The following is a 97,668-nucleotide window of genomic DNA, read 5'->3' on the forward strand; positions in this document are numbered from 1 at the left end:
TGGTGTTAATAGTGTAGTCTTTAGTGCTGATGGCAAAAATATTGTCACAGGAAGTGATGATAATACTATTAAGTTGTGGAATCTGGAAGGCAAAGAACTCCAAACTTTCAAAGGACATAACAGTGGAGTCATCAGCGTCGCCTTTAGTCCCGATGGAAAGAAGATTGCCTCTAGCAGTTGGGATAACACTGTCAAATTGTGGAATCTGGAAGGCAAAGAACTGCAAACTTTTAAAGGGCATAGCAATAGTGTTTATGGCGTAACTTTTAGTCCTGATGGCAAGACTATCGCCTCTAGCAGTTCTGACAACACTATTAAATTGTGGAATCTGGAAGGCAAAGAACTTCAAACTTTCAAAGGGCATAGCGCTGTTGTATGGAGCGTCGCCTTTAGTCCCGATGGAAAGAAGATTGCCTCTGGTAGTAGGGACAACACCATCAAATTGTGGAATTTGGAAGGAAAAGAACTCCAAACTTTCAAAGGACATAGCAGTAGTATCAATAGCGTAGCCTTTAGTCCTGATGGTAAAACCATTGCCACAGCAAGCGCTGACAAAAAGCTCAAATTGTGGAGTTTAGATTTAGAGCGTCAGAAGGGACTTGGCTGCTACTGGTTGCAAGACTACATTGCTACAAATCCAGACTTACGACAAAAACTAGCAACTTGTCGCGATCCTCAAATCCTAAAAGCGGCGGCTCCTGCCCTAGTTGCCGAGGCAAGAACTAAAGGGATGATCGGCAAACCTGAAGTTGCTCTATCACTATTTCAGGAAGCAAAGAAATTAGATAGTAGTATTGCCCTCGATCCACAAACAGAGATTAACCCTTACTTTATTCCTAAAGGTGAACGCTTAGCGAGAGAAGGCGATATCAAGGGAGCTGTAGTTGCTTATGAGGAAGGCATCAAGCGAAATCCAAATATTCAAGTCTCAGCCGATTCGTGGAATACACTTTGCTGGAATGGCAGTTTATACAAGTCAGCAAGTCAGGTTATTTTTGCTTGCGATAATGCCGTTAATCTGGAACCCAATAATCTCTTTTTTTACAAAAATAGAATTATAGCAAAAGCACTTGCAGGTGATAGAAATGGTTCAATTGCTGAAATTGAAAGTTCTCTCTTAAAAATTTATCGAGAGAATCTTGAAAAAATGCTCTCAATTAGAGCTAGAGATTATGTATATCAATATACTTTCTCAGAACATCAAGGATGGCTAGAGGAACTAACGGAGGGCAAAAATCCATTTACCGATGAGAAGTTAGAAGAATGGCGGCAACAGGCGAAAAAGGATAAAGATTCTTAATGGTTAAGTCGGTAATCAAAAGTAACCTTTAAATGCCCAGATCCCCGACTTTTTCTCCGCCATCAAAAGTGATTTATCAAGTTTACAAAAAAAGTCGGGGATCTTAATTTCTGCTCTTCAGTTGGCGATCTAAGCGATTATCTACAAACTATGTGGGTAAATGGTAAGCTTTACAATGTGCGTGAGGCAACCAAAAATGAGCAACTTCTCTTCTTCAGAAACCTCTAACGATCGCGATGAATATCCTCAAGTAACACAAGCAGATTTAGATCGCGCTAAATTCCGCATTGGCATGAAACCCTCACCACACAAACAAAGTATCACACTCTCATTAGATGCCAACCTCATTGAATACTTCAAATTAAAAGCAGGAGAAAGTGGATATCAAAACCTAATTAACGAAATCTTGCGTCAAGCCAAAGAGAATGAAGAGTTAGGAAAAGTTTTGCAATGATAGATGCTAAGCGATCGCGCAGCACCACTAACTATCCATACATTTCCGTAATAATCCTTCTTAACTGAGCAGCCTCATCTTCAGCCAAAACATCAATCTTATTTTTGAGACGAACCTTGCTAATAGTACGAATCTGATCTACAGCAATCTCTGCATCCGAGCCAGCACAACTAATTTGCAAACGACTGCGCCATTTTGGATGCAGCTTAGAAGTTAACGGACAAATCACCACAGTATCTAGAGCAGAATTCATCGCATCTTGACTAATCACAACCACAGGACGGATTTTGCTAATTTCACCACCAAGCGTAGGATTTAGATCAGCAAAATAAATTTCATAGCTTTTGGGTTGCAACTTCATCCATCTCAATTCCATCTAAAACAATATTTTCAAAATCTTGCCAATCTTCCCGTTCCTGAGCCATTTCCCGAAAAGTCTCCTCCCAAGATAACTTCACATCATCCACCTTACGCAACAAGATCCCTCGCTCCGTCTCTTCCAAAAGCAACTCATCAGCAAAGCCATACTTTTGTAATATCGACTTAGGCAATCTCACGCCTTTAGAGTTGCCAATCGCAACTAATTTAATATTTTGAACTTGTGGCTGCTTTTTCATGCCCTTTAAATAGCGACAATCGAGAAAATAATTTACAAACTGTAATTACAGTAGTTACTTTTTAGTAGGATGTCAAGATAATAATGCGATCGCCCTATTTCATTGGAGTGTGGACTATCATAGGCTCATATTCAGTCAGCTTTTTAGAAATATAGCAATGAGTCACAAAGCGATCGAGTTACCAGCATCCTGTGACTTCTCAGATTATTTCAAACTCAACTATTACCCCAAAGATCTTTTGGCATACTTTGGTTATACATGGCAGGTTGCTAAACTCACCTTACCCAAAACTTTGCAAATAATTACTTCTTTAACTGATTTGCAACATCGGATAGAACGTAATTTACTTAGAATTGCCTTTGATAGCGAACTAGCTAGACGCGAATTTTTGATTGCTCCCGTCCTTATGGAAGTTATGGATTATATCGATACACAGCTATTTGTATCCTATCCATTAATGGTCACTGAGCAATTAAAAGGCTCCCTAGATTACTATCTAGAAGCATCTCAGCAATTATTGATTATTGAAGCAAAGGATGAGAATCTTGAGCGGGGATTTAAGCAGCTAGCAGTAGAACTAATTGCTGTGGACATAGCAGCAATCAGTGATTGCTCTACACTTTATGGGATTGTCTCAATTGGCAAAATATGGCAATTTGCAAAATTAGATCGTAAATCTAAGCAGATGACTCAGGATGTAAGTTTGTATCGAGTACCTGAAGATCTCAGTGATTTAGTAACAAGCTTAATTGGGATTTTAGAGGAAAAATAAGTATAAAGCGTGAGGCAAACAAAAATGAGCAACTTCTCTTCTTCAGAAACCTCAGATGCCAACCTCATTGAATACTTTAAATTAAAAGCAGGAGAAAGCTGCGGACAGATCACTTTTATAGCTATCAGTCATGTTAAGACACAAACAAAATCCCAAAAGAGAATGGCGGCGCAAAGCACCGCCACTTTCTTTTGGGACAACTCTAGAAACTTAAACCGCGATCGCCACAGGACTATCGAGCTTTTTGAGTTGCTGGACTAGTAGGCTCAAGAACAAGCCAACATCGGTAACAACACCAACGGATTCTACAGATCCGCGATCGGCTAGCTTAGTTACCACCGCAGGATTGATATCGACACAGACCATCTTCACGCCTGCGGGAGTCATGTTACCCACACCGATGGAATGGAGCATTGATGAAAGCATCAAAATCATGTCTGCACCACGAATTTGTTCGCTGTAAAGGCGTTGAGCTTCGAGTAAATCCATTACCGTGTCAGGTAAAGGACCGTCATCACGAATGGAACCTGCCAGTACAAAGGGAACATCATTCTTTACACATTCGTACATTACGCCAGTCTTCACAAAACCAGCTTCAACTGCCTTGTGAATGCTGCCATAGCGACGCACAGAGTTAATCACCTTCAAGTGGTGACGATGTCCGCCCTTAACGCTCACCCCACGCTTAAGATCGACACCTAGGGAAGTTCCCATCGAGGATTGCTCCATGTCGTGAACAGCGATCGCATTACCACCAAGCATCGACTGCACATAGCCTTCACGAATTAAGTAAGCTAGGTGAGGAGCGCCGCCAGTATGTACGACAACAGGACCACAGGAGACAACTAATTTGCCACCGCGATCGCGAATTTGACGTAGTTCCCATGCGATTTGCTCGACCACGAGTTCGACACGACGTTCGCTAGATACACCCGCGCCCATGAAGGAAAATTCTTCTTTCTTGGCAGTGTCTCTCGCTTCAGGCTTACGCACAGTCCGTACGCCATCATAACCAACTACCACGCGATCGCCTACGACGAGATCACGCAAAAGCTTACAGGTCGCCGTTTTACCATCAGGACTAATGGCGATCGCGGCATCCATACGCTGATTAGTACAACGAATCCATTCGCCATCGACACAGGCATCGGTAGGATAAATCGTCGATACATAGAAATCATCGGGAGCGACTCCATCTTGCAAGACTGCCTCAAGATTTGCAGCACAGGTCTCACGATCTTGTAAAACTGCACCGATTTCAATCAATTCACCCATGATGGTTTCCATGAGGTCATGGGATGGGGCAGAAATACGGATTCTGGCTAAAGAAGTGCTTTGTCTTTGTTCGCCAAGATTAAATTCTAATACTTGGAAACTCCCACCATTATCAGTTACCAAATCAAGGGCGCGATTGATGATGCCAGAATCTAGCAAATGTCCTGTCAACTCGACAATTCTGGCTTCGACACCGCCTTGTTCAATGGCTTTGTCACTGCTGTCTGCGGTAATAGGAACTTCAATAGTTCTCAAAGTTAAGCATTTTGCTGCGCCACCTGCTTTGAGGAACTCCGTTAAAGGAGTTTCGATGACATTAAAACCTGCATTGGTAATGCGTTGTTTTAAGCGATCGCTGATTTTATTCATCACCACATTGCGATCGACGTTGACCGCATTGCAAGCAAAGTTAACAGCATCGGCTTCTTCGATCGCAATCCGCTTGTCCGCAGGCACACGCATCTCGATTAAGCGATTAGAGTAGGAGTCAAAGGCGGGAGGGTAGTACAGCAGATAGCCGCCTGTAAGCGGACAGAAGCAAGTATCAAGGTGATAAAAGCGATTGTCAATTAAACGCAATGACAACACCTCAACATCTAGCCATTTTGCTAAATAAGGATGGGCATCAAGCTCAGAGCGGAAGCCATAGCCTGCCCATAACCAACCACCACTGCGATCGAATAAGGCATCGCCAGCACCTTCAAAGGGCAAATCCTTGGGCAATTCGTAAACTGTAAAGCCCTTAGACTCAAACCAAGCTTTGAAATAGGGTTCTTCGCCTTGACGCTCTTTATGTAAAAAACGGCTTAATACTGCCTTGTCACCTAATACGAGTCCAGCGTTTGCGGTGAATACCATGTCTGGCCAGCCCTTCTCAGGTGTCACTAGCTCCACATTGACTAAACCCTTAAGGACTCCATATAGTTTTTGCCATTGCTCCACAGCGCGATCGCGGCTAGATTTGTGAACGTTGCCTTCCATCCAAGGGTTGATCACATAATCTACATCGTAGTGATCAGGGGCACACATCAAATAATTCAGTTGGGCAGTCATATATAAATCGGGGAATGCAATATTTGTCTCATCCAAGCTGGCAGCTACCAAAAATTACCTAACAATTGCCAAGCTGCCAATCTTTAATCATACCTAATGCCCTTGCTGTAAGCTATCGCAAAAGTTATCATCTCTTGATAATTGATAACTACCAAATGAGGCATCTCTTTTGTGGTTATCAATTATCAAGGATTATTAAGGTTGCTTTTTACCAAGCTTTGCGCTCCAACCTAAATCAACCCTTTTAGAAAATCTATTGCTGCATTTTGGCGACAACTAGAAATTAAGTACTTAATTATATTTACCTAAATGTAATTTAGTTATACAATATATACAAAATATACAATTTCTGTTGCATTTGTGCTATTTAATAATTGGCAATTAAGTGATTTCAGAGAGTAACTCACTCGGAGTGTCTTCTCTAAATTCTTTTAGAATTGCTTTAATCACAAGTGTTTTGAATGAGTTTTTTTGTTAAACCCACTCTTGGGCAAAGATTTTAATAAAAATTTGGCAATTAATTGCCGAATTCAAATTCTAGTTGAAATTTTTTTTGCTAATCTCTTGCAAATAAAGGTTGATTAATGTAGATTAATCACAGGGCTATCCTATTCCCCCCCGTGTAGCCCTAGTATCCCCGAAATGGCAATTATTTCCGAAAGGGATAAGCGCAAATCAGTAGACCTAGAGCTATCCGCTACACATACGGTATGGTGGCTACTGATGCCGAAGGGATATTTTGTAATCCTACAACTAAATAAAAAAATAAGGTTCGCATTTGCGAACCTTATTTTTTTTGAGACAAAATCTCGCTTGGCGGGATTTTGCTTTTAACCGCCAATTTGGGACATAGTCCGAAAATAACTCTGTTGTTCGCCAGTACCCCGATCGCGTTCTTTAAAATTAATTTCGTCTTTAAGGTTTAGCAGCTCTCGTACCGCTACTCGTAGCTCAGCGAAATCTTTGCCCTGACGTAAAGCGGTTTTCAAGTCGATCTGTCCCGCCTCATTTAAAAGGCAAGGGCGCAATAATCCATCTGCCGATAGCCGCATCCGATTGCAGCGATCGCAAAAACATTCAGACATTTGACTAATAAAGCCCAAAGTCCCCTTCGCATTGGGAATCTGAAACACATCGGCGGGCCCGTTCCCCTTGCAGTTACCAGCATCTAAGCCATAGCGATCGCTGATTTGTTGGCGCAGAGTTGCCGAGTCCACCCAGCCTTTATGGGTAAACAAACTATCATTACCGATCGGCATAAATTCAATAAAGCGAATATGCCAACGGCGATCAATGCTCAAAGCCGCTAAGTCTAAAACTTCGCGATCGTTTACCTCTGGCACTACCACCACATTTAACTTCAGAGGATCAAATCCCACCTCATAGGCGGCTAAAATTCCTGCCCATACCTTTTCCCAGAGATTTCGTCCTGTAATTTGGCGAAACACATCGCGATCAAGGGAATCAAGACTAATATTAATGCGTCGCAAACCCGCCTCATATAAAGGCTTAGCCAGATCGCTCAATAAAAAACCATTGGTGGTCATTGATAAATCTGTGACACCTTGCAAATTGGCGATCGCCTCTACCAAACCAACGAGATCTCGTCTGAGTAGAGGTTCCCCCCCTGTGAGGCGAAATTTCTTAAAACCGAGGGGAATAAATACCTCTTTTAATAAGTTAATTAACTCAGCATTAGTGAGACTCTCTTGAGCAAGAATATAATCGACTTCTGAGCCTTCAGGCATACAGTAGGTGCAGCGAAAATTGCAGCGATCGATCAAACTGATGCGAAGGTAGTCAACATTATTCACAGATTTTTGTCCTCACGGTTTATGGGTGTCTAGAAAACCGATAAATTAGGGCGCGTTGAGCCGCAATTTATCGGTTTTAAATTAGGGCGATTCTTACTTTACTCCTTTCCCTCCAAGGATGAGGGTCGCGCCGCAATACTAATCTTTGAGTTTTAATATCTATTTTTAGGCTGGAAAGGGAGTATATAGCCATAAAAAGTTTGCCTAGGATATAAAACCCAAAATAAAAGTGGCGGCGCGAAGCCTCACCACTTTTATTTTGGGTTTTGATTTGTCCTAGCTATATGATAGAAAAATAATTGATCAAGATGTTTTAAACCATGACCTCACAGTACGCCTATATACGCGGAACATTTGTCCCCCTCGAAGATGCCACAATCAGTATCCGCACCCACGCATTTCTCTATGGTACGGCTGTTTTTGAAGGAATTAAGGCGTATTGGCTACCAGAAGAAAACCGTATGGGGGCATTTCGTCTAGAAGAGCATTATCAACGCCTCATCCAAAGTTGCCGCATTATTGGCTTACAACATCCCCTCGATGTGGAGACGATGATTCATCTCACTACTGAGTTAATTCAACGTAATCAATGTAACTCCGCTACATATATCCGCCCAATTATTTACAAGTCTGACCTGCGGATTGGACCAATTCTCAAAGTTCCTCATACCCATGATGACTTCTGCTTATTCAGTGTGCCAATGGATGGCTATCTGGATACGAGCAATGGTATTAAAGTGGGTGTATCCTCTTGGCGACGTTTAGATGATAATGCGATTCCCGCTAGAGCGAAGGTCAATGGAGCCTATGTAAATACGGCTCTTGCCAAGACTGATGGCTATGCTTCTGGCTTTGATGATGTTGTTGTTTTAACCAACGATGGGCATGTTGCCGAAGGTAGCGCGATGAATCTTTTCTTAGTAAGAGAAGGGAAGTTAATCACAAGTTCCATTACAGATAACATTCTCGAAGGAATTACTCGAAGTTCAGTCATTGAATTAGCGGCTAAGGAACTAGGGCTAGAGACAGTATCGAGAACGATCGATCGCACTGAGTTATATATTGCCGATGAAGCATTTTTTGTTGGTACTGCCACAGAACTCGCCCCTATCACCAGTTTCGATCATCGTCCTGTAGGCGATGGCTCAGTTGGCGAAATCACTAAGAAGCTTCGCGACCTATATAGCAAGGCTGTCCAAGGGCTTTTGCCTGACTATCATCACTGGCTAACGAAAGTTTAATCTAGCTCTCGCCACTTGTGTCTCGATAAAATCAAACCCCCCAAAAGATAATGGCGGCGCTTTGCGCCGCCATTATCTTTTGGGGGTTATAGCTCAGGGAAACCGCACACGTTCATGAATAAATAGTGAAAGAAAGGAAGCAAAGTAAAATAACCAGTATAAATTAAAAGCCCCAAAGTGCCATGTCTTATAGAATCAGCCCAACCGCATTAATTGAGACTCATTTTGGCAACATACGAGACCCCAGAGCATCGCACAGTATCGAACATAAGCTATTAGACATACTAATAATCAGCATTTGTGGAACAATTAGCGGAGCAAACGATTTTGCCGCAATAGCAGAATATGGAAAATCAAAGGAGAACTGGCTAAAGACATTTTTGGAACTAGAAAATGGCATCCCATCGGCAGATACATTTGAGAGAATATTCGCTCGACTGAAGCCAATAGAATTACAAAAATGTTTTATAGGATGGATGGAAGCAGTCCATAAGATAACAGACGGAGAATTGCTAAATATTGATGGTAAAACCTTGAGAGGAGCCAAGGAAGCAGGTAATTCTCGTAGTCTGATTCATATGGTGAGTGTTTGGTCAGCAACACAGCATTTGGTGCTAGGTCAAAAGCAAGTGCATGAGAAATCAAATGAGATAACAGTGATCTCACCATTGCTAGAAATGTTGGCTATTCGAGGATGTTTGGTGAGTATCGATGCAATGGGATGCCAGAAAGAAATAGCAAAAACGATCATTGAACAGGGAGGGGATTATGTATTAGCGCTCAAAGGTAATCAGGGTAATCTCTATGATGATGTACGGCAATTATTTACATCCGCCCGTGTACAGGAATTTCATAATATCGAACATCAGTTCCACTCAACGATAGAAAAGGGACATGGGCGGATTGAGAAGAGAGCCTATTGGACTATGGGCAATACAGAATTCCTTATTGGTGCAGAGAAATGGACAGGGTTGAAAAGTATTGGCATGGTTGAGTCAGAACGCAATGTGCAGGGAGTAGTTTCTATTGAACAGCGATACTATATTCTCAGTATTGACAGTGATGTTTACAGGTTCTCTCAAGCAGTTAGAAGTCATTGGAGTATTGAGAATCAACTGCATTGGATTCTTGATGTTGCTTTTGATGAAGATGCTTCTCAATGTTGTCGAGGCTATAGTGCTGAAAACTTAGCTGTTATTCGTCATGTTGGCTTAAATTTACTTTCCCGTGACAAAAAAACTAAAGTTGGAGTTAAGACTAAACGCCTTAAGGCTGGTTGGGATGACAACTATCTTAAGGATATCCTTGCTGCCTTAAACATAGTCTCCCTCTAGGCTTCACTATTTATTCATGAACGTGTGCGGTTGCCCTAGGTTATAGCTGTGGTCACTTGCATTAGGGCAAATCAAAACCCCAGAAGCGAGTTGCGGCGCGAAGCGCCGCAACTCGCTTCTGGGGTTTTGTCCTGCCAAGACTGACCATAGCTATAGAATTGTGAATGGCTGAGGTCTATCATTGAGCATAATAGGGTTAATTCCAAGTAAAGCGCCATGACCAATGCCAATCTGCCTCGCCGTGAAAGTTTAGTCAATCGTTTAATTTTTGGGCTGACCACTAGCACATCCTTGTTGGCTACGGCTACCTTGATTTTGCTGCTCCATATCCAGCAAGGCACACCTGAACTCGAAGCATTTACGACATGGTTGGCGATCGTGATTTTCTCGGCGGGCTTGGGGTCGGGGCTATTTGTTGCCATTTCCATTATTCGGAGTATTCAGCCTCCCCTAACTGAGCTAGCGGAAGCTGCGGAAGAAATATCGGCGGGGAATTTGGCGGCGCGATCGCAACTCAATCGTGCGGACGAAATTGGCGAATTTGCCAAGGTTTTTAATCGCATGGCGGCACATGTAGAGACCAAAACTGCTAACCTCGAAGCCCGTGACATTCAATATGCTTTGCAATCACTTGATCGCGTATTAGTTAATACTACCGATCAATACAAATTAATCAAGGCAAGCCTCGAAGAGATATGCAAGTTGACAGGCGCACAACTAGGCAGCATCTATCTCTGGCAAAATACATCGTCCCATCCCGAAGGCTGTCTCGTCCTTACTGCCGAATGGGGCTACAAAACTAGTCAAGCCCTTACGGAAATTACCCTTGGGGAGGGCATTATTGGGCAAGCGGGACAACTAGAAGAAGCGATCGTTTGGGAAGGCGATCGCCTCAAAGGACAGACGTTAGTTTATCGGACTCCCGTTGGTGACCTCTTGCCCCAAAGTCTTTCGGCTTATCCACTGATGCTGCGAAGTAGCCTTGTGGGAGTGTTGTTTTTAGGCAGCCTTACGCCCCTGTCCGATCGCGGTAGGAATATCCTGCAATCCATCGGTCGTCGTCTTGCCACCGCCATTAGTAACGCCCAGAGCATTGAAACGATCGCCCGTCAGCGCGAAGAACTTACGACCGTATTCGAGCAGCTTGCCGATGGCGTACTGCTCAGCGATCCCGCAGGACGAATTCTTAAAATTAATTCCGCAGGACGAAAAATCCTCAGCTTTAATTCAGGAAATCCTACGAATGGAGTCCCAGCTTCGCCCGTCATTGCTAAATCAATGGAAGAGATTGTCAAACAATTTGACATCAGACATCAGGATGGCGAACCCGTGGATTTAGCGAATTTGGTAGTCTTTCGGGCGATGTCCACGGGTGAAGTGGTCGAAGATCAAGTGGTGCTGCGTCCTCCTGAAGGGAATGAAATTATTCTCAGTACTAAGGCGGCTCCCTTAGTCGGCACTGAGTCGGAATTGATCGGTAGCGTGATGATTTTGCGGGATGTCACCGAACAGCGCTATCGCGATAAGGTGATGCAAGAAACCAACAAAATCATGATCGAGCAGCAAAAGCGGATGAGCATTTTGCAAAGGCTGACGAACTTGATTAACCAGCAGTTGCAAGATCTTAACGTGCTTTTGGAATCAGTAGTAGAGGCGACCTGTGATGCGATTATGTGGACAGAAGTTTGCGTCTTGGTGCTGTACGAACCCAAGGAAAACAAGCTTAATCTCTCGGCTGCCAAGGGCTTACCCGCAGATTTTCCTTTAAAGGAATCCTTTGGTCTAGATTCACCAAACCTTGTCGCTCAGGTCTTTAAAGAAGGTATTCCCATCGAAATTAAATCAGGGGAATCCCTATTACTAGACGCATTAACAGTCAAGAGTGCTTTATGTGTACCGATTGAGTCCAATCGGTCGGGACGTTTGGGGGTGTTGGCGATCGGGCATTTGCAGCTAGAGCGAGCGAGTTCTCGCGAAGACTTAAATTTATTGGCTTCCTTTGGCATTCAAGCCGCGATCGCGATCGGTAATGCGCAATTAATCAACCAAATCGAAGCCCAAAATGCCCAATTATTGGAGGCAACCCAACTCAAGAGTCAGTTCCTCGCCAATATGAGCCATGAGTTGCGAACGCCGATGAATGCGATTATTGGCTTCTCGCAGGTGTTGTTACGCCAGCGTCGGGATGCCCTCTCCACCAGTCAAGTTGACATGGTAGAGCGCATCCTTCGCAATGGCAAAAATCTGTTGGACTTGATTAATGACATTCTCGACCTCTCAAAAATTGAAGCAGGAAAAATGGAAGCCCATCCTGAATTTTTCAATCTTGATGAACTAATTCACCATACCTGCGAAAGCCTACAACCTCTTGCTTCTATCAAATCTCTAAACTTTATATTTAACAACCAGATTGGAACCTGTGCGATTTATCATGATTCCATTCGGATTAAACAGGTGATTACTAATTTAGTTTCTAATGCGATTAAGTTTACCGATAGCGGTGAGGTGATTGTCGAACTCAAATATGCTCAGGAAAACACAATAAATTTTGAGAATAAAAATAAAGAAAAGGACGCTTCGGAAGCGATCGCGCCTGATAATGTTCTAAATGAAGATGCTCAAACTCCTTTTGCGGTTTCAAATATTCTCATTTCCGTTAAAGATACGGGTATTGGCATTGAGCCTGAGTTTCAGCGCACGATTTTTGAGCAATTCCGCCAAGTCGATCAGTCTTCTACCCGCAAGCATGGTGGTACAGGTTTAGGTTTGGCGATTACGGAGCAGTTAGTTTTGTTGATGGGCGGTACGATTTATGTAGAAAGTACAGTAAATCAAGGTTCTACCTTTACCGTGGAGTTACCACCAAAATTAAAACAATAAAAAAGGGGCGGCGCATTGCGCCGCCCCTTTTCCAGTACAAAACAAAAACCAAAAAGTGAGTTGCGGCGCGAAGCGCCGCAACTCGCTTTTTGGTTTTTATGTCCTAAGCAAAACTTACATTGCTATATAAGAGAATTAATGTCCTTCAACTGTGCTGCTATATTCGCTAGCGGACAAAGTACCGTCTAGTTCCGATACATCATTGATATTCACTTTAATCAACCAAGACTTTCCATAGGGATCATCTCCAATATTTTCGGGATCATCCATGAGGGCAGTATTTACATCGACCACAGTTCCCGTTAGGGGTGCATAGATATCTTCGACGGCTTTGACAGATTCAATTGTGCCGAAGGTTTGCCCCTTTTCTACGGATGCCCCTACCTCTGGTAGATCGAGGAAGACAATATCTCCAAGCTGATCGATCGCAAAGGCAGTAATGCCCAAGGTGGCGATGTCCCCTTCAAGCCGAATGTATTCGTGAGAGTTGGTATATCTTAGGTCTTCAGGATATTCAAACATCTGGATATTTTGTCCTTTTTGGTATTAAGCAAATCCTACTAATAAATAGAGGGGCGACGCTCAGCATTGTCACTCTATTTATAATTCTTATACTTCTTCATTAACGGCTTCTCGATTAGAAAATCCCCAGAGAAATACTAATCCAATACAGCTCAGCATTAACCACTCAGGCGGAACCAGACTATCCGAAAATACTTTAATGAATAAGCGTAAACCCACTAGCAAAACTATTAAATAACCTGCCGATTCGAGATGCGTATATATGGCTAGCCACTTGATAAATAATCCTGCTAAAAAGCGGAGGGCAATAATTCCTGCAACGCCCCCGATCAGGACTAACCAAGTTTCCTGTGCGACAGCTACGGCTGCGGTTACACTGTCGAGCGAAAAGGCTAAATCTGTGAGGGAAACTAGGGCTACTACTTGCCACAATTTATCCGCCATTTTGACGGGATGTTTGGCATCATGCTCATCTTGCGATTTTTGCAAGAAAAATTTGCCTGATAGCCATAGCAAATATAGGGAACCTGCGAGTTCAAATTGCCAATATTTAATTACCCATGTTGCGGTAAAAATTAGTACCACTCGGAGGACGAATGCGCCAATTAAGCCATAACGAAGCGCCCATTCCTCTTGCTTTGGATCTGGAAGACTTCGCACGATCGCTGCAAGGGCGATCGCATTATCCGCCGACAGAATTGCCTCTAGCAGAATTAACACCCCCAAAATGGGGATGACTTCGACCCGAAAGGAGGAAGCATTCGTCTCTAAAAACTGCTCGAACATTCAGCACGATCCATAACAAAATGACAACAAAACACTACCAGTATACAAAAGCTTAAGCCCTAATACCAATTCACAAAAGTGTTGCCCCACTTTCGTGGATTAAAAAAACAAACCCAGCAAGGGTTTTCAAAGCAAGAAATAGCGCAGCCATTTCTTGCTTTGGTGTTAATTAAACATATCGGCGCGAAGCATTAATAATCCTTACTTTTGTTTTTATTACATTTTGCTGTGTTGTAGGGATAGTTCGTGTGATAACTATTAGTAAGGGATTGCTAAAATTTAGGTACTTTCTCATGAAGTCAACAGTCTTTACTTATTCCGTGACAGCGATCGCTGGTTCTTTGCTGGCTAGCGCGATCGTCGCTAGCGTGACCTCGAGCGCCCAAGCACAAAATGCCGAACATCTTCAAAGCCTTTTAACCAATCGCACTTGTCAACGATGCGTGTTGACGGAAATTGATGCAAAGGGCGCAGATTTACGCGAATCATTTCTGGATGTAGCTGATTTGCGAAAGAGCACACTCTCTGGCGCAATATTAGCTTTCAGTACAATGTATTATGCGGATTTTCGGGGCGCTGATCTTAGTAACTCTGACCTACGAAATACTTTTTTCATTCACAGTGACCTCATCCAAGCTAATTTGTCTGGGACAAATGCTCGTAATAGTCGTTGGAAATACGCTGACCTCACCGACGCTAATTTGCAAAATGCCAATTTGATCGATATTGAGCTAGTCCATGCCAAGCTCAACCGCGCGGATTTGAGTAACGCCTCTCTCCGTAACGCTAGCCTCTATGGGGCAGATTTGACAGGAGCCAACCTCAAGGGAGCGGATCTTTATCGTGCGGACTTGACCAATGCGATTGTCACCAATGTCGATCTTAGCCAAGCTAATCTTTGCCGTGCGACGATGCCCGACGGCAAGATTTCGATGCAAGGCTGTGGCATGAAATAGCCTTTAGCAAATAATTACACCAAATTAAGAAATGGCATAGCCATTTCTTAATTTAAAAACCAAGAAGTAGTAGTGCAGCGCTTTGCGCCGCACTACTACTTCTTGGTTTAGAAGAGCTTAGCTACACTTGGCAGCATTAGTAGGAGGAAATCTGGTATGGCGATCGCCCCTAATTCGGACTCAAATCAAATTAAATGGCTACAGGTATGGAGCTTGGCTTCAGTGCAGGGAGCCATATCTCTGACTTGGATTGCCTATGCGGCATATTTGCCGAAGTTTATCGAACAGGTCTTTGCCTATCCTCCAAGTCAAGCTCAACAATTTGCTGCCTTGATATTAGTGATCGAAAGCGCGATCGCGGTAATTGTGGAACCATTATTTGGAGGTCTGTCCGATCGCTGGCAGCGTTGGTATAGCACCCGAATGCCCTTTATTATTGCAGGGGCGATCGGCTCTACCGCCATATTTATTGGCTTACCATCGGTGGTAATTTTTGGGGGCGCAAATGAAATTACTCGTCTGATTTTGCCCAGTTTGGCGATTCTTTGGGCGATGGTCATGGCGACCTTTCGTAGCCCCGTGATTTGTTTGCTGGGGATATTTGCGGGAGCGACTCAATTGCCACTGGCGGGAAGTGTTTTGACCCTAGTTGGTGGATTTGTGAGTTCTATTCGTCCTTTGGCAACTGGTTTTATTTTAAGTTTGGGCGCTCCGATCACTTTTACGATCGCCTCAATTACTCTGCTGGCGGCTGTAGCGGGCTTACGAAGCGCCATGCTCCATATTCCCAAAAATCTTGCTCCCGATTTTGATGAAAAAGAACCACTGCCCATTCTTCAATCCCTGCCTAATTTAGCGATTGTGATGCTGGTGGGCGCAGCGATCGGCTTAGGACTGAGGCTCTTGATGGGGGACGTTGTGCCACGTACCTTTAAAACGGAATTAGTAAATTTTACGGGCTTTCCCTTTGAAATATTAATGGGAACTGCTTTTATTACTCAAGCTCTCCTTGCAATCTTTACGGGTAGACTCTCTAAACTGATTGATAATCGTCGTTTAATGATGTTTAGTTTGGGAGGACTTGCCGTAGGGCTAGCATTGCTAACAACTGGTTCTGGCGCGATCGCCAGCATCGTGATTATTATTTGGATGATGTTCTGCTTGAGTGCAGTGAATAATGGCATGGTTGCCTTTGCCCTAACAATGGTTTCCAAGTCTTTAAGTGGTTTGTCTATAGGAACTTTTTTTGGTGGTTTGTCAGGGGCGATCGCCATTTTTGGTTGTCTAGTTCCCAAATCTAACGATATGCTTTCACTTACAACTGCGACCATAGGCGCGGCAATCTGCTTTGTAGTGGCAGGTATAGGCATTGGTGCTGGGGGATTAGTTAAGTAACCATGTAAGCAATGTAGGCTACTTTTTTGGCGAATGAGAAGGTACGGAGTTTTGCAGAGATGAGTGCGTGAAGTTTTTGAGAAAATATAATGAAGCAATAGTATTTTATTTCAAGTTTAGAAGTTTGAGATGGAAGCAATTACTATTAATGTTGATAAGGATGTGGCTCAGTCTTAAATATTTTATAAATTAGGCTTTGTTGGTGGATAGATCTGGAACAAAGCGAATTATTTTTTTGCTCTTCATCTGAATAGTGTTTGATTTTGGCGATCAATATTTTTAAAGTAATCATTTTAATTTTCTCTAATGGTTATTTATTTAGTTCTTAATCAGTTAGGGAATCCAATTTATCAAGTAGTTTTAGCCCGACCGCCCGATCGCCTTTAGCCGCTAACAGTTTAAATCTGGTATGGGTATCAAATTCGACAAGGGCGATCGTTGAAAGTTCTTCAATTAGCTTATTGATACTCAAGCCTTGACTCTCTGCGAGTTTTTTTAGTCTAAGGTGTTTGTCGTCTGGTAAGCGAATAGTTAAGGTTGCCATGAGTCACTTCTGATAATTTGTTCTGGTTTTAGAATTGATAGATTAGGAAATAGCAGTTCTGAGTTCTGGAAGTCTCTAATATTTTTTGTGGCAATGATCTGGGCATTTCCAGCGACAGCTAGTTCGATTAAATGATTGTCTGCTTCATCTTTTAAATTTGGTCGCCATAGATAATAGATATGTATCCATTGACTAACGCTCATGAACGAGGCGAGTAATTCTTGTATTTCTTCAGGGGATAAGGGGCATTTGGCGATAATTTCTTGGCGATGAATGAGGGATTCATATTCTGAGAATAAGGCGTTGCTCATTAATGGTTGATAATTGCCTTGTAAGCATTGTCTTATGAGTTCTCTACTAGCTCCTTTTGAGCCAATAAGGGCGCTCACAAAAACGCTGGTGTCAACAACTATCTTAATTTCCATGTTTGCAATGATAGCATATACGCAGTCGTTTTTAGATGGCAGTCAAAAAACATTCGTAGGGGCATAGCATTCCCGCGACAATTTCTAAATTCTCAGGTTCCCTCGATCTGGGAATGCTATGCCTAACACCTGACAACGCAAGGACAATTTATCGCTGAAAGCGTGAAGGGTTCTGCATTTGCAAATGGAGGTTTATGTGGGGTGTTGGGGAATGGTGGCGCAAATGCAAAACCCCTACAAGTTTTTCCTTTTATCTTTTTACTTTTGCCTTGGAGCAATGCCACACATCTGTATATCTTTATCAAATTGTTATACTGGTAGGTACTGAATATGATTAGTAAAATCTTCTAAATCGCTAACTTTGGCAATCATTTCTAAATCCCTTACGCAAACTCCTATGCTTGCCATTTGTTGCGCGGCGTAAATGATGCCGATGAAGTTAGTCTCTTCTTGCAGAAGTTGATTGGCGATCGCTAAAAAATCATCATCTCTGGTGAATAAGACCCTCTGTAATTCGTTAGCTCTCGCTAAAACTAGCGGATCTGGATCGCCCGATCGCTGATCTTCTTGAACGGAAAGCACATCTACTCCTCTCAGACGTAATCCAAGTAAAATTTGGCGCGGTACGTTTTCATCCATGTATAGTGCGATCGCCATAGCCTTAATGAGGTGTTGCTTGAAGTTTGGCTTGCAGTGGCGAGATGGGGGCATTTAGACGCATTTGTTCGGCATAGTCGAGGCGGCGCTGGATGTCGGTATCAAGTTCTTGTTTGTGATCCCAATAGTAGGCGAGGGCGGAATAAATTTTGCTGAGGGCGATATGGGGATATTGAAAATGTAGTTCTTCGGGACTCCATCCATAGGTGAGGTGTGAGGTGACTAGCTCGACAACTTTCATGGTCGTACCTGCAATGATGGGTATGTTGCCTTGAAGTTGGATGTGCATATATTGGGTTGGTGTGTCGAGCATCGTGCAGACCTCCATAACGTAAAGGTTTTGATTGTCCTTGTTGTTAGCTTAATTCTAACTTTTTCCTTTTACTTTTTTACTTGACATGTATGTCTCTTCTGATCTGTCGCGTTGGGTTTATTGGTAACTGATGTTACGTGGAAGCTCACAAGACCCTCACCCCTAGCCCCTCTCCCATTAAGGGAGAGGGGAAGAAGAAATTAGTCTTGCTCCTCCTCTCCCTTAATGGGAGAGGGGGCTGGGGGGTGAGGGCGATATTCATTCCACGTAACATCAGTTGGTAAGATAATCATGCGTAAGTATAAAACCTTAATTGTTTCGCAACTCTATAAGGTTTCCAGAAGTTTTTTAGTAAGCTTTTCAATCAATTTACCTAAATATTTTTTAACAATCTCTATAGAGTTTTGACTAGGAAGCAGTAAACTCTTATTTTTCCCTTCTAAAATAATATCTTTAATATAGATAATTCCTTTTATGTGATATTTAGCATTTGCAACCGAATTTAAAATTTCATCCACTGGCATATCCTCTTGATACCTAATACTACTTACAAGCCAAGCTCGCAAATAGGCATAAATAGAAGTGGCTAATTCTGAATACCTATCGTCCTCTTTATCTATTTTGAGACCTATAAGCACAGTAGTTCGTGCTACTGCTTGCAGATACTCGCTTTCATCAGCTTCTAATAGATCTTCTACTGTTTTTTCGTAAAGCTTTTTATTTGTATTGTATTCACTAACTTTATTATCTATTCCTAATTTAGAAAGTTGATATAAATAGTCATTAATTTTTTCTTTTGTTCTCTTTTGCGCTTCCTCTTCTACCTTTTCTTGTAGAAGGCGATGCTCTTGCTCTAGTGTCTTTCTGGCGCTACGTTCAGCCTCTAAGCTCTTCTCTTTTTCTTGTCTTTCAGCCTTCTGACTTCTCCGCAAAAACTGCTCATCCACATCACTAAGCCTCTTCCCTCTCGCCCAAATCTCCGCCTCCTCAAGCGCTTGTCCCCGCAACAGAAATCCCTGATTCTGCCCCTCCTCCGCATCCTGCCATGCCCGAAACGCCGAAGCATAAAACTCTGGACGCAAATCCGCTAACTGCCCCTCCACCCAAACATTATTAAACACCGCCCCATAAATCGGATTATAAGAAACCAACCGCCCCTCCCGCCGCACCACCAACCCCGTCAACCGCAACTTCGATCGCTCCTCACTGCGATCATCCGCCAACTCGCCATCCACCAACACCTGCTGATAGCAACCCAACATCCGCCCCCGCAACTTCTCCTCCACACTCAGCACCCGATCCCTAATCGTCGTCAAATGTGGCGGCGCATCCTGCGATTGCCAATTCGTGACAATCCGCTCCTGTACTAAATTCTCAACCCATACCGCAATATTCTCAGGGGTTGCGATTCCTGCTAACTCCTTCTCCATCATTCCCAACAAACGCTGAATTAGAAAAGGCTGTCCCCCCGTCCATTTCACCGCCTCTCCTAGATAATCCTGTGGATTCGCCACCTTACTCGCCAAACCCTGCATCAATGGCAAAGCCTCAGTCAGCGTAAACCCCGCCATCTCCACCGCATAGCCAATATTAAACGCCGAAGTATTATGACTCTGGATTAAATCCGTCGGTGTCGCCACTCCCAAAAAGGAAAAAGTGAGGCGATTATAGTCAGGCTTAGTCGGACGATCTTCAAAAAACGATCGCACCAAACCAAAGAAATCATCCATGCCAAACTTGAGACTCAATAGGCGATCAATCTCTTCGACAAAAATTACAATCGGTGCATCAATCTCTTGCAACACGACTGTCTCAATAAATTCTGCAAAGCGCTGCACAGGCGACAGCAATTCCCGTTCCCTAATCCAACTCCGCAAATCAAACTTACTTTTTAAATCCAAATCCCCCACCAAACTCCGAATCGCGCTGGCATACCACTGCTCACAGGTCACCTCCACCCCAATCTTCTGCGGATCGATGGTCGCGCACACAATTCCCTCCGCTTGCAACTTATGTGTCACCCGCACCCGCAAACTCGATTTCCCCATCTGCCGACAGTTAAACACATAGCAATATTTCCGCTCCTTGAGCAAGTCGTAATAGTCGCGATCGCATTGGCGCTCGACATAACTCGGCGCATCCGCAGGGAGACTACCACCAACTTGATAATTAAAAGAGCTTGCACTAGTCATAATGGCGGATGATTTCCTGTTGCATATAGAATACGGCGAAGATTGACAACTCCTTCACGATTGAGTTTAAGCAGTTCCACAGTTACTCGTCCTGTGGGCGTTAAACCAATGATTTCGCTATAGTTATCATTCCAAGTAAAGTGATCTTTCCATTGCTGTTGTCTAGGATGATAAAGATCCGTTACCTGTGAAGTTTTAGGATCAATTGCTTGAGTTTTAGTGTGCTTGTAATTGTTGCACCCTTGACAAGCAAGAGCAAGATTCTCAACCGTAGTTTCACCATTTTTCCAAGTCGGAATAATATGCTCAACAGAAAGCCTCTGTGTAGAATAATTCTCTTGGCTAAGACAATATTCGCAACAACCTTTTGCTCTTTCCGTGACTATTTGACGAAGCTTTTCGCTGATTGATTTAGCCGTCATAAAGCCTGTGGTTGTAACTGAAACTCTTGAATTAGCTCATTCAAAGACGTTTGTCGAAGTTTCGCAAGCTTAGTTAAATTTTCTAACCTTTTAACATCAATTGCTTCAATATTTTCTCCTAAGTTAATTAACTCTTGATATTCTTCATCTGTAAGAGAGTTATCTTGACGTTTACTAATGAGAAAGTCATAGCGCTCTTGTAAATGATTGGGAATACATTGAGTAATTTGTTGAAATAGCAAAGATTGATCCTGTGGCAAGCTAAGAGTTTTGCGCTTAGTCTGAACTCGGATTGCTTGGGCAATCAATTGTTCTAGCTCAGACGCATCTAGCTGCTCTACAGTTTGAATAAGCTGCTCAAAGGGAAGTTGAGTTTGAACGGTAATTTGGCTCATGATTTTAGTTTGTTATTCTAGATCTCCATAGCGATCGCGGTAGCGTTGCAATAGTACCTCAAGCTCTTGTTTAGCTTGACGCTCTTGAGCTACTTGTTCAGCAAGCTCAGAGGGAAAAGGTAACTTTTCGCCATTGTCCAGACGATGCAAGGCAATTTTTTTGTCCTCAATCGATAGCTGCAACCCTAAGACTAAACTCTGTCCATCGATAATCGGCTCATATTCTTCACCCTTGAGGCGATAACCTTGCAATTGATGCTCTAACCATTCATTTTTTGGGTCAAATAGCCAATATTCCTGCACACCCATCTGAGCATAGAGGTCGCGCTTAAAGCCAATATCAGTAATCTGCGTACTTTTGGAGGTAATTTCAAAAATTACCGCAGGCACTTGTCCTTCTTCCCAAATTTTATAATTGTCGCGACCGCCAGCCGCCACATCAAAAATCACCATCACATCAGGAGCCACCCGCATTCTGGGCAATCCTTGAGCATAGTAAAGAAACTGATTGCCCAAAACCGTCGCTTGTCTACCTGTTAAATATTGTCGCAGCATTTCTAAAAGTACGGCGATCGCATAAAAATGGTCGTAAGTTTCCGCCACAGGCTCACCATCACCAGAGGGATATTCGATTGGGTTGACTGGTGTGATCACAGGTGCTGAAATTACCATAGTTTTTATCCCAAGATATCGGTTACTGCAAATACTACGTCAGGAAAAGCAAGGGAGGCAATGCGATCGCCCCTGTGCAAAATCAACTCCTCGCTCCCTCTGTAAACTTCAAGGCAATCCTCATTAAGATTCACTAGCCATGTTTCGATAATTCCAGACTCAGCATAGAGTGGCACTTTAACGCGGCGATCAATTCCAATAGTCGTATCGGAAACTTCAATTAGCCAATGGATATCCGATGCGGTGGGATGTCCAGAAATATAAAAATCATCTTGCCATTTAAGAATGGCGACATCAGGTTGAGGCTCTGAGTCATCGGTTAGGCGAATAGGATTTTGGACAGCAACGATCGCACGGTTGCCCATGATCCGACTGAGTAAATAAGTCAGCCGATTCACACAAGCAGCATGACGGCGATTAATTGGGGACATAGTTACTAGCTCTCCATAAATTAATTCAAGGCGATCGCTCTCTGCAAAGATTCCTGCTTCATACATTTGGTGGTATTGCTGCACATTGAAATGGTGTCTTTTTAGCTCGATGGTTTCGATAGTGGCCCTGTTCATCATGTTCTCCTGATTAAGATTGAGGTTTGGGAGTTTTCATATGGCTAATTGAGCAAGATGTTTCAAAATACTGACAACTGTGTATAAATCATTGCCACGCTTGAGTGAGAATAAATCTGATTCGGCATATTTTAGGCTGTCTTGATGCTGAAGTTTCAGAAAGATAAACTCACTGCCATTTGTAACCAGTCCAAAAACAGGGCGATCAGGGTTGGGATTTGCCATCATGTAAGTTAAAGCTTGGGGAATCCCAACTTCTACAGAATAAGCCGCTCTCTTTGCCTCAATCACAACAACCCAAAACGGCGGTTTAAATACCAAAACATCAATGCGTCCTTGAACAAGAATATCTTGATCTTGGGAGAGAATATTCACTACCTGCTCAGCTTTGAGATAGAAGGGATCGCGATAGAAACCTGCTAGTTTCAGAATCGGCGATAGCACCACCATTTTTACAAGCGGTTCCAATAGAGAATGTTTCGACAGGTGTAGATAATCTGCTTTGAGATCGTCAAGGCTTAACTGTTCGTTTTCAGTAAGTTTAGGTAAGTCTTCGCGCCATTCATCAAAAAATTCTGCATCCCGTGACTGCGCGATCGCAAAAAGCTCCTCTAGTGTTGCCAAATCAATTTCTGAAGCTTGTAAAGTTTTAGGCATTGGTTACACTCCTAAACGGTTTTGGAAATAGCGCCGATATAGCTCATTGCGGATCTTTACACCAGTCTCTGTGCGTAATATTAAACCCATTCCATCTAACTTTGCTGTAGTGGCAAGATCAAAACGGATTGGTTGTAGTGAATTAACCAGCGATCGCAAAACTTCCGTAAGATGAACATCTTTTTCCACCTTTGCTAAACGAGTGGTGAGATGTTTGCCAAAAAGTCCCACTTCCGTCGCCGCATTTTGGATAATCTGCTCAAGGGAATTTGCACCACTAGCTAAATTATAAAAAGCTAGTCGTACTAGATAGGGATGTCCACCGATTAATTCGGATATCGGTTCGATTTGTGTAGGGGAGAATCCATGCAATGCAGCAAGTTCTTGCACTTGAGTAATGGTGAATTCATCCAAATCAATGGGCGTACCCACATTAAAAGGGGATTGGTTAATATCCTTAGTCGTAAAAGATTCCATCGAATAGGCCAGCACTAGGCGCAACTTACCCCATCTTTTGTCATGCTTGCCCTGCTCATGCCAACCGCGCAACAAACCGCAAAAATCTACCTCGATCGCTTCGTGCAGAAATATGCGATCCAGATTTTCAATCGCAATCACCAACGGGCGATCATCGTCGTCATTTAACAAATATCTTTCAAAAAATTCCTCACAGTTGCTGTTTGCGCCAAACATCTCATCCCAATCATCGGTTGGTTTTGCCTTCACTCCCAAATCACGCCCAATCACCGCACAAAACCACTGCAAAAAGCGATCCATATTTTCAAAGAACTTGCGATCGCACTTTTGTAAATCTAGCCATGTGGTGCGATTATCCAGCCGCCGCGCTTCTTCTAAGACGCGCACCAATAGGGAAGACTTACCCATGCGATCAGGGGATTTTAAACGCAGCAGAGCATGAGGCATGGCGATCGCTTTAAAGCATTGTTCCTGTTGAGGCGATCGCGGAATATAAAATTCAGAACCAATCCGCACCGCGCCTTCAGGTTCTTCGATCGCTATATTTAACTTTGGCAAAAACTGACTTTCATAACGGCGTTCCAACAGCACAGGCGTTTGTACTTCAGGAATATTTTTGAGCGCAATCAGATTTTTGCCTAACTCAAAGGCATCTTTAATTGATTTCCCTTCAAACAATGCCCCATAGAATCCCTTAGCAAACTTGATCGCTGCCACATCACCGATCGCCTGATTCATACCCAATACATACGGCACATAACGGGCGATCGCTTCTGCTTGCACCTCTGAGAAACAAGCATTCAGCACCACGCAATCGATGCCATTTTGCAAAATACGGAATAAATCTGCCAGAGCCGCAGTCGGTGCGAGTTGCCAAGTGCCATCATCATGTTCTAAAACCAACCCATTTTCCGCCGCTCCATGTCCTGAGAAATGCACCACACGCGGCACTTCCTGAAGCAAAATTGGTTGCAAGTCATCAATGCGGACTTCGCCTTTAGTGACGAGCGCAAAGCGATCGCGCAAACTCGATTTCTGACAGCATTCCTCAATTTCCCGAAATTCCGCCTCAACCCGCAAGCGATCGGTATTTGATGGATTCGCCGATAGCAATAAGACTTTTGATTGAGGCATAGGAGCATACGGGAATTTATGGTTTGGATTTGAGCCGAAAGTGGTGTGAATCGAAAGTAGCCATATTATATAGGCGAAATTAAATATAAAACTCTACAAGCTTGGGCGCAGCATGCGCCCAAGCTTGTGATTCTGCTTTTTTTAATTATGCCTCGCTACTTAACCTAATGCAAAATGAAACCCGCTATAATATCGAAGAGGCTTCAGCAAATTCTTGGAAAATATTTAGTCAAGACTTGGTTAATTGATAAATGTCTTTAGGCTTCAAGATCATTTATGGCTATGCGATCGCCTTGGGAATCAGTTGCTTAGGTACTGTTGCGGGTTTACTGGTGGGTAATGACATCCAGCAGCAAGCTCTGAACCTCAGCCACGAAGCTTCCCTTCAACGATCATTTCTTAATACACTTCAGATCGAAGTTTTACGTCAACGTCCTATTCAACAACTGTCACCTTATCTTGCCGATCCTATCGAATTTCGGAGAGAGAGTGATAAATTCTTGCAAAGAAATGACCAAATATTAATACTTTTAAAACAGCATATCGCTACCCCCAAAGATAAAAGCCTGAAAGGATTGAATAATCTGGTAGCAGAATATGAAGTAATCATTCAACAGTTAAATCAGGAATCAAAACAAACTTTCAATAGGATAGAAATACTTTCTCGCAATCCTACCCCCGAAAATATAGTTGCCGCAGAATTACTATTAGTAAAATTTGCCAAAAATCCTTACTTTCTACAAGTTACTCAATACCTCGATCGCTTTGCCCCCTTTAATGAGCTAGCCGAAAAGTACGAGCGAGAGGCGGATGTTTATCTAGGCGAATCTAAAACAATTCGTGCCCAGATCTTGGCTTATAGCTTATTTCTATCCGCCCTAACTGCCATTACCTTTGCGTTATTTGCGAACCGTGAGATCAATCGATCTCAAGCCAAAGCCTATCAAAAGCTGCAAAACCAATTAAGCGAACAGGAGCAAGCCGAGGAAAAACTTCGCCAAAGCGAACAACGTTATGCCACCCTTGCCGCTAGTGTACCCGTTGGCATTTTTCGGACTGATGATCAAGGCGCTTGTATTTACGTCAATCAACGCTGTTGTGAGATTGCAGGCTTAAATCTGGATAATTCTTTGGGTTTTTCGTGGCATCAAGCCATTCATCCTGATGATGCCAAACAAGTAGTCCTAGAAGCGCGAAGGGCGATCGCAGAGAATCGTCCTTTTCAAATGGAATATCGTTTTTTGCGAACCGATGGTTCCATAATCTGGGTATTGGTGCAAACCAATGCGGAAATTGATACTTCAGGGCAAATAATTGGCTATGTAGGTACGATTACAGATATTAGCGATCGCAAACAAACGGAAAATGCTCTGCGAAGAAGTGAATCTCATCAAAGAGCTTTAATTAAAGCTCTGCCTGATTTGCTGATTCGCATGAATAGAGAAGGATTGTATTTAGAGTTTGTTTCGACACCAAATTTCTCGATATTGGGCAATTTACCAGATCAGTTAGGAAATCATTTATCGAATGTATTACCGCCGATAGCTGCACAAAGAAGGTTAGAAAGCATTTATCGCGCTTTGTCAACTAATTCTATGCAGATCTACGAACAGGATCTTTCCATTGATGATCGCACTCAAATAGAAGAGGTCAGAATCGTTCCCTATAGCGAAGATGAGGTTTTAGTTTTAGTTCGGGATATTAGCGATCGCAAACAAGCCCAAAGTCAATTACAGCTGCTCAATCAAAGTCTGGAGGTTAAAGTCCAAGAACGTACTGCCGAGCTACAGGCTAGAGAAAGGGAACTGCAAAAGCTATCGGAACGCTTACAGCTTGCTTTAAGATCAGGGGCTTTTGGTTCGTGGGAATGGGATATTGCGAATAAATCAGTGATTTGGGACGAGCGGATGTATGAGTTATATGGTCTTCCTTTACAGGACTCTTCCCAACTTGCGTCTGCTTGGATGAACGTGATCCATCCCGAAGACCGAGCTAGGGTGAAGGATGTGGTCAGGAAAACTGTCTTAGGAGAAATTGAATGTGAGTTGGAATTTCGAGTGGTTTTACCCGATGGCACGATTCGATTTATTAAAGCCTATGCCATGGTGGCGCGAGATTCTCAAGGCAATCCTCAAACGTTGACAGGAGTTAATTTTGATATTAGCGATCGCAAGCGCCTAGAGCAGGAGCAAATAAAAGCCACGCGCTTAAAAGATGAATTCTTAGCCAATATGAGCCATGAACTTCGCACACCGCTTAATGCGATCATCGGTATTACGGAAGGCTTGCAAGAACAGGTTTATGGCAATATGAATGAACGTCAGATTAAAGCCTTAAAAACTGTCGAGCGGAGTGGTTCACATCTACTGGAATTGATTAATGATATATTGGATGTTGCGAAAATTGAGGCAGGGCGCATTGAACTACAATATACCTACGCTTCCATTAATCATCTTTGTCAATCTAGTGTCGCTTTTATTAATCAGCAAGCTTCTCAAAAAGATATTCAAATCAAAATTCAAGTTCAGCCGAATTTGCCTGAAATATATTTAGATAATCGCAGGATTCGGCAAGTATTAATAAACCTGCTCAATAATGCTGTTAAATTTACTCCTAATCGCGGTTATATTCAACTAGAGGCTTCTCTTGTCTGCGATCCCCCAGACGATCAACTTCCTTCACAATATATTCAAATCGCGATTATTGATACAGGGATTGGGATTGCTGCGGAGAATATCCCTAAACTCTTTCAGCCTTTTGTCCAAATTGATAGCGCTCTCAATCGCCAGTACAGTGGCACGGGTTTGGGATTGACTTTAGTACGTCAAATTGTCGAGTTACATGGAGGCAATGTCAGCGTAACTAGTGAGGTGGGTATCGGTAGCTGCTTTGTGTTTCAGTTGCCCTATAAGCCTAAGGAGGTAATCAATGATTTTGAAAATCCCATCTATCAATCTGAATCTTCACAACCTATAAACCAAGATGCAGCTTTAGTAACTTCTACATTAGCCTCTACTAACCACGAAGTTCATGATCGCCAGCCCTTAATTTTATTGGTGGAAGATAACGAAGCTAATGTGATCACCTTTTCATCTTATCTAGAAGCTCATGGCTATAGGATCATCTTTGCAAGTAATGGAGAGCAAGCGATCGCCCTCACTCAAAGCCATCATCCTGACTTAATCTTAATGGATATTCAAATGCCTGTCATGGACGGATTAGAAGCAACCAGACACATTCGCCGCGATCCTAATAGTTTAAATATTCCGATCATTGCCATCACGGCTTTAGCAATGGAAGGCGATCGCGAAGCTTGCCTAGATGCGGGGGCTAACGCTTATCTTACCAAGCCAATTAAATTACAAGAACTAGCAATCGTCATGAAAAGTTTTTTATAACTGATGTTCCGTGGAACGAATATCCTAACTATAATAGCGCCTTGTAAGTAAAGTGGCGATCGCTAAACTCATCAACCAAAAGTTGCGATCGCTAAATGAAAAACCCTCATTCCTCATTCCTCAATTGCTCAAGAACTTCTTTGGTGAAGATTTCAGAGGGAGGTTTACCTGCACGTAATTCCTCAACCCATCGCTGACGGATTACTCTATATTTAGCTTTATTAGATTCCGTATCAGTATCCAGCCATTTCAAGAATGCTTGAAAGTCTTCAATTGCACCCTCAATATCGCCAGTAATTGCTCTAGCAAGTCCTCGACTGTCTTGATACCAGCCTTTATCGCTTGAAGAAGTAAGATCGACCGCTTTTTCACAAGCATACAAAACTTCTCTAACCTGCCCTGCAAGACTACCATGCCAACATAGACTGTTGTAAGCAGCGCTATATTTGGGATCAATGGCAATCGCTTGACGATAGGCGGTGATCGCTTCGTCTAGTTTATTTTGTTTGGCAAGTGCAAGCCCCAGATTTCTGTAAGCAAAAGAATATTTGGGGGAGAAGTTAATGGCTTGACGATAGGCGGTGATCGCTGCGTCTAGTTTATTTTGTTTGGCAAGGACATCGCCTAAACTGTTATAAGCAGCAGGATATTGGGGGGAGAAGTTAATGGCTTGGCGGTAGGCATCGATTGCTTCGTCTAGTTTATTTTGTTTGGCAAGTGCAAGCCCCAGATTTCTGTGAGCAATATGAGATTTGGGTGAGATAGAGATCGCTTGATTATATGCTTTGATTGCTTCGTCTAGTTTATTTTGTTTGGCAAGTGCAATACCAATTTTGTTATAAGCAGAAAAATATTTTGGGTTGACAACTGTGGCTTGGCGGTAGGTTGCGATTGCTTCATCTACTTTTGTTTGAGAAAGTAGAATATCTCCAATTTCGAGGTACGAAGGGAACATTTTGGGTTCAATATCAATGGCTTGACGATAGGCGGCGATCGCTTCTTCTGGTTTGTTTTGAGCATTGAGAACAACAGCCAAATTATGATAATGATTAGGACTCCGAGATCCCAACTTAATTAAAGTTCTATAATCATCTGCCGCCTCAGGATACATACGCATTTTGTTATAGTAAAGCTTGGCTCTTTCTTCCAAAGCCTTATAATCACTGGGATTTGCTCGCAGTTCTGCATTCCAGTATGCTAAAGCCTCATCATTATCTACTAGATATTCAGCTAAATTGAACTTTAGGAATCCTTTTACATTATTTACATTATTTGTTAGCTCACTGAGGTTTATTTTCTGTTTCTGCAATTCACTTGTAATACCGATGAGTAAAGCAGATTTTTTCTGAACATTTTGATCTGCTTCTTGCAGCTTAAGTTCCGAATCATTCAGCTTAGCTACTGAAATTTTAATATTCTCCTCAGATTCTAATTTAACTTTCTCAGCCAATTGCCTCATCTCAAATACTTTCAGCTTAGCCTTATTTGTTATAGTTTCCGCCTCTTTTTTTGTATTGAGAATCTTCTCATTGGCTTCATTTTGAGCTTTTTGAGTTAGCTCTTTTGACTCTTTCTCAATTTTGGGAATTCTATTATTTGCCTCATCAACCTCCTTTGCAGCCTTAACAGCCCAAACGCTTGCGATGCTGGCAGCAACAAGCGTTACTGCCAAAATAATTGAGCCAATTCTCACCCTTTGCTTTGCAGTCTGCTCAGCCTCAATCAAGATTAGATTTGCTCCTTCGGCTGTCTCCCTTGCTAAGCGTTCTGCCTCCAATTGGAGATCCATTTCTTGTCTCTGCATTTCTCGACTTTCACGCAAAAACTGCTCATCCCCTTCACTGAGCCGCTTTCCTGTCGCCCATATCTCCGCCTCCACTAGCGCCTGTCCTCGCAACAGAAAATCCTGATTTTGTCCCTGATCTGTCTCCAGTAGCCATGCTCGAAAAGCCTCTCCATAAAACGCTGGACGCAAATCCGCTAAAGCTCGCTCCACCCATCGCTGATTGAATACCGCCGCATAAATAGGGTTATAAATCATCAGTCTGTCATCATGTTTAACAGCCAACCCCGTCAAACGCAACTGGATTTGCTCATAACTATCATCAGCTTTGATTCCCTCTTCCCCATTATTCAAATCGGAATTCCCTAAAATCTGCTGATACAAACCTAACAATTGTCCTCTTCCCCGTTCATCAATCCTTAAAACCCGATCCTGCAAAGTCTTCAAATGTTGTGGTACGTCCTGAGCTTCCCAATTATTAATAATGCAAACCTGAACTATTTGGGCGATCCATCCTGCAACATCTTCTCCAACCAAACCATGCCCATCATCCACTTCTCGAATCACTAAACTCAGCAACTTCTGCGTCAAAAAGGGCTGTCCCCCCGTCCATTTCAACACCTCATTCATAACTACTGATGGATCGCTAACTTTACCCTCCAAGCCGATCGCTAAAGGCTGTACCTCCGACAAGAGAAACCCCCCCATCTCGATCGCCACTCCAATATTAAAAGCAGAGTGATTTTGACCGCGTATCAAATCGCTCGGTGTAGTAACACCAACAAAAGCAAAGGACAAACGATTATAATTTGGTTCTTGGGTGCGATTTTCGTAAAACGAACGAATCAACATGAAAAAGTCATCTGCTCTAAATTGTAGATTGAGCAAGTTATCGATCTCTTCCACAAAAATGACGATTGGCTGCGAAATCTCAACTAAAAGAACCTTAGAAATAAAATCGCTCAAGCATCGTACAGGCGAAAGTAACGGTCTAGCTTCCCACCAAGTTTCCAGATCGAAGCTGTCCTCTAATCCAAAACTTTCTACAAGACTGCTAATCACACTGGCATACCACTGCGATTGATCTAGCTGCGTACCGATCGTCTGTGGATCGAGTGTCGCACAACGTATCCCATCCCTCTCTAACTTTTGAATCGTCCGCACCCGCAAGCTTGACTTCCCCATCTGCCGCGAATTAAACACATAACAACATTCCCCCGCCTTCAGTCGCTCAAAAAGTTCCCGATCCGCCTGTCGCTCCACATAGGTAAGTGCATCCGCAGGCAAGCTACCACCCACGCGGTAGACTGAATTGTTAGCTAATGGCTCGTTAGATGATTCTGAAGACATAATCTACTAGCTCAACCTATCTTTAAAATATAAGCGATATAAATTGCATCGAGATACAATATCGTTACCTTGCCGTTTTATCAATCCCATACTGTCCAGTTTAAAAGCCTCCTTCGATCCCAATCTGGTTGCACTATCAGCATTGACAACCTTGAGCATCGCCACCACCAGTTCAGGATTAGCCTCCAACTGCTGCAACCTCTCATTAAGATAATCTCCAAAAATTCCCTCTTCCGTCGGTGCAGTGCGTACCAATTCCTCAAGCCCGATATCATCATGGGCAATGCGATCGATCGCCTTCTGTACTAAATAAGGATGTCCACCGATCATATCCATCAATTGAGCAGTTTCTAACTCAACCCAAGACAATCCATAGGCATTCGCTAGGGCTAATACTTCTAGCGCTTCTAGCTCACCTAGCTCAATGGGCAATCCTACATTAAACGGTGATTGGTTAATATTGTGTGCAGCATAGGACTCCTGCGAATAAACAATCATCTGGCGTAACTTACCCCAGACTTTACTGGTGTTTACCTTCTCGAACCAACCACGCAACAATCCGCAAAAGTCAGCTTCAACATCAGGATGTCTAAACACGCAGTCGAAGTTATCGATCGCAATCACCAACGGCGAATCATCACTATTCAAAAAGAACTTTTCGACATACTTCGTGCAGTTTGTATTTGCACCCAAAAAGCCTTTCCAAGCATCTTCAGGACGTTGCTCGATCTCCAAGCAGTCACCGACATAAGCGCAGAACCATTGCAAAAACTTATTAATATCCGCAAATATTTCCCTATTCGCCTCGCGCAAATCAATCACTGCTGTACGATATCCTTGCTGGGTGGCATATTCTAAGACTCGCCCCATCATCATTGACTTCCCCATGCGTTCAGGTGATTTGATCCTGATCAAAGTCCCCGCCTTTATCACTTCCTCATAACAACGCTGCTCTAAACGCGATCGAACAATGTAAAAGTATCCATTACTTTCTATTACTGAACTATCAGAATTAATTGGTTTGGAATTAATCGTGATAGATGGGTGACGCTTTAGCAATACAGGTGTTAACTCTTCAGGAATCCCCTCTAATTTGATCGCAGTTACTCCTGAATTAAAAGCCTCCTCAATCGAGTAATTAGCCCAAATCGCCTTATAAAAGCCCTCTGCAAATTTCCGCGCCGCTTGATCCCCAATCTTTTGATTCATCCCAATCACGTAGGGAATATGTTGACAAATTGCCTCCGCTTGAACTACTGCATAGCAAGCATTCAACACCACGCATTGAATTTGTTTGGTAAATAGTTTAAACAAATCCGTCAAGGACTCAGTACTAATTCCCTTAACTCCCCCATCCTCATTCTCAAAAGCCAAACCCCACTCACCGCCCCCATGTCCTGAAAAATGCAAAATCTGAGGTTTGAGATTGTATAGATATGTCTGTAAATCTTGGGGACGCACCGCACCACGCGACTCGATCGCAAAGTTATCTCGATTTGGCGATCGCTCTAATGTTGTGCGAATTTCTTCCACCTCTTTATCTAGCCGTAACCGATCTGTATCGAGAGGATTTGCCGCCAGAATCAAGATTTTTCTTATCGTCATACGATTCGGTTGCACTTAAACTTTTTATTTAGCTCATCTCAAAATCATACAATGCTTTCAATAAAAAAAGATGCTGTGGCTGTAGCTCTTTAAGTCAACTCGAATAGAGAATTACAGCGCTTTGCGCTGTAATTCTCTATTCGAGTTTAGTTTTTGGATTTATCCTTGGTTGGTAGTAAATGTATCACCGAAGGCACTATAGAAATGACCACGATCGCTAGAGTAATTGGTAATAAGTATTTATCCACATCAGGAATACTTTTACCCAAAACAAACCCCAACATTGATAAACCAGAAGTCCAAATTAATCCCCCTAATAAATTGAACTGAAAGAAAGTTCCATAGTCCATTCTGCCAATACCTGCCACAATAGGCGCAAAGGTACGAACCACTGGTAAAAATCTGGCTATTACAATTGTTTTTTTGCCGTGTTTGTCGTAAAACTTTTGGGCTTTAATGATGTGATCTTTATGGAAAAAGAGAGAATCTTCTTTAGAAAACAACTTATGCCCAAATCGCTTTCCAGTTGCATAGCCGACATTATCACCAATTACAGCACAGATAAAACAGCCAATTATTAAAGCGAATATATTTAACAAACCTTGCGAAGCTAAAAAACCTGCCGCAAAGAGAAGGGAATCCCCGGGCAGAAAGAAACCAACTAGTAGTCCTGATTCGGCAAAAACGATTGACCAGATGGCTAAATGACCACCAACAAATCCTAGAGAATCAACTAACTGTTTGGGTTCTAAAATATTCACAATTTTTTATGGAGTATTTTTTAAGAAATTTGACTATGAGTATATAGCAATCATTTGAAATTTTGATTGTCCTAAATTTAAATGCAGCACAAAGCACTCCGCCCAAACCAAGGGATTCTCTAAAAGTGTTGCAGAACAGCACTTTTAGAGAATCCCTTGGTTTGCTTAAAAACGATCTACTAATTTGTATTTGGCATCGTGTATTGGCTTGGCTCCTTCGCCACAGGTGCGCGGCGTTGGCAAAATCTTGGTTGGATTCGCAATCCCTTGGCGATCAAAAACATCTCTGACCCATCGCATCGTTTCTAGATCGGACTCGCTAAACATTTCTGGCATATAACATTTCTTATCTGCGCCAATACCATGTTCTCCTGAAATACTTCCACCCACTTTTACGCAGAGCTTGAGAATTTCGCCACCTAGTTCCTCTACAGTTTCCAATGCTCCAGCTTCCGCATTGTTATACAAAATCAAAGGATGAAGGTTTCCATCACCTGCATGGAAAACATTGGCAACATGGTAGCCATATTTTTCGCTCAGTTTGGCAATTTCTTGGAGGACATAGGTAAGTTTAGTCCGTGGAATTACGCCATCTTGAACGTAATAATCAGGACTAAGGCGACCCATGGCGGCAAAGGCAGCCTTTCGTCCCTTCCACAGGCGCAAGCGTTGCTCAGGGTCGATCGCGGTGGTGACATTTCTCGCACCATTCTGCAAACAAATTGCTTCAACCCGTTTAGAATTTTCTGCCACTTCGCTCTCTAATCCATCAATTTCTATTAAGAGAATGGAAGCGGCATCACGGGGATAGCAGTTAGTCGCGACGGTATCTTCAACGGCATTGATACTCATGTTATCCATGATTTCCATCCCCCCGGGAATAATGCCTGCACTGATGACATCGGAGACAGTGGAACCTGCGGCTTCTACGGTCGTGAAATCGGCTAAGAGAACTTGAATAGATTCTGCGGACTTGAGAATTTTCAGAGTTACCTCAGTGGCAATGCCCAGAGTACCTTCAGAACCGACGAAAATTCCTGTGAGGTCATAGCCCGGACTTTCGGGGATTTTGCTGCCAATATCTTGAATTGTGCCATCAGGTAAAACGATTTTCGCACCGAGGACGTGATTAGTCGTCACCCCATATTTCAAGCAATGCACACCTCCTGAGTTTTCGGCAACGTTGCCACCGATGGAACAAATAACTTGACTAGAAGGATCGGGGGCATAATAGAAGCCTGCGCCGCTTACGGCTTGGGTCACCCAATTATTAATCACCCCCGGTTGAACGACAACGCGCTGATTTTCCAAATCAATTTCTAAGATCTTTCTCATGCGGGAGGTGACGATCAAGACGGAATCGGGAATGGGCAAAGCCCCTCCTGACAAGCCTGTTCCTGAGCCTCTTGCTACAAAGGGAACTTGGTAGCGATCGCATATTTTTAAGACTGCCGATACTTCCTCTGTCGTATTTGGCAGTACCACGAGGGCAGGTTGTTGCTTATAGCTGGTTAGTCCATCGCATTCATAGGCGATTAATTCTTCGCGAGTCCGCACCACGTAGCGATCGCCCACAATGCCAATAAAAGCAGTGGTGATCGCTTGCCAGTCAATATTTTTTGATGAAGAGGTACTTGGATTTGTAGCGATCGCGGTCATGGTTTATTAGCTAAATTATGGCTGAGGATAACGACTACACCTATCTTACAGCGATTTGCAATAGACGGATTTGATTTTTAATATACAAACGGGATAATAATCCGTTTGTACATTAAAATCAAAGTTTCTCTTCGCAAACCCATCGCCATAGGGGATGGCTTTTTCCTTTTTGCTTAATTTTTTGGACTTGATGAATCAGCGATCGCTTTTCTCTGGCATTGACTCCCCATAAAATTACCGAGCTTTGCCATACTAAAGTTGCCAAAGTCATCGCCACACAGAAACCTATCCCTAGCATCGGCAATCGGTTGTATATTAAGCTCATCCTCACCGCTACCCAAGTAAAGGAAGCAATCCATAACTCAATATCCGATCGCAAACTCCAAATACTCGCCGTGCCAATTGTAAGCCACAGAAATACATCAAAGATCCAGCGCAAATAGGTTTGGACTTCGATGAGACGTTGGACTTGACGCTCTAGTAATTGGTCATTTAATTGCTCAGTTAATGGGTCAGTTAAAGACTCATCGCTATCATCGTCGGGTAGATTTTGCAGAGCATCACTATTATCCAAATTCATATATCCGCATTTAAAACATCATCAACTGTAAGCTGGAGATCGGCAAATGTCGGTGAGATAATCTGCGCTCCTAAAGAAAAAACAACTTCCTGATAAGCTCCATTTTTTATAGAGAGAACGGAAATCGTCTTCAGTTCCGCATCAACAAGCCAATACTCAAATATACCAATCCGTTGATACTCGTTCCATTTCTCTTGGCGATCGACATTGCGATAATTTGCACTGACAACCTCAATGACTAGCAATGGAGGCGTAAATAAGATAGCAGCCTTTTTTAAAATATCTAGCTCTTGCTGCTTACTCAACACACAAACATTGGGACGACGGGTGCGATGGCCTGTCCAAATCTCGATTCCCTTGGCTCGCACACAGTAGGGATAGGATTTTTGCCTAATTTCCAAAGTCAAAAAGAAGGACAAAAAAGCAATAATTCTTTCATGCAATCCAATGGGCGGTGTCATTGCGACCAATTCTCCGTCATTAAATTCATATCTTGTATCCGTACCGTCGTCATAGGTTAGATACTCATCAAAAGTAAGTTTGCGAACCGTAGTAGTCATAGTTATATGTGTTATATGCCCAAGACTTAACCTATAGCTGTTGACATTCTTGTTAGGACACAAAACCAGAAGACGAGTTGCGGCGCGAAGCACCGCAACTCGCTTCTTGGGTTTTGATTTGTCCTAATGCAAGTGACCACAGCTATATATGATATCGCGATTCATAAATAGATAGCGATCGCTATCTATCGCACCAAAACAAAAGATGCGGCGCTTTGCGCCTTTTGTTTTAGGTTTTGGCTTGCCTCTGGAAAATAGAAAGGGCAGCGCTTTGCGCCGCCCTTTTTATTCTTTTAGTTTGCTTCAATTGGAGATCGCTTATTGCTTGACGCATTCCGATTTCGCCACCATGCCAACAGAATACTGGCATTAAAAATGCTGGAATACGCGCCAGACAAGAAGCCAATAATTAAAGCAAGGGAGAAAAATCGGAGGGTTGCGCCACCAAATAAGAAAATGGCAAGCAATGGCAAGGTTGCCGTCAGAGAAGTATTAATTGATCGCCCCAAGGTTTGATTAACCGAAGCATTGACTAAATCATTAAATCCCGTTGCACCCGCATCGAGCTTTACATTCTCGCGAATGCGATCATAGATGACCACCGTGTCATTAACCGAAAATCCGCAGATAGTCAGCATTGACACAATAAACAAACTATCAATCTCTACACCCATCGTTAGCCCTAAGAGGGAAAAGGCTCCAACTGTAACTAAGATGTCGTGAAACAAAGCAATAATTGCGAAGGTTGCATAATCTAGTTGAAAGCGAAAGGCTAAGTAAAGACCAATCCCTGCAAAGGATAAAGCGATCGCTAGCAAACCATTTTTCAAAGCCTGCTGACCAATTGACGGACCCACTTCATCAATTTGCGATTTCTTGGGATCTACCTCTCCATATTGTTTGAGAGAATCGGTAAGAGTTACCTTTAACTTTTCGCGTTCTTCCGTCGATAAATGAGCCGTGCGTACTGATACACCCTTAAGATCTTTGCCTTCCACTAATTGAATGACACTATTAGTAAAGCCTTTGCTCTCTACGGCTTGGCGCACTACGCTAATGTCAATGGGCTTGCCACAATTGCCACCACTGCAAGCTAAACCAAGGGTCACACTTGAGCCGCCAGTAAAATCAATACCTAAACGTAATGGGGAGCCTAACTGCTGAAAGGACAAGACCATAGCCACGATTCCCGCCAAAATGACTGACGTTGAAATCGTGATGTAAAGACGCGCATTTTTGATTACATCTAATCTCATAGAACCGCACCAGTTGTATTGTCTTTTTTCGTACTTTGCCCTTGATCTTCGGTATCTGCACTTACATCTACGTTTACCGAGGAGATTTTGCCAAAAGCTTTCATCCCATAGTATTCAGGCTTGCGGAAATTAGGATTGCTAATCATGGCAAGCATAAGCGATCGGCTTAGTGTAATTGCCGTGAACATACTCACGATAACGCCCACTCCGAGGGTAACCGCAAATCCTTTGACAAAGCCTGAACCTAGCCAAAACAGCGTAATACAAGCAATCAGGGTAGTCACATTACTATCGAGAATGCTTGACCAAGCGCGATAAAATCCCGCTTCTACGGATTTATAAAGAGTGCGACCCGCTTTTAACTCTTCCTTAGTCCGCTCAAAAATCAGCACGTTCGCATCAACCGCCATACCAATACTGAGGATGAAGCCTGCAATCCCGGGGAGGGTCAACACTACGCCTAATAAGCTAAAGGAAGCAAAGGTGATCACCGCATAGGTAATGAGGGCAATATCGGCAACTGCTCCCAAAATACGGTAGTACAGCACCATAAAGATCAAAACCAGTAATAGTCCCGATACACCTGCATAGATGCTGCTGAGAATACTATCTGCGCCAAGGGTTGCGCCCACAGTCCGATTTTCGACGATTTCTACGGGGACTGGTAAAGCTCCTGCACGCAGTTGTAGGGCTAATTCGTTAGCTGTATCAAGGGTAAAGTTACCAGTGATCACGGCTCGACCGCCTGTAATGCCCTTTCCTTGAAATTCGGGGCCAACGGTGGGGGAACTGATCAATTTATCATCCAAGAAAATGCCTAAGACTCGACCCGTACCACCAATTTCGCCTGTAGTTTTGGCAAACAAGTCACCACCTTTGTCATCAAAGGTGAGGGCAACTTGCCATGAATCGGGACCGTTACCCGGAGGAGATGCTACAGCGTCTTTCAGCATATTGCCTGTAAAGCCTGTGCGCTCAAAAATACCTTTGAGATCTTCCGTAGCTTTTTTATACTCAACTTCATTGTCAGCGATCGCCTTTTGATCACCCGAAGTCTTAAGAGCTTCACGCTGAATAGTCGTGGCTTGCAAAATTTGTAATCTTGCCCTTAGCTCGCCTTCAGTACCTTTCTTTTGTTTACGAAAATCAAGTTGAGCCGTTGTGCCAATTACCCGTTCGGCTTGAGCAGGGTCATTGACCCCCGGTAATTGAACGACTAATTGATTATTTCCTGCAATCAAAATTGTGGCTTCAGAAACGCCTAATCCATTAATACGCTGCTCCACCACAAATTTGGCGGTTTCCATAATGCGCGGCGTAATTTCATTAATGCCTTGTTCTGGATTGATTTTTGCCTGAAGTGTAAGCTGTGCACCACCTCGCAAGTCCAACCCTAACTTAGGCGGATTGCTAACGATTAAATACACAGCCCCCAATAAAATTGCCAATACAAAGGCAAGTAGGCGGCTTTGTTTACCCATAATTTTTATAGAGCTTTTTGTATAGCTTTGTTATATAGCTTTACTGGTCGCTAAAGTGAACAGACTGTATTTTGAGACATCTGACATCATAACTTACTATAGCTACTCGCTTCCCACTCAAGGATTTATACCAAATGAAGAAATGGCTTCGCTATTTCTTCATTTTAAAAACCTTACTGGGTTTGGTTTTTAAATCACAAAAGTGTTGCCACACTTTCGTGATTTGGTATTAGCGGTACAGCGATTCGCGCTGTACCGCTAAATCCTTGAGTTTTAATGTGAGGGGGGAAGGAGTAAGTATCTGGGCGCAATTAAGTTAGGGCGATAAGGCTTTTCTAGTTAATTTGACCTATGCCTTTAGGATGAATTTATTAACTCATCTTAAAAAAATTTAGTTGATCTATAGCTGCAAATGCTCAGAAAGACCGCTTAACGTAAGGAATTTATAGTTTTATTTGGCGTTTAATAGCCTCTTTATCATGAGTTGCATGAAGCTTTGTAATACAGCCTACGCAAATTGATGCGGGTAAACGGTAAACTTATATCAAAGCTGAAATTTAGGTTGGATTTGTGAGATCTTGTGTCGAGCGAGTCTTTTCCGAAGACTGGCTAAATTATTATATCGATCTCTTTTCTGGAGCGAACTGACTGTGACTATTTACGTTGGAAATTTGTCTTATCAAGCTGCTAAGGAAGATTTGACAAGCGTCTTTTCTGATTACGGCACTGTAAAGCGTGTGCAATTGCCTACTGACCAAGAAACAGGTCGGGTTCGGGGCTTCGCCTTTGTGGATATGGAGGATGATGCTCAGGAAGAAGCGGCGATCGCAGCTCTTAATGAGGCTGAATGGATGGGACGTACTTTGCGCGTTAACAAGGCTAAGCCTCGCGGCGAACGTAGTAACGATCGCCCCTCTAGAGGCGGACGTGGTGGTTACGCTAATTAACCTAAATTAATTAAATTACTAACCTCAAAAAATGACTATGCGTTTTTGCAAAGCCATTTTTTGAGGTCTATATTGAGAAAAAAGCCCTAATGAGTAGATATTTAAAAACCCTACGGCTTTTTTGGGCAGCAGCGATCGCCGCAGAACTTGAGTATCGAATTAACTTTGCGATCGCTGCCTTAAGTAGCATTTTCAATTTGGTCGGTAGCTTATTCGGCTTGTTTTTGTTTTATCGCAATGGCTATAACTTTGCGGGTTGGCGTTGGGAAGAGGCAATTATCGTGTTGGGGATATTCACGATTTTAGAAGGGTTTTCGGCTACTTTTCTAGCGCCTAATTTAAGCAAAATTGTCGATCATGTGCAGAATGGTACTTTAGATTTTGTGCTTTTAAAGCCAATCAGCAGCCAATTCTGGCTATCAGCAAGAGTAATTTCGCCTTGGGGTGTTCCCAATTTAGTTTTTGGTTGGGGCATTCTGCTCTATGCAGGTGGGCAATTAGGGTTAGGGCTGGGTAATTATTTGGTTTGTTTAATTCCCTTGGCTTTTGGATGTATGAGCCTCTATAGCATTTGGTTTATGCTGGGCGCGACTAGTATTTGGTTTATCAAAATTTATAATGTCACGGAAGTATTACGGGGCTTGATGGAAGCAGGGCGCTATCCGATGGCAGCTTATCCCGCTTCCTATCGCTTCTTTTTTACGTTTATTGTGCCGATCGCCTTTTTAACCACTGTTCCATCCGAGGCATTATTAGGACGCGCCGAGCCAGTCTGGATCTTGGGTTCGATGTTTTTAGCGATCGCCTTACTCTATGCTTCAAATAAGTTTTGGAAGTTTGCACTTAGGTTTTATACCAGTGCATCTAGTTAAGACTGCATCCCCTTAATATTGCTTAAATATCACTTTTCCAACATCATGTTGTTCTCAATTTAGCCACAGCATAAGCAAGATCGTGTTCGGCAAAGCTGATAACATGCACTCGTTTTGGAGAGGGCGACTCATATACTCGATAGACAATGCGATAGCACACCCCATCGTGATCAAGCTCTAAAGCTCGATAATTTTTGAGATCGCCACGCAAGTCATGGCTAGGTAATCCAAAGCATCCATAGGGATCTTGAGTAAAAGCCGTATTACAAATTGCCTTAAAATCTCTATTCAATTCTGGTGACAATTCAACTAAATCTTGCTGCTGCAATAGCTCATGCAACTTCAGCCGATACCTCGACCTTATACCCACGTTGCCTTAAATACTCCAAATTAGCTTCAACTTCAATTTCTTCATCCTCTTCGATCGCAGTAATCCACTTAGATTCGTCATCCTCATCCTCAAGACGAGCGATCGCCTTAGCTTCAGACGATTGGGCAGTAAGTTCCGTACCAAGGGCTTGATAGATTTGCCATTTGTGAGATTTTGGTAAGGTGGCAATAATACTGAGAATGGAATCAAAAGAAATTTGTGTAGTAATAGTGATGAGAGCATCAACTTCAAATTTAGCTGCTTTATCAAAAGATTGCTCAATTTGGTCAGGCTGCTGTTTAGCAACAGTCTCATCAATAACTTGCATAATTGTCACTCTTTTTGGGGGTATTTACTTAAACTAAGAGCCGAGTAAATTATATGTATACTTTGAAAATACAGCCTTTAAATATTTTACATAAAACTCATGGTTGCGTTACCAGATCGCCTCTTAATGAGCTACGAAGAATATCGCGATTGGGAAGCAAATCAAGAAATGCGCCATGAGTATTTCAATGGCGAAATTATCCCTAAGGCTGGCGGCACGAAAAACCATAATCGTGTTTCATTGAATTTCTTTAAATTTCTAGATGATGCATCGGGCAAGTCATTGGGCGATCGCCATTGTGAAGTCTATATCGCCGATGTCAAAGTGCAAGTTGAGCCAAGTCGCAAATATTTTTATCCCGATGTCGTTGTTACCTGTGATGAAAGCGATCGCGATCCACAGTTAGTTATGTTTCCCTGCCTAATCATCGAAGTGCTTTCCCCATCCACCGAGGCATATGATCGCGGCTTCAAATTTTCGCAATATCGCCAATTCCCTAGCCTTCAAGAATATGTCCTAGTCCAGACCGAGCAGCCAGTAGTAGAAATATTTCAGCGCGAACACAATGGGAAATGGTGGTTTGCGGAATATGGGCTAGGCGATCGCTTGTTACTAAAATCCCTAAACTTAGAAATTTTAGTGGACGATCTCTTTAAACAAGTACAGTTTGCGTAGAATCAAAACTGAAAGCGCAAGTCGTCCGCATAGTGGACGACTTGCGCTTTCAGTTTTAATGATAAATAACAAAACGCAACTTCAGATATATCAAGCCTTTGATATGCTGAATAGTAACTGACTGCAAATTAATTGCAAATTATTAAACAACTATGCCTAGATCGCAACGTAATGACAACTTCGTCGATCAAACCTTTACTGTTATTGCTGACACGATTTTAAAACTCTTCCCAGCAAGTCAGAAAGAAAAAGAAGCCTTTGCTTACTATCGCGATGGTATGTCTGCTCAAGGTGATGGTGAATATGCAGAAGCGTTAGCTAACTACGAAGAAGCCCTCAACCTTGAAGAAAATGCCTACGATCGCAGCTACATCTACTACAACATGGGATTAATCCATGCGAGTAATGGCGATCATGATAAAGCTCTGGAATATTACGAAGAAGCAATTAATCTCAATCCTCGGATGCCCCAAGCTTTAAATAATGTCGCCGTAATTTATCATCACAAAGGCGAAAACGCCCAAGATGAAGAACAGGCTGAGGAGTATTTCAACATTGCGGCTGATAATTGGGTTAGAGCAATCCGCCTTGCTCCGAACAACTACATCGAAGCTCAAAATTGGTTAAAAACCACAGGTCGGGCTGACATCAACCTATTTTTCTAGAGCAATCTAAGCAGTTTTTTTTACTATCCAAACAAGGGGCTTAAGCCCCTTGTCAATAAATTGATTGTATCGAAACTGCCATAGCAACAGACTATATAATTTCAGTAACAAGATAAATTACTGTGATTTCTTTTGGTAATAACGTAGTAAAAATTCTATAAAAATACAATGATTGATAGAGAGCAAGTCCGCCACGTCGCCCATTTAGGTCGATTACAACTCACTGAAACTGAAGAAATAGCTTTTACTAAGCAGCTAGATAGTATTTTGGATTATTTTCAACAGTTAAATGAACTCGATCCCCTATTAGAAGGCGTTGAACCGACTACTAGAGCTGTTAATGTGGTTAATGTAACCCGTCCTGATATATTGCAACCCTTTACCGATCGCGAAACTTTATTAAACTGTGCGCCCGATCGCGAAGAAGACTTTTTCCGTGTGCCACAAATCATGGCTTAACGACAATTGGCGATCGCGCTGATAAAACTGATGACCTAGATCGAATGACATAGAGCAAATGACGCAGCGCAGATGATCAATTTCACTACCATGCAATTATGGATAACTCAGTAACCGACATTTCATCTAGTAAGCAAGCAAGCGATCGCTCAGTCGAAGCGAGTCTTCATCTAGTAAATGAATCCTCACCAGAGTCCTTACCAATTAAGATCTTGCTAGCAGAAGATAATCTCGTTAATCAAAAAGTGGCTTTGCGAGTACTTAAGCATTTGGGGTATCAAGCGGATGTCGTTACCAATGGTCTAGAAGTCATCCAAGCGATCGCAAGTAAAACCTACGATCTAATTTTGATGGATATTCAAATGCCAGACATGGATGGACTGGAGGCAACTGAGTATATTCGCCAACAGGAATTAGAAAATCAAAGCTCACCAATTGCGATCGTGGCGATTACCGCTAATGCTACCCACGACGATCAATATATTTGCCGCAAAGCGGGCATGAATGACTACATTAGTAAGCCAATTCAAATTGAAAAATTAAAAAATATTTTGCAAAAATATGTCACCCTCATAAATTGATATAGCTTGAGTCACTTGCCAAAAAAAAGAAGCGAGTAGCGGTGCGAAGCGCCGCTGCTCGCTTCTTTTTTGTTTGTACTGGCTAACTCTTGCTTTGCCACGCACCGCTATTTCTCTTCTGGGGAAGGGAGCTTAAAAAGCATAAAAAAGAAGGCTCGCCAAGCGAGCCTTCTTTTTTATGCTTTTAAGTTTAAGCAACTTCTGCGGGAGCTTCTACAGGAGCGTAGACGCTAATCTTCTTGCGGGTTTTGCCAAAGCGCTCAAAAGTTACCACACCATCAACGGTGGCGTATAAAGTGTCATCACTTCCACGACCAACGTTATTACCAGGGTGGAACTTAGTGCCACGTTGGCGGACAATAATGCTACCAGCTTTAACTACTTGACCACCGTAACGCTTTACGCCGAGACGCTTAGCGTTAGAGTCACGACCGTTTCTTGTACTACCAGTACCCTTCTTATGTGCCATTTTGTTTGATCCTCGTAATGATTAAAAGAAACTTATCAAAAGGTGGGAAATGCCTTTTTTATATAATTTTATATAATTAGGCAGCTTTACCACTTAGGTTAATAGCTTCAACCATGATGCGGGTTAAAGGCTGACGGTGACCATTCTTTCTGCGAGTTTTCTTCTTAGGCTGCATTTTGTAAACAATTACTTTTTTCGCCTTTAGATGGCGCATAACTGTGACTTCTACACTAGCACTATCAACGGTGGGCTGACCAATGGAAACGTCTCCATCCATATTGACAAATAAGACTTTATCAATGGTCAGTTTGCTGTCGGGTTCGGCTTCTAATAGCTCAACGTCATAAAATCTGCCGACTTCGACGCGATACTGCTTACCGCCTGTTTCAATAATTGCGTAACTCATGGTTTTTTAATATTCAGTAGATGCCGTACAGGTATTGGCTAGTTAATTCTTGCCAATTTTGTAAATAACCCGATCCGAGCATGAAAGATCGTGCGATCTATAACTATACAGCAAAGTTTGAAATAAATTTTTGTCTAGCAAAAATTTATTTCAAACTTTGCTGTGAAAGGTAAAGGCGGCGCTTTGCAAAGCCTTTACCTTTTATTTAAGCCATCCGAAGCCTACGCCTAGCAGGAGTAGCGAACCAAAGGCTAAACGATAGCCCACAAACACCCATGTCCTATGGTTTTGGAAAAATTTGAGCAACCATGCGATCGCTAGGTAAGAAAAAATTACTGACGAAAACAAGCCGACGGCTAATTGTCCAGCCCCCACATCAAAGCCTTTTTTGACAATGCTAATAAACTCAACTACGCCCGCAAGGGTAATGGCAGGGATGCCTAGGAGAAACGAAAATCTAGTAGCAGCAACCCGATCTAAGCCCATAAACAATCCTGCGGTCAGAGTAGAGCCAGAGCGGGATACCCCCGGAATTAGGGCTAAGGCTTGGGCTAAGCCCATTAAAATCCCGTCAATAATTCTGATTCTGGGGAATAAGCGTTTCTCTTGGGTGCCATTTTGCCCAATTATTTCGGCGAGGGCTAATAAGATTGACATCACAATGGAGGCGATCGCGATCGCGGTTAAGCTCCGTAGAGGTGAGTTGTCATAATCTTTGACAAAGACTTTGATAATTAAGCCGCCGATCAGGATGGGGACAGTACCTAAGGCGATCGCCACAGCTAGCTTAAAGTCATGGGATTGGTATTCCTTCGAGCGAATTGCTTGCACGCTGCCAAGGAAAATCTTACTAAGATCTTTCCAAAAATAACTAACCACCGCCACAATGCTACCAAGTTGAATTACCGCATCGAAAGAAACTCCCGCATCGTTCCATCCAAAAAGCGCAGGCACTACTTTGAGATGTGCAGAACTACTAATCGGTAAAAACTCAGTCAGTCCTTGCACAATCCCTAAAACAAAAGCTTGCCAGTATTCCATAAAAATTTAAATTTAGACAAAAGACATATAGCACAAACGGGGCTAAGCATTGCCAATTTTGAATTGGTACAAGCGCTATATTTTTGGGTTTGAAATTCTGGGGTTTGCTGTCATAATGGGAGCTAAAAGCAATTTCTATTTATTTAAGTTATAGGTATAAACACATGGATTGGAGAGTATTAGTAGTTTTAGGACCAATTGTGTTAGTCGCTTTTTGGGCAGCTTTTAACCTCGGTAAAGCAGTTATCAAGGGCGAAGCTTCTCTATTTGGCAAGCAAGGCAATAATCCTTTTCAATAAAATTTCAACTTTAAGCCCAAATATCAAGAGAGGACGCATTGCGTCCTCTCTTGATATTTGGGCTTTTAATGTTATAGATGCACAATCATAAGCATACATAGCGATAAAATAATCCCATAAATCAACAAAATTAATCTTGTAAGGTAGCTAATATATGGCAATCGGAGAATATAAGCCTGGGTTAGAGGGAGTGCCTGCCACGCAGTCCAACATAAGTTATGTTGATGGTAAATCAGGATTGCTCGAATACCGAGGTATCCGTATCGAGGATCTTTGCAAGCATAGTAATTTCCTTGAAACCAGTTACTTACTAATCTTCGGTGAATTACCCAAAGCTATTCAGCTACAGGAATTTGAACACGATATTACCCATAGGAGAAGAATCAAATATCGTATCCGCGACATGATTAAATCTTTTCCTGATAATGCCCATCCGATGGATGCATTGCAGACGAGTGTGGCGGCTTTGGGGATGTTTTACCCTTTGGGTAATTTTCATGATTTGGACTATATCTATCAAGCTACGGTGCGCTTATTAGCGAAAGTGCCAACGATGGTGGCAGCTTTTCACATGATGCGTCAGGGTAATGATCCTGTTATGCCCCGTGACGATCTGGATTATGCTTCCAATTTTCTATACATGCTCAATGAGAAGGTTCCCGATCCCTTAGCATCACAAATTTTTGATGTGTGTTTGACTCTTCATGCGGAACATACGGTTAATGCTTCGACCTTTGCGGCTCTGGTGACGGCTTCAACCCTTACCGATCCCTATGCAGTGATGACTTCGGCGATCGGTACTCTTGCGGGTCCCCTACATGGTGGAGCCAATGAGGAAGTAATGATCATGCTGGAGGAGATTGGCTCGATTGATAATGTTACGTCTTACCTTGAGCGTAAAATCGAGCGCAAAGAGAAGCTCATGGGCTTTGGACACCGCATCTATAAGGTTAAAGATCCGCGAGCGATCGTGCTTCAGGGTTTAGTGCATGAGTTATTTGATAAGTTTGGTCATGATCCTTACTATGATGTTGCCCTTGAGCTAGAGAAGCAGGCTTATGAAAAGCTTGCTGGCAAAGGGATTCATCCCAATGTGGATTTCTATTCGGGGTTGGTTTATAAAAAATTGGGTATTCCTAGTAATTTATTTACGACGATCTTCGCGATCGCCCGTGTTCCGGGATGGCTAGCCCATTGGAAGGAGCAGCTTTCTGATAACCGTCTGTTCCGTCCTACGCAGATGTATACAGGATTGCATAATGTTACCTACGTCCCCATTAATGAGCGTTAATACCAAATTAAGAAATGGCTACGCCATTTCTTAATTTGGCTTTGCCATCCTTTCAATGTTAATTAAAAAAGGGGCGCATCGCGCCCCTTTTTTAATTAACTAGGAGTAAGGCTTCTGCTAGTTCTTGATCCATTTTTTCGGCACTGGCGATCGCCTCAGTCATAATTTGACGTGGACTAATGCCATTGTGATAGGCGGCAAGCCAACGCTGAGCTTCATTGCCTTGTTCGAGAATTTTTTGCAATGGCGAGAGGAAACACCATACGCCACTTGCCTTTGCTGGCGATCGCAACTCTTCGTAAAGATTACTAATCCACTCCCTCGCCGTAATTTCTTCCCCTGTTTGCCAATGGGTCAATACCGCATCAAGGCTATTGATCGCGGCAGCCATTTCATTGCGATCAGCGATCGTGGCTAACTCGTCAGGGGTGAATTTACTAGAGTTAGGAGCTAAAGGATCAAGGGATGATCCTAGCCCTGCTTCTAGAAATTGAGTTAGGCGCATTTCTAATAGGGCGGTAATTGCTAAGAGGGCTACAGGATCGATGATGAGATCGGAAATTCTTAATTCTAAGCGATTGAGAGAATAGGGACGATTATCGCCATTAGGACGCACCGATGACCAGAGATGGCGCACATTTTGCATTGTTCCCAATTGCAATTGTTGTTCTGTCCATTCTACAAAATGATGGTGACTGCGAAATAACGGAACTTCTTGAGGGGTTTTAGGAAACATTTGCCAACGGGAAGAATGGAAGCCTGTAGCTTTCCCATTGAGAAATGGAGAGGCGGCGCTTAGGGCAAGATAGAGGGGGGCTTCGAGACGGATAAGCCGACAAGCACCTATTAATAACTCTAAGTTGGGAATACCAACATTGATATGAATGCTCGCCGTAACGACATCAGTACCGTAGGTTTGCTCAATATAGGTGTGATAGGGATTTTGGGGATCGGAACGACAGAAATGATCTGTCCCTCCTAAGGCAAGGGTGCTTCCGGGCATGAGGGTATAATCGCCAAGCGATCGCAAATAGCTGCGTAACCTTTGGCGAGGTTCGATCAAAGCCATGAGTAATGGCTCATATTTCAGAAAAGGTGGTGTGATGTATTCCACATTGCGGCTGTCGGGTTCGCGCACAAACCCGTTTAAGTTCGCCACAATGCGATCGCTAAAGCCCACCACATCCCCCGTCGGTGTAGAGGTGTAGATTTCTACTTCAAAGCCTTTTGATAAAAGCACGGGAGGTTTCCTTTTGCTATAGTCACTATTATTAAGCCTACCGTGCAATCGCTAAGAAAGCTTTAAGTTAAGGCAAAAATTAGATTTTTGTTAAATGTGCTGTATTAAAACTACTTATAGGCTTTACACCTCAACTAAGAGCTTTTTTAATAATATTGCAAATTACCAAGTTTAAGGAATCTCTGGGAGTTCGCTAATCTCATCAATTACCTCTTCTTTCCCCCGCCCCTTGTAAAGGGGCGGGAACAAGATTTCTAGTTTTCTTCTTTTACAAGGGGAAATTAAAGGGGGAAGGCTTGTGTGTACACGTTATCCCTACAGGGGAGAGAGAAGTTTTACTCTCCTTCTCTCTTAATTGGAGAGAGGTCGGGGGAGTGAGGGAGATAAGACAAGATGAATGGCGACGCTTCGCGTTGCCATTCTTTTCTAGGGCTGTTATAAATCGTTAAGTATTGCAAAGCACTAATTTCAATTGGTTCATGGGATATCTTCTTCTTAGCTGGAATAGGGAGAGAGCGAGTTTTTATGGATCTTGATAATGACTTATTTGAGTTAGACTCGGCGGAGGTTGGGAAAAGATACGAAGGGTGGCAGGGGGCGATCGCTGATTTTTTTAAATTCGACGAATATCGCGCCACCTTTCGCACTGAGATTCTGGCAGGGTTAACTACCTTCATGACTATGGCTTACATCCTCGTAGTTAATCCATTGATTCTTTCCAATGCCATTTTCTTGCAAACTCCTAAAGATTTATTTTCCGAACTTGTATTTTCTACGGCTGTGAGTGCAGCGATCGGCACATTAGTTATGGCTCTGATTGCCAAATATCCATTTGCAATGGCTCCGGGAATGGGGATGAATGCATTTTTTGCCTTTTCCGTAGTAATCGGACTAAAAATAGATTGGCGGCTTGCCCTTGGGGCGGTATTAGTTGAGGGAATAATTTTTATTATCTTGACAGTAACTGATATTCGCCGCCATTTGATTACAGCAGTTCCTGATTGCATTAAAACTGGAACAACTGCGGGGATTGGGTTGTTTCTGGCTTACATCGGACTGTCAGGAAAGCTTGAAGACGGAGGCGCGGCTCTGATTGTCGCTAACGAAGTAACCAAAACTGCTTTTGGGAGTTTTCGTCATCCAGCAACACTCTTAGCCGCTTTTGGGATCGTCATGACCGTATTTTTTATGACGAGACGTATACGGGGAGCTTTGTTGTGGGGCATTCTGGGGACAGCAATACTTGGATGGGTATTCGGCATAGCCAAGCCACCTACCAGTATTATTGCTTTGCCAGTGTTCCCAACTCATATTTTTGGTCAAGCGATTACTGGACTAAGTGGACTTAACTCCAGTAACTTTATAGACTTTCTGGCGGTGATGTTGGTGTTCTTATTTGTAGATGTTTTTGACACAATTGGAACTTTAGCAGGGGTAGGAAAACAAGCTGGCTATATTAACGAAAGAGGAGAATTACCAAGGGCAAATTCAGCATTGATGGCTGATGCAGTTGGTACAGTTGCTGGGGGGATTTTGGGTGTATCTACGGTCACAACCTTTGTCGAGTCGGCGGCGGGAGTCTCTGAAGGTGGGCGGACAGGTTTGACGGCGGCGGTAGTATCGGCATTATTCCTAGTGGCTCTTCTATTCGCACCAATTTTTGCGGCAATTCCTGCCTTTGCAACTGCGCCTGCTCTAGTGGTGATTGGGGTTTTGATGATGACAAGTATTAGCAATATTCGTTGGGATGATTTTACTGAATCATTACCAGCATTTATGACGATCTTTTTTATTCCCTTTGGCTTCTCGATCGCTGCGGGTTTATCGATTGGGTTAATTCTTTTTGTGGCAATGAAGGTATTTCGCGGACGAGTAAATGAAGTTTCTCTAGTAACTTGGATTCTCGCGATTATATTTATCGCCAGATTCATCTTTGTTACTTTAAGATTTGGCTAAGATGGCGATCGCTAATATTCATAAATATCTTAAAAATAAACGTTATAAAAAATAGATTGTAGAGAATAAAGTTATGAAGAAGAAAGCAATTGTCTATCTAATGCACAATAGTGGCGAACAATTAGATTTATGGTTGCAATATCTACCTTCCGAGGATATTGAATTAGTAAATATTTCTCCAGACAAAGATATTGTGCGGATACTTGAAAAAGTGTCCCACGACAATTTGCCAAGCCTAATTCTTGTAGAAATGAGTATTCAATCTCCTAATACGAAATTGCTACAATCTAGTAACGTCAGTCGATGGTGTAAAGACAATCAACTATCCATTAAAATAATCTTTCTGACGATGCGCCCAGAAGCTGAGGTCACTAAAGTTGAGCAGCGTTGGGCAGATCGTCAGGGTGCGCTATCTATTTTACCAAAACTAGATCCGCAAAATCTTAAAGCCCAATTTAAACAAATTTATGAGTGCTTAAATCTAGAACTACCTGTTATTAAAATTATTCCTAAAGCTCCCGAAATTGATTTAGTAAGTGTTACTCAATCAGCTTTAGGTCAAGCTCAATTGCTAATCAAGAAAAAAGACTTTTCTGGGGCAATGAATCAACTCAAGGAAGTGATTAAACATAATCGAGAAAATATTGAAGCCTATTTACTCTGTGGAGAAATTTATACTGAACTCAAAAATCTAGAAAAGGCAATTCAAGCCTATAGCCAAGCGATAACTATTGATGCCAAATATGTTAGTTCATACTATAAACGTGGGCTAACTTACAGTAGTTTAAAAAACTACCATGCCGCGATCGCTGATTTTAATCAACTCATTAATTTAGAGCAGAACCATGCTGAGGCATACAATGCAAGGGGGACTGCGCGGAAAGAGATCGGTGATTTTGAAGGCGCTAAATTTGACTACAATCAAGCGATCACCCTTAAACCAAATTATGCTGAAGCCTTCTTAAATCGAGGGATGCTACTTTATAGTTTAGGAGAACAGGCAAAAGCCCGACAAGATTACGAAGAAGCAGTAAAACTTGACCCTAAATATGAAGGTAGCTTTTTCTCTTGGGCAAATAATTCTGAAATTAAAGGGTTGTCGGTCTTTTAGTTTTTAACTCTTCATGCGTTCTTTCATGGCTTTAGCGGCTAGGGTATAGCCCCCATCGGCTCCATCGACAAAATGTACTTGACGACCATCCCGCTCAAAGACGAGACAAGTCATTAAGGCTCGGTCAGAAATATGGAAACCATATACTAAGCGACCTTCGTGAAACTTCTTTTCCAGATATTCTGTTAATTTTCGACGTTGGCGAATTCTCCCAGAAATAACCATTCGCAATACATCATCAAATTTTTTAAAATCAGTGGCTTCAGCAACAATTTGTTTGTAATCTCCCCACTGAAAATTACCAACCTTAATATTGAATTGCATGAATATCAAGCCGAGGAGATTGATTAATCGTAATTTCCACAAATATAACTTTCTCTTTAACTTGTTCTTAGTATTAGTAAAAACTTTCATTTCTGACGACAAGTTCCTTTTCTGAAAAGAAAGTTGTAAGTTCTCTTCGGAAACGGGATGACAGTCGTTATCTTGACCGTAAATGCGCTCAATTTGGTTGATCACTTCACGGTATATATTGTCAACTTGGGTCTGGCTGGGGGCGGTTACCAATACAATCAAGCTGAGAATTTCTTCGTGTCGCGTGGGGATGTCTCTCCATCGGCATTCTAAACCTGAAAAGTCCGCGATCGCATAGATGCTTGGTGATTTGGGACTATACAAATGAGTGGTGGCTACGTCTTTTACCAAACTAGTTGCGTAGCTGATACCACCACCTCTGAGGATGGCTTGATTGTAGTTATTGGAGATATGTAATTTGGCAATTTTGACTTCGTATTTACTAGTGATCGCTGATATCGGTACTATGCCTGCGCGTAGGACAAGATTAAATTCATCTCTTGCCAAGTTCTGTACAGCGATCAAGGCTTGCTCTGCTTCTAAGACATAGCTATTCGGAATTAGAAGTGAAGCTCCGTCACCCCCAAAAACAAAAGGAATTTCCAAATCGCCAACTAAGTTTAAGATGACAATAATGGAACAAGCCCCCAAAAGATTAATATCCTTATACTTACCAACTTCAATAGCCTTAGTGGAGTCAATAATGTCTGTGATGATTATTGACCAATCATGGGGAACTGGGTAAAAGTTTTCATCATGGGTAATGTCAGCAAAGTTTTCAAGAATAGGTAAGTCAGCATAAAAGCTTTCTGTCGTCTGATCTCTAGGCTGAACTTCTTGAATATTCATGTCTTTGAGCCTGAACTAGAATACAAGCTTAGTCATCTTATCAAAAGTACTCCTGTTAAAAACAACCGCCAGTTGGCGGCTATTTCCTGAACTCTGGTTTTGGCAAGATGGCGTATCTAGTCTCTAGCGTTTATGCGATCACGCTTATGAAGTGATTTTCCAGAGCGCAATTTCAGTGTTTTTGACCACCGTACAAAACCCACGAAACGAGTTGCGGCGCTTCGCTCCGCAACTCGTTTCGTGGGTTTTGTGTCCTCACAAGAATGGCAACAGCTATAAATTTCCTATCGCCATTATTTTTACATTTTATTTGTAAACATCTCTACGATGACCAATTTTTAACACTAAAATGAGTAGTTGATTATCCTGAATAGAGTAGATGATGCGATAGTTTCCCACTCTAATGCGATAGAGACTATCTTCGCTTGTCAGCTTGACAACACCATCAGGACGTGGAACATCAGCTAAAGTATCAATTTTTATTTTTATCCTTTGCTGCTCTTCAATGGATAGAGATTTTAGTTGTTTGGCAGATTGCTTTCCAAACTCAATGCGATACGTCATAGTCCAATCTCAGCTTTTAGACTTTCCCAAGAGATAGTACCCTCAGAATCAACCGATGCTAGAGCGGCTTTAGCATTTGCAATATCCTCATAATCTTCATCAACTTCATAGCTACCAGCTTTTATATTCCAACCATCTTGCAAATGTTTAGCTCTTACAAACAAAAGAAAATCTAAAACCTCACTTAGAACACAATCTGAAGTTTGTTCGATTTCTTGGATTAGAGATTGTCTAACATCGCTTTGAGTAGAAGGTTCTATAGCTAGCATCACTTTACATCTCTTGCATATTTGAGTTTCTAAATCTTAGCAAATTCTAACAGTAGATCGATCCCACTGAAAACTAATATCTACGCCGCGATCGCAGTTCTCTCAAATAATAACCTCAGCAACAATCCTATTTTGCCCCTTACAGCCCTTTTTTTATCTTAGTTGGCTTAGCCATTCTCTTTGGTCAAGCAACTCCCAAGCGAAAAAAATAATCCATTAAATAGAAAGGGGGCGCATTGCGCCCCCCTTTCTATTTAACTTATTCCCATTCAATCGTTCCAGGGGGCTTAGACGTGATATCTAGCACCACGCGATTGACTCCTTCCACTTCATTGACAATGCGATTGGAAATAGTTTCCAATAGCTCATAGGGAACCCTTGCCCAGTCTGCCGTCATGCCATCTTCACTACTGACGAGACGTAAAACCACAGGATGAGAGTAGGTGCGCTTATCGCCCATTACGCCCACACTGCGAACCGTTGGTAATAGCACCGCAAAGGCTTGCCAGAGATTATTGTATTGACCTGCGCGATTGACTTCTTGACGCACAATTAAATCGGCATCGCGTAAAGTATTCAGGCGATCGCTAGTGATTTCGCCAATAATCCGAATCGCCAACCCAGGACCGGGAAAGGGCTGGCGCTTGACGATTTCTTCAGGAAGACCAAGGGCGGTTCCGACCTTCCGCACTTCATCTTTAAAGAGTTTGCGAAGTGGCTCTACGAGAGTAAAACGCAAATTTTCGGGCAAGCCACCGACATTGTGGTGACTCTTGATTTTGACAGCGACCCGTTTGCCAGTCGAAGGATCGACATTGGTATCCGCAGACTCAATTACATCAGGATAGAGTGTACCTTGAGCAAGGAAGTCAAAGGGTCCTAAACGACCAGATTCTTCTTCAAAGACATTGATAAATTCGCCGCCGATAATTTTGCGCTTCTGCTCAGGATCGGTGACTCCTTTAACCTTTTCGAGAAATCTTTCGCGAGCATTGACATATTCCACATGGATATGAAACTGTTCTTCAAAAAGTTTGACAAGGCGCTCTGGTTCTAACTTCCGCATGAAGCCTTGATCAATAAACATACAGGTCAGTTGATCGCCGATCGCCCGATGCAGTAAAAAGGCAAGGGTCGAAGAATCCACCCCACCTGATAGTGCCAGTAATACACTCTTGCTGCCCACTTGTTGGCGAATTTCTCTAATGGCATTGTCAATAAATGCATCCGTTGTCCAGTTTGGCTCACAGGCGCAGATGTGGTATACAAAATTACGCAGCATCGCCATGCCACCTGCGGAATGCACGACTTCAGGATGGAATTGCACTCCATACAGCTTTTTGTCATGATCAGCGATCGCGGCACAGGGAGTATTAGCAGTATGGGCGAGGATCTCAAATCCTTGGGGTAACTCAAGCACAGAGTCGCCATGACTCATCCACATGGTGATCCCTGTATCCACATTAGTCAGCAAATCGGTGGGATCATCAATTTGTAGTTCGGCTTTGCCATATTCTCCGCGATCGGCGCGATCAACTTTACCGCCCAGTTGCTTTGCCATGAGCTGCATTCCATAGCAAACACCAAGAATCGGAATTCCCAAGTTAAAAATTTTAGGATCGCACAGGGGTGCGTCTTCGTCATAAACAGAATTAGGACCACCTGACAGAATGATCCCTTTAGGATTTAACTTCAGCAAATTTTCGGCTGAGGTATGATAGGAAAGAACTTCAGAATAAACCTGTGTCTCACGGATACGTCGAGCAATTAGCTCCGAGTATTGAGAACCAAAATCGAGAATAGCAATCATGGAACGACTGGTTTTATTGTCTGTGGTACTATCAGAACTTGTGCTAGATGAAAGCGCACCTTCAAGATTTAGTACGGCATTCGATGATGTTGGAGGGGAAGAAACCACAGTGGATACCTCTATCTTGATTAGATAGCATAATGAGATAGTAAGGCTTTCGATAAGCCTATCGCTGCGAAAAAAGTAGCTATTCCTACAATGCTAGCAAAACGGTACATATTTATGCATAAAAAAGTTATGTCAGCGATCGCATTGTTGCCTTTGCTGTCATTGCCAATTTTGACATTTAATAGCCAAAATCTGGGGTTTAATCCTCTAAATACACAGATTTCTAGAAATTTTATTCAAGATCTCCTCATCCCTTCGGCAGGGGCGGTACAGTTGCGAGATGGCAAAACTTATTTTGTGCAGTTGCCGACGCTATTGTATGCAGAAACGACGATAAATCGTACCAATGCTTGGGGCGCTACCTATTACTTTGTGTTGGATTTACCCCAAAATTTGGGCGAGCCTTTACAAAAGCTCGAAATTTCTCAGGCTGAAGGTTTTGAGACTCTTAATTTTATCGGTAATGATACCTTTGCCTATTTGCAACCAGAGTCAGGCGATCGCGTGTCAGTGCCGACAAAAATGGAAATTTCTCCTAGTTCAGATGGCGATCGCCCAAAAGTAGTGGTGACTTTCGATCCGCCACTTCCTGCGAGTAATGGGCTAACTCGTCGCTTAGTGGTGGGGTTACGTCCTGTCCGCAATCCTCGTTATGATGGGGTTTATCTTTTTGGTGTGGTTGCCTTGCCTAAAGGCGATCGACCTAATTCTCAATTTCTAGGCTATGGCAGGTTAAATTTTTACAGTTCCCGCCATTAATTATGCCAAATATAGAGAGTTGAGGCGCTTCGCGACTCAACTCTCTATATTTAACGCTCTTTTTTAATTCCCGAAAGTGTAACCACACTTTCGGGAATTGGTATCACAGCCTCAAGCATTGCGATAAAATGAGCTTAGGGAATTTCGCTTAGCCTCCGACTAAATAAAATTCTCTATATTCATTTTGTCTCTGGAACTTCTCAATGACTGATAGCAACGATAGTTTAATCGTCAAGCCTAAAAAATCTGGGCTAGCGCCATTAATTCTGACTTTGGTGGAGTTGCTGCGTCAGCTAATGGAAGCTCAGGTAATTCGGCGCATGGATGCGGAGAAGTTAACTGAGTCCGAAATTGGACGGGCTGCGGATAGTCTGCAAGCTTTAGAACAACAGATTTTTAATCTGTGTGAAGTTTTAGAAATCGATCCTGAAGACCTCAATCTCGATCTTGGAGAGTTTGGGAAGTTATTACCAAGGCGCGGAGCCTATTATCCTGAACAGTCTTCGAGTGAGTCTTCGATTTTGGAACTGCTCGATCGCCTCATTAGCACGGGTATAGTTTTGGAAGGTGATGTGCAGATTGGGCTTGCCGATATCAATCTCATCGATCTCAAGTTGAAGCTCTTGCTAACATCTGGCGATCAGTCTGCTTGAATATCTAGCAAAGTAAGAGTTAGCCAGTACAAACCAAAACCCCAGAAGCGAGTGGTGACGCTTCGCGCCGCAACTCGCTTCTGGGGTTTTATATCCTAAGCAAAACTTACATTGCTATACAAACACATTAAAAGATGATGGAATGCCTAGGAAATCCTTGATTAGCAAATAAGGCTTATCAAATACGACTTTATCGAGATGTGATCGCCTTGCAAGAAGGTACTTACGATAGCCTGATAGTGATACATCACCACCAAAAAGGAGCGCGTTACGCGCTCCTTTTTGAAGAGAAGTGATTAAGGTGCTAAAGCATTGCCTCTCAGCAAACTACCAATCGTTTTGAAGGTAATCTTTAACTGAGTTAAAGGATTGGCGGGAACCACAGTTTTATAAAGATAGCTGTCAAAGGTGAGCTTCTGCACATCCTTATCAGCACACATTTCTACAAAAGCTTCACGGGTCGCATTGGTGGCATAAAACACATTCTGAAGAATGTCTAAGACTTTATAAGTCAAACCATACTGCTTGTCCCAACGCTTGATATAGACCTTGAGATCGGCTTCCGTAGGAATGCGCTTGCCAGCTTCCGCAAACTCGACGATCGCTTCAGCACACATCCGACCAGACTTCGCCGCAAAGTAAATGCCTTCACCGCTCGACTTAGTGACATAGCCAGCCGCATCGCCAACGAGGGCAATTCGACCAACCACACGGCGAGGACGGGGATGCTCAGGAATAGGATGAGCTTCGACTTTAATCACTTCGCCACCCTCGATGCGAGGCAAAGCACGGGTGCGAATCCCCGCTTGCAATTGCTTGATCAGGCGTTGGTTTTTGTGCATTGTGCCAGTACCAACGGCAACGTGATCATATTTAGGAAAGACCCATGCATAGAAATCGGGTGATACATCATCGCCCACATACATTTCTGCAAGATCTTTGTAATATTCCATCTTTTCTGGCGAAATACGGATACGCTCTTGGAAAGCGATCGCATAGTTATATTCACCCGCATCCATCGCTTTTGCGACAACGGAGTTAGCGCCATCAGCACCAACGATTAAATCAATCTCAAGAGTACGCATTACGCCTTCTGTACCACCTTCCGAAAAATCAGAATAGGTGATTACATAGGGCTGTTTACCATTGTTGTTGATTTTGATGTCTAGCACGCGAGCGTTAATCAGCTTTGCGCCGAGGTCAGCCGCACGATTGCGTAAGAAAGCATCTAAAACTTCGCGGCGACACATACCGATATATTCATCGGGATTGTCTAACTTAATGTCTACTTCCACATTGCTGGGAGAGATCATTTTCATATTGCGGACGCGGCGATCAATAATCTCAGGAGGCAACTCAAATTCGGAAACCATACATAAAGGAATTGCTCCGCCGCAGGGTTTAGCGTTGTCCAGCTTCCGTTCAAATATATAGGTCTCAATACCTGCTTTGGCAAGTGTTTCAGCCGCACAAGAACCCGCAGGCCCGCCGCCTACAACAGCAACTCGTAATGTCAAAATGCGCTCCTAAAGCTCTATTTACTCAAGTTTTAACTATTTTGGATGTTAACATTGCCATCATCGCGATCGGGGCAAAATTGACGAATATTAACATTTGTATTGTTTTGTATATCATCAGTGAGCTTTTTATAATTAGGTAGCCACAATTTCCCAGTAATACCCACTAAAAAAAGTGTGGCAACACTTTTGTGATTTAAAAACCAAACCCAGTAAGGTTTTTTATAGCTGTGGTCACTTGCATTAAGACAAATCAAAAACCAAAGAAGCGAGTTGCGGCGCTTCGCGCCGCAACTCGCTTCTTTGGTTTTGCGTAAGAACTCGCTTCTGGGCTACGGCTATAAAACTGAAAGAGGAGGGCAAATCTTGGGCTTTCTGCCTTTTTTCGGCTTTACTTTATTGATTATCCATAACTTTCAACTTATGTATCCTAGACTACAATTGGCTCGGACACATTTTACTTATATATTAGTCATATTAAAGTGCCGAGACAGACTAGCTTACGTATTCTAAGTATTCTTAAAAAAGCATTTGTATTGGGGGGATTTAACTTATTTTCAATTCCATTCCCTATAGGTGGGAGTTCGATTGTGCGACTGGTTATCAGTTAAATTAGCTACTTAATTTTATGCAAGGCACTCTCAAAAATCCATACAATCTACTCCAGAGTATTGCTCAAAAGAACATAACAGGACGTTTATCAATATCCATTCCCCAAGATGATTTCCTCACTTGGGATTTATATATTGGTGGCTCCCGTCTTTACTTTGCCACAGCAATCGGTTGTGGATGTGAGCGATTTGATTTACTTTGGCAACAATTAAACTTAGATATTCCTTTGCCTAAGTTTAGTAATGACAAATCTGAATATGAGAGTCTTTATGATTGGCAATTAGAACACCAGATTTCTTTAACTAGATTTCGCCAAATCCTGTTGATATTATCCAGAGAAGCACTAATTCAAGCCATATCCCATAATGAAGCCAGCGTCAAATTTGAGGCAAATGCTTGTATTAAACCAGTATTAATTGCTGCGCCCATACATGATCTTATTAAGCCAATTGCTAAGCATGTACGCCTATGGCAACAACTCCATAACCAAATCCCGTCGCCATTCTCTCTGATTTATCTTGATCGCAGTAAGGTCAAGGATTTTAGTAACTTTTGGGAAAATGCGGAAACTTCGGACAGTAAAGGGACAGAGAATCCCATATCATTACAAACTTTCAGTGTGTCAATTTGGTTAGAGATATTGGAGAAGAAGCTCAGTATTTATGAGGTTTGCCGTCAACTAAAAGTAGAGACTCATATTTTATCTTTGTTATTATATCCATTAATAGAAAGCCAAATTCTAGAATTATTTCCATCATCTAGCAAAGCGATCGCCTCTCAATCACCTCAAGGTCCTTTGATTGCTTGCATTGATGATAGTAATACGGTTCAGAATCAGGTCAAAATGGTTTTAGAAATGTCTGGATTTCAAGTATTAGGAATTACCGAGCCTAGTAGTTGCTTGACTTCCTTAGTAAGGAGAAAGCCTGCATTAATTTTAATGGATATTACTATGCCTGAAATTAACGGCTATGAGCTTTGTGCCATGCTTCGACAGTCGAGGCATTTACGCAACGTTCCTATTGTGATGTTTACGGGTAGAGATGGCATTATCGATCGCATGAGAGCGCAACTTGTCGGTGCTAATGACTATCTTACTAAACCTGTAACCACCCACAAACTCATTGAAAAGGTTCATCGGATGCTTCAAAAACATTCAAATCATCTTAATCAAGAAGATTTAGTGGTATAGATGGCGATTATGTTTGCTATTTTCACCCAGATTTAATTAACAACCCTCACAATCTCTACCTAAAGGCTCTATGAAAACAGTACTCGTTGTGGAAGATGGACATGCAGAACAGCAACTTATTTCCAGTTTATTATCGCGCTCTGGATTTACGGTGATTTTACAAGCAAATGCTGAGGATGCTTGGCAATGGCTATCAAATAATATAACTCCTAATTTGATCGTCTTAGATGTAATTATGCCCGGACAAAGTGGGCTAGAGCTATGCCGTACTATCCGAAACCAAGATAAGTTTAAGCAAGTTCCCATTATTTTCTGTACTTCTAAAGATCAGGACTACGATAAGTTTTGGGCGATGCGACAGGGGGGAAATGCTTATTTGACAAAGCCTTTCGCCCCCAAGCAGTTATTAGATACCGTTTATCAGCATGTTAATTAAATACATGATCAGAGCGAATTAGGATCGGGTAACTTCTCTCTTAAGTTAAAAACTATGATTCAAGAGTATTGCCGACTGCGGGTATCTCCATTATTAAGAATTGCGATACCTATTACTTCCGTTGATGAAGTGATTCAGCTACAGCCGCAAGATATTAGTCCCATACCAGGTGTTAATCCCTGCTTGGTGGGTCTTACTAACCAAAGAGGCAGATTGCTATGGGTGCTTCATTTAGAGAAATTTTTAGGGATGAAGCCAATGCCCTTAGGTAAACCAATTATGGCGATCGCTATTCGCTCGCAGATACCCACTGAGGGAATTCGTTGTCTCGCTTGCGTCGTAATGGCTGTTGAGGAAATTATGACGATTGATTCTCAAAAGCTAATTCCTGTACCCGAAATCGCTCCTCCAAGTGCAAAAGTATTGCTATCAGGAATTGCGAAGTTAGATAAAAATACCTATGGTGTTTTGAATGTGAAAGAACTATTTCGACTCTTAAATCCTGACATGGATGATAGTAATGAGATCCCTGAATTAGCGGGTATTTCAACAGCCTAGTTATAAATGAAACCTATATAGAATGGGGCAGTCACTATTGTAAATGCCTCTTTAAACAGGAAATAAGTCACAAATCTCTTTTATTTAGATTAAACCCGATGAACTCAAATAGTGATACCGTAACCACCTCTCCTCAGATGCCTAACGGCTATGTAGCTAATGGCAATGACAGCAATGGACAGAACGATCCAATGGCGCGCATTCTCTCTGCCTACGATCTAGAGAGTCAAGGGGATGTCAAGGCTGCCAGAGAAATTTATCAGCAAATTATTGCTGAGGATAAAGATGGAACCTATGGCGCGATCGCGGCTAAGGCGATCGAAGCAATGGATGAGGCGCAAAATGACTCAACCCTGCTGGTATCCAAACAAGAACCAGCCATTGTCGCTGCACCTCGTCCCACGGAAATACGGAAAGAGGTACAGAAACCCACCAAATCTACCAAATCCTCTAAGTCTGCTAAAGCGAACATCCAAACAAAATCCTCACCCCTCAGTTGGTTCTATGATTTACCCGTTGGGCGTAAGCAATTTACGGCTTTGTTAGTTTCCGAGTTCTTGTCGCTTTCTCTAGTGGGTTTTGGGGCGTTTTTAATTGGTAAATCCCTACAGGATCAATTATTCAAACAGGCGCAGTCTGAGGTGTCGGTTATGGATATTAACTACAACATCAAGATTAATCAGATGGGTTTTGGCTTCCGAGGTCAGTCGGATAACGTGGCGGTAATTAGTGCGGCGAGTACCTATGCAAGTAAGCAGCCGATTCCACCGCCCTTGAAAGAGCAAGTCAAGAAGATTTTAGAGAATGAAATTAAGGCGCGGAAAATTGAATATGCGACTCTAGTGGGAGTCGATGCCAAGGTGATTGTGAGCGCCAATAGCGATCGCACAGGACAGGATTTTAATCCTAATAATTTGGTGAGTGATATTGTCGCTGAACCAAATCAAATTAAGGCTACGGCGATCGTCAGTGCCGATGATCTCCAAAAAGAAGCGCCCCCACTGCCCGAAGGTTTTACCCCCACCGATTCTCTCATTCGCTATACAGCTACGGCGGTAAAAGATCCTACCTCTCAGAAAGTGATTGGCGTGCTGATTTCAGGAGATATCGTCAATAAAAAAGCCCCCATTGTGGAAAACACCATCAAGGCTCTCGCCACCACCGCTCTGGCTACGGGCAAGAAAGGGCTAGGCGGCTACAGCGCAGTGTACTATCGCCAGCCATCGGGAGAATTTACGATCGCGACTTCCGTGGAGCAGCCCAATTTTGAGACAACTACTGCCAATATTCCCATCTCAGGAACGGCTGCCGATGATTTACTAAATCGCGCCACGACAGCCGAAAATGGACAAACCGTAACAGGTCGCGTTTTGGTCGGGAATACTTACTACACAATGGCGGCGAGAGCCGTTCCCAATCGCATTATCGAAACGGAAAAGGGTGGTGTACCTAAGTATAGTAATGCTCCTGTTGGAATTCTTGTCCGAGGCACACCTGAGACGGAAATGAATGATCTATTGAGAACTACATGGATTATTCTGGGGATTTCTTCAATGTTTGTCATCTTCTTAGATATTCTCTTGGCAAGATTTTTGGACAAGATCATTACCAAGCCTGTGCAAGCACTCACTCCGATCGCGAAGCGATTTACTTCAGGTGATCGAAAGGCAAGGGCTGAATTATTTGCCAATGATGAAATTGGTGAATTGACTCAGTCTTTTAATAGTATGGCAGATAGTATCGAGTTATCAGAGCAGTCTCTCGCTCAACAATCTCTACTCAAAGAGCAAGAAGCCGAACTTCAACGAAAAGAAAAAGAATTACTTCAAAGAGAAGTTATCAACCTCCTCTTAGAAATTGAAGGAGCTCAACAAGGTGACTTAACAGCCGAAGCGAAGGTAACGGATGGGGTAGTTGGTTCGATCGCTGATGCATTTAATGCTACCATTCGGAAGTTACGGAAACTGGTAGAGGAAGTTAAATCTACGGCTATTCATGCTGAATCTCTAGCCAAGGAAAGCGAAAACTCCGTCCAGAAATTTTCGAGTACCTCCCTCTCTCAATCCGACGGCATTGCTCAAGCCCTTGAAGCCGTAGAACAGAATACCCAATCGATCGCACAGGTGGCAAAGTCAGCACAGGATGCTGCCGAAGTAGCCCGCCGAGCCGCGATCGCCGCAAGGGCAGGTGATGAAAAAATGAATCGCACCGTTGGCAGTATTAAAGCCATTCGTTCCACCGTGGCGGCAACATCCAAAAAGATGAAACAGCTGGCGGAGTCATCACAGGAAGTTTCGCAAATTGTTGCCATTATTTCTAACATTTCCGAAAAAACGAACCTCCTCGCCTTCAATGCTTCGATTGAAGCTGCCAGAGCAGGAGAAAATGGTCAGGGCTTCCGTGTAGTTGCCGATGAGGTAAGGCGTTTAGCTGATCGTGTAACCGACGCTACTAGAGAAATTCAGTTACTAGTTACGACCATTCAGCAGGAAACCACGGAAGTACTCAAAGCGATGGAAGTGGGGACTGCGGAAGTTGTAGCAGGGACAAAATCGGTAGAAGAAACGAAGGAAACTCTCAAAGATTTAGCCGACCTCAGCCAAACTATCGATAACTACTTGCAGACAATTTCGAGTAGTACGATCTCTCAAACCCAAGTATCGCAAAAGGTAAATAGCATTATGGAAAATGCCAATGCGATCGCCCAAGCAACAGCTACCGATACACAAACCGTTGTTTCTTCATTGCAAGTCCTTGTCGGTGTAGTTGATGAGCTACAGACCTCAGTACGTCAGTTCCGTCTTGAAAAAGAATAAAAATAAGGCAAGCAGCACTAAGTGCTGCTTGCCTTTTAACTCCTGTCATATTTGGGAATTAGATCGATGAAAACCTTAAATCCAGAAGTTCTTAAGGAAATAGCTATTGAAACTCGGCAATGCTTTCTAAATGAAGATGCGCCTAGTTATTTGGCAAATCTCCAAAAAGGTCTAGCCCAAATCCAAGCGGGAAACCCTGACTATGTTTTCTTGATGCACGCGGCGCATTCTCTCAAGGGTGGTTCGGCGATCGCCGAACTAAGTAGCCTCAGTAAACTCGCCCATAAATTAGAGGACATTTTAGAGATTCTCCAACATAACGAACTTTGCGATCGCAGGATGATTACTGACGTTTTCAGTCATGGTGTTGATGAAGTTGCGTCAGTGCTATCTCAGGCAAGTGGTTTGCCTCATAATATCTTGGCTGATATTGATATTGATGCCAAGTTTTTAGATGGCTTAGATACTTTGCTAGAGAGCTTTAAAGGAAAAGACTTAATCAATCCATTAACTAATAATTCAGATTTTAATTCCATAAATCAATTCGCTCAAAATGGAGTCCCCGCTCTAGCTTTAGATAGCAATGCTCCCCAAAAAACAACAATTAGTCCGCTTATTCGATCTGCCTTAGAAAAAGATTTAGAAACCTGTATTCAACAAGTAGAATCTCAATTACTAGCAAATAATTCAGTTTTATCAATATCTAAAATCAAAGAGGAACTGCAATATTTTTGTGATGAATGTTTGCTATTAGGCGATACTCTTAATCTTACTTGGTTAATTGACACCGTAGAACCCTTTGAAACTTCTATTCAGCAATCTCTAGCTATTGATGCGCTTTTGGCTGAAACTCAAGAGATTATCAAAAGCTTGCGATCGCAAAGTTCGCAATATCTCAATCCCGAATTAAATTCAAAATTAAATCTAGAATTAAATCTGGATTTCGAGTTTAGTGATAGTTCTAAGGATTTCCTACCTATTGCTTCTACAGCAAATACCGATAATCAGCCAATAGACACAAAGCCCATTTCTGAAGAGGATAATAATCCCATTCAAATTTTGCCCCCTCCAACGGCAAAGGCGATCGCGGCTTCTACTTCAGAAGTGATTTCCTACTTGCGGATTCCTTCCGCTCAAATGGAGAGCATGACTAACACTGTTGCAGAGATGATTTTGCGCCACGAACGCTTGGTACAGCAACAGCAGCAATTAGGGCGCACCAATAAAAATCTTCAATCCCTAGTTTTGCAGATGATCCCGCTCCAAGAGCAAGTACAAACAATCTATGATGCCTTAGCGATTAATGAAACTGCTAAGCAACCTTTAGGGGGTTTGGAAGATCATGATGATTTTGATGAATTGGAACTTGATCAATATTCTTCCTCCCATACTACTCTCCAAAATTTGCAAGAAGTATTACTGAGAGTGCGTGAAAGTCGCTCAGATATTGATCTTAGCTATCGGGACTTAGGCGAAGAAATCGAATATTTGCGCCAAGATCTTGATCGACTCTATGCTCAATTAACCCAATCGCGTCTTGTTCCTTTTAAGACCCTTGCTAGCCGCTTTGTGCCACAGCTTAAGCGACTCTGTCATCGCTACCATAAGCAGGTAGAATTAGTAATTCAAGGAGAAGAGGTTCCCATTGATCAGGTAATTTTAGAGCAGTTACAAACACCTCTAAATCATCTATTAGTCAATGCCTTCGATCATGGCGTAGAAAGTCCTGAAACCAGATTATCCCTAGGTAAATCCGCTAAGGCTACCCTCACTCTAAGCGCCATAGTTGCTGGTAACCAAGTAATCATTTCGCTCAAAGATGATGGCGATGGAATTGATTTAGAAAAAGTCTATGGACGCGCTGTAGAGCGAAATATTTGCCCTCCCGATACTTCCATTGAGTCAATTTCCCGTCAAGAAATTCTCAATTTTATTTTTCAGCCGCATTTTTCTACTAAAGATGTGGTCAGTGATATCTCTGGGCGCGGTATGGGATTGGATATTGTGCGATCGCAAATCAATCGTTTACGCGGCAATATTCAAGTTGATACGACGCAGGGGCAAGGTACAACCTTCACGATTCGCTTACCGCTTGGGTTAAGCCTAGTTACGCTATTAATCTGTGCGATCGGAGAAAACCTAATCGCAATTCCTGCTAACGATGTGCTAGATATCTTTCCCTATGCGGAAGCCCAAATACAGAAAGAAAATAACTCAACAAAAATCCTCTGGCGAAAACAAATGATTTCGCTTTTACACTTGAAACAGGCTCTAAATTATGCCAGACAAACCAAAGAACAGACTAATCCTAAAGTTTGCTTAGTACTCAACCGTACTGATATAGCGATCGCTGTGGCGATCGACATGATCATTGAAGAAAGGCAGTTAATTTTAAAACCCTTTGATCGCAGCGTCGAAATTCCTAGCTATCTGACTGGCTGTACGATTTTGGGTACTGGTCAAGTTGTGCCTGTGTTAACTCCAGATAACTTACATCTACTCTTGCCTGAAAATATTATAAAAAAGAAAAAAGAGACTAAATCAACTAATCAATCCACTAATCAATTAGACAATAACCCTGTAAAACCAACCCTTACTCCTAAATTAACCAAAAGCATATTGATTGCTGAAGATTCGATCGCTACTCGTAATATGTTAGAGCGACTATTAAAACAATTAGACTTTGATGTTATTGCCTGCCGTGATGGACAAGAGGCGATCGAAGCTCTTAATCGAAATCAAAGCAATATCTCGATGGTAATTTCCGATATAGAAATGCCTCGGGCAAATGGATTCGATTTGCTGCAATCTATTCGGGCAAGCGATCGCTGGTCTACTCTTCCTGTGGTGATGCTGACTTCGCGCACAGGCGATCGGCATCGTCAAAAAGCCATAAGTCTTGGCGCAAATGGATATCTCAGTAAACCAATTGTGGTTGGAGAGTTAATTAATTGCTTAAATAGCTTGGCATAATTAACAGACAAAGCCAAAAAACTTATGGCGCACACGCAGCGTGCGCCATAAGTTTTTTGGTATAAGGCGCTCCGCAAGGTTGTGAAATTAAAAAATAGTCATTCTATTTGTTTTATCGGTATGAGAGGCGATCGCCAAAGCCCTTACTTAACGCTTCTTAACAAGCGCACCTTATTTCTAGATATAACTACCCATAAACTGAATACTAGTCGTAAAATAGGCAGTCATATAGGTATATAAACTGCAATTTATCCGCAAAATTTTCTAGTTGCATACTAGTTGCATAAAATAGCATAAGAGAAAACAGCACGAACTATGGTAGCTACTCCTTCTAAACCCGATGTAAGCCAGTCAAACCAACAAAAGGTTAACGGGACTGGTCGACGCGAAACAATCCTCACCCCACGCTTCTACACCACCGATTTTGAAGCGATGGCAAACATGGACATCTTCGACCTTAAGCCAGATTATGAAGCTATCCTCGAAGAGTTTAAATTTGACTATAACCGTCGTCACTTTGTCCGCACGGCTGATTTCAATCAATCATGGGATCACATCGATCCTCAGGTGAGAGAGCATTTCCGTGTTTTCCTTGAAGGATCTTGCACTTCTGAATTTTCAGGATTTTTGCTGTACAAAGAAATTGCTGTCAAAATCAAAGATAAGAATCCTTTGATGGCTGAAATTTTTAGCCTGATGAGTCGTGATGAAGCTCGGCACGCTGGCTTTTTGAATAAAGCCATGCCAGACTTTGATCTGCAACTTGACCTTTCGACATTATCGAAAACGAAGAAATACGTTTACTTCGCACCGAAGTTTATTTTCTACGCCACCTATCTATCGGAAAAGATTGGCTACTGGCGCTATATCAAAATTCACCAGCATTTCCTTGCCCATCCTGAATATCGCATTTATCCAATCTTCAATTTCTTTGAAAATTGGTGCCAAGATGAGAGCCGTCACGGTGATTTCTGTAGTCTTCTGCTCCGTAGCGAAACGAACAATATCAAGGGGATTAGAGCAAATCTTTGGAGCAAGTTTTTCTTGCTATCCGTATTTGCAACGATGTATCTAAACGATATTTGTGTTCGTAACGAGTTTTATGAATCCATTGGTATGGATACTAGAAAGTATGTCGATGAAGTTCTTCGCGAAACCAATCGTGATGCAGCTAAGGCTTTCCCCGTAATTATGGATTTAGAGAATCCTAAGTTCTGGAGTTGCCTCAAGAAATGCGAAGAAAACAATGCCAAGTTGGTACAAATTGATGAGTCGAATTCTCCTGAATGGTTGAAGAAGATTCAAAAACTACCTTACCTTGCTAACAATGGTTTGCAGTTCTTGACTATGTATCTTCAACCTTCTATCCCCACACCTAAGGGTGTAGTTCTCTAGAACTTAAAAAAGGAGCGCTCAGCGCTCCTTTTTTAAGTTTTGGTTGTTAATAATATTTGTTTTTTCTAATGCCTTATGCCCATAACTAGTGACATCGCCCCAACCACCAATATAGCTTTTCAAGTCTGTGCGGTCGCTATTTGGCTAGGACTTGTATTTCTGACTTCAGAAATCTTGCATCGTTTTAAGCAAGATCCTGAGCTAGTTCGTAAGGTTGTCCATATTGGTACGGGAAACGTGTTGCTAATTGCATGGTGGTTACAGATTCCTACATGGCTATGTATTGCTGCTGGTGTGATTTTTAGCGCGATCGCCTTGGCATCTCACCTCATCAATATTTTACCGATGCTCAATGATGTGGGGCGTAAAACCTATGGAGTATTCTATTACGCTTTAAGTATCACCATTTTGGTTACTCTGTTATGGGAAAATCACCCACAATATGCGGTGATTGGGGTAATGGTGATGTCTTGGGGCGATGGGATGGCGGCTTTAATCGGCAAGCGTTTTGGTAAGCATACCTTTGTAAATCGGGGAAATAAGCGCAGTTACGAGGGTTCCTTGGCAATGTTTACAACTAGCTTGGTTGTTATTCTGGGGATTTTTGGGATTAATAAGGGAATTAGTCCCAGTGATTTTGGTGTAGCTGTGCCTGTTGCGGCGATCGCTGCTTTACTTGAGGCTTATTCTCCTGGGGGGACAGATAATCTTTCCGTTCCCTTATCTAGTGCTTTCTTGAGTTTAGCTTTGCAATCCCTCTAACTAAATCAGGGGCGCATTGCGCCCCTGATTGGCATTACCAGCGTAACAAGTTAAATTGCTCCATATCCACGGTATCGCGACTGCGATAGATGGATAGGACGATCGCTAGACCAACGGCTGCTTCCGCCGCAGCGATCGAAATAACGAAAATTGTAAATACTTGACCACGAATACTGGCGGAATCTAAGAAATTAGAAAAAGCCATCAAATTTAAGTTAACGGCATTGAGCATTAATTCCACAGACATTAATACGCGCACGGCGTTACGGCTCGTAATTAATCCATAAATGCCAATGCAAAATAGAGCCGCGGCAATAATCAAAAAAGGTTCTAAAGTCATATTTATTTACTATTAATTGCAATTGATGAATCATTAAGGCTCTAAGCATCAATGATTTATTTAGAAGCAACAAGCTGCTCTTTGGGCTTTTCTAACAACTCTAAAGACTCTTCCGAATCTGCCTGTCCAACTTTAATGGCATCAGGTACAAACTCACGTCGAGCGAGGACGATCGCGCCAATCAGTGCTACTAACAATAAGACCGAAGCTAATTCAAAGGGCAGCAAGTAATCACTGAAGAAATGCTGACCAATAACCACCATGGTGGATGGTAGTTTGGCAATGCTAGAAGTGACTGCCCACTTTGTGGAAGTAACAGTTACGCCTAACAAGGCAAAAAGTCCTAAACAAACAACACCTGTCACAACGCTGCGTAAAGCTCCATACTTAACGTCTTGGTAATCTTGGCGCTTATTGACCAACATGATCGCAAACAAGATCAAGATATTGACCGCCCCAACATAGATCAAAACCTGTGCTGCTGCTACAAAATCAGCATTTAGGAGCAAATATAACCCTGCCATGCTAATAAAAGTTGCACCGAGCAGAAATGCAGCATAGACAATATTTTGTAACAGGACTACGCCCATTGCCGAAGCGATCAACATTGCTGTTAGGACAACTAGGGAAACGGTTTGTGAACCATCACCTAAACCGATATTGTTCATTAAAATCTCCTTGTAATAGTCTGGATGACAAAGAATAAAAAATTGCTTAGCAATTTTTTATTCTTCATACTTATTTAGTTTCAGCAATTTCTTCAGGACGCAGCCCTGCACGTTTAGCTGTATGTGGTACTTCATGACCTTCGATTACACCCTTCGGCAAATAGCCAAGCTCACGAATTGGCGTGACAAAAGGATCTTCAGTAACCTTGGTAGGCATCCGTCCGAGGGCGACGCTATCAAAGTTCAATTCATGGCGATCGAAAGTTGACATGTCATATTCTTCGGTCATTGATAACGCATTAGTGGGGCAGTATTCCACACAGTTACCGCAAAAAATACATACTCCAAAGTCAATACTGTAACTTTTGAGTTCCTTTTTCTTGATCTCTGTGTTAAATTTCCAATCCACTACAGGCAAGTTAATCGGACATACGCGCACACAGACTTCGCAGGAAATACACTTATCAAACTCAAAGTGAATCCGTCCGCGAAAACGCTCAGAAGGAATCAATTTTTCGTAAGGATACTGCACCGTAATCGGACGACGACGCATATGATCAAAGGTTACCGACATCCCTTGTCCGATATATTTCGCCGCTTGTACTGCTTCTTTGGTGTATTCACCAACTTTATTCAGAAATTTCAGCATTTTGATATTTTAGGGTTAAGTTTCTGCTTTCAATTCAAAAATCTTGTTCCTCTCTTACTTTTAGAGAGGTGCTAGGTATGAGAGCTTATCCACCAAATGCGAAGGGAAAAGCTAGTTTCAATGCTGCGGTAATTAGTAAATTTGCTAAGCCGATGGGCAAGAGAAATTTCCAACCTAGATCGAGCAGTTGGTCGATGCGAACCCGAGGAACAGTCCACCGCAATAGGATCGCAAAGAAGATAAAGGCATAGGTTTTAACAAGGGTGGAAGTTAAACCAATGAAAGCGGCGATAACTTGCCACCATGCAGTGTTTGCTTCGATCCCTAAGGCGGCGCTAATTTTGTCAATGGGAAAAGGTAGTTCCCAACCGCCGAGGTAAAGAATGGAAGCAAGTAAGCCCGCTAGCAACAGGTTGGCATAGGAACCACCATAGAAGAAGGCAAATCTGATCCCTGAGTATTCGGTTTGATAACCAGCGACAAGTTCTTCTTCGGCTTCTGGCAAGTCAAAGGGTAATCGCTCACATTCAGCCAGAGCCGCAATGATGAAGATGACAAACCCAATTGGTTGCCGCCAAATATTCCACGACAGAATCCCGTATTCGGCTTGCTGATTAACGATATCAATAGTGCTAAGTCCATTGGTCATCAGCGCTACAGCAAGCACTGCTAAAGCTAGAGGAATTTCGTAGCTGATTGACTGTGCGGCAGCCCGTAAACCACCAAGGAGCGAGTATTTGTTATTGGAAGAGTAACCTGCCATCAGTAAGCCAATGGGGGCAACGCTAGAGATCGCAATGATGAAGAATACGCCTGTGCCAATGTCAGAAATAATTAAGTTCTGACCAAAGGGGATAACTAGATAACATAAAAAGACGGAGATGAAAACTAAAGCAGGTCCAATCGTATAGAGCAGAGGATCGGCTTTAGCGGGAATTGTGCCTTGCTTGATTAACAGTTTGCCAACGTCCGCGAGGGGAATTAGCAAACCAAATGGCCCTGCATATTCAGGTCCAATCCGTTGTTGAGCCGCAGCAGAAATTTTCCGCTCTAACCATGTGCAGACCAGTGCGCCCACGGTTACACCTAAAACCATTACTGCCATGGGCAATAACATCCAAATCACTTTGGCGACATCGGCGGGTAAGCCCAGCCCTGTCAGGATTTCAATTAAAGATTTTTGTAAATCAATTCCACCGTACATTAGCGATCGACCTCACCCATAATAATGTCCACACTTCCTAAAATTGCCATGATGTCAGCAAGCTTCATGCCGCGTACTAGATCTGGCAAGATCTGTAAATTAATAAATCCAGGTGGACGAACCTTAAAACGCCAAGGGAAGACGCTATCTTCACCAATAATATAGACACCCAGTTCACCCTTTGGTGCTTCGACACGGACATAATGTTCGCCAGCAGCAACTTTGAAGGTGGGTGAAGGCTTTTTGCTAATGAACTGATAATCCATTGAGTTCCATTCGCTCTTGGGTCCAGCAAGCACTCTTTGCGCTTCAAGGTTTTCGTAAGATCCCCCAGGGATTTGCTTGAGACATTGGAGGATCATTTTGGTGGATTCACGCATTTCGCGCACACGCACCAAGTAACGGGCTAAGCAGTCACCGCCGTTGTCCCACTGCACGTCCCAGTCAAGTTCGTCGTAGAGTTCGTAGTGATCGACTTTACGGAAATCGAGCTTTACGCCTGAACCGCGCAACATTGGTCCTGTTAAGCCCCAATTAATTGCTTCATCACGGGTAATTGTGCCAAGCCCCTCAATCCGCTTACGGAAGATCGGGTTATTAGTAATTAACTTTTCGTATTCATCGATGACGGGAGTGAAGTAGGTACAAAAGTCTTCACATTTCTCGATCCAGCCGTAGGGTAGGTCGGCGGCTACTCCTCCAATACGGAAATAGTTGTGCATCATCCGCATCCCTGTGGCAGCCTCGAACAGGTCGTAGATCATTTCTCGTTCGCGGAAAACGTAGAAAAATGGGGTTTGTGCGCCGATGTCTGCGACGAATGTGCCGAGCCACAGTAGGTGAGAGGCGATACGGCTAAGTTCTAGCATGATCATGCGAATGTAGCTGGCGCGTCTCGGCACGGGTACATTCGCTAATTTTTCGGGTGCATTAACGGTGATTGCCTCTGTGAACATGGTCGCGAGGTAATCCCACCTTGTTACATAGGGCAAGTATTGAATAATCGTACGATTTTCGGCGATTTTTTCCATACCTCGATGCAAGTAACCTAAAACAGGCTCGCAATCGACTACGTTTTCGCCGTCTAGCGTGACAATAAGTCTGAGAACGCCGTGCATGGATGGGTGGTGAGGTCCCATATTTATGACCATGCGTTCGGCTTTGGTTTCAATCATCACCATGATTTGCGATCGCCTCTTTACTCTGTAAACTGTTGCTCTGGCTAGTAGTGCTAGTTTTGGTTTGCGAGAGGGCGTTATGCAAAGCACAACACACTCTCGATCTTCGGTTGTTATTTTAAGTCACTGTTAGAGCGATTGCTCTAGCAAATGATTCTATTGGTTATGTTAATTAAGTAGATACACTTTGATGGTTATCAGTATATCGCCATGTTGGGGCGGGAATATGTGTTAAAAAGTGGCTAATTGCTGATTTTGGGTTTAGGTTATCTTATTAATATCATAGAAATAAGTCTATCTTTTGACAAAAAATCATTGATTGAAAATTATGATACATGACGATACTACGGTGAGAGCAAAGTCCTAAAAACTAAAGGTGAGTATCATGCAATTCCTCGTACCAGTCATCGAAAAACAGGCTAAAACTTGGAAATTTATCGAACTTTGGGTTGATCCCATACCTTTCCCCCCGAAAATTTTGATGCTTGTGGTTGATCATGATGGCAAATGCACAGTTTTTAATCCTGCCTCTGATTACAAACTGGTTGTCTCTCCCTTGAATTACCAAGAAGCCCAAGAGTGGTTTCTTGAAGATGAATATGAACGGGTCAAAGGTAAGCTTTTGGCTGAAGAAATTATGTGAGAATAAGATCTACTGTCTGTTGATATTTTATAAAGCGTATTTCCTTAAGATAGATCAAAAGAGCAAAGTTGCTTTGCGGAGTAAAGATGATGACCGCCTATACAATCAATCTCGATCCGATTGTGAAACTGACCAGAGAGCAGTTTTACGAGCTATGCGCGGCAAACCCCGAACTTAAACTAGAGCGCAATGTAAATGGAGAACTCGTAATTATGTCCCCCACTGGTGGCGAAACTAGCGCTTGGAATTCCGATCTAAATACTGATTTAAATATCTGGAATCGTCAGGATCAACTTGGTAAGGTTTTTGATTCTTCTGGCGGCTTTTCCCTGCCTAGAGGTAGCGATCGCTCTCCTGATGCGGCATGGATACCCATTGAAAAATGGAATGCCCTCACTCCTGAACAACGCAAGAAATTTTTACCACTATGCCCTGACTTTGCGATCGAACTTTTGTCACCAACGGATTCATGGATTAAGGGTTTAGCAAAGATGCAGGAATATCAAGATAATGGTTGTCGCTTGGGTTGGCTAATTGATCCTGAAAGTAAACGTGTGGCAATTTATCGGTTAGGTCAGCCTTTAGAGATTCTCGAAGCGCCTATAAGCCTGTCTGGGGAAGATGTTTTATTAGGATTTGTCCTGAATTTAGAAAATATCTGGTCATCTTTATAAAGCTATAGGCAATGATTATAAATTTCTCATGCCATTATCACCTAAACTTTATTGGTATAGTGGTCTCTCACTTGAATTACCAAGCAGACCAAGAATGGTTTCTTGAAGATGAATAGGAACGGGGCAAGGGTAAACTTTTGGCTGAAGAAGTTATGTGAGTTTGCGCGATCGCACTTTCGGAATTATTATTTCAGGTTTTCTTGAGAAATAATTGTCGAAATAAATAACTTGAACCTTTTGGCTAGAAGCTAATGTCTAAACCAGCGTCAATCGTTAAACATTCGATTCAAGGCGATCGCCAGAGGTGACATTATGAAAAGCTTCATTCTCCCAATCCTTGCAGCTACTTCAGTTCTTAGCACCCTCAGCTTAGTCAATCCCAGTTCAGCATCCGCAGGTACGATCTATAATCGCCAAGTCAATCAACAAGAGCGCGTTTATAAAGGGGTGCAACAAGGCACAATTAGCCAGCAAGAATATAAAAACTTGCAAGCAAGAGAGACAAAAATTGCTGCTCAACGTCGGGTTTATCTTAAGGATGGAGATTTGACTAAAAAAGAAGCAGTTCATTTGACTACTGCCCAAAATCGGACTTCGAGAGCAATTTATCGCGATCGCCATGACTAATCAAAAAAGCAGCATAAAGTACTGCTTTTTTGATGAGATCGCCATGCGGGGTGAAATCCGAATAGAGACAGAGGTTAGCGGTGAGTACATATCAGTACAATAGACTGAGAGTAAACCGTAAAGATTAAATTATGATCCCAACCGTAATCGAACAGTCTGGTCGTGGCGAAAGAGCCTTTGATATTTTTTCGCGCCTGCTGCGGGAGCGGATCGTATTTTTGGGGCAACAGGTTGACGACAGCATTGCCAACATCATTGTGGCTCAGTTGCTTTTCCTCGAAGCCGACGATCCCGAAAAAGATATTTTCTTGTATATCAATTCCCCTGGGGGATCTGTGACCGCAGGTATGGCAATTTACGATACGATGCAGCACATTCGTCCTGATGTCTCCACCATTTGTGTGGGGCTAGCGGCAAGTATGGGGGCTTTTCTGCTCACGGGCGGCGCAAAGGGCAAGAGACTATCTTTACCCCATACCCGTATTATGATTCACCAACCTCTCGGCGGCGCACAGGGTCAAGCAACAGATATCGAAATCCAAGCTAAGGAAATCCTGTATCACAAGAATCGTCTGAATGAGTTGATGGCTTTCCATACGGGGCAGCCCATCGATCGCATTGCTGAGGATACCGATCGCGATTTCTTTATGGCTCCTGATGAGGCAAAAAGTTACGGCTTGATCGATGAAGTTGTTAATCAACGCCCGAAGTTTGAAGTTGCAGCATAGTTTTTTTACAAGAAGGCTCACGATGTGAGCCTTCTTGTTTATTACTATTGACTTTCATGGCAACTTGATTAGAAATATATAGGTCATTAATTTTTAAGTAGTTAGGCGAAATTAAATATAAAAAACCAAAACCTGTGGCGTACGCTGCGCGTGCGCCACAGGTTTTGGTTCTGATTTTTTAATTATGCCCAGCTACTGATCAGAGTTCATCAAAATACTGTCTGGTGTGTGGAGTTTAGGTTATGAAATTGTTTGGTACGGATGGCATTCGTGGTCATGTCGGTAGTTTTTTGACTGCCCCCTTAGCCCTAGAAGTAGGAATTAGTGCGGGTAAGATTTTAAAAGAGCGTGTGGAATTGGAGCGCGATCGCCAAAATACATCAATAAATGCATCAGTAAATGCAGCCAATGTAATTGCGATCGGGCAAGATTCTCGGACATCGGGCGATATGCTATCGGCAGCAATTTCCGCAGGTTTAACGGCGGCAGGATGGGATGTTTGGCATATTGGGCTATGTCCTACGCCTGCGGTTGCCTATCTCACGGCAAACTCACCAGAAATCTTTGGCGGCGTGATGATTTCCGCAAGCCATAACCCACCTGAAGACAATGGCATTAAGTTCTTTGGGGACAATGGCTCAAAACTTTGTGGAGAAACTCAACAGGCGATCGAAGCTTTGCTGGAATCAAGACTTCATGCCGATCTCATTAATTCCTCTACGGATTGGGGCAAGTATCACGAAAAGTCCCATTTAATTTCTGACTATCAAGATTCTCTCCAAAACTCGATCGCCACAAATTTACAAGGCATCAAAGTTGTCCTCGATCTGGCGCATGGTTCGGCAACTCGCGTTTCCCTAGAAGTATTTCGTAACCTAGGCGCAGAAGTAATTTGCCTTCACCAAGAACCCGATGGCGATCTCATTAATGTTAATTGCGGCTCCACCCATCTCGAACCTCTACGCGCCGCCGTTAAAGAACATAAGGCTGATATGGGCTTTGCCTTTGATGGCGATGCCGATCGCGTTTTAGCTGTGGATAGCAATGGTCGCGTCGTTGATGGCGATTACATCCTGTACCTCTGGGGTCAAGAATTGCTGGAAAATAATCAACTTCCCAACAGTGCGATCGTCACGACGGTGATGGCAAATCTTGGCTTTGAAAGAGCATGGCAAAAACTGGGCGGTAATTTTGTGCGAACTGCGGTGGGTGATCAGTATGTCCATGCGGAAATGGTGCGATCGGGCGCAATGCTCGGCGGCGAACAGTCGGGGCATGTGCTATGCCGTCACTATGCTGTGAGTGGCGATGGGTTACTTGCGGCTTTACACCTTGCCGCTTTAGCCAAGCAAAAAGCACCTCTCGCTGAACTGATGGATCAGAGTTTCCATCCCTATCCCCAATTGCTCAAAAATGTGCGCGTCGAAGATCGGGAATTGCGCCGTAATTGGCAAACCTGTGATGCACTCGTTCAGGCGATCGCATTAGCCGAACAAGATTTAGGCGATCGCGGCAGAGTCTTAGTCCGTGCTTCGGGTACTGAGCCGCTAATGCGGGTCATGGTGGAAGCCGAGAGCCTTGATCTTGCTACCCATTGGACAGATAGTTTGACAGGATTAATCGAAAGACAATTGGTTAAATAAAAAAAGCGGCGCAAAGCGCCGCTTTTTTTATCGCTACAATCATTACAGATATGTTCCGCGTGAGGTGTGCTGATGTTAGTTCAAACCAAACGATTTACGATCGCTGAATATCAACGTCTTGCCGATTTAGGGATTTTGCAAGATAGTGCTGAAAAAGAGCGCACTGAATTAATTCGAGGAGAAATTACACAGATGGCGGCTAAGGGAACAAGACATACCGTTTGTTGTAGTAATTTGATGCGAGAACTATACAAACTGGTGAATGATCTTGCGATTATCCGATGCCAAGATCCGATCTTTTTGCTACCTGATAGTTCACCTGAACCAGATTTTGTAATTGTGCGCGATCGCGAAGATAACTACCTCACAGGACATCCCACCCCTGACTATATTTTGCTGGTTATTGAAATTGCCGATTCTTCTATCGATTATGATCGCGATATCAAAGGGGTGCTTTATGCTGAGGCAGGAATAGCTAATTATTGGTTATTTAACTTAGTGGACAATCGGTTAGAGATATATAGCGAACCTTATCGGGATATGCAAGGCAAAGGAAATTATGCTCAACGCCGATATGTCCTTGCCCATGAGTCAATCGCCTTCACGATTTTCCCAAATCTAGATTTACAGTTAGAAATCAGTAAAGTTTTGCCAAAGATTTGACAATAGTTAGGTAGTGCTAAATAGCTAAGGATGGGCGGCGCTCCGCGCCGTCCATCCTTAGCAAAATAAATTTAGGACTACTAGTTAAATCTAGCTATGGTTCCAATTTTTAGAATGGATGATTGCAATGAGTCATGAATATGTCCCTAGCCGTGACAACTTGCTTGCGGAAATCATCGATAGTTTTGATGATATCGTTTGGTCGCTCGCTCTACCCGATCTTACGCCCCTTTATTTCAATGCTGCTGCTGCTAAAATTTATCAATGCGATCGCGAAGAATTGCTTGCTAATCCACACTTTTGGCTAGAGGCGATCGCCTTGGATGATCAGCCTAAAATGCAAGAGGCGATCGCCCAAGCCCAAATAGCAGGCTCATCACGTCTAAACTATCAGTTTCAACAGCCCAACGGCACAAAATGCTGGTTTTCGGTACGTTGGAAAATATTTAAAGATAACTCAGGCTTGCCCGTCCACCTTGATGCGATCGCGACCGAAATTAGCGATCGGTATCAAGTTGCTTCTAAACAGCAACAGACAGTAGAAATTATTTTGCAAGGGGAAAGTCGTTACTATGACGTTATTCAAAGACAAACTGACCTAATTCTGCGTTCACTGGCTGACACGACGATCATCTTTGCTAATGAAGCTCTTTGTAACATGTTGGGATCTCCCTTAGAGCAAGTTTTAGGACAGAAATGGATTGATTTTGCCGAACCCGATGATTTACAAAGTGTATTGCAAAATATCGCTTTACTAAGCCCGATAAAGTCCAGTTTTATTGCTGTCAATCGTGACCGTCGCACTGATGGTCAAATCGGCTGGACACAATGGATTAATCAAGGCATTTTTAATGAGTGTGGGAAACTGGTTGAGATTCAGTCAGTGGGGCGAGATATCACAGAACTCAAACAATCAGAGCTATCCCTGCAACAACTCAATCTGGAACTAGAGAAACGGATCAAACAAAGTAGTGATGATTTGCGCCAAAGTGAAGCCCGAAATCTGGCGATTCTTCATACCCTACCTGATCTGCTGCTTTTGCTTAAGCCCGATGGCACTTGCTTACAGTGCATCATGCCTTCATCTCAAACCAAATCCAAATATTTACCAATTCAGCATCATATCTCGGAAGTATTAGATCCAGAGGATCTTCAAGCTCAGCTAAAAATATATGCAACTGCGATCGCCACAGGAGAAGTCCAAATCTATGAACATCAGTTAACTAAGTTTGGCAAAACTGTTTATGAAGAGGTGCGAATCGCTCCCTATTGCGAAGATGAACTACTGGTAATCGTGCGGGACATTACCGATCGCAAAAAAACCGAGCAGCAGCTTCAAAATGTCACCGATCGCCTCACCCTTGCCTTGAAATCTGCTTCCATCGGCATTTGGGAATGGAATATTGCGAACAACTTTCTGATTTGGGATGAGCGTACCTATGAACTCTATGGCGTAAATCCCGTTCATGAGCCTGATGCCTATTTAGCATGGGCAAGCCGTGTCCATCCAAGCGATCGCCAGTTCGCGGAAAACGAAGTGCAGCTAGCTTTAAGTGGCACTAAAGATTACGAACCCGAATTCCGAATCTTGTTACCCGATGGTAGTATTCGCTACATCAAAGCCTATGCCCTAGTTCAGCGCAATGATGAGGGCTTACCCCAGCGTATGCTCGGAATTAACTTTGATATTACTAACAGCAAGTTAGCCGAAGCCCAGTTAATGAAGACTGATACCCATCTCAAAACGGCTCAGCGTATCGGTAAGTTAGGAAGTTGGGAATTTGAAATCAGTACAGGGATTCTCACTTGGTCAGATGAAGTATTTCGGATTTATGGACTCGAACCTAGTGCCGAACCACCTGGTTATGAAGAACTCCAACAATATATTCATCCAGATGACTGGGAGTATTTTCATCACACGGTACAAACCGCGATCAATTCCCAAAAAGCCTACGATCTTGAACATCGCATCATTCAATCCAATGGCAAATTGATCTATGTATTAGCCAAGGGAGAAATGATCTATAACGGTTCAGGACAATTAACCCATATCGTCGGCACTGCTATAGATATTACGGATCGCAAAATTGCGGAGCAGAAACTCCAGAACCTCACCGATCGCTTGACTTTAGCCTTAAAATCGGCAGCGATCGGTATTTGGGAATGGGATGTTCCTAACGATATTCTGATCTGGGATGAACGGATGTATGAACTTTATGAAGTTGATTCCCACCCATCTCCTATTACCTATTTAACTTGGGCAAATCGTCTGCATCCGAGCGATCGGGCAACTACCGAAGCCTCAGTTCAACTAGCCTTTCAAGGAGCAAAAGATTTCGATATTGAATTTCGGATTTTGCTACCTGACGACACCATCCGCTATATCAAAGCCTATGCCCTGATTCAGAAAAACAAAGAAGGCAACCCAGATCGGATGATTGGCATTAACTTTGATATCACTGCTCGCAAATTAGCCGAAGCAGAATTAAAGCGTAGTCATGATTTGCGTGAAGCTATTTTTAATGAGTCTACGGATGCCCTATTTTTAGTTGATCCCTATACATTACTAACTACTGACTGCAATCTTCCCGCCGTCCATCTGTTTGAAGCTTCCGACAAGTCTGAACTAATTGGAATCGAAGGGCGTATCCTCCAAGAGCGTCAGTTTTCTCTAGCGGAACTGGAGCAAATTAATTTAGAAATGGCAACCAAAGGATTTTGGAGTCAAGAAGTTACCTATATCAGCCTCAAGGGTCACTGCTTTTGGGGTAATCTCGCAGTTAGACAAATTATAGTGGCGGGTCAGACTACTAATCTGGTCAGGGTTACAGACATTAGCGCTCAAAAGCGATCGGAAGCTAAAATCTTGCAAACATCAAGACAACTAGAAAATACTAATCGAGAATTAGAATCCTTTTGCTACTCTGTTTCCCATGATCTCCGAGCGCCATTGCGCCATATCAATGGATTTGTGAATGCGTTGCAACAGCAGTTAAAAAGACAAGAGTTGTTAAGTGATCCTAAAATTATGCACTACTTACAGGTGATCGATAGCAGTAGCCAAAAGATGGGAAGTTTAATCGATGGGTTGCTGATCCTATCTCGCTTTGGTCGAAAACCTCTAGATTTTCATCAGATTTCTGTCCGCGAACTGGTCGATGAGGCGATCGAGATTATCTGCACTGATCCCGCTCACAATCCTGCCCTTGAATTCGCGATCGGAGAATTGCCCAATCTAGTTGGCGATGCCACTCTTTTACACCAAGTGTTCCGCAATCTTATTGATAATGCGGTAAAGTTTAGCCGCAATCAGCCCAAGCCTGTGATTGAAATTGATAGTCTACCCGATGGCACAATTAGAATTAAGGATAATGGTGCAGGATTTCAAATGGAATATGCTGATAAACTCTTTGGCGCTTTTCAGCGTCTACACAATGAAAAAGAATTTGAAGGCACGGGGATTGGTTTAGCGATCGTGCAACGAATTATCCAGCGTCATGGTGGCTCTATTTGGGCAGAAAGCTCTCCCAATCAAGGTGCAACCTTTTTTGTCAAGCTTTAATTGAGGACTTATAGCTGTGGTCATTTGCATTAGGACAAATCAAAACCCAAGAAGCGAGTTGCGGCGCGAAGTGCCGCAACTTATCTTTTGGTTTTGTGCCCTCACAAGAATGGCAAGTTCATTTTGTGTTTTGGTATAAATTAGGAAATATAGATTGAATGTATGCAACCAACTCAAATTTTGCTAGTTGAGGACGATCCTAATGATGTGGAGCTAATCCAAATCGCCCTAGACAGTTATAACTTTGTTAATAAGATTACTGTCGTTTCGGATGGCGAACAAGCTCTGCACTATCTATTTGGTCGGGATGGTCAGCCGCCTATATGTCCCCTGCCTCGTCTTGTTTTGCTAGATCTCAAGCTACCAAAGGTAGATGGGATTGAGGTTTTAGAAGCAATTCGCAATTCGCCTCGCACTCGTAATTTAGTGGTAGTGGTGATGACTTCGTCGGCGGAGAATAGAGATTTAAAGGCTTGCTACGATCTGGGGGTGAATAGTTATATTGTGAAGCCTTTGGACTTTCAGCAGTTTGTGCAGATGTCACAGCACGTTGGTTTTTATTGGATGATGCTCAATCAACAGCCATCTCAAGATCAGTATTGAAATAAAAGAGGAGTGGCTGTGCTTCGCACAGCCACTCCTCACTTCCCTTAGGACAAATCGATGTATTGCGGCGCGAAGCGCCGCAATACATCTTCTGGTTTTGTGGTTTAACAAGACTGGCGATCGCTATAGCAAAGCAAGAGTTAGGTAGTACAAACCAAAACCCAAAAAGCGAGTTGCGGCGCTTCGCGCCGCAACTCGCTTTTTGGGTTTTATGTCCTAAGCAAAACTTGCTTGGCTATATATGTCTCTAGCAAGGCTTACATTAATATAAAATCTTATGAACTTTGGATGAATAGATGGGTTGAGTATTTTTTTAGGTATAATTTAGCAAACAGTAATGCTTCAGATGCTGATTAGTACTCAGTGACCACAACTTAATACAAATTCAAAACATAGCGTTGCTATTGTTTGAATCTCGAAAACCTTTAGGGGTTGGTTTTTTAATTCTGAGAGGTGGCATTCCACCTTTGAGTTTGAGTATTAATAGTGGCGGTTTAGGCTTGGACGTTTTTCTGCAAATGGTTGTATAGCAATCCTTGGGGAGAATGTATTATTTAAGATTTAAACATAGAGCCCTATAAGTCTCCATGAGTTCTTAGAGTTGTCAGTAATTATATCGACTGACTAACAGCTCTAAACCTGTGTCTTTGTATCTGTAAACCATGAGCAATTTGATATCTGAGTTTGGAGAATTGACGGAACCCAATAATGAGCGATCGCCGCGATCGCTTCATATTTTGATGATTGAGGATGTGGTGGCGGATGTGGAGCTAACCATATTGGCTCTAGAATCGGCTAATTTATCCTTTACCTATGAAGTAACCGCAACTGCGAGCGAATGTCAAAAATATTTGCAAGAAAAAGTCTATGACGTAGTTCTATCGGACTATCGACTACCTAGTTTTAATGGGTTACAGGCGTTTGAATATTTAAAACAATCTAGCCAAGATATCCCCTTTATCTTGATTACTGGCAGCTTGGGGGAAGAGGCGGCGGTCGAATGTATCAAAGCGGGCATGACCGACTATGTGTTAAAGGATCGGTTATTTCGCTTGCCTAGTGTTCTCCAACGGGCTTTGCAGGAGTTTGAGTTACGGCGACAACAGAGAGAGGCGATCGCCCAAATTGAGCAACAGGCTTGGCGAGAGACCATTATTAATCGAATTGTCCAATCAATGCGCGAAACCCTCGTGTTAGAGGAGGTCTTACAAACAACAGCCAATCTCTTGTACGAAGAGTTAAAAGTTAGTTATTGCTTGATTCTTCAACCCGATAGTGAGCAGGTTATACGAGTAAGCTATGTCAGTAATCTCGCTGGTGAAAAAGAGCAAATCCAAAAGATAATTGGTCTTCCCTGTGAATTTTATGAGTTCTATCACAAGGAATTGGTGCAGGGGCAGCAGATTATTATTGATCAACTTGATGAATCTCTCGATCAAACTGTAAAAGTTATTGCCGAAGGTTATGGCATTCACTCCCTCGTGATCACCCCGCTTATTTATCAGCAATCATATTTTGGGGGAATTAGCCTATATCAGAACGATCGCCAACGTACTTGGTCGGCAAATGAGCGATCGCTCGTGAAAGCGATCGCCGATCAATGTGCGATCGCCATTCATCAGTCGGCTCTCTATCAAAATGCCCAATCCGAACTCATGGAGCGCAAAAAGATGGAAGCCCAACTCCGCCATGATGCTTTCCATGATGCCTTGACGGGTTTACCAAATCGCTCTTTATTCTTAGATCGTTTAAGTCATGCTTTAACCATCGCGCAGAGGCGATCGCACCTTAACACTAATAGTCCTAACGAGCAGTTTGCCGTTCTCTTTTTAGACTTAGATCGATTTAAGGTGATTAATGATAGTCTCGGACATCTTGCGGGTGACCAATTATTGAAGATTGTGGCGAAGCGACTAGTTTCTTGTCTGAGGGGAGGAGATACGGTGGCTAGGTTAGGGGGAGATGAGTTTGTAATGTTGCTTGAAGAATTAGCAGATGTTAGTGATGTAATTGATGTAGCGCATAGGATTCAGGAGATTCTCAAACAACCAATATTAATTGATGGGAATGAAATTTTTGTTAGTACGAGCATTGGCATAGCCCTAAATTCTGGCAACTATACCCAGCCAGATCAATTGTTGCGGGATGCTGATACGGCGATGTATCGGGCTAAAGAGGCAGGAAGAGAACGCTATGAAGTATTTAATCCCGCAATGCATAAGGAAGCTCTCAAAAAGCTGCATTTAGAAAACGATCTGAGGCGAGCGATCGAAAGACAAGAATTATACGTTCATTATCAACCAATTTTGCATTTACGGTCACGACAAGTTATCGGATTTGAAGCGCTTGTGCGTTGGCGACATCCCGAACAGGGGCTCATTTCACCGATGGAATTTATTCCCCTTGCGGAAGATGTGGGATTAATTGGGGCGATCGATTTTTGGGTGCTAGAGGAATCCTGTACTCAATTAAAAACATGGCAGGAGCAGTTTCCTAAAGCTCGACATTTAACGATGAATGTCAATTTGTCTGGCAAGCATTTTAATCAAGCCGATCTGACTAATCAAATTGAACAGGTAATTAAGAGAACTAATCTGGTTAATGAAAACTTAAAGATAGAAGTCACGGAAAGTATATTGATTGAAAGAACTTCTTTGGCTACACAGATTCTCACGGAGTTGAAGGAGCGAAATATTCAAACCTGTATTGATGATTTTGGTACAGGCTATTCTTCGCTAAGCTATCTCCATCGTTTTCCGATTCATACGCTTAAGATTGATCGCTCGTTTATTGGCAGACTGCATCACAATTCTGAGAATTGTGAAATTGTGAAAGCGATTATTATTTTAGGACTGAATTTAGGCTTAAACGTGGTAGCTGAAGGCATCGAAAATGCAGAGCAATTAAAGTTTTTAGAAGCGCATAATTGTTATGCAGGTCAAGGGCATTATCTATTTGAGCCAATGGAAGCGAAGGCGATCGCCGCCTTACTTAATTAACCCCAGACAAGAGGCTTAAGCTTCTTGTTCCTATATCCCAAAAGACTTTTAAAGCGTTGCGAAGCAACGCTTTAAAAGTCTTTTGGGGTTTGGGCGCTTTGCGCTCTAAAAGGCGATCGCTTGTTCTAGGGTGCTGATATTGACTAGAGCTAAATTGGGAGCCGATCGCTTGACTAAACCTGTCAAGACCTTGCCAGATCCAACCTCGATCGCTTGTTCATAGCCTTGTTCGGCAAGATAGAGACTAATCTCACGCCAACGCACAGGCGAAGTCATTTGCTTAATGAGCCGATCGCGCAACACCTGCCCTGATGTTGTTGCGTCGTTAGGTTCCACATTGGAAATTACAGGCGTATCCGCATCATTAAAAACTGTCCGTTGCAAAGATTCGGCAAACTTAGCGGAGGCAACTGCCATGAGTGGTGAATGGAACGCACCACTTACGGCAAGAGGAATGGCTCGCTTCGATTTGACCTGATCGCAAATGGATTTGACAGCCGCTTCTGTTCCTGAAATTACTACTTGATCTTTGCTGTTGTCGTTGGCAAGTACTACATTTTCAGTTTGAGCGATCGCTGCTTCTAGTTGATCGCGATCGAAGCTAATCAACGCGGTCATTGCGCCGCCACTTGCCTCCGCCATCAAAAGCGATCGCTGCTTCACCAATTCCAAGCCTGTCGCAAAATCCACAACGCCAGCGCAATAGAGCGCACTATATTCTCCTAAGCTATGCCCTGCGACGGCACTGGGCTTTTCGCCTTTTTCTTTTAATACATCGCTGAGGATTGCGGAAGTGACGTATAAGCAAGGTTGTGTAAATTGAGTCTTAGCCAATTCCGTGGCATCGGTTTGTGATTTTTCTAAAATTGACCAACCCAATATTTGCTCAGCCTTGGCAAATTTATCTCGTCCAACCTCTGCCAAATCTAGCCCCATTCCCACAGCTTGCGAGCCTTGCCCTGGAAATATCCATACATTTTTTGTCATTTTTACAAAGAGTTTTTAAAATTCAAAAAGGTTTAGGTATTGATCTTTACACATAAGTAGCTGGGCATAATTAAAAAAATAAAACCAATCCCTGTGGCGCACACACAGCGTGCGTGTGCCACAGGTTCGTTGAGTCGGGAATTGCTATCAATTCAAACTTTATTGGCTCACTAAGCGTATGGACACTCTAGGGTTGTTGAGTAATAATGAATCAATCGCTAAGCCTCTTATTCAGAGTCGTTTTCAATTCTTTTAGATCACAACAATTAAAAGCTTTACCTAGACTGAGTTACAAGACTTGGTGAGCTTTTTATCCAATAGGTCTAATTTAGCCAATCAGAGGGGATAACCATGATAATTAGTGAAAGTCACCTCAATCCAAAAGATTTACATTCGGCGATCGCCCGCCATTCGCCTTTGGTATCACCAAATACGACCATCATGGCAGCGATCGCACTAATGGGGGAAACTGGTGCAGACTATGTGCTAGTAGTAGAGAATCTATCGCAAAAGAAAGGGGTGATTGGTATTTTGACCGAACGGGATCTTGTACGTATCATCACCCAGCCCATACCTTTAGACCAGTTGCCAATTCAGGCGATGATGAGCCACCCCGTCATTACTATCCAAGAATCTACATTTACTGATATTAATGAAGCTCTCGCCCTATTGCAACAGCATCGCATTCGTCATCTCCCTGTGCTAGATGATGGCGATCGCCTTGTGGGGTTAGTAGACCAAAGTACTTTAATCGAAATGGCGAATATAGCTCGTCACCAACAAGCTGAAGCGGCTCTACACCAGCTTAACCAAAGTTTAGAAAGAAAAGTAGAACAACGAACGGCTGCTTTAAAAGCCAGAAAAGCAACTATTCGCACAATCTTGGATACGATTCCCGATTTATTGCTGCGACTTCAATGTGATGGCACTTGCTTAGCTTACATCAATTCAGGAATTGAGGCAGATGATTTCCTACCGATTGTCAATCATATTTCAGAAGTTCTACCACCAAAATTAGTTCAAAAACAGTTGCAAGTTATTGAGCAAGCAATCACTACAGGTGAATTGCAAGTCTATGAGCATCACTTTCTTAAGCAAAATCGGGTAGTCTACGAAGAAGTAAGGATATTAGCAATTAATGATCAAGAAGTTTTGGCAATCGTGCGGAATATTACTGCGCGTAAACTTGCTGAAGCAGAGCTACAGCAACTTAACAGAAATCTGGAGCGCCGTGGAGAGCGCCGTGAAGAGATCCGTAATGCGGCTTTGCAGCAGAATGTACTCCGTGCAAACGAAGCCCAACACATCGCTCATCTGGGGGATTGGGAACTAGATCTGCTCAATCAGCAACTAATCTGGTCTGCCGAAATCTTTAGGATTTTTGGTCTTGACCCCAATCAGCCAGACCCCACCTATGAGCAAGCCCTCAACTATTATCCTCTGGATGACCGACAGCGAGTTATCGATCTCGTAGATAGAGTAATTCAGTATGGAGAACCATTTGAAACAGAACTACGGATTATCCGAGCTGATGGTTCAGTTGGATATACTTTTACCAAGGGCAAACCGATTTGGGATGCTTCAGGGCAAGTGATCGGATTGCTGGGAATTATGATGGATATTAGCGATCGCAAAGTCATCCAAGAAGCTCTAAGACATAGCGAAGAACGTACCCAAGCCACTCTATTGGCTTTGCCCGATTTGGTGTTTCGGGTTAACAGTGAGGGTAAATATATTGACTTTTTAACCTCTCCTCATGGAAAGAATCTGGTTGATCCTCAACAGGTAATTGGCAAAAGTATTTTTGACTCTTTGCCAGCAGATATTATCCCATTACATTCAGAGGCTAAATACACGGCTCTTCAGAAAGCACTTGCTACGCAAACTTTGCAGACCTACGAACAGCAGGTTTGGATTAATGGTGAACTTCGTTACGAAGAAGTGCGGGTTTCTCCATGCAACAATAATGAAGTCGTCTTTCTGATCCGCGACATTAGCGATCGCAAACTCGTCGAAAATGCTCTATTGGAATCTCAACAATTTATTCAAACTGTGGTTGACACCGTTCCTCTTGCATTATTTTGGAAGAATCGAGAGTCTGTTTATTTAGGATGCAATCAGCAGTTTGCCAAAGTGGTTGGGTTGAAGTCGGCTGAAGAGGTTATTGGTAAAACTGATTTTGATCTTCCATGGACACCAGTCGAGACCATCGCCTATCAAAAAGATGATCAGAGCGTTATGAAATCTGGTACATCCAGATCGGGGATCGAAGAAACGATGACTTTGGCTAATGGGGAACAGCGATGGATGGAGACCCACAAAGCGCCATTGCGTGACTGGACAGATCATATTATTGGTGTAGTGGGCATCACAAAAGATGTTACTATTCGCCGCCAAATTGAAGCGAGACTAAAATATCAAGCAGAACAAGAACGCATTCTCGGAGCGATTACCCAACGAATGCGAGCGTCCCTAGACTTGACAGAGATTCTCAAGGCAACTGTTGAGGATGTCCGTGAGGTCTTGCAGTCAGACCGAGTGTTAATTTATCAGTTGATTTTAGGAGAGCCAAGGTCAGCCCTTGCGGAATCCACTGCATCAAATTGCTCAAAAATTCTGAATGTCGTCTTTCCTGATGAAGCTCTCTCTCAAGAGAGCTACGATTACTATGCTCAAGGAGGTATGTTTATACTTTGCGATCGCGAAGCGGACGACCCATCGAACTTACCACATTTAGTCAAAGTCCTTACAGAACTCCAAGTTAGAGCCGCCCTCGCAGTTCCCATTATTCAAAATCAAATCCTTTGGGGATTGCTGATTGTCCATCAATGTGACTCTCCGCGCCACTGGCAAGATATGGAAATAAATTTACTCCAACAAATTGCCAACTGGTTAGCGATCGCCATTCAACAAGCCAGCCTCCACAGACAACTCCAGTCTGAACTATTAGTAAGGCAGCACACAGAGATAAAGCTCACTACAAGCAACCAAGAACTCTCAAACTCTAACGAAGAACTTGGTCGGGCTACTCGTCTCAAGGATGAGTTTTTAGCAAATATGAGCCACGAACTCCGTACTCCACTCAATTCCATCCTTGGTATGTCTGAGGCTCTCCAAGACCAGATCTTCGGGACGATCAATGAGAAGCAACGCAAAGCAATCCAAGCTGTAGAACGAAGTGGTGAGCATTTGCTAGCCTTGATCAATGACATTCTCGATGTGGCAAAAATTGAATCAGGGCTGCTGGAATTAGACTGCGCTCCTACGAATGTAGATTCTCTTTGTCAATCTAGCCTTGCCTTTATCAAACAACAAGCCCTGAAAAAACGCATTCAGTTAGAGATTAAACTGCCTAAAAATCTTCCTGACCAAATACTAGATGAACGACGTATCCGACAAGTATTGATTAACTTGCTGAATAATGCCATGAAATTTACGCTAGAGGGTGGGCGGATCACCTTAGAAGTCCAGAAAGTGGAGGTTCAAGAAGTAGAGAATACTAACTCTTGGACACGTTTTTCAGTCACCGATACAGGTATTGGAATTGCCCCCGAAAATGTCAATAAACTATTTCAACCCTTTATCCAAATTGATAGCGCCTTAAATAGGCAGTACGATGGAACAGGATTGGGACTGGCTCTAGTTAAGCAGATGGCGGAATTGCATGGCGGTAAAATAGGTTTAACCAGTGAATTAGGAGTAGGTAGTTGCTTCACGATTGATTTACCCTATTTACCCAGTGAACCTGAAATGAGGGCAGGTTTGCCAACAAACGCTATTCCAAAAAGAGAATCCCTATCCTCTCTTGAAGCTACGCATTCTCCGCTAATCTTGATGGCTGAAGATAATGAGGCTAACACTAGTAGTGTTGGTGATTATCTAGAGGCAAAAGGTTATCGTCTGCTCTTAGCCAAAAATGGAGAGGAGGCGATCGCTTTAGCGAAATCTCATCAGCCTGACTTAATTTTGATGGATATCCAAATGCCGATTATGGATGGACTAGAGGCAACCAAACAAATTCGCCTCGATCCTAATTTGGTTAATATACCAATCATTGCCTTGACAGCATTAGCGATGGTTGGCGATCGCGAAAAATGTCTAGCAGCAGGCGCTAATGATTATTTGAGCAAGCCCATAAAGCTCAAGCAACTTACTCACCTAGTGCAAAGCTTTTTACTTCCTTCCCCGTGAATAAATAGGATTTAGGATAAATTTGTAAAGCCTTTACAAAATCTTCAATATGACTCAAAAAATTGCTTTTCTGGGATTAGGACTAATGGGTGGGGCAATGGCTGCCAACTTGGTTAAACGTGGATATTCAGTCATTGGCTGGAACCGCACCAAAAATCGCCCCACGATCGCCCCATTTATTAATGCTGGTGGTTCCTTAGCCGAGTCCCTCCAAGAAGCAGTTACCGATGTCGATGTGGTTTTCTCCTGTTTGGGGGATGTGCCTGATGTCACCGAAGTCCTTATCGGCGATGAGGGAGCCATTAACTTTGCCAAGGCTAATACCCTCTTTATCGACACCAGTACCATTGGTAGTAAAGCGGCAAAATCCATTGGCGAAGTCCTAATAAATGATGGTTTGCGGTTTATGGATGCCCCAGTTTCAGGTGGTGACGTGGGCGCACGTAATGGCACATTAACTTTTATGGTCGGAGGCACTGCCGAAGATTTGCTAAGTTGTAGGTTCTTCCTTGAGGCGATGGGTAGCAATATCAAACATTGTGGGGCGATCGGGAGTGGTCAAGCGGTCAAGCTCTGCAATCAAACCCTTGTGTCAGTCTATATGCTCGCCCTCTGCGAAACGATGCAAATGGCTCAAAAAATGGGTATTGATCCGCAGTTGATTGTTGATGTCTGCGGCAGTGGGGCGGCTGGCTCTTGGGCGTTAACTAACCTTGGTATGAAAGTTGCTAACGGTGATTATCAACCGGGGTTTGCGATTAAACATATGCTCAAGGACTTACGACTTGTGCAGGAGATCGCTGAAGCAATGGACGATCTCCCAAACTTATCGGTTGATTTACCCGTTGATTTGCCCGTTAATTTACAATTCGCCACAGAATTACCAGCGATCGCCTTAGCGATGCAAAATTTCCAAAAAGTTAGTCAACTGGATGATGGGCAAGGCGCAGAACAAGGCACACAGGCGATGATTCGAGCCTACAAACAGGATAAATAAACAAGGGTAGCTAAGCTGCCTTTGTTTATTTATCGTAAATTGTTAAAAATCTTGCAAACTCTAGCAAGTATGCTTTGATACAATGCGAAGCTATCCCGTAAAGATGCCTCCGCTCCTCCAGAAAAAATGCAACTGGCAAAACGACTTCGTAATATTCAGCCTTCCTTAACTTTAGCGATCGACGCAAAAGCCAAGGCCATGAAGGCTAGTGGACTTGATGTTTGTAGCTTTAGTGCTGGCGAACCTGACTTTGATACTCCTGATCACATCAAGGCTGCTGCCAAGACCGCACTCGATCAAGGTAAGACTCGCTATACTGCCGCCGCAGGTATACCCGAACTCAAACAAGCGATCGCTGCAAAACTCCTGCGCGACAATCAAGTAACCTACAAGCCCGAACAAATTATCGTCACTAATGGCGGTAAGCACTCGCTTTACAACCTGATGATGGCGATACTGGATGAGGGGGATGAAGTAATTATTCCTGTCCCATTTTGGGTTAGCTATCCCGAAATGGCAAAACTCGCCGAGGCAACTCCCATATTCGTAATTACCTCTGAAGAAACGGGCTATAAAATTACGCCTGAGCAATTAGAATCGGCAATTACTCCCAAAACCAAGCTCTTTGTGCTTAACTCGCCTTCCAATCCCACAGGAATGGTTTATTCCCCTGAGGAAATTCAGGCACTTGCCGAGGTTTTGGAACGACATCCCCATGTGTATATCGTTTCCGATGAGATTTACGAAAAGATTCTTTACGACGGAGCGACTCACCTCAGCATTGCCTCCATTAGCCCTGCGATGTATGAGCGTACTTTAATTAGTAGTGGTTTTGCGAAAGCCTATTCGATGACAGGCTGGCGGGTTGGCTATCTGGCTGGCGCACCCGAAATCATCAAGGCAACTACGATTATCCAAGGACATAGCACCTCGAATATTTGTACCTTTGCTCAACACGGAGCCGTAACTGCTCTCAATGACTCCCAAGAATGTGTAGAGGTAATGCGAAAAGCCTTTGCGGAGCGTCGTGATGTGATGTATGACTTGTTAACTTCCATTAAAGGATTCACTTGTCCTAAACCCGATGGGGCGTTCTATCTCTTTCCGAGCATCAAAGCTTTTGGAATGCCTTCTCTAGAATTTTGTGACAAATTACTAGAGGATCAGAAAGTTGCAGTTATTCCGGGGATTGCCTTCGGTTTGGATAATTGCATCCGTCTTTCCTATGCTACCAACTTGGAAACCATTCGCGAAGGTTGCGATCGCATTCGCAAGTTTGCGGAAAAGTTATAAAATTTTAAAGTTATCGCTTAGTTATAGCTGTGGTCACTTGCATTAGGACAAATCAAAACCAGAAGACGAGTTGCGGCGCGAAGCGCCGCAACTCGTCTTCTGGTTTTGTGTCCTAACAAGAATGGCAACAGCTATATCACCTGTGAGCGATAACTTTAAAAAAAGAAATTCTCATGACATCTCATGGCAAAATTCTACGATCGCCTTAATCCAGAATTACAAACCTTCATTGAAGCACAGCATATTTTCTTTGTAGCAACGGCTCCCACTGATGGACGGGTTAACCTCTCTCCCAAAGGAATGGATGCTTTGCGCGTAATTAGCGAGTCCGAAATCGCCTACCTCGACCTCACAGGCAGTGGCAATGAAACCGCCGCCCATCTTCTTGAAAACAGCCGAATCACTATCATGCTTTGTAGCTTTGCCGAGAAGCCTCTCATCTTGCGTCTCTATGGTCAAGGGCAAGCAATCCGTCCCAGAGATGGGGATTGGCAAGAATATTTATCTCTATTTCCTGCGATCGCAGGTACTCGCCAAATCGTGCGCGTCAAAGTGGAATCTGTCCAAACTTCCTGTGGTTTTGCAGTTCCCTTTTATGAATTTTCAGGCGATCGCACTGTCTTAAAGGAATGGGCTGAGAAGAAAGGTGAGGAAGGTGTGTATGCCTATTGGCAAGAAAAAAATCAGCACAGCATCGATGGCTTACCAACGGGACTCTTAAACCGTCAATAATGATCCCGCTTAAATCATGATTTCATGATTGTAGTACAAATAAAAATCTACTAATAGTGCGATAAATATATTTTATTGAGCTTTTACCACTAAATGTAAGTTAAGGTATTATCTGTCTCAACGTTAAAACAAAAGCATTTTTTATGGTGCAAGAACTTATTCGCCTCGACAAAGAGGTTCGATTTCCCGATAGCGCTCCTGCCGCTTACCCCGTATTTTTCAGGACTTATAGCCGTAAATATAATAACAAACGCGAAAGTTGGGCTGAAGTATGCGATCGCACACTTACAGGTTTAAAGACACTAGGCAAGCTCACCGATGAACAAGTTGCCCTGATCGACAAGATGCAAAAGCAGCTCAAGTCCCTCACCTCTGGACGTTGGCTGTGGGTCGGTGGTACAGAATGGGTTGATCGCCCCGAAAATTTCTCTGGCTCCTATAACTGCACCAGCACCAATGTAATTGACTGGCGCTCCTTTGGCTTGATGATGGATCTAGCCATGCAGGGATCAGGTACTGGTGGCGTATTAGAGCCGCAGTACATTAGCCAACTGCCCGTCATTCGTAATCAGTTACAAGTAAAGGTGATCGGTGCGATCGGTGACACCCCTGTCGAAAAACGCCGCCACAATACCGAAGTCGAATTTGACTATGCCAACAATGCCGTTAAATTTTATGTTGGCGATAGCCGTCAAGGTTGGGTCAAGTCATATCAATCTTTGCTCGAACTCTCTAGTAACGAACAGTTTGATCGTACCAAACCAGTCCAAATCACCGTTGATATCAGCGATGTCCGCCCCAGTGGTGAAGCCCTCAAAGGTTTTGGCGGTATGGCAAATCCTGTCAAGTTGCCTACCCTCTATGATCGCTGCGCCAATATTTTAAATAAAGCGATCGGTCGTCAACTTACCTCCGTTGAGTGCTGTATCCTCATCGATGAAGCCGCAGTTTGTATCGTGGCTGGTAACATCCGAAGGTCGGCCGGCATGAGGCAATTCTCGTCTGAAGACGCACTTGGTTCTGTCGCAAAGGATAATCTCTGGCAGCAGGATGAAGCTGGCAATTGGAGAATTGATCCTGAGCGTGATGCTTTAAGAATGGCGAACCACACAAGGGTATTCCATCGCAAGCCGACTGAAAAAGAATGTGTTGATGCAGTTCGCAAGCAATATTATTCGGGTGAAGGTGCAATTCAATGGGCGGGTGAAGCGATCGCGCGTTCCAATGCTGATTTGATTACAACTCCCGAACTCAAGCGTGATTTTCTGGCTGCTTATGTTAAAGGAGAAGGCAAAGAATGGTTGCGATCGCAGCAGCCTGAAGCCTCTGAACATGAGCTAGAGCATAGGTTACAGCGTTATGCTCTGAATCCATGCGGTGAAATTTTGGGGGCAGATTTCCACTGTAATCTCTCAGAAGTGCATCTTAATCTGATTAATCCTAAGGATGAAAAAGAACAGGAAGCAGCATTTAAAGCAGGGGCTTTATCAGTTGCGTCACTGCTTAATCATCAATTCATCGAGAAGCGTTATCAATTTAGCCGCGATGTTGACCCGATTGTGGGCGTATCCTTCACAGGGCTATTTGACTTCTTCGTTCATGCTTTTGGTGTGGAATGGTTGCGCTGGTTTGAAGCGGGCCGTCCTGACACTGTGCAGGGACTAGACTTCAAAGAGAAGGAAGCTGATTATCTCAATCGCTGGCGCGAAATCGTCCATCAGACAGTTTGGGAATATTGCGACGCGCATGGTTTACGCCGTCCCAATCGTTGTACTACAACTCAGCCAGCAGGCACAAAATCCTTGCTGACTGGTGCTTCCCCAGGGTGGCATCCACCAAAGGCGCAGCGCTTTATCCGTCGGATTACTTTCCGTAAAGATGATCCTGTGGCACGGGCTTGTATGGACTATGGCTATAGCATCATTCCTTCACAATCGGATAAGGATGAGAATGGACAATTGCTCAATGATCCTTTCGATCCGAGATGTACGGAATGGCTAGTGGAGATTCCTGTGAGCGTGTCTTGGGCTGACCTTGACGGTGCTGACAAGGTGGATATCAGCAAGTTCGATGTGATGGCGCAGTTTGATTTCTATATGCAGGTTCAAAAATTCTATACCCGTCATAATACTTCGGCAACCTTGGAGTTGCGTGAGGCAGAAATAGAGCCTTTAGGGAAGAAGATTTACGAAGCGATTCGTGATGATGAGGGTTATATCTCGGCGGCGCTGTTGGCGCGTTTTGATGACCTGCAAACTTTCCCTCGTTTGCCTTTTGAGCCAATCGATAAGGCTACCTATGAGAAGCTCAGTGCTGAGGTGCTAGAACGTCGCACGTCTGATGATTTTTACGCGAGTTTGTTGCGTTATGATTCAGGTGAGTTGGTGGAGGCGGGCCCTGCGGGTTGTGATTCTGATAAGTGTATGTTCCCTGAGCAGAAGCCATAGAATCGCTCTAACATAATGATTTAGGTGATTAGGTAGAAATTTTCTTGCTAATCACCTAAATTAGTAAGAGTTTGAATTCGGCTATAATCTATAAATATGCTTTAAGAATGTATGCAAACGTAGGAAATATAAAGCTATGCAAGCAATTCGGTTACAGCAAACTATAGAAAAAGACAGTGAAATTCATCTAAGTGATCTGCCTGTTTTTCAAGGTCAAGAGGTTGAAGTAATAGTTTTAATTTCTCCTTTGTCTGAGCCTAAAAAAACTTTTACTGCGCGCCAATTACTGAATTCTGGGTTAATTGGTGTGTGGGAAGATCGTACTGATATTAAGGATAGTTTGACCTACGCTCGTCAGTTGCGCGAACAATCTCAAGCAAAACGTTATGATCTTTTTGGATAGTGACATTATCATAGACTTCCTGCGAAGGTATCCTCCAGCGATTAGTTGGTTAGAATCTCTAGAGGATGAGAAGCTTGCTTTATCTGGATATGTGGCAATGGAACTAATGCAGGGATGTAATAACAAGATTGAATTGCAGCAAATCCGAAAATTGATTGCTAATTTTGAGATTGTGTGGGCGACAGCCGAAACTTGTAATCAAGCTTTAGAAGTGTTTGCAGAGTATAACCTCAGTCATAGTCTTGGGCTAATTGATGCTTTGATAGGTCAAACCGCTATCTCTTTGGGTGTGCCGTTACATACGTTTAATGTCAAGCACTATGCAGTTATTCCAAAGCTTACAACTGTGCAGCCATACCAAAGACTGTAGTAGTTTGAGGTTAATTTATAGTTGTTGATCGCAAATTTACTTTGTAAATCTCAATCCTACTGCTGGCAGAAAGCAAAGTGGCATAAGACCTGTTTTAGTTCTTTCTATATTTTTTCAATTGGAATACAAATAAAGCTATTGGAGTTAACTGTTATGACAATTTCAAAGGACTTACCTGATATAGCAAAGAAAGAGATAGTTAGGATAAATGACAGAAAGCTTGTTGAACAGCATCCCATAAACTTTTACATTGTCCAATAATCTTACTGACATAACTCTTCAATCTAGCCCAGAATTTCTCAATCTTGTTTAAGTCAGGAGAATAGGGAGGCAAAAATATCACCTCACAGCCAGCCTGACGGACTAATTGCCTAATCCTTTCCTGTGGATGAAAACTAGCATTGTCGATAGCCACTATTTGCCCTGGTAATAGTTCTGGGA

The 97,668-nt window shown here is 42.9% G+C and carries 87 protein-coding genes and 1 pseudogene (1 of these 88 running past the window's edge); 45 read left to right on the forward strand and 43 right to left on the reverse strand.

Annotation, left to right across the window (positions count from 1 at the left end; all coding sequences use genetic code 11):
• A protein-coding gene (locus tag H6F42_RS18225) for a PD40 domain-containing protein (RefSeq protein WP_190400792.1) crosses the window boundary here: on the forward strand, positions 1-1,300 show its 3' end. 4,202 nt of this gene lie to the left of the window's left edge; the window shows 1,300 of its 5,502 coding nt (coding positions 4,203-5,502); the start codon falls outside the window, past its left edge; the stop codon is at positions 1,298-1,300.
• Between the two features lie 196 nt (positions 1,301-1,496).
• Positions 1,497-1,754, forward strand: coding sequence for a BrnA antitoxin family protein (locus H6F42_RS18230; protein ID WP_190400793.1), 258 nt, complete (start codon positions 1,497-1,499; stop codon positions 1,752-1,754).
• Between the two features lie 31 nt (positions 1,755-1,785).
• On the opposite strand, the gene H6F42_RS18235 is transcribed toward H6F42_RS18230, so the two are convergent.
• Both H6F42_RS18235 and H6F42_RS18240 read right to left on the reverse strand, forming a co-directional pair.
• Positions 1,786-2,115 (reverse strand): type II toxin-antitoxin system PemK/MazF family toxin, encoded by a 330-nt coding sequence (locus H6F42_RS18235; protein ID WP_199289150.1) that lies wholly within the window; start codon positions 2,113-2,115, stop codon positions 1,786-1,788.
• Positions 2,090-2,371, reverse strand: a complete 282-nt coding sequence (locus H6F42_RS18240; protein WP_190400795.1) for an AbrB/MazE/SpoVT family DNA-binding domain-containing protein — start codon at positions 2,369-2,371, stop codon at positions 2,090-2,092. Before H6F42_RS18240 ends, H6F42_RS18235 begins: the two co-directional genes overlap by 26 nt.
• Positions 2,372-2,528: 157 nt before the next feature.
• Between H6F42_RS18240 and H6F42_RS18245 the strand changes: the two genes are divergently transcribed.
• The gene (locus H6F42_RS18245; RefSeq protein WP_190400796.1) at positions 2,529-3,143 is read left to right on the forward strand and encodes a hypothetical protein; all 615 of its coding nucleotides are present in this window, start codon (positions 2,529-2,531) and stop codon (positions 3,141-3,143) included.
• 210 nt (positions 3,144-3,353) lie between these two features.
• On the opposite strand, the gene H6F42_RS18250 is transcribed toward H6F42_RS18245, so the two are convergent.
• Positions 3,354-5,471 (reverse strand): TIGR00300 family protein, encoded by a 2,118-nt coding sequence (locus H6F42_RS18250; RefSeq protein WP_190400884.1) that lies wholly within the window; start codon positions 5,469-5,471, stop codon positions 3,354-3,356.
• A gap of 830 nt (positions 5,472-6,301) precedes the next feature.
• Complete coding sequence (gene moaA, locus H6F42_RS18255) at positions 6,302-7,285, reverse strand: GTP 3',8-cyclase MoaA (protein WP_190400797.1); 984 nt, start codon at positions 7,283-7,285, stop codon at positions 6,302-6,304.
• Between the two features lie 320 nt (positions 7,286-7,605).
• Here moaA and H6F42_RS18260 point away from each other — a divergent pair, with 320 nt between their 5' ends.
• From H6F42_RS18260 to H6F42_RS18270, 3 genes are all read left to right on the forward strand, one after another.
• Positions 7,606-8,526: a branched-chain amino acid transaminase gene (locus H6F42_RS18260; RefSeq protein WP_190400798.1), complete on the forward strand. Its 921-nt coding sequence runs from the start codon at positions 7,606-7,608 to the stop codon at positions 8,524-8,526.
• Between the two features lie 182 nt (positions 8,527-8,708).
• Positions 8,709-9,860, forward strand: coding sequence for an ISAs1 family transposase (locus tag H6F42_RS18265; protein WP_190400799.1), 1,152 nt, complete (start codon positions 8,709-8,711; stop codon positions 9,858-9,860).
• A 216-nt stretch (positions 9,861-10,076) separates the two neighbouring features.
• On the forward strand, positions 10,077-12,740 hold the full coding sequence (locus H6F42_RS18270) for an ATP-binding protein (protein WP_190400800.1): 2,664 nt from the start codon (positions 10,077-10,079) through the stop codon (positions 12,738-12,740).
• Positions 12,741-12,875: 135 nt separating this feature from the next.
• Here H6F42_RS18270 and gcvH read toward each other — a convergent pair whose 3' ends face one another.
• Positions 12,876-13,262 carry a glycine cleavage system protein GcvH gene (gene gcvH / locus H6F42_RS18275; protein WP_190400801.1) on the reverse strand — a complete coding sequence of 129 codons (387 nt, stop codon included), beginning with the start codon at positions 13,260-13,262 and terminating at the stop codon, positions 12,876-12,878.
• 87 nt (positions 13,263-13,349) lie between these two features.
• Positions 13,350-14,048 (reverse strand): hypothetical protein, encoded by a 699-nt coding sequence (locus tag H6F42_RS18280; RefSeq protein ID WP_190400802.1) that lies wholly within the window; start codon positions 14,046-14,048, stop codon positions 13,350-13,352.
• Between the two features lie 293 nt (positions 14,049-14,341).
• Between H6F42_RS18280 and H6F42_RS18285 the strand changes: the two genes are divergently transcribed.
• A complete protein-coding gene (locus H6F42_RS18285) occupies positions 14,342-15,004 on the forward strand; it encodes a pentapeptide repeat-containing protein (RefSeq protein WP_190400803.1) in 663 nt (220 codons plus the stop codon).
• A gap of 156 nt (positions 15,005-15,160) precedes the next feature.
• On the forward strand, positions 15,161-16,399 hold the full coding sequence (locus H6F42_RS18290) for an MFS transporter (protein ID WP_190400804.1): 1,239 nt from the start codon (positions 15,161-15,163) through the stop codon (positions 16,397-16,399).
• Between the two features lie 325 nt (positions 16,400-16,724).
• Here H6F42_RS18290 and H6F42_RS18295 read toward each other — a convergent pair whose 3' ends face one another.
• The 11 genes from H6F42_RS18295 to H6F42_RS18345 form a co-directional block, all read right to left on the reverse strand.
• A complete protein-coding gene (locus H6F42_RS18295) occupies positions 16,725-16,943 on the reverse strand; it encodes a toxin-antitoxin system HicB family antitoxin (protein ID WP_190400805.1) in 219 nt (72 codons plus the stop codon).
• Positions 16,931-17,368, reverse strand: coding sequence for a putative toxin-antitoxin system toxin component, PIN family (locus H6F42_RS18300; protein WP_190400806.1), 438 nt, complete (start codon positions 17,366-17,368; stop codon positions 16,931-16,933). Before H6F42_RS18300 ends, H6F42_RS18295 begins: the two co-directional genes overlap by 13 nt.
• A 309-nt stretch (positions 17,369-17,677) precedes the next feature.
• Positions 17,678-18,025, reverse strand: coding sequence for a DUF5615 family PIN-like protein (locus H6F42_RS18305; RefSeq protein ID WP_190400807.1), 348 nt, complete (start codon positions 18,023-18,025; stop codon positions 17,678-17,680).
• A gap of 4 nt (positions 18,026-18,029) precedes the next feature.
• Positions 18,030-18,338: a DUF433 domain-containing protein gene (locus H6F42_RS18310; RefSeq protein WP_190400808.1), complete on the reverse strand. Its 309-nt coding sequence runs from the start codon at positions 18,336-18,338 to the stop codon at positions 18,030-18,032.
• Positions 18,339-18,664: 326 nt separating this feature from the next.
• Positions 18,665-20,530: an AAA-like domain-containing protein gene (locus H6F42_RS18315; protein WP_190400809.1), complete on the reverse strand. Its 1,866-nt coding sequence runs from the start codon at positions 20,528-20,530 to the stop codon at positions 18,665-18,667.
• The gene (locus H6F42_RS18320; RefSeq protein WP_190400810.1) at positions 20,527-20,952 is read right to left on the reverse strand and encodes an HNH endonuclease signature motif containing protein; all 426 of its coding nucleotides are present in this window, start codon (positions 20,950-20,952) and stop codon (positions 20,527-20,529) included. The genes H6F42_RS18315 and H6F42_RS18320 overlap by 4 nt, the downstream gene beginning before the upstream one ends.
• Positions 20,949-21,347, reverse strand: coding sequence for an STAS/SEC14 domain-containing protein (locus H6F42_RS18325; RefSeq protein WP_190400811.1), 399 nt, complete (start codon positions 21,345-21,347; stop codon positions 20,949-20,951). Before H6F42_RS18325 ends, H6F42_RS18320 begins: the two co-directional genes overlap by 4 nt.
• A gap of 12 nt (positions 21,348-21,359) precedes the next feature.
• Positions 21,360-22,019, reverse strand: a complete 660-nt coding sequence (locus tag H6F42_RS18330; protein ID WP_190400812.1) for a Uma2 family endonuclease — start codon at positions 22,017-22,019, stop codon at positions 21,360-21,362.
• Positions 22,020-22,024: 5 nt separating this feature from the next.
• Positions 22,025-22,585, reverse strand: coding sequence for a Uma2 family endonuclease (locus tag H6F42_RS18335; RefSeq protein WP_190400813.1), 561 nt, complete (start codon positions 22,583-22,585; stop codon positions 22,025-22,027).
• 36 nt (positions 22,586-22,621) lie between these two features.
• Entirely contained in the window at positions 22,622-23,242 is a 621-nt protein-coding gene (locus H6F42_RS18340; protein ID WP_190400814.1) for a restriction endonuclease subunit R, read from the reverse strand.
• Positions 23,243-23,245: 3 nt separating this feature from the next.
• Positions 23,246-24,853, reverse strand: coding sequence for an AAA-like domain-containing protein (locus H6F42_RS18345; protein WP_190400815.1), 1,608 nt, complete (start codon positions 24,851-24,853; stop codon positions 23,246-23,248).
• Positions 24,854-25,104: 251 nt separating this feature from the next.
• On the opposite strand from H6F42_RS18345, the gene H6F42_RS18350 reads away from it, so the two are divergent.
• Positions 25,105-28,251 (forward strand): PAS domain-containing protein, encoded by a 3,147-nt coding sequence (locus H6F42_RS18350; protein WP_190400816.1) that lies wholly within the window; start codon positions 25,105-25,107, stop codon positions 28,249-28,251.
• 106 nt (positions 28,252-28,357) lie between these two features.
• On the opposite strand, the gene H6F42_RS18355 is transcribed toward H6F42_RS18350, so the two are convergent.
• The 8 genes from H6F42_RS18355 to secD form a co-directional block, all read right to left on the reverse strand.
• Complete coding sequence (locus tag H6F42_RS18355; RefSeq protein ID WP_190400817.1) at positions 28,358-31,384, reverse strand: tetratricopeptide repeat protein; 3,027 nt, start codon at positions 31,382-31,384, stop codon at positions 28,358-28,360.
• Positions 31,385-31,390: 6 nt separating this feature from the next.
• Positions 31,391-32,989, reverse strand: a complete 1,599-nt coding sequence (locus tag H6F42_RS18360; protein ID WP_190400818.1) for an AAA-like domain-containing protein — start codon at positions 32,987-32,989, stop codon at positions 31,391-31,393.
• 146 nt (positions 32,990-33,135) lie between these two features.
• Positions 33,136-33,750 (reverse strand): VTT domain-containing protein, encoded by a 615-nt coding sequence (locus H6F42_RS18365; RefSeq protein ID WP_190400819.1) that lies wholly within the window; start codon positions 33,748-33,750, stop codon positions 33,136-33,138.
• 165 nt (positions 33,751-33,915) lie between these two features.
• Positions 33,916-35,409 (reverse strand): glycolate oxidase subunit GlcD, encoded by a 1,494-nt coding sequence (gene glcD / locus H6F42_RS18370; protein WP_190400820.1) that lies wholly within the window; start codon positions 35,407-35,409, stop codon positions 33,916-33,918.
• Between the two features lie 118 nt (positions 35,410-35,527).
• On the reverse strand, positions 35,528-35,989 hold the full coding sequence (locus H6F42_RS18375; RefSeq protein WP_242018511.1) for a hypothetical protein: 462 nt from the start codon (positions 35,987-35,989) through the stop codon (positions 35,528-35,530).
• On the reverse strand, positions 35,986-36,549 hold the full coding sequence (locus tag H6F42_RS18380; protein ID WP_190400821.1) for a Uma2 family endonuclease: 564 nt from the start codon (positions 36,547-36,549) through the stop codon (positions 35,986-35,988). The genes H6F42_RS18375 and H6F42_RS18380 overlap by 4 nt, the downstream gene beginning before the upstream one ends.
• Before the next feature lie 293 nt (positions 36,550-36,842).
• Entirely contained in the window at positions 36,843-37,805 is a 963-nt protein-coding gene (gene secF / locus H6F42_RS18385) for a protein translocase subunit SecF (RefSeq protein ID WP_190400822.1), read from the reverse strand.
• On the reverse strand, positions 37,802-39,286 hold the full coding sequence (secD, locus tag H6F42_RS18390; RefSeq protein WP_190400823.1) for a protein translocase subunit SecD: 1,485 nt from the start codon (positions 39,284-39,286) through the stop codon (positions 37,802-37,804). The genes secF and secD overlap by 4 nt, the downstream gene beginning before the upstream one ends.
• Positions 39,287-39,936: 650 nt before the next feature.
• On the opposite strand from secD, the gene H6F42_RS18395 reads away from it, so the two are divergent.
• Together H6F42_RS18395 and H6F42_RS18400 are read left to right on the forward strand one after the other, a co-directional pair.
• A complete protein-coding gene (locus tag H6F42_RS18395; RefSeq protein ID WP_190400824.1) occupies positions 39,937-40,233 on the forward strand; it encodes an RNA-binding protein in 297 nt (98 codons plus the stop codon).
• Positions 40,234-40,322: 89 nt separating this feature from the next.
• On the forward strand, positions 40,323-41,105 hold the full coding sequence (locus H6F42_RS18400; protein WP_190400825.1) for an ABC transporter permease: 783 nt from the start codon (positions 40,323-40,325) through the stop codon (positions 41,103-41,105).
• Between the two features lie 43 nt (positions 41,106-41,148).
• Here the strand turns inward: H6F42_RS18400 and H6F42_RS18405 are convergent, their stop codons facing one another.
• Both H6F42_RS18405 and H6F42_RS18410 read right to left on the reverse strand, forming a co-directional pair.
• Complete coding sequence (locus H6F42_RS18405) at positions 41,149-41,433, reverse strand: hypothetical protein (protein ID WP_242018512.1); 285 nt, start codon at positions 41,431-41,433, stop codon at positions 41,149-41,151.
• Positions 41,434-41,437: 4 nt separating this feature from the next.
• Entirely contained in the window at positions 41,438-41,803 is a 366-nt protein-coding gene (locus H6F42_RS18410) for a hypothetical protein (protein ID WP_190400827.1), read from the reverse strand.
• 99 nt (positions 41,804-41,902) lie between these two features.
• On the opposite strand from H6F42_RS18410, the gene H6F42_RS18415 reads away from it, so the two are divergent.
• From H6F42_RS18415 to H6F42_RS18430, 4 genes are all read left to right on the forward strand, one after another.
• Positions 41,903-42,478 carry a Uma2 family endonuclease gene (locus H6F42_RS18415; RefSeq protein ID WP_190400828.1) on the forward strand — a complete coding sequence of 192 codons (576 nt, stop codon included), beginning with the start codon at positions 41,903-41,905 and terminating at the stop codon, positions 42,476-42,478.
• A gap of 152 nt (positions 42,479-42,630) precedes the next feature.
• Positions 42,631-43,143 (forward strand): photosystem I assembly protein Ycf3, encoded by a 513-nt coding sequence (locus tag H6F42_RS18420; protein WP_190400829.1) that lies wholly within the window; start codon positions 42,631-42,633, stop codon positions 43,141-43,143.
• A gap of 168 nt (positions 43,144-43,311) precedes the next feature.
• Positions 43,312-43,602: an Asp-tRNA(Asn)/Glu-tRNA(Gln) amidotransferase subunit GatC gene (gene gatC, locus H6F42_RS18425; protein WP_190400830.1), complete on the forward strand. Its 291-nt coding sequence runs from the start codon at positions 43,312-43,314 to the stop codon at positions 43,600-43,602.
• A 98-nt stretch (positions 43,603-43,700) separates the two neighbouring features.
• Positions 43,701-44,183: a response regulator gene (locus tag H6F42_RS18430; RefSeq protein WP_190400831.1), complete on the forward strand. Its 483-nt coding sequence runs from the start codon at positions 43,701-43,703 to the stop codon at positions 44,181-44,183.
• A gap of 190 nt (positions 44,184-44,373) precedes the next feature.
• Here H6F42_RS18430 and rpmA read toward each other — a convergent pair whose 3' ends face one another.
• From rpmA to H6F42_RS18445, 3 genes are all read right to left on the reverse strand, one after another.
• Positions 44,374-44,652 (reverse strand): 50S ribosomal protein L27, encoded by a 279-nt coding sequence (gene rpmA / locus H6F42_RS18435; RefSeq protein WP_190400832.1) that lies wholly within the window; start codon positions 44,650-44,652, stop codon positions 44,374-44,376.
• A 76-nt stretch (positions 44,653-44,728) separates the two neighbouring features.
• A complete protein-coding gene (gene rplU / locus H6F42_RS18440; protein WP_190400833.1) occupies positions 44,729-45,058 on the reverse strand; it encodes a 50S ribosomal protein L21 in 330 nt (109 codons plus the stop codon).
• 201 nt (positions 45,059-45,259) lie between these two features.
• Complete coding sequence (locus H6F42_RS18445) at positions 45,260-46,099, reverse strand: undecaprenyl-diphosphate phosphatase (RefSeq protein WP_190400834.1); 840 nt, start codon at positions 46,097-46,099, stop codon at positions 45,260-45,262.
• Positions 46,100-46,263: 164 nt separating this feature from the next.
• On the opposite strand from H6F42_RS18445, the gene H6F42_RS18450 reads away from it, so the two are divergent.
• Positions 46,264-46,398: a photosystem II protein Y gene (locus tag H6F42_RS18450; RefSeq protein ID WP_094528630.1), complete on the forward strand. Its 135-nt coding sequence runs from the start codon at positions 46,264-46,266 to the stop codon at positions 46,396-46,398.
• A gap of 154 nt (positions 46,399-46,552) precedes the next feature.
• On the forward strand, positions 46,553-47,689 hold the full coding sequence (locus tag H6F42_RS18455) for a citrate synthase (protein ID WP_190400835.1): 1,137 nt from the start codon (positions 46,553-46,555) through the stop codon (positions 47,687-47,689).
• A gap of 91 nt (positions 47,690-47,780) precedes the next feature.
• On the opposite strand, the gene gshA is transcribed toward H6F42_RS18455, so the two are convergent.
• Positions 47,781-48,929, reverse strand: coding sequence for a glutamate--cysteine ligase (gene gshA, locus H6F42_RS18460; protein ID WP_190400836.1), 1,149 nt, complete (start codon positions 48,927-48,929; stop codon positions 47,781-47,783).
• Between the two features lie 525 nt (positions 48,930-49,454).
• Here gshA and H6F42_RS18465 point away from each other — a divergent pair.
• A complete protein-coding gene (locus tag H6F42_RS18465; RefSeq protein ID WP_190400837.1) occupies positions 49,455-50,885 on the forward strand; it encodes an NCS2 family permease in 1,431 nt (476 codons plus the stop codon).
• A gap of 73 nt (positions 50,886-50,958) precedes the next feature.
• Positions 50,959-51,996: a tetratricopeptide repeat protein gene (locus tag H6F42_RS18470; protein WP_190400838.1), complete on the forward strand. Its 1,038-nt coding sequence runs from the start codon at positions 50,959-50,961 to the stop codon at positions 51,994-51,996.
• Between the two features lie 3 nt (positions 51,997-51,999).
• On the opposite strand, the gene H6F42_RS18475 is transcribed toward H6F42_RS18470, so the two are convergent.
• The 4 genes from H6F42_RS18475 to guaA form a co-directional block, all read right to left on the reverse strand.
• Positions 52,000-53,199: a DUF3095 domain-containing protein gene (locus tag H6F42_RS18475; RefSeq protein WP_190400839.1), complete on the reverse strand. Its 1,200-nt coding sequence runs from the start codon at positions 53,197-53,199 to the stop codon at positions 52,000-52,002.
• A gap of 306 nt (positions 53,200-53,505) precedes the next feature.
• On the reverse strand, positions 53,506-53,763 hold the full coding sequence (locus H6F42_RS18480) for a type II toxin-antitoxin system RelE/ParE family toxin (RefSeq protein WP_190400840.1): 258 nt from the start codon (positions 53,761-53,763) through the stop codon (positions 53,506-53,508).
• Entirely contained in the window at positions 53,760-54,032 is a 273-nt protein-coding gene (locus H6F42_RS18485; RefSeq protein ID WP_190400841.1) for a hypothetical protein, read from the reverse strand. The genes H6F42_RS18480 and H6F42_RS18485 overlap by 4 nt, the downstream gene beginning before the upstream one ends.
• A 259-nt stretch (positions 54,033-54,291) precedes the next feature.
• The gene (guaA, locus tag H6F42_RS18490; protein ID WP_190400886.1) at positions 54,292-55,842 is read right to left on the reverse strand and encodes a glutamine-hydrolyzing GMP synthase; all 1,551 of its coding nucleotides are present in this window, start codon (positions 55,840-55,842) and stop codon (positions 54,292-54,294) included.
• A 222-nt stretch (positions 55,843-56,064) separates the two neighbouring features.
• Here guaA and H6F42_RS18495 point away from each other — a divergent pair, with 222 nt between their 5' ends.
• Positions 56,065-56,709, forward strand: coding sequence for a DUF2808 domain-containing protein (locus H6F42_RS18495; protein WP_190400842.1), 645 nt, complete (start codon positions 56,065-56,067; stop codon positions 56,707-56,709).
• Positions 56,710-56,912: 203 nt separating this feature from the next.
• Positions 56,913-57,362: a gas vesicle protein GvpJ gene (gene gvpJ / locus H6F42_RS18500; protein ID WP_190400843.1), complete on the forward strand. Its 450-nt coding sequence runs from the start codon at positions 56,913-56,915 to the stop codon at positions 57,360-57,362.
• A gap of 296 nt (positions 57,363-57,658) precedes the next feature.
• Here gvpJ and chlP read toward each other — a convergent pair whose 3' ends face one another.
• Entirely contained in the window at positions 57,659-58,882 is a 1,224-nt protein-coding gene (chlP, locus tag H6F42_RS18505) for a geranylgeranyl reductase (protein WP_347272331.1), read from the reverse strand.
• A gap of 625 nt (positions 58,883-59,507) precedes the next feature.
• On the opposite strand from chlP, the gene H6F42_RS18510 reads away from it, so the two are divergent.
• From H6F42_RS18510 to H6F42_RS18540, 7 genes are all read left to right on the forward strand, one after another.
• Positions 59,508-60,683: a response regulator gene (locus H6F42_RS18510; protein ID WP_190400845.1), complete on the forward strand. Its 1,176-nt coding sequence runs from the start codon at positions 59,508-59,510 to the stop codon at positions 60,681-60,683.
• 70 nt (positions 60,684-60,753) lie between these two features.
• Positions 60,754-61,119: a response regulator gene (locus tag H6F42_RS18515; RefSeq protein WP_190400846.1), complete on the forward strand. Its 366-nt coding sequence runs from the start codon at positions 60,754-60,756 to the stop codon at positions 61,117-61,119.
• Positions 61,120-61,173: 54 nt separating this feature from the next.
• On the forward strand, positions 61,174-61,677 hold the full coding sequence (locus H6F42_RS18520) for a chemotaxis protein CheW (RefSeq protein WP_190400847.1): 504 nt from the start codon (positions 61,174-61,176) through the stop codon (positions 61,675-61,677).
• 98 nt (positions 61,678-61,775) lie between these two features.
• Complete coding sequence (locus tag H6F42_RS18525) at positions 61,776-64,493, forward strand: methyl-accepting chemotaxis protein (protein WP_190400848.1); 2,718 nt, start codon at positions 61,776-61,778, stop codon at positions 64,491-64,493.
• A 66-nt stretch (positions 64,494-64,559) separates the two neighbouring features.
• The gene (locus tag H6F42_RS18530) at positions 64,560-67,466 is read left to right on the forward strand and encodes a hybrid sensor histidine kinase/response regulator (protein WP_190400849.1); all 2,907 of its coding nucleotides are present in this window, start codon (positions 64,560-64,562) and stop codon (positions 67,464-67,466) included.
• A 315-nt stretch (positions 67,467-67,781) separates the two neighbouring features.
• Positions 67,782-68,861: a magnesium-protoporphyrin IX monomethyl ester (oxidative) cyclase gene (gene acsF / locus H6F42_RS18535; protein ID WP_190400850.1), complete on the forward strand. Its 1,080-nt coding sequence runs from the start codon at positions 67,782-67,784 to the stop codon at positions 68,859-68,861.
• A gap of 75 nt (positions 68,862-68,936) precedes the next feature.
• Positions 68,937-69,623, forward strand: a complete 687-nt coding sequence (locus tag H6F42_RS18540; protein ID WP_190400851.1) for a diacylglycerol/polyprenol kinase family protein — start codon at positions 68,937-68,939, stop codon at positions 69,621-69,623.
• A gap of 34 nt (positions 69,624-69,657) precedes the next feature.
• On the opposite strand, the gene nuoK is transcribed toward H6F42_RS18540, so the two are convergent.
• From nuoK to H6F42_RS18565, 5 genes are all read right to left on the reverse strand, one after another.
• Positions 69,658-69,963: an NADH-quinone oxidoreductase subunit NuoK gene (gene nuoK, locus H6F42_RS18545; RefSeq protein ID WP_126389084.1), complete on the reverse strand. Its 306-nt coding sequence runs from the start codon at positions 69,961-69,963 to the stop codon at positions 69,658-69,660.
• A 56-nt stretch (positions 69,964-70,019) separates the two neighbouring features.
• A complete protein-coding gene (locus tag H6F42_RS18550) occupies positions 70,020-70,631 on the reverse strand; it encodes an NADH-quinone oxidoreductase subunit J (RefSeq protein ID WP_190400852.1) in 612 nt (203 codons plus the stop codon).
• A 70-nt stretch (positions 70,632-70,701) separates the two neighbouring features.
• Positions 70,702-71,277, reverse strand: a complete 576-nt coding sequence (gene ndhI, locus H6F42_RS18555; RefSeq protein WP_190400887.1) for an NAD(P)H-quinone oxidoreductase subunit I — start codon at positions 71,275-71,277, stop codon at positions 70,702-70,704.
• A gap of 88 nt (positions 71,278-71,365) precedes the next feature.
• Positions 71,366-72,484 carry an NADH-quinone oxidoreductase subunit NuoH gene (gene nuoH, locus H6F42_RS18560; RefSeq protein WP_190400853.1) on the reverse strand — a complete coding sequence of 373 codons (1,119 nt, stop codon included), beginning with the start codon at positions 72,482-72,484 and terminating at the stop codon, positions 71,366-71,368.
• The gene (locus tag H6F42_RS18565) at positions 72,484-73,665 is read right to left on the reverse strand and encodes an NAD(P)H-quinone oxidoreductase subunit H (RefSeq protein WP_190400888.1); all 1,182 of its coding nucleotides are present in this window, start codon (positions 73,663-73,665) and stop codon (positions 72,484-72,486) included. The genes nuoH and H6F42_RS18565 overlap by 1 nt, the downstream gene beginning before the upstream one ends.
• 382 nt (positions 73,666-74,047) lie before the next feature.
• Between H6F42_RS18565 and H6F42_RS18570 the strand changes: the two genes are divergently transcribed.
• The 9 genes from H6F42_RS18570 to H6F42_RS18610 all read left to right on the forward strand — a co-directional run bounded on the left by H6F42_RS18570 (position 74,048) and on the right by H6F42_RS18610 (position 85,807).
• Entirely contained in the window at positions 74,048-74,305 is a 258-nt protein-coding gene (locus H6F42_RS18570) for a hypothetical protein (protein WP_190400854.1), read from the forward strand.
• Positions 74,306-74,394: 89 nt separating this feature from the next.
• A complete protein-coding gene (locus H6F42_RS18575) occupies positions 74,395-74,979 on the forward strand; it encodes a Uma2 family endonuclease (RefSeq protein WP_190400889.1) in 585 nt (194 codons plus the stop codon).
• A gap of 312 nt (positions 74,980-75,291) precedes the next feature.
• Positions 75,292-75,606 carry a hypothetical protein gene (locus tag H6F42_RS18580; protein WP_190400855.1) on the forward strand — a complete coding sequence of 105 codons (315 nt, stop codon included), beginning with the start codon at positions 75,292-75,294 and terminating at the stop codon, positions 75,604-75,606.
• A gap of 131 nt (positions 75,607-75,737) precedes the next feature.
• Entirely contained in the window at positions 75,738-76,334 is a 597-nt protein-coding gene (gene clpP / locus H6F42_RS18585; protein WP_190400856.1) for an ATP-dependent Clp endopeptidase proteolytic subunit ClpP, read from the forward strand.
• Positions 76,335-76,576: 242 nt separating this feature from the next.
• Positions 76,577-77,977 (forward strand): phosphoglucosamine mutase, encoded by a 1,401-nt coding sequence (glmM, locus tag H6F42_RS18590; RefSeq protein ID WP_190400857.1) that lies wholly within the window; start codon positions 76,577-76,579, stop codon positions 77,975-77,977.
• 72 nt (positions 77,978-78,049) lie between these two features.
• Positions 78,050-78,640: a Uma2 family endonuclease gene (locus tag H6F42_RS18595; RefSeq protein ID WP_190400858.1), complete on the forward strand. Its 591-nt coding sequence runs from the start codon at positions 78,050-78,052 to the stop codon at positions 78,638-78,640.
• 127 nt (positions 78,641-78,767) lie between these two features.
• Positions 78,768-82,202: a PAS domain-containing sensor histidine kinase gene (locus H6F42_RS18600; protein ID WP_190400859.1), complete on the forward strand. Its 3,435-nt coding sequence runs from the start codon at positions 78,768-78,770 to the stop codon at positions 82,200-82,202.
• A gap of 162 nt (positions 82,203-82,364) precedes the next feature.
• Positions 82,365-82,805, forward strand: coding sequence for a response regulator (locus tag H6F42_RS18605; protein ID WP_190400860.1), 441 nt, complete (start codon positions 82,365-82,367; stop codon positions 82,803-82,805).
• Positions 82,806-83,470: 665 nt separating this feature from the next.
• Positions 83,471-85,807, forward strand: coding sequence for an EAL domain-containing protein (locus H6F42_RS18610; RefSeq protein ID WP_190400861.1), 2,337 nt, complete (start codon positions 83,471-83,473; stop codon positions 85,805-85,807).
• Between the two features lie 105 nt (positions 85,808-85,912).
• Here H6F42_RS18610 and fabD read toward each other — a convergent pair whose 3' ends face one another.
• Positions 85,913-86,794 carry an ACP S-malonyltransferase gene (gene fabD, locus H6F42_RS18615; RefSeq protein WP_190400862.1) on the reverse strand — a complete coding sequence of 294 codons (882 nt, stop codon included), beginning with the start codon at positions 86,792-86,794 and terminating at the stop codon, positions 85,913-85,915.
• A 351-nt stretch (positions 86,795-87,145) separates the two neighbouring features.
• Here fabD and H6F42_RS18620 point away from each other — a divergent pair, with 351 nt between their 5' ends.
• From H6F42_RS18620 to H6F42_RS21990, 8 genes and pseudogenes are all read left to right on the forward strand, one after another.
• Positions 87,146-90,985 (forward strand): PAS domain-containing protein, encoded by a 3,840-nt coding sequence (locus H6F42_RS18620; RefSeq protein ID WP_190400863.1) that lies wholly within the window; start codon positions 87,146-87,148, stop codon positions 90,983-90,985.
• A 49-nt stretch (positions 90,986-91,034) separates the two neighbouring features.
• Positions 91,035-91,982 carry an NAD(P)-dependent oxidoreductase gene (locus H6F42_RS18625; protein WP_190400864.1) on the forward strand — a complete coding sequence of 316 codons (948 nt, stop codon included), beginning with the start codon at positions 91,035-91,037 and terminating at the stop codon, positions 91,980-91,982.
• Positions 91,983-92,108: 126 nt separating this feature from the next.
• Positions 92,109-93,275, forward strand: a complete 1,167-nt coding sequence (locus H6F42_RS18630) for a pyridoxal phosphate-dependent aminotransferase (protein ID WP_190400865.1) — start codon at positions 92,109-92,111, stop codon at positions 93,273-93,275.
• A gap of 183 nt (positions 93,276-93,458) precedes the next feature.
• A complete protein-coding gene (locus H6F42_RS18635; RefSeq protein WP_190400866.1) occupies positions 93,459-94,007 on the forward strand; it encodes a pyridoxamine 5'-phosphate oxidase family protein in 549 nt (182 codons plus the stop codon).
• A gap of 143 nt (positions 94,008-94,150) precedes the next feature.
• On the forward strand, positions 94,151-96,454 hold the full coding sequence (gene nrdJ, locus H6F42_RS18640) for a ribonucleoside-triphosphate reductase, adenosylcobalamin-dependent (protein WP_190400867.1): 2,304 nt from the start codon (positions 94,151-94,153) through the stop codon (positions 96,452-96,454).
• A 136-nt stretch (positions 96,455-96,590) separates the two neighbouring features.
• Positions 96,591-96,857: a hypothetical protein gene (locus H6F42_RS18645; protein ID WP_190400868.1), complete on the forward strand. Its 267-nt coding sequence runs from the start codon at positions 96,591-96,593 to the stop codon at positions 96,855-96,857.
• A complete protein-coding gene (locus tag H6F42_RS18650; RefSeq protein WP_190400869.1) occupies positions 96,841-97,227 on the forward strand; it encodes a type II toxin-antitoxin system VapC family toxin in 387 nt (128 codons plus the stop codon). The genes H6F42_RS18645 and H6F42_RS18650 overlap by 17 nt, the downstream gene beginning before the upstream one ends.
• A gap of 34 nt (positions 97,228-97,261) precedes the next feature.
• Positions 97,262-97,336, forward strand: a pseudogene (locus H6F42_RS21990) (type II toxin-antitoxin system PemK/MazF family toxin); the annotation flags it as partial.
• 90 nt (positions 97,337-97,426) lie between these two features.
• On the opposite strand, the gene H6F42_RS18660 reads toward H6F42_RS21990, so the two are convergent.
• The coding region (locus H6F42_RS18660) for a transposase (protein WP_190400870.1) at positions 97,427-97,668 on the reverse strand (242 nt) is incomplete at its 5' end.

The sequence above is a fragment of the Pseudanabaena sp. FACHB-1998 genome, assembly GCF_014696355.1.
Lineage (GTDB): Bacteria > Cyanobacteriota > Cyanobacteriia > Pseudanabaenales > Pseudanabaenaceae > Pseudanabaena.

Bases quoted from the DNA above. Each gene is read 5' to 3' on its own strand.
- H6F42_RS18230 (WP_190400793.1), top strand. From the start codon at position 1,497: ATGAGCAACTTCTCTTCTTCAGAAACCTCTAACGATCGCGATGAATAT.
- H6F42_RS18235 (WP_199289150.1), bottom strand. From the start codon at position 2,115: ATGAAGTTGCAACCCAAAAGCTATGAAATTTATTTTGCTGATCTAAAT.
- H6F42_RS18240 (WP_190400795.1), bottom strand. From the start codon at position 2,371: ATGAAAAAGCAGCCACAAGTTCAAAATATTAAATTAGTTGCGATTGGC.
- H6F42_RS18245 (WP_190400796.1), top strand. From the start codon at position 2,529: ATGAGTCACAAAGCGATCGAGTTACCAGCATCCTGTGACTTCTCAGAT.
- H6F42_RS18250 (WP_190400884.1), bottom strand. From the start codon at position 5,471: ATGACTGCCCAACTGAATTATTTGATGTGTGCCCCTGATCACTACGAT.
- H6F42_RS18260 (WP_190400798.1), top strand. From the start codon at position 7,606: ATGACCTCACAGTACGCCTATATACGCGGAACATTTGTCCCCCTCGAA.
- H6F42_RS18265 (WP_190400799.1), top strand. From the start codon at position 8,709: ATGTCTTATAGAATCAGCCCAACCGCATTAATTGAGACTCATTTTGGC.
- H6F42_RS18270 (WP_190400800.1), top strand. From the start codon at position 10,077: ATGACCAATGCCAATCTGCCTCGCCGTGAAAGTTTAGTCAATCGTTTA.
- gcvH (WP_190400801.1), bottom strand. From the start codon at position 13,262: ATGTTTGAATATCCTGAAGACCTAAGATATACCAACTCTCACGAATAC.
- H6F42_RS18280 (WP_190400802.1), bottom strand. From the start codon at position 14,048: ATGTTCGAGCAGTTTTTAGAGACGAATGCTTCCTCCTTTCGGGTCGAA.
- H6F42_RS18285 (WP_190400803.1), top strand. From the start codon at position 14,342: ATGAAGTCAACAGTCTTTACTTATTCCGTGACAGCGATCGCTGGTTCT.
- H6F42_RS18290 (WP_190400804.1), top strand. From the start codon at position 15,161: ATGGCGATCGCCCCTAATTCGGACTCAAATCAAATTAAATGGCTACAG.
- H6F42_RS18295 (WP_190400805.1), bottom strand. From the start codon at position 16,943: ATGGCAACCTTAACTATTCGCTTACCAGACGACAAACACCTTAGACTA.
- H6F42_RS18300 (WP_190400806.1), bottom strand. From the start codon at position 17,368: ATGGAAATTAAGATAGTTGTTGACACCAGCGTTTTTGTGAGCGCCCTT.
- H6F42_RS18305 (WP_190400807.1), bottom strand. From the start codon at position 18,025: ATGGCGATCGCACTATACATGGATGAAAACGTACCGCGCCAAATTTTA.
- H6F42_RS18310 (WP_190400808.1), bottom strand. From the start codon at position 18,338: ATGCTCGACACACCAACCCAATATATGCACATCCAACTTCAAGGCAAC.
- H6F42_RS18315 (WP_190400809.1), bottom strand. From the start codon at position 20,530: ATGACTAGTGCAAGCTCTTTTAATTATCAAGTTGGTGGTAGTCTCCCT.
- H6F42_RS18320 (WP_190400810.1), bottom strand. From the start codon at position 20,952: ATGACGGCTAAATCAATCAGCGAAAAGCTTCGTCAAATAGTCACGGAA.
- H6F42_RS18325 (WP_190400811.1), bottom strand. From the start codon at position 21,347: ATGAGCCAAATTACCGTTCAAACTCAACTTCCCTTTGAGCAGCTTATT.
- H6F42_RS18330 (WP_190400812.1), bottom strand. From the start codon at position 22,019: ATGGTAATTTCAGCACCTGTGATCACACCAGTCAACCCAATCGAATAT.
- H6F42_RS18335 (WP_190400813.1), bottom strand. From the start codon at position 22,585: ATGAACAGGGCCACTATCGAAACCATCGAGCTAAAAAGACACCATTTC.
- H6F42_RS18340 (WP_190400814.1), bottom strand. From the start codon at position 23,242: ATGCCTAAAACTTTACAAGCTTCAGAAATTGATTTGGCAACACTAGAG.
- H6F42_RS18345 (WP_190400815.1), bottom strand. From the start codon at position 24,853: ATGCCTCAATCAAAAGTCTTATTGCTATCGGCGAATCCATCAAATACC.
- H6F42_RS18350 (WP_190400816.1), top strand. From the start codon at position 25,105: ATGTCTTTAGGCTTCAAGATCATTTATGGCTATGCGATCGCCTTGGGA.
- H6F42_RS18355 (WP_190400817.1), bottom strand. From the start codon at position 31,384: ATGTCTTCAGAATCATCTAACGAGCCATTAGCTAACAATTCAGTCTAC.
- H6F42_RS18360 (WP_190400818.1), bottom strand. From the start codon at position 32,989: ATGACGATAAGAAAAATCTTGATTCTGGCGGCAAATCCTCTCGATACA.
- glcD (WP_190400820.1), bottom strand. From the start codon at position 35,409: ATGACCGCGATCGCTACAAATCCAAGTACCTCTTCATCAAAAAATATT.
- H6F42_RS18375 (WP_242018511.1), bottom strand. From the start codon at position 35,989: ATGAATTTGGATAATAGTGATGCTCTGCAAAATCTACCCGACGATGAT.
- H6F42_RS18380 (WP_190400821.1), bottom strand. From the start codon at position 36,549: ATGACTACTACGGTTCGCAAACTTACTTTTGATGAGTATCTAACCTAT.
- secF (WP_190400822.1), bottom strand. From the start codon at position 37,805: ATGAGATTAGATGTAATCAAAAATGCGCGTCTTTACATCACGATTTCA.
- secD (WP_190400823.1), bottom strand. From the start codon at position 39,286: ATGGGTAAACAAAGCCGCCTACTTGCCTTTGTATTGGCAATTTTATTG.
- H6F42_RS18400 (WP_190400825.1), top strand. From the start codon at position 40,323: ATGAGTAGATATTTAAAAACCCTACGGCTTTTTTGGGCAGCAGCGATC.
- H6F42_RS18410 (WP_190400827.1), bottom strand. From the start codon at position 41,803: ATGCAAGTTATTGATGAGACTGTTGCTAAACAGCAGCCTGACCAAATT.
- H6F42_RS18415 (WP_190400828.1), top strand. From the start codon at position 41,903: ATGGTTGCGTTACCAGATCGCCTCTTAATGAGCTACGAAGAATATCGC.
- H6F42_RS18420 (WP_190400829.1), top strand. From the start codon at position 42,631: ATGCCTAGATCGCAACGTAATGACAACTTCGTCGATCAAACCTTTACT.
- gatC (WP_190400830.1), top strand. From the start codon at position 43,312: ATGATTGATAGAGAGCAAGTCCGCCACGTCGCCCATTTAGGTCGATTA.
- H6F42_RS18430 (WP_190400831.1), top strand. From the start codon at position 43,701: ATGGATAACTCAGTAACCGACATTTCATCTAGTAAGCAAGCAAGCGAT.
- rpmA (WP_190400832.1), bottom strand. From the start codon at position 44,652: ATGGCACATAAGAAGGGTACTGGTAGTACAAGAAACGGTCGTGACTCT.
- rplU (WP_190400833.1), bottom strand. From the start codon at position 45,058: ATGAGTTACGCAATTATTGAAACAGGCGGTAAGCAGTATCGCGTCGAA.
- H6F42_RS18445 (WP_190400834.1), bottom strand. From the start codon at position 46,099: ATGGAATACTGGCAAGCTTTTGTTTTAGGGATTGTGCAAGGACTGACT.
- H6F42_RS18450 (WP_094528630.1), top strand. From the start codon at position 46,264: ATGGATTGGAGAGTATTAGTAGTTTTAGGACCAATTGTGTTAGTCGCT.
- H6F42_RS18455 (WP_190400835.1), top strand. From the start codon at position 46,553: ATGGCAATCGGAGAATATAAGCCTGGGTTAGAGGGAGTGCCTGCCACG.
- H6F42_RS18465 (WP_190400837.1), top strand. From the start codon at position 49,455: ATGGATCTTGATAATGACTTATTTGAGTTAGACTCGGCGGAGGTTGGG.
- H6F42_RS18470 (WP_190400838.1), top strand. From the start codon at position 50,959: ATGAAGAAGAAAGCAATTGTCTATCTAATGCACAATAGTGGCGAACAA.
- H6F42_RS18475 (WP_190400839.1), bottom strand. From the start codon at position 53,199: ATGAATATTCAAGAAGTTCAGCCTAGAGATCAGACGACAGAAAGCTTT.
- H6F42_RS18480 (WP_190400840.1), bottom strand. From the start codon at position 53,763: ATGACGTATCGCATTGAGTTTGGAAAGCAATCTGCCAAACAACTAAAA.
- H6F42_RS18485 (WP_190400841.1), bottom strand. From the start codon at position 54,032: ATGCTAGCTATAGAACCTTCTACTCAAAGCGATGTTAGACAATCTCTA.
- guaA (WP_190400886.1), bottom strand. From the start codon at position 55,842: ATGATTGCTATTCTCGATTTTGGTTCTCAATACTCGGAGCTAATTGCT.
- H6F42_RS18495 (WP_190400842.1), top strand. From the start codon at position 56,065: ATGCATAAAAAAGTTATGTCAGCGATCGCATTGTTGCCTTTGCTGTCA.
- gvpJ (WP_190400843.1), top strand. From the start codon at position 56,913: ATGACTGATAGCAACGATAGTTTAATCGTCAAGCCTAAAAAATCTGGG.
- H6F42_RS18510 (WP_190400845.1), top strand. From the start codon at position 59,508: ATGCAAGGCACTCTCAAAAATCCATACAATCTACTCCAGAGTATTGCT.
- H6F42_RS18515 (WP_190400846.1), top strand. From the start codon at position 60,754: ATGAAAACAGTACTCGTTGTGGAAGATGGACATGCAGAACAGCAACTT.
- H6F42_RS18520 (WP_190400847.1), top strand. From the start codon at position 61,174: ATGATTCAAGAGTATTGCCGACTGCGGGTATCTCCATTATTAAGAATT.
- H6F42_RS18525 (WP_190400848.1), top strand. From the start codon at position 61,776: ATGAACTCAAATAGTGATACCGTAACCACCTCTCCTCAGATGCCTAAC.
- H6F42_RS18530 (WP_190400849.1), top strand. From the start codon at position 64,560: ATGAAAACCTTAAATCCAGAAGTTCTTAAGGAAATAGCTATTGAAACT.
- acsF (WP_190400850.1), top strand. From the start codon at position 67,782: ATGGTAGCTACTCCTTCTAAACCCGATGTAAGCCAGTCAAACCAACAA.
- H6F42_RS18540 (WP_190400851.1), top strand. From the start codon at position 68,937: ATGCCCATAACTAGTGACATCGCCCCAACCACCAATATAGCTTTTCAA.
- nuoK (WP_126389084.1), bottom strand. From the start codon at position 69,963: ATGACTTTAGAACCTTTTTTGATTATTGCCGCGGCTCTATTTTGCATT.
- H6F42_RS18550 (WP_190400852.1), bottom strand. From the start codon at position 70,631: ATGAACAATATCGGTTTAGGTGATGGTTCACAAACCGTTTCCCTAGTT.
- nuoH (WP_190400853.1), bottom strand. From the start codon at position 72,484: ATGTACGGTGGAATTGATTTACAAAAATCTTTAATTGAAATCCTGACA.
- H6F42_RS18565 (WP_190400888.1), bottom strand. From the start codon at position 73,665: ATGGTGATGATTGAAACCAAAGCCGAACGCATGGTCATAAATATGGGA.
- H6F42_RS18570 (WP_190400854.1), top strand. From the start codon at position 74,048: ATGCAATTCCTCGTACCAGTCATCGAAAAACAGGCTAAAACTTGGAAA.
- H6F42_RS18575 (WP_190400889.1), top strand. From the start codon at position 74,395: ATGACCGCCTATACAATCAATCTCGATCCGATTGTGAAACTGACCAGA.
- H6F42_RS18580 (WP_190400855.1), top strand. From the start codon at position 75,292: ATGAAAAGCTTCATTCTCCCAATCCTTGCAGCTACTTCAGTTCTTAGC.
- clpP (WP_190400856.1), top strand. From the start codon at position 75,738: ATGATCCCAACCGTAATCGAACAGTCTGGTCGTGGCGAAAGAGCCTTT.
- glmM (WP_190400857.1), top strand. From the start codon at position 76,577: ATGAAATTGTTTGGTACGGATGGCATTCGTGGTCATGTCGGTAGTTTT.
- H6F42_RS18595 (WP_190400858.1), top strand. From the start codon at position 78,050: ATGTTAGTTCAAACCAAACGATTTACGATCGCTGAATATCAACGTCTT.
- H6F42_RS18600 (WP_190400859.1), top strand. From the start codon at position 78,768: ATGAGTCATGAATATGTCCCTAGCCGTGACAACTTGCTTGCGGAAATC.
- H6F42_RS18605 (WP_190400860.1), top strand. From the start codon at position 82,365: ATGCAACCAACTCAAATTTTGCTAGTTGAGGACGATCCTAATGATGTG.
- H6F42_RS18610 (WP_190400861.1), top strand. From the start codon at position 83,471: ATGAGCAATTTGATATCTGAGTTTGGAGAATTGACGGAACCCAATAAT.
- fabD (WP_190400862.1), bottom strand. From the start codon at position 86,794: ATGACAAAAAATGTATGGATATTTCCAGGGCAAGGCTCGCAAGCTGTG.
- H6F42_RS18620 (WP_190400863.1), top strand. From the start codon at position 87,146: ATGATAATTAGTGAAAGTCACCTCAATCCAAAAGATTTACATTCGGCG.
- H6F42_RS18625 (WP_190400864.1), top strand. From the start codon at position 91,035: ATGACTCAAAAAATTGCTTTTCTGGGATTAGGACTAATGGGTGGGGCA.
- H6F42_RS18630 (WP_190400865.1), top strand. From the start codon at position 92,109: ATGCAACTGGCAAAACGACTTCGTAATATTCAGCCTTCCTTAACTTTA.
- H6F42_RS18635 (WP_190400866.1), top strand. From the start codon at position 93,459: ATGGCAAAATTCTACGATCGCCTTAATCCAGAATTACAAACCTTCATT.
- nrdJ (WP_190400867.1), top strand. From the start codon at position 94,151: ATGGTGCAAGAACTTATTCGCCTCGACAAAGAGGTTCGATTTCCCGAT.
- H6F42_RS18645 (WP_190400868.1), top strand. From the start codon at position 96,591: ATGCAAGCAATTCGGTTACAGCAAACTATAGAAAAAGACAGTGAAATT.
- H6F42_RS18650 (WP_190400869.1), top strand. From the start codon at position 96,841: ATGATCTTTTTGGATAGTGACATTATCATAGACTTCCTGCGAAGGTAT.